General features: G+C 72.8%; 103 protein-coding genes (2 of these 103 only partly in view). 59 read left to right on the top strand and 44 right to left on the bottom strand.

Annotated features, from left to right (window positions below; translation table 11 throughout):
- From ACIRF8_RS33140 to ACIRF8_RS33130, 3 genes are all read left to right on the top strand, one after another.
- Positions 1-1,053, top strand: the 3' portion of a protein-coding gene (locus tag ACIRF8_RS33140) for a pseudouridine synthase (RefSeq protein WP_404221034.1). The gene continues 177 nt to the left of window position 1, outside the view; the window shows 1,053 of its 1,230 coding nt (coding positions 178-1,230); the start codon falls outside the window, past its left edge; it ends in the stop codon at positions 1,051-1,053.
- A gap of 76 nt (positions 1,054-1,129) precedes the next feature.
- Positions 1,130-1,873 (top strand): NUDIX domain-containing protein, encoded by a 744-nt coding sequence (locus tag ACIRF8_RS33135; protein WP_404221032.1) that lies wholly within the window; start codon positions 1,130-1,132, stop codon positions 1,871-1,873.
- The gene (locus ACIRF8_RS33130; RefSeq protein ID WP_404221030.1) at positions 1,870-2,892 is read left to right on the top strand and encodes an ADP-ribosylglycohydrolase family protein; all 1,023 of its coding nucleotides are present in this window, start codon (positions 1,870-1,872) and stop codon (positions 2,890-2,892) included. Before ACIRF8_RS33135 ends, ACIRF8_RS33130 begins: the two co-directional genes overlap by 4 nt.
- Here the strand turns inward: ACIRF8_RS33130 and ACIRF8_RS33125 are convergent.
- The 4 genes from ACIRF8_RS33125 to ACIRF8_RS33110 are packed head-to-tail and all read right to left on the bottom strand — an operon-like array spanning position 2,889 to position 5,407.
- Entirely contained in the window at positions 2,889-3,605 is a 717-nt protein-coding gene (locus tag ACIRF8_RS33125) for a DNA polymerase beta superfamily protein (RefSeq protein ID WP_404221028.1), read from the bottom strand. The genes ACIRF8_RS33130 and ACIRF8_RS33125 overlap by 4 nt on opposite strands.
- Before the next feature lie 22 nt (positions 3,606-3,627).
- A complete protein-coding gene (locus tag ACIRF8_RS33120) occupies positions 3,628-4,107 on the bottom strand; it encodes a Rieske (2Fe-2S) protein (protein ID WP_404221026.1) in 480 nt (159 codons plus the stop codon).
- Positions 4,104-4,688, bottom strand: a complete 585-nt coding sequence (locus ACIRF8_RS33115; RefSeq protein ID WP_404221024.1) for a DUF6529 family protein — start codon at positions 4,686-4,688, stop codon at positions 4,104-4,106. Before ACIRF8_RS33115 ends, ACIRF8_RS33120 begins: the two co-directional genes overlap by 4 nt.
- A gap of 56 nt (positions 4,689-4,744) precedes the next feature.
- Positions 4,745-5,407, bottom strand: a complete 663-nt coding sequence (locus ACIRF8_RS33110; RefSeq protein ID WP_404221022.1) for a hypothetical protein — start codon at positions 5,405-5,407, stop codon at positions 4,745-4,747.
- A 185-nt stretch (positions 5,408-5,592) separates the two neighbouring features.
- On the opposite strand from ACIRF8_RS33110, the gene ACIRF8_RS33105 reads away from it, so the two are divergent.
- From ACIRF8_RS33105 to der, 5 genes are all read left to right on the top strand, one after another.
- A complete protein-coding gene (locus tag ACIRF8_RS33105; RefSeq protein ID WP_404221020.1) occupies positions 5,593-5,730 on the top strand; it encodes a hypothetical protein in 138 nt (45 codons plus the stop codon).
- Positions 5,727-6,812, top strand: coding sequence for a prephenate dehydrogenase (locus tag ACIRF8_RS33100; protein ID WP_404221018.1), 1,086 nt, complete (start codon positions 5,727-5,729; stop codon positions 6,810-6,812). Before ACIRF8_RS33105 ends, ACIRF8_RS33100 begins: the two co-directional genes overlap by 4 nt.
- 88 nt (positions 6,813-6,900) lie before the next feature.
- Positions 6,901-7,596, top strand: coding sequence for a (d)CMP kinase (gene cmk / locus ACIRF8_RS33095; protein WP_404221016.1), 696 nt, complete (start codon positions 6,901-6,903; stop codon positions 7,594-7,596).
- On the top strand, positions 7,554-8,252 hold the full coding sequence (locus ACIRF8_RS33090; protein WP_404221014.1) for a lysophospholipid acyltransferase family protein: 699 nt from the start codon (positions 7,554-7,556) through the stop codon (positions 8,250-8,252). The genes cmk and ACIRF8_RS33090 overlap by 43 nt, the downstream gene beginning before the upstream one ends.
- Positions 8,253-8,333: 81 nt before the next feature.
- Positions 8,334-9,806, top strand: coding sequence for a ribosome biogenesis GTPase Der (der, locus tag ACIRF8_RS33085; RefSeq protein ID WP_404221012.1), 1,473 nt, complete (start codon positions 8,334-8,336; stop codon positions 9,804-9,806).
- A gap of 11 nt (positions 9,807-9,817) precedes the next feature.
- On the opposite strand, the gene ACIRF8_RS33080 is transcribed toward der, so the two are convergent.
- Together ACIRF8_RS33080 and ACIRF8_RS33075 are read right to left on the bottom strand one after the other, a co-directional pair.
- Complete coding sequence (locus tag ACIRF8_RS33080; RefSeq protein WP_404221010.1) at positions 9,818-10,099, bottom strand: hypothetical protein; 282 nt, start codon at positions 10,097-10,099, stop codon at positions 9,818-9,820.
- 185 nt (positions 10,100-10,284) lie between these two features.
- Complete coding sequence (locus ACIRF8_RS33075) at positions 10,285-11,097, bottom strand: hypothetical protein (RefSeq protein WP_404221008.1); 813 nt, start codon at positions 11,095-11,097, stop codon at positions 10,285-10,287.
- 367 nt (positions 11,098-11,464) lie between these two features.
- Here ACIRF8_RS33075 and ACIRF8_RS33070 point away from each other — a divergent pair, with 367 nt between their 5' ends.
- On the top strand, positions 11,465-12,070 hold the full coding sequence (locus ACIRF8_RS33070; RefSeq protein WP_404221005.1) for a transglycosylase family protein: 606 nt from the start codon (positions 11,465-11,467) through the stop codon (positions 12,068-12,070).
- A gap of 19 nt (positions 12,071-12,089) precedes the next feature.
- Here ACIRF8_RS33070 and ACIRF8_RS33065 read toward each other — a convergent pair whose 3' ends face one another.
- Genes ACIRF8_RS33065 through ACIRF8_RS33055 form a run of 3 tightly spaced genes read right to left on the bottom strand, consistent with a single transcriptional unit; the run spans position 12,090 to position 15,823 of the window.
- The gene (locus tag ACIRF8_RS33065) at positions 12,090-12,746 is read right to left on the bottom strand and encodes an ATP-binding cassette domain-containing protein (protein ID WP_404221002.1); all 657 of its coding nucleotides are present in this window, start codon (positions 12,744-12,746) and stop codon (positions 12,090-12,092) included.
- An 8-nt stretch (positions 12,747-12,754) separates the two neighbouring features.
- Positions 12,755-15,355: an ATP-binding cassette domain-containing protein gene (locus tag ACIRF8_RS33060; protein WP_404220999.1), complete on the bottom strand. Its 2,601-nt coding sequence runs from the start codon at positions 15,353-15,355 to the stop codon at positions 12,755-12,757.
- 3 nt (positions 15,356-15,358) lie between these two features.
- Entirely contained in the window at positions 15,359-15,823 is a 465-nt protein-coding gene (locus ACIRF8_RS33055; RefSeq protein ID WP_404220997.1) for a hypothetical protein, read from the bottom strand.
- A 141-nt stretch (positions 15,824-15,964) separates the two neighbouring features.
- On the opposite strand from ACIRF8_RS33055, the gene ACIRF8_RS33050 reads away from it, so the two are divergent.
- The 4 genes from ACIRF8_RS33050 (at position 15,965) to ACIRF8_RS33035 (ending at position 20,065) form a co-directional block, all read left to right on the top strand.
- A complete protein-coding gene (locus tag ACIRF8_RS33050; RefSeq protein ID WP_404220995.1) occupies positions 15,965-16,522 on the top strand; it encodes a hypothetical protein in 558 nt (185 codons plus the stop codon).
- Positions 16,497-17,795 carry an ABC transporter substrate-binding protein gene (locus ACIRF8_RS33045; protein WP_404220992.1) on the top strand — a complete coding sequence of 433 codons (1,299 nt, stop codon included), beginning with the start codon at positions 16,497-16,499 and terminating at the stop codon, positions 17,793-17,795. The genes ACIRF8_RS33050 and ACIRF8_RS33045 overlap by 26 nt, the downstream gene beginning before the upstream one ends.
- Before the next feature lie 192 nt (positions 17,796-17,987).
- A complete protein-coding gene (locus ACIRF8_RS33040) occupies positions 17,988-19,232 on the top strand; it encodes a glycosyltransferase family 4 protein (protein WP_404220990.1) in 1,245 nt (414 codons plus the stop codon).
- Positions 19,229-20,065, top strand: coding sequence for a hypothetical protein (locus tag ACIRF8_RS33035; RefSeq protein ID WP_404220988.1), 837 nt, complete (start codon positions 19,229-19,231; stop codon positions 20,063-20,065). The genes ACIRF8_RS33040 and ACIRF8_RS33035 overlap by 4 nt, the downstream gene beginning before the upstream one ends.
- 6 nt (positions 20,066-20,071) lie before the next feature.
- Here ACIRF8_RS33035 and ctaD read toward each other — a convergent pair whose 3' ends face one another.
- On the bottom strand, positions 20,072-21,778 hold the full coding sequence (ctaD, locus tag ACIRF8_RS33030; RefSeq protein ID WP_404220986.1) for a cytochrome c oxidase subunit I: 1,707 nt from the start codon (positions 21,776-21,778) through the stop codon (positions 20,072-20,074).
- A gap of 413 nt (positions 21,779-22,191) precedes the next feature.
- Between ctaD and ACIRF8_RS33025 the strand changes: the two genes are divergently transcribed.
- On the top strand, positions 22,192-22,407 hold the full coding sequence (locus ACIRF8_RS33025) for an I78 family peptidase inhibitor (RefSeq protein ID WP_404220984.1): 216 nt from the start codon (positions 22,192-22,194) through the stop codon (positions 22,405-22,407).
- 108 nt (positions 22,408-22,515) lie between these two features.
- Here ACIRF8_RS33025 and ACIRF8_RS33020 read toward each other — a convergent pair whose 3' ends face one another.
- The gene (locus ACIRF8_RS33020) at positions 22,516-23,535 is read right to left on the bottom strand and encodes a phosphatase PAP2 family protein (RefSeq protein WP_404220982.1); all 1,020 of its coding nucleotides are present in this window, start codon (positions 23,533-23,535) and stop codon (positions 22,516-22,518) included.
- 259 nt (positions 23,536-23,794) lie between these two features.
- Positions 23,795-24,928, bottom strand: a complete 1,134-nt coding sequence (locus ACIRF8_RS33015; protein WP_404220979.1) for a hypothetical protein — start codon at positions 24,926-24,928, stop codon at positions 23,795-23,797.
- A gap of 248 nt (positions 24,929-25,176) precedes the next feature.
- Between ACIRF8_RS33015 and ACIRF8_RS33010 the strand changes: the two genes are divergently transcribed.
- Entirely contained in the window at positions 25,177-26,796 is a 1,620-nt protein-coding gene (locus ACIRF8_RS33010) for an MFS transporter (protein WP_404220977.1), read from the top strand.
- Positions 26,797-26,868: 72 nt separating this feature from the next.
- Here ACIRF8_RS33010 and ACIRF8_RS33005 read toward each other — a convergent pair whose 3' ends face one another.
- The gene (locus ACIRF8_RS33005) at positions 26,869-27,315 is read right to left on the bottom strand and encodes a cell division protein SepF (RefSeq protein ID WP_404220975.1); all 447 of its coding nucleotides are present in this window, start codon (positions 27,313-27,315) and stop codon (positions 26,869-26,871) included.
- 343 nt (positions 27,316-27,658) lie between these two features.
- On the opposite strand from ACIRF8_RS33005, the gene ACIRF8_RS33000 reads away from it, so the two are divergent.
- The gene (locus ACIRF8_RS33000; RefSeq protein WP_404220973.1) at positions 27,659-28,969 is read left to right on the top strand and encodes a DUF5685 family protein; all 1,311 of its coding nucleotides are present in this window, start codon (positions 27,659-27,661) and stop codon (positions 28,967-28,969) included.
- A 24-nt stretch (positions 28,970-28,993) separates the two neighbouring features.
- Here the strand turns inward: ACIRF8_RS33000 and ACIRF8_RS32995 are convergent, their stop codons facing one another.
- Positions 28,994-29,935, bottom strand: a complete 942-nt coding sequence (locus ACIRF8_RS32995; RefSeq protein WP_404220971.1) for an ABC transporter substrate-binding protein — start codon at positions 29,933-29,935, stop codon at positions 28,994-28,996.
- Between the two features lie 464 nt (positions 29,936-30,399).
- Here ACIRF8_RS32995 and ACIRF8_RS32990 point away from each other — a divergent pair, with 464 nt between their 5' ends.
- From ACIRF8_RS32990 to ACIRF8_RS32940, 11 genes are all read left to right on the top strand, one after another.
- On the top strand, positions 30,400-31,257 hold the full coding sequence (locus tag ACIRF8_RS32990) for an amino acid ABC transporter permease (protein ID WP_404220968.1): 858 nt from the start codon (positions 30,400-30,402) through the stop codon (positions 31,255-31,257).
- On the top strand, positions 31,254-33,044 hold the full coding sequence (locus ACIRF8_RS32985) for an FAD/NAD(P)-binding protein (RefSeq protein ID WP_404220966.1): 1,791 nt from the start codon (positions 31,254-31,256) through the stop codon (positions 33,042-33,044). The genes ACIRF8_RS32990 and ACIRF8_RS32985 overlap by 4 nt, the downstream gene beginning before the upstream one ends.
- Positions 33,045-33,097: 53 nt before the next feature.
- The gene (locus tag ACIRF8_RS32980) at positions 33,098-34,009 is read left to right on the top strand and encodes an amino acid ABC transporter permease (RefSeq protein WP_404220964.1); all 912 of its coding nucleotides are present in this window, start codon (positions 33,098-33,100) and stop codon (positions 34,007-34,009) included.
- Entirely contained in the window at positions 34,006-34,773 is a 768-nt protein-coding gene (locus ACIRF8_RS32975; RefSeq protein WP_404220962.1) for an amino acid ABC transporter ATP-binding protein, read from the top strand. The genes ACIRF8_RS32980 and ACIRF8_RS32975 overlap by 4 nt, the downstream gene beginning before the upstream one ends.
- A 59-nt stretch (positions 34,774-34,832) precedes the next feature.
- A complete protein-coding gene (locus ACIRF8_RS32970) occupies positions 34,833-35,804 on the top strand; it encodes an ABC transporter substrate-binding protein (protein WP_404220960.1) in 972 nt (323 codons plus the stop codon).
- Positions 35,805-35,855: 51 nt separating this feature from the next.
- A complete protein-coding gene (locus ACIRF8_RS32965) occupies positions 35,856-36,938 on the top strand; it encodes an LLM class flavin-dependent oxidoreductase (RefSeq protein WP_404220958.1) in 1,083 nt (360 codons plus the stop codon).
- The gene (locus ACIRF8_RS32960; RefSeq protein WP_404220956.1) at positions 36,935-38,248 is read left to right on the top strand and encodes an LLM class flavin-dependent oxidoreductase; all 1,314 of its coding nucleotides are present in this window, start codon (positions 36,935-36,937) and stop codon (positions 38,246-38,248) included. The genes ACIRF8_RS32965 and ACIRF8_RS32960 overlap by 4 nt, the downstream gene beginning before the upstream one ends.
- On the top strand, positions 38,245-39,030 hold the full coding sequence (locus ACIRF8_RS32955) for a DUF1684 domain-containing protein (protein WP_404220954.1): 786 nt from the start codon (positions 38,245-38,247) through the stop codon (positions 39,028-39,030). The genes ACIRF8_RS32960 and ACIRF8_RS32955 overlap by 4 nt, the downstream gene beginning before the upstream one ends.
- A gap of 196 nt (positions 39,031-39,226) precedes the next feature.
- A complete protein-coding gene (locus tag ACIRF8_RS32950) occupies positions 39,227-40,129 on the top strand; it encodes a S1 family peptidase (RefSeq protein ID WP_404220952.1) in 903 nt (300 codons plus the stop codon).
- Positions 40,130-40,314: 185 nt separating this feature from the next.
- Positions 40,315-41,172, top strand: coding sequence for a slipin family protein (locus ACIRF8_RS32945; protein ID WP_404220950.1), 858 nt, complete (start codon positions 40,315-40,317; stop codon positions 41,170-41,172).
- A gap of 268 nt (positions 41,173-41,440) precedes the next feature.
- Positions 41,441-42,523 carry a S1 family peptidase gene (locus ACIRF8_RS32940; protein WP_404220948.1) on the top strand — a complete coding sequence of 361 codons (1,083 nt, stop codon included), beginning with the start codon at positions 41,441-41,443 and terminating at the stop codon, positions 42,521-42,523.
- A gap of 63 nt (positions 42,524-42,586) precedes the next feature.
- Here ACIRF8_RS32940 and ACIRF8_RS32935 read toward each other — a convergent pair whose 3' ends face one another.
- On the bottom strand, positions 42,587-43,651 hold the full coding sequence (locus ACIRF8_RS32935) for a DUF3533 domain-containing protein (protein ID WP_404220946.1): 1,065 nt from the start codon (positions 43,649-43,651) through the stop codon (positions 42,587-42,589).
- A 135-nt stretch (positions 43,652-43,786) separates the two neighbouring features.
- Between ACIRF8_RS32935 and ACIRF8_RS32930 the strand changes: the two genes are divergently transcribed.
- The 3 genes from ACIRF8_RS32930 to ACIRF8_RS32920 all read left to right on the top strand — a co-directional run bounded on the left by ACIRF8_RS32930 (position 43,787) and on the right by ACIRF8_RS32920 (position 49,279).
- Positions 43,787-47,263 (top strand): DNA polymerase III subunit alpha, encoded by a 3,477-nt coding sequence (locus ACIRF8_RS32930; protein ID WP_404220944.1) that lies wholly within the window; start codon positions 43,787-43,789, stop codon positions 47,261-47,263.
- Positions 47,260-48,258 (top strand): DNA polymerase thumb domain-containing protein, encoded by a 999-nt coding sequence (locus tag ACIRF8_RS32925; protein ID WP_404220942.1) that lies wholly within the window; start codon positions 47,260-47,262, stop codon positions 48,256-48,258. Before ACIRF8_RS32930 ends, ACIRF8_RS32925 begins: the two co-directional genes overlap by 4 nt.
- Before the next feature lie 157 nt (positions 48,259-48,415).
- The gene (locus tag ACIRF8_RS32920) at positions 48,416-49,279 is read left to right on the top strand and encodes an esterase/lipase family protein (RefSeq protein ID WP_404220939.1); all 864 of its coding nucleotides are present in this window, start codon (positions 48,416-48,418) and stop codon (positions 49,277-49,279) included.
- A gap of 83 nt (positions 49,280-49,362) precedes the next feature.
- On the opposite strand, the gene ACIRF8_RS32915 is transcribed toward ACIRF8_RS32920, so the two are convergent.
- On the bottom strand, positions 49,363-50,403 hold the full coding sequence (locus tag ACIRF8_RS32915; protein ID WP_404220936.1) for a lytic polysaccharide monooxygenase: 1,041 nt from the start codon (positions 50,401-50,403) through the stop codon (positions 49,363-49,365).
- A 167-nt stretch (positions 50,404-50,570) separates the two neighbouring features.
- A complete protein-coding gene (locus tag ACIRF8_RS32910) occupies positions 50,571-51,260 on the bottom strand; it encodes a response regulator (RefSeq protein ID WP_404220934.1) in 690 nt (229 codons plus the stop codon).
- Positions 51,261-51,384: 124 nt separating this feature from the next.
- Between ACIRF8_RS32910 and ACIRF8_RS32905 the strand changes: the two genes are divergently transcribed.
- Genes ACIRF8_RS32905 through ACIRF8_RS32890 form a run of 4 tightly spaced genes read left to right on the top strand, consistent with a single transcriptional unit; the run spans position 51,385 to position 54,869 of the window.
- Positions 51,385-52,368, top strand: coding sequence for a Bug family tripartite tricarboxylate transporter substrate binding protein (locus ACIRF8_RS32905; RefSeq protein ID WP_404220932.1), 984 nt, complete (start codon positions 51,385-51,387; stop codon positions 52,366-52,368).
- Complete coding sequence (locus tag ACIRF8_RS32900; RefSeq protein ID WP_404220930.1) at positions 52,365-52,895, top strand: tripartite tricarboxylate transporter TctB family protein; 531 nt, start codon at positions 52,365-52,367, stop codon at positions 52,893-52,895. Before ACIRF8_RS32905 ends, ACIRF8_RS32900 begins: the two co-directional genes overlap by 4 nt.
- Positions 52,896-52,899: 4 nt before the next feature.
- Positions 52,900-54,408: a tripartite tricarboxylate transporter permease gene (locus ACIRF8_RS32895; protein WP_404220927.1), complete on the top strand. Its 1,509-nt coding sequence runs from the start codon at positions 52,900-52,902 to the stop codon at positions 54,406-54,408.
- A complete protein-coding gene (locus ACIRF8_RS32890; protein ID WP_404220925.1) occupies positions 54,405-54,869 on the top strand; it encodes a GNAT family N-acetyltransferase in 465 nt (154 codons plus the stop codon). Before ACIRF8_RS32895 ends, ACIRF8_RS32890 begins: the two co-directional genes overlap by 4 nt.
- Before the next feature lie 9 nt (positions 54,870-54,878).
- Here ACIRF8_RS32890 and ACIRF8_RS32885 read toward each other — a convergent pair whose 3' ends face one another.
- Positions 54,879-55,016 (bottom strand): hypothetical protein, encoded by a 138-nt coding sequence (locus tag ACIRF8_RS32885; protein ID WP_404220923.1) that lies wholly within the window; start codon positions 55,014-55,016, stop codon positions 54,879-54,881.
- A gap of 219 nt (positions 55,017-55,235) precedes the next feature.
- Here ACIRF8_RS32885 and ACIRF8_RS32880 point away from each other — a divergent pair, with 219 nt between their 5' ends.
- On the top strand, positions 55,236-55,727 hold the full coding sequence (locus tag ACIRF8_RS32880) for a class I SAM-dependent methyltransferase (RefSeq protein WP_404220920.1): 492 nt from the start codon (positions 55,236-55,238) through the stop codon (positions 55,725-55,727).
- A 16-nt stretch (positions 55,728-55,743) separates the two neighbouring features.
- Here the strand turns inward: ACIRF8_RS32880 and ACIRF8_RS32875 are convergent, their stop codons facing one another.
- Together ACIRF8_RS32875 and ACIRF8_RS32870 are read right to left on the bottom strand one after the other, a co-directional pair.
- Positions 55,744-56,241, bottom strand: a complete 498-nt coding sequence (locus ACIRF8_RS32875; RefSeq protein WP_404220918.1) for a DUF402 domain-containing protein — start codon at positions 56,239-56,241, stop codon at positions 55,744-55,746.
- Positions 56,219-57,154 carry a GNAT family N-acetyltransferase gene (locus tag ACIRF8_RS32870; protein WP_404220916.1) on the bottom strand — a complete coding sequence of 312 codons (936 nt, stop codon included), beginning with the start codon at positions 57,152-57,154 and terminating at the stop codon, positions 56,219-56,221. Before ACIRF8_RS32870 ends, ACIRF8_RS32875 begins: the two co-directional genes overlap by 23 nt.
- Before the next feature lie 119 nt (positions 57,155-57,273).
- Between ACIRF8_RS32870 and ACIRF8_RS32865 the strand changes: the two genes are divergently transcribed.
- On the top strand, positions 57,274-57,639 hold the full coding sequence (locus ACIRF8_RS32865) for a GntR family transcriptional regulator (RefSeq protein WP_404220913.1): 366 nt from the start codon (positions 57,274-57,276) through the stop codon (positions 57,637-57,639).
- Positions 57,640-57,653: 14 nt separating this feature from the next.
- On the opposite strand, the gene ACIRF8_RS32860 is transcribed toward ACIRF8_RS32865, so the two are convergent.
- On the bottom strand, positions 57,654-58,748 hold the full coding sequence (locus ACIRF8_RS32860) for a DUF5925 domain-containing protein (RefSeq protein ID WP_404220911.1): 1,095 nt from the start codon (positions 58,746-58,748) through the stop codon (positions 57,654-57,656).
- Positions 58,749-58,888: 140 nt separating this feature from the next.
- Between ACIRF8_RS32860 and ACIRF8_RS32855 the strand changes: the two genes are divergently transcribed.
- Complete coding sequence (locus ACIRF8_RS32855; protein WP_404220909.1) at positions 58,889-60,319, top strand: xylan 1,4-beta-xylosidase; 1,431 nt, start codon at positions 58,889-58,891, stop codon at positions 60,317-60,319.
- 21 nt (positions 60,320-60,340) lie between these two features.
- On the opposite strand, the gene ACIRF8_RS32850 is transcribed toward ACIRF8_RS32855, so the two are convergent.
- The 5 genes from ACIRF8_RS32850 to ACIRF8_RS32830 all read right to left on the bottom strand — a co-directional run bounded on the left by ACIRF8_RS32850 (position 60,341) and on the right by ACIRF8_RS32830 (position 67,739).
- Complete coding sequence (locus tag ACIRF8_RS32850) at positions 60,341-64,234, bottom strand: lipopolysaccharide biosynthesis protein (protein ID WP_404220907.1); 3,894 nt, start codon at positions 64,232-64,234, stop codon at positions 60,341-60,343.
- On the bottom strand, positions 64,227-65,048 hold the full coding sequence (locus tag ACIRF8_RS32845; protein ID WP_404220905.1) for a polysaccharide deacetylase family protein: 822 nt from the start codon (positions 65,046-65,048) through the stop codon (positions 64,227-64,229). The genes ACIRF8_RS32850 and ACIRF8_RS32845 overlap by 8 nt, the downstream gene beginning before the upstream one ends.
- Positions 65,045-66,091 carry a glycosyltransferase gene (locus tag ACIRF8_RS32840; protein WP_404220903.1) on the bottom strand — a complete coding sequence of 349 codons (1,047 nt, stop codon included), beginning with the start codon at positions 66,089-66,091 and terminating at the stop codon, positions 65,045-65,047. The genes ACIRF8_RS32845 and ACIRF8_RS32840 overlap by 4 nt, the downstream gene beginning before the upstream one ends.
- The gene (locus ACIRF8_RS32835; protein ID WP_404220901.1) at positions 66,088-66,915 is read right to left on the bottom strand and encodes a glycosyltransferase family 2 protein; all 828 of its coding nucleotides are present in this window, start codon (positions 66,913-66,915) and stop codon (positions 66,088-66,090) included. Before ACIRF8_RS32835 ends, ACIRF8_RS32840 begins: the two co-directional genes overlap by 4 nt.
- Positions 66,916-67,313: 398 nt before the next feature.
- Complete coding sequence (locus tag ACIRF8_RS32830) at positions 67,314-67,739, bottom strand: hypothetical protein (RefSeq protein WP_404220899.1); 426 nt, start codon at positions 67,737-67,739, stop codon at positions 67,314-67,316.
- A 313-nt stretch (positions 67,740-68,052) separates the two neighbouring features.
- Here ACIRF8_RS32830 and ACIRF8_RS32825 point away from each other — a divergent pair, with 313 nt between their 5' ends.
- The gene (locus ACIRF8_RS32825) at positions 68,053-68,862 is read left to right on the top strand and encodes an SGNH/GDSL hydrolase family protein (protein WP_404220897.1); all 810 of its coding nucleotides are present in this window, start codon (positions 68,053-68,055) and stop codon (positions 68,860-68,862) included.
- Positions 68,863-68,877: 15 nt separating this feature from the next.
- Here the strand turns inward: ACIRF8_RS32825 and ACIRF8_RS32820 are convergent, their stop codons facing one another.
- The 4 genes from ACIRF8_RS32820 to ACIRF8_RS32805 form a co-directional block, all read right to left on the bottom strand.
- On the bottom strand, positions 68,878-70,578 hold the full coding sequence (locus tag ACIRF8_RS32820) for a serine/threonine-protein kinase (protein WP_404220895.1): 1,701 nt from the start codon (positions 70,576-70,578) through the stop codon (positions 68,878-68,880).
- A 31-nt stretch (positions 70,579-70,609) separates the two neighbouring features.
- On the bottom strand, positions 70,610-72,100 hold the full coding sequence (locus ACIRF8_RS32815) for a nickel transporter (RefSeq protein ID WP_404220893.1): 1,491 nt from the start codon (positions 72,098-72,100) through the stop codon (positions 70,610-70,612).
- Positions 72,097-73,407 (bottom strand): hypothetical protein, encoded by a 1,311-nt coding sequence (locus ACIRF8_RS32810; RefSeq protein WP_404220891.1) that lies wholly within the window; start codon positions 73,405-73,407, stop codon positions 72,097-72,099. The genes ACIRF8_RS32815 and ACIRF8_RS32810 overlap by 4 nt, the downstream gene beginning before the upstream one ends.
- Before the next feature lie 98 nt (positions 73,408-73,505).
- Entirely contained in the window at positions 73,506-75,050 is a 1,545-nt protein-coding gene (locus ACIRF8_RS32805) for a DUF4331 domain-containing protein (RefSeq protein WP_404220888.1), read from the bottom strand.
- 189 nt (positions 75,051-75,239) lie between these two features.
- On the opposite strand from ACIRF8_RS32805, the gene sigK reads away from it, so the two are divergent.
- Both sigK and ACIRF8_RS32795 read left to right on the top strand, forming a co-directional pair.
- A complete protein-coding gene (gene sigK / locus ACIRF8_RS32800; RefSeq protein ID WP_404220886.1) occupies positions 75,240-75,818 on the top strand; it encodes an ECF RNA polymerase sigma factor SigK in 579 nt (192 codons plus the stop codon).
- Between the two features lie 239 nt (positions 75,819-76,057).
- A complete protein-coding gene (locus tag ACIRF8_RS32795; RefSeq protein ID WP_404220884.1) occupies positions 76,058-76,327 on the top strand; it encodes a hypothetical protein in 270 nt (89 codons plus the stop codon).
- 158 nt (positions 76,328-76,485) lie between these two features.
- On the opposite strand, the gene ACIRF8_RS32790 is transcribed toward ACIRF8_RS32795, so the two are convergent.
- Entirely contained in the window at positions 76,486-77,271 is a 786-nt protein-coding gene (locus ACIRF8_RS32790) for an ABC transporter permease (RefSeq protein WP_404220882.1), read from the bottom strand.
- Positions 77,268-78,239, bottom strand: coding sequence for an ATP-binding cassette domain-containing protein (locus ACIRF8_RS32785; protein ID WP_404220880.1), 972 nt, complete (start codon positions 78,237-78,239; stop codon positions 77,268-77,270). Before ACIRF8_RS32785 ends, ACIRF8_RS32790 begins: the two co-directional genes overlap by 4 nt.
- A 63-nt stretch (positions 78,240-78,302) precedes the next feature.
- On the opposite strand from ACIRF8_RS32785, the gene ACIRF8_RS32780 reads away from it, so the two are divergent.
- A complete protein-coding gene (locus tag ACIRF8_RS32780; RefSeq protein ID WP_404220878.1) occupies positions 78,303-79,013 on the top strand; it encodes a TetR/AcrR family transcriptional regulator in 711 nt (236 codons plus the stop codon).
- 49 nt (positions 79,014-79,062) lie between these two features.
- Here ACIRF8_RS32780 and ACIRF8_RS32775 read toward each other — a convergent pair whose 3' ends face one another.
- Genes ACIRF8_RS32775 through hmgA form a run of 3 tightly spaced genes read right to left on the bottom strand, consistent with a single transcriptional unit; the run spans position 79,063 to position 82,412 of the window.
- A complete protein-coding gene (locus ACIRF8_RS32775) occupies positions 79,063-80,277 on the bottom strand; it encodes a type ISP restriction/modification enzyme (protein WP_404220875.1) in 1,215 nt (404 codons plus the stop codon).
- 22 nt (positions 80,278-80,299) lie between these two features.
- Complete coding sequence (locus ACIRF8_RS32770) at positions 80,300-81,049, bottom strand: GntR family transcriptional regulator (protein WP_404220873.1); 750 nt, start codon at positions 81,047-81,049, stop codon at positions 80,300-80,302.
- Positions 81,050-81,098: 49 nt separating this feature from the next.
- Positions 81,099-82,412 (bottom strand): homogentisate 1,2-dioxygenase, encoded by a 1,314-nt coding sequence (gene hmgA, locus ACIRF8_RS32765; protein WP_404220870.1) that lies wholly within the window; start codon positions 82,410-82,412, stop codon positions 81,099-81,101.
- 92 nt (positions 82,413-82,504) lie between these two features.
- Here hmgA and ACIRF8_RS32760 point away from each other — a divergent pair, with 92 nt between their 5' ends.
- The 6 genes from ACIRF8_RS32760 to ACIRF8_RS32735 all read left to right on the top strand — a co-directional run bounded on the left by ACIRF8_RS32760 (position 82,505) and on the right by ACIRF8_RS32735 (position 90,726).
- The gene (locus tag ACIRF8_RS32760; RefSeq protein WP_404220867.1) at positions 82,505-83,143 is read left to right on the top strand and encodes a TetR family transcriptional regulator; all 639 of its coding nucleotides are present in this window, start codon (positions 82,505-82,507) and stop codon (positions 83,141-83,143) included.
- A 97-nt stretch (positions 83,144-83,240) separates the two neighbouring features.
- Entirely contained in the window at positions 83,241-85,454 is a 2,214-nt protein-coding gene (locus ACIRF8_RS32755; RefSeq protein ID WP_404220865.1) for a molybdopterin oxidoreductase family protein, read from the top strand.
- Between the two features lie 123 nt (positions 85,455-85,577).
- Positions 85,578-86,987, top strand: coding sequence for a CitMHS family transporter (locus tag ACIRF8_RS32750; protein ID WP_404220863.1), 1,410 nt, complete (start codon positions 85,578-85,580; stop codon positions 86,985-86,987).
- Positions 86,988-86,991: 4 nt separating this feature from the next.
- Positions 86,992-88,242, top strand: coding sequence for an MFS transporter (locus ACIRF8_RS32745; RefSeq protein ID WP_404220860.1), 1,251 nt, complete (start codon positions 86,992-86,994; stop codon positions 88,240-88,242).
- On the top strand, positions 88,239-89,627 hold the full coding sequence (locus ACIRF8_RS32740; protein ID WP_404220858.1) for an aldehyde dehydrogenase family protein: 1,389 nt from the start codon (positions 88,239-88,241) through the stop codon (positions 89,625-89,627). Before ACIRF8_RS32745 ends, ACIRF8_RS32740 begins: the two co-directional genes overlap by 4 nt.
- A 16-nt stretch (positions 89,628-89,643) precedes the next feature.
- Positions 89,644-90,726: a Zn-dependent alcohol dehydrogenase gene (locus ACIRF8_RS32735; protein WP_404220856.1), complete on the top strand. Its 1,083-nt coding sequence runs from the start codon at positions 89,644-89,646 to the stop codon at positions 90,724-90,726.
- Between the two features lie 40 nt (positions 90,727-90,766).
- Here ACIRF8_RS32735 and ACIRF8_RS32730 read toward each other — a convergent pair whose 3' ends face one another.
- From ACIRF8_RS32730 to ACIRF8_RS32720, 3 genes are all read right to left on the bottom strand, one after another.
- A complete protein-coding gene (locus ACIRF8_RS32730; protein WP_404220853.1) occupies positions 90,767-91,681 on the bottom strand; it encodes a DMT family transporter in 915 nt (304 codons plus the stop codon).
- A gap of 122 nt (positions 91,682-91,803) precedes the next feature.
- A complete protein-coding gene (locus ACIRF8_RS32725) occupies positions 91,804-92,517 on the bottom strand; it encodes an ArsR/SmtB family transcription factor (protein WP_404220850.1) in 714 nt (237 codons plus the stop codon).
- A 43-nt stretch (positions 92,518-92,560) separates the two neighbouring features.
- Positions 92,561-93,211 carry a TetR/AcrR family transcriptional regulator gene (locus ACIRF8_RS32720; protein ID WP_404220848.1) on the bottom strand — a complete coding sequence of 217 codons (651 nt, stop codon included), beginning with the start codon at positions 93,209-93,211 and terminating at the stop codon, positions 92,561-92,563.
- 80 nt (positions 93,212-93,291) lie between these two features.
- On the opposite strand from ACIRF8_RS32720, the gene ACIRF8_RS32715 reads away from it, so the two are divergent.
- From ACIRF8_RS32715 to ACIRF8_RS32695, 5 genes are all read left to right on the top strand, one after another.
- Positions 93,292-94,443 (top strand): acyl-CoA dehydrogenase family protein, encoded by a 1,152-nt coding sequence (locus ACIRF8_RS32715; RefSeq protein WP_404220846.1) that lies wholly within the window; start codon positions 93,292-93,294, stop codon positions 94,441-94,443.
- A 127-nt stretch (positions 94,444-94,570) separates the two neighbouring features.
- Positions 94,571-96,847, top strand: coding sequence for an NB-ARC domain-containing protein (locus ACIRF8_RS32710; protein WP_404220844.1), 2,277 nt, complete (start codon positions 94,571-94,573; stop codon positions 96,845-96,847).
- A gap of 9 nt (positions 96,848-96,856) precedes the next feature.
- Positions 96,857-97,273 (top strand): hypothetical protein, encoded by a 417-nt coding sequence (locus ACIRF8_RS32705; RefSeq protein WP_404220841.1) that lies wholly within the window; start codon positions 96,857-96,859, stop codon positions 97,271-97,273.
- An 82-nt stretch (positions 97,274-97,355) separates the two neighbouring features.
- A complete protein-coding gene (locus tag ACIRF8_RS32700) occupies positions 97,356-97,646 on the top strand; it encodes a YiaA/YiaB family inner membrane protein (protein ID WP_404220838.1) in 291 nt (96 codons plus the stop codon).
- A 98-nt stretch (positions 97,647-97,744) separates the two neighbouring features.
- Entirely contained in the window at positions 97,745-98,419 is a 675-nt protein-coding gene (locus ACIRF8_RS32695) for a TetR/AcrR family transcriptional regulator (RefSeq protein WP_404220835.1), read from the top strand.
- On the opposite strand, the gene ACIRF8_RS32690 is transcribed toward ACIRF8_RS32695, so the two are convergent.
- On the bottom strand, positions 98,410-98,871 hold the full coding sequence (locus tag ACIRF8_RS32690) for a MaoC family dehydratase (protein ID WP_404220832.1): 462 nt from the start codon (positions 98,869-98,871) through the stop codon (positions 98,410-98,412). The genes ACIRF8_RS32695 and ACIRF8_RS32690 overlap by 10 nt on opposite strands.
- A 94-nt stretch (positions 98,872-98,965) precedes the next feature.
- Here ACIRF8_RS32690 and soxR point away from each other — a divergent pair, with 94 nt between their 5' ends.
- Positions 98,966-99,439 (top strand): redox-sensitive transcriptional activator SoxR, encoded by a 474-nt coding sequence (gene soxR, locus ACIRF8_RS32685; protein ID WP_404220829.1) that lies wholly within the window; start codon positions 98,966-98,968, stop codon positions 99,437-99,439.
- 89 nt (positions 99,440-99,528) lie between these two features.
- On the opposite strand, the gene ACIRF8_RS32680 is transcribed toward soxR, so the two are convergent.
- Complete coding sequence (locus tag ACIRF8_RS32680) at positions 99,529-100,239, bottom strand: 3-keto-5-aminohexanoate cleavage protein (RefSeq protein WP_404221087.1); 711 nt, start codon at positions 100,237-100,239, stop codon at positions 99,529-99,531.
- Between the two features lie 133 nt (positions 100,240-100,372).
- On the opposite strand from ACIRF8_RS32680, the gene ACIRF8_RS32675 reads away from it, so the two are divergent.
- On the top strand, positions 100,373-100,804 hold the full coding sequence (locus ACIRF8_RS32675; RefSeq protein WP_404220826.1) for a helix-turn-helix domain-containing protein: 432 nt from the start codon (positions 100,373-100,375) through the stop codon (positions 100,802-100,804).
- The gene (locus ACIRF8_RS32670) at positions 100,801-101,196 is read left to right on the top strand and encodes a DUF4180 domain-containing protein (protein WP_404220823.1); all 396 of its coding nucleotides are present in this window, start codon (positions 100,801-100,803) and stop codon (positions 101,194-101,196) included. The genes ACIRF8_RS32675 and ACIRF8_RS32670 overlap by 4 nt, the downstream gene beginning before the upstream one ends.
- Positions 101,197-101,249: 53 nt before the next feature.
- On the opposite strand, the gene ACIRF8_RS32665 is transcribed toward ACIRF8_RS32670, so the two are convergent.
- A complete protein-coding gene (locus tag ACIRF8_RS32665; protein ID WP_404220820.1) occupies positions 101,250-101,852 on the bottom strand; it encodes a hypothetical protein in 603 nt (200 codons plus the stop codon).
- Positions 101,853-102,119: 267 nt separating this feature from the next.
- On the opposite strand from ACIRF8_RS32665, the gene ACIRF8_RS32660 reads away from it, so the two are divergent.
- Positions 102,120-104,996, top strand: coding sequence for a penicillin acylase family protein (locus ACIRF8_RS32660; protein WP_404220817.1), 2,877 nt, complete (start codon positions 102,120-102,122; stop codon positions 104,994-104,996).
- 85 nt (positions 104,997-105,081) lie between these two features.
- On the opposite strand, the gene ACIRF8_RS32655 is transcribed toward ACIRF8_RS32660, so the two are convergent.
- The 3 genes from ACIRF8_RS32655 to ACIRF8_RS32645 form a co-directional block, all read right to left on the bottom strand.
- Positions 105,082-106,353: a serine-threonine protein kinase gene (locus tag ACIRF8_RS32655; protein ID WP_404220814.1), complete on the bottom strand. Its 1,272-nt coding sequence runs from the start codon at positions 106,351-106,353 to the stop codon at positions 105,082-105,084.
- Between the two features lie 92 nt (positions 106,354-106,445).
- On the bottom strand, positions 106,446-107,699 hold the full coding sequence (locus ACIRF8_RS32650; RefSeq protein ID WP_404221085.1) for an MFS transporter: 1,254 nt from the start codon (positions 107,697-107,699) through the stop codon (positions 106,446-106,448).
- A 171-nt stretch (positions 107,700-107,870) separates the two neighbouring features.
- The gene (locus tag ACIRF8_RS32645; RefSeq protein ID WP_404220812.1) at positions 107,871-109,130 is read right to left on the bottom strand and encodes an exo-beta-N-acetylmuramidase NamZ domain-containing protein; all 1,260 of its coding nucleotides are present in this window, start codon (positions 109,128-109,130) and stop codon (positions 107,871-107,873) included.
- A gap of 175 nt (positions 109,131-109,305) precedes the next feature.
- Between ACIRF8_RS32645 and ACIRF8_RS32640 the strand changes: the two genes are divergently transcribed.
- The 3 genes in view from ACIRF8_RS32640 to ACIRF8_RS32630 are tightly spaced (at most 32 nt apart) and all read left to right on the top strand, a layout consistent with a single transcriptional unit that may run on beyond the window.
- Positions 109,306-110,070: an SDR family oxidoreductase gene (locus ACIRF8_RS32640; protein WP_404221083.1), complete on the top strand. Its 765-nt coding sequence runs from the start codon at positions 109,306-109,308 to the stop codon at positions 110,068-110,070.
- A complete protein-coding gene (locus ACIRF8_RS32635) occupies positions 110,067-111,740 on the top strand; it encodes a class I adenylate-forming enzyme family protein (protein WP_404220809.1) in 1,674 nt (557 codons plus the stop codon). Before ACIRF8_RS32640 ends, ACIRF8_RS32635 begins: the two co-directional genes overlap by 4 nt.
- A 32-nt stretch (positions 111,741-111,772) precedes the next feature.
- Positions 111,773-111,964: the start of a TetR/AcrR family transcriptional regulator gene (locus ACIRF8_RS32630; RefSeq protein ID WP_404221081.1), read on the top strand. Its footprint extends 405 nt past the window's final position; 192 of the gene's 597 nt are visible here — the first part of the coding sequence; it begins with the start codon at positions 111,773-111,775; its stop codon lies off the right edge, out of view.

The raw sequence follows: 111,964 nt of genomic DNA, 5'->3' as shown, positions 1-111,964 counted from the left end.
GGCGGTGGGCGCGGCACCTACCGCGGCGCCGGCAACGACCGCGACGACAAGCAGGGCGGCGCCGGCCGTCCGAAGAACCCGCGTCCCGAGGAGCGGCGTTACGACGTGGGCCCCGGCGGCTCGCAGGAGGGCCCGAAGACCGGCCGCGGCGCCTCGGCGCGCGGCGGCGCCAAGGGCGGCCCCAAGCGTGGGCAGCAGCCCGCGCAGAGCCGTGGGCGCTGGGTCCCGGCGACCTCGCGCGAGTACGAGGCGCGGGCCGAGGAGCGCAACCGCGAGCGGTACGCGGGCAAGAAGGAAGTGAAGCTTCCGAAGACCTTCCCCGGCGCGGAGCAGGAGGGCGAGCGGCTCCAGAAGGTGCTCGCCCGCGCCGGTTACGGCTCGCGCCGCGCCTGCGAGGAGCTGGTCGAGCAGTCCCGTGTCGAGGTCAACGGCGAGATCGTCGTCGAGCAGGGCATGCGCGTCGACCCCGAGAAGGACGAGATCAAGGTCGACGGTCTGACCGTCGCCACGCAGTCGTACCAGTTCTTCGCCCTGAACAAGCCGGCCGGTGTCGTCTCCACCATGGAGGACAACGAGGGGCGGCAGTGCCTCGGCGACTACACGAACAACCGTGAGACGCGGCTGTTCCACGTGGGGCGGCTCGACACCGAGACCGAGGGTGTCATCCTGCTCACCAACCACGGTGAGCTGGCGCACCGGCTGACCCACCCCAAGTACGGCGTGAAGAAGGTCTACCTCGCGCACATCGTGGGTCCGATCCCGCGCGACCTGGGCAAGCAGCTCAAGGACGGCATCCAGCTCGAGGACGGTTACGCGAAGGCGGACCATTTCCGCGTCGTCGAGCAGACCGGCAAGAACTACCTGGTCGAGGTCACCCTGCACGAGGGCCGCAAGCACATCGTGCGGCGCATGCTGGCCGAGGCGGGCTTCCCCGTCGACAAGCTGGTCCGGACCGCCTTCGGGCCGATCACGCTCGGCGACCAGAAGTCGGGCTGGCTGCGGCGTCTGTCGAACACCGAGGTCGGCATGCTGATGCAGGAAGTCGACCTGTAGGACCGCCCCGGGGCTTGTCCACGGCAGCCCCCTCCCTTTAGAGTCACTTAGACTATTAAAGGGAGGGGGCTGCCGCATGCACGGCTACGACAGACACGCCTATGAGCCCTTCGCCGTCACCGTCGACCTGGCCGTCTTCACGCTCCGCGCCGGACGGCTGCACATCCTGCTCGTCGAACGCGGCCAGGAACCCTACGCGGGGCGCTGGGCCCTGCCCGGTGGATTCCTCGCGCCCGACGAGTCGGCCGAGAGCGCGGCGCGGCGCGAGCTCGCCGAGGAGACCGGCCTGACCGAGGTGGCCGGGCTCCACCTGGAGCAGTTGCGCACCTACAGCGACCCGGACCGGGACCCCCGGATGCGGGTCGTCTCCGTCGCCTTCGCCGCGCTCGTCCCGGACGCCCCGCAGGCCCGCGGCGGCGGGGACGCCGCTCGCGCCGCGTGGCTGCCCTACGAACCCGGCGCCCGCGGCGCGTACGGGCCGCTCGCCTTCGACCACGCCGTGATCCTCTCCGACGCCCACCGCCGCATCGGCGGCAAGCTCGAGTACACCTGCCTCGCCACGGCGTTCTGCCCGCCCGAGTTCACGCTCGGCGAGCTGCGCCAGGTCTACGAGGTCGTCTGGGGGACCGAGCTGGACCCCGCCAACTTCCGGCGCAAGGTGCTGGCCACCCCCGGCTTCGTCGAACAGGTGCCCGGCGCCTCCCGGCTCACCGGCGGTCGCGGCAAACCCGCCGCCCTGTACCGGGCCGGCGGCGCCACCGCACTGCTGCCGCCCCTGCTCAGACCCGCACCCGACGCCCCGGAGGGGACCCGCCCATGACATCCACGATCAAACGTCCCGCGACCGGATCGCTGCTCGGCCTCGCGCTCGGGGACGCGCTCGGCTTCCCGACCGAGTTCAACGACGTCCCCGCGATCCTCGCCAAGTGCGGGCCCTGGCGCCGGATGGAGCTGCCGGGCCCGGTCGCGTACATCACCGACGACACCCAGATGGCGCTCGCCGTCGCCCGCGCCCTGCGCACCGCTGTCGGCCGTGGACCGCTGGGCGCCGAGCTGTTCGAGCCGCCGCTGCGCGAGGAGTTCGTCGACTGGTACCACTCGCCGGAGAACAACCGCGCCCCCGGCAACACCTGCCTGAGCGCCTGCGACCTGCTGCGGGACGAAGGCCGCGGCTGGCAGGACGCCAGCCAGGCCCACTCCAAGGGGTGCGGCGCCAACATGCGGGTCACCCCGCTCGGCCTCCTGCCGGGGCTCAGCGACGAACAGCGTGCGGGCGCCGCCCAGTTGCAGGCCGGACTGACCCACGGGCACCCCACGGCGCTCGCCGCCTCCGACCTCACCGCGCACGCCGTACGCCTCCTCGCCGAGGGCGCCGAACCGACCGGACTCGTGGGTCTACTGCGCTCGTACGCCTACGAGAACCGCGAGACGTACCACGAGAAGTGGCTCGGCGACCTGTGGACGCGGGGCGGGGCGGCGACCCCCGAGGCGTTCATCGCGAGCGGCTGGGACGACTGCCTCGGCGTCCTGGACCGGCTGCGCGCCGCCCTGGCCGCCCCGTCCCCCGAGACCGACCCCTGCCTCGCCACCGGCGCGGGCTGGATCGCGGAGGAGGCGCTCGCCACGGGCCTGTTGTGCTTCCTGCTCTTCGTGGACGAACCCGTGCTCGCCCTGCGCCGCGCCGCGTGCACCTCCGGCGACTCCGACTCGATCGCGGCCCTGACCGGCGCCTTCGCGGGCGCCCACCTGGGGGCGGACGCCTGGCCGGCGGAGTGGGTACGGCGCATCGAGCACCGCGACGAACTGACCGCGTTCGGGGCGGAGTGGGACGGGGTCTAGCCGACGGCCGCGAGGGCCGAGGCGCGGCGGGTGCGGACCAGGAAGTCCTCGACGCGGGCCCGGTCCGGTTCCGGTGGGAGCGGGGTGTGCCGGGCCGCCTCGTCCGCCTCGGCCACCAGCCCGTTCATCCGGCGGTCGATCTCCGGCCACGGCACCTCGCCGCGCTTCACCGCGAGCAGCGCCTCGCGCCGCTCACCCACGTCGATCGTCAGCTCGCCGGTGCGCAGCAGGTCGCGGCAGGACATCAGGAGGCGCAGGAGGTGCATCGCGTGCTTCCAGCGCGGGGCGCCGTGCGTGCGGACGTCGGCCTCCAGCTTCCGGCGCTGACCGGCCGCGTACCGGGCGAACGTGTCGTGGGCGCGGCGGGAGAGGAAGGCGCCGCGCAGGTCGAGGAGTTCGCGGCCCGTCGGGGTGACGTGCTCCACGAGCGGGGAGTGCAGGCACTCCAGGACGTTCGGGTTGGCCCGCAGCGCCAGTTCGCAGAAGCGCTCCAGCTCCCAGGAGAACTGCTCGGGAGCCGGACCGTCGACGTGCGTCGGCGGCTTCTCGAACCGCCAGTACAGCGGGGTCGGTGCCAGATACACGCCGCGGCGGTCCGTGTCGCTCCCCTCCGTGGCCAGGCCGAAGGCGCGCGAGCCCATGACGCAGGCGTAGACCGTGTGGTCGCGCACCAGCTCGACCGGTTGCGGAGATGACGGGTGTCGCGGGTCCATGCGCGGAGCGTACGGCGTCGTCTCAGCCGAGCGAGATCGATTTTCCGGTGACCGTGATCTTCTGGGGCGGCAACGGGCGCGGCGCGGGACCGCCCGCCACCGAGGCGTCCGCCACCCGGTACTTCGAGCCGTGGCAGGGGCAGTTGATCGTGCCGCCCGACACCTCGTTCACCGAGCAGCCCTGGTGCGTGCAAACCGCCGAGAACGCCTTGAAGTCGCCCTCGGCCGGCTGGGTGACCACGACCTTCTTGTCGGCGAAGACCTTGCCGCCGCCCACCGGGATGTCCGACGTCCTCGCCAGTTCGCCGGCGGCGGGCGGTGCCTTCGAGGCGGGGCCGGGGGAGGAAGCCCCGCTCGTCGCCTTCGTGGTGGCGGTGGGGGAGGGCGCCGGTGGGGCGCCGCCTCCGTCGTCGCCGCCCTCGTCGCCGTACTTGCTGCATCCCGCCGCGAGCGCCGCCGTGCCCGCGACGAGCACGCTGCGCCGCGTCGCCGCCCGCTTCATGTCGTCACCCCCACCGTGCGGAAGAACCACAGCGCCGACGTCAGCCAGAGCAGCGTGAGGACCGCGAACGCGAGGCCGCCCACCACCGGCAGCAGCCAGCCGGGCAGCCGCTCCGCCCGCAGCAGCAGCATCTTGGCGCTGAACGCGCCGAAGAAGAAGCAGCCGAGGAAGGAGTGCCAAAGGACGCGGGAGGAGTACGTCTGGTAGCCGAGCGCGTAGAGACAGTGCACCGCGACCGGGACCGCCACCAGGAACGCGATCCGGCCCGACCAGCGGTGCAGGGCGGGTGCCCAGGCGGGGCCGCTCAGCTTCCCGTAGACCATGAACGCCGAGACGACCTGCACGAGGGCGAAGGCGAACGCCACCGTCGCCAGCCACGACTTCACCGCGCTGGTGCTGGAGAACCCGGCGAGGTTGAAGGCCGTCCCCGCGGGGTCGTGGACCTTGCCGTACGCGCCGAGCGCCACCGCCACCGCCGCCGCGACGAGGGCGGGCACCAGATAGCGGGCCGGGTGCGGGCGGCGGTGGCCGGGGTCCGGGCCCGGGAAACTCTGGGTCGCGGCGTTCGGATCGATGGTCATGGGCTACCCCTCGCGAGGTCGGACGGTCGGCGGGGACCAACAGGGTCGTCGAACGGTCAGGGGACGACGGGACGGGCGGTCAGCTCCGCGCCGTCGATGACGACGGCACCCGTCCGCGGGTCGATACGGGGCGCGGCGGACAGCTCGTCGTCACGGCCGACGATGCCGACCTGGCGGCCGTCGGGCAGCACGATCCAGCCGCCGTCGATCTTCGCGCCGCGCACCTCGGTGGTGGCCCGGTACAGGCCGGACGGCTTGACGGCCTTCTTCGCGGTGAACCCGTACGGGCGGCCCCCGACGGTCACCTTGCCCCGGATCCGCTCGCCCGCGAGGGTCCCGTCCAGCGTGGCGCCGCCCTTGCCGCTGAGCTTCATGGAGCCGTCGTCCTCGACGTCCCCCTTCAGCCAGGACTCCTTGGTGCGGCCGTCGCAGAAGTAGGCCACCGCCTTGCCGCCGCGTACGGAGACGGAGACGGCCGCGGTGTCGTCGTCGGTGCGGCCCGCGTAGCTCGTCTTCGCCCGCGCCGCCCGGGACGGGCTCGCGCTGGGGCTCGGACTCGCCGTGGTGGGCGCCGGAGACGCCGGAGCCGCGGTCGCCGTGTCGCCGGGGGCGCCCGCGTAGGACGGCGCGCTCTCGCCCGTCGACGCGTTGAGCACCAGCATGAACACCGCCAGGGCCAGACCGGCGAACAGTGTGTAGAGGGGTCCTGAGCGCTTCATGACGAGCCTCCCCCGAGGCGGCACGGTGCCGCCCTCCATGCAAGCAGCTCCGGTCGAGTGGCGACAGGGGGCGGTCCGCGCGACATCGAGGCGCGTCTCGACAGACGGGCGCCGCGCGTGACCGCCCCGCGCCCCAACTAGGCTGGACGACGGCAGACGCGTGAACATGATCAAGGAGTGACGCCGTGGCGGTACGAGCGGTCCGGGGCGCCGTGCGACTCGGACGTGACGAGGCGGGGCCCGGAGGCGAGCAGGCGAGCGGCCCGTACTCCGCCGCCCACCCCGGCGCGGCGGCCCCTCTGCGCGAGGACGTCGTCCGGTGAGGACCGCACTCGTCATCGGCACCGGCCTCATCGGCACCTCCGCCGCCCTGGCCCTCGCCTCGCGCGGCGTCACCGTGCACCTCGCCGACCACGACACGGCGCAGGCCCGCACCGCCGCCGCCCTCGGCGCCGGGACGGACGAGGCGCCCGAGGGCCCCGTCGACCTGTGCGTCGTCGCGGTACCGCCCGCCCACGTGGCCGCGACCCTCGCGGACGCCATGCGCGGCGGCGCGGCCCGCGCCTACCTCGACGTCGCCAGCGTCAAGGGCGGCCCGCGCCGCGAACTCGAAGCGCTCGGCCTCGACCTCACGGCCTACATCGGTACGCACCCCATGAGCGGCCGGGAACGCAGCGGCCCGCTCGCCGCCACCGCCGACCTCTTCGAGGGCCGCCCCTGGGTGCTGACCCCGACCCCCGCCACCGACACCGAGGTCCTGAACGTCGCCCTCGAACTGGTCGCCCTGTGCCGCGCCGTGCCCGTCGTCATGGACGCCGACGCCCACGACCGGGCCGTCGCCCTCGTCTCGCACATGCCCCACCTGGTCTCCAACATGGTCGCGGCCAGGCTGGAGAACGCCGAGGAGAGCGCCGTACGGCTGTGCGGGCAGGGCATCCGCGACGTGACGCGGATCGCCGCCTCGGAGCCCGGCATGTGGATCGACATCCTCTCCGCCAACCCGGGCCCCGTCGCCGACCTGCTCTCCGAGGTTTCCGCCGACCTCGACGAGACGGTCCGCGCCCTGCGCGCCCTGGAGTCCAGCGACGACGCCAAGCGCCGCGAGGGCGCGGGCGGGGTCGAGACGATGCTGCGCCGGGGCAACGCGGGCCAGAGCCGGGTCCCCGGCAAGCACGGCGCGGCCCCGGCGGCGTACGAGATCGTGGCCGTCCTCATCTCCGACCAGCCCGGCGAGCTGGCCCGCATCTTCGCGGACGCGGGCGCCGCCGGCGTCAACATCGAGGACGTCCGCATCGAGCACGCCACCGGTCAGCAGGCCGGTTTCGTGCAGCTCATGGTGCAGCCCGCCGCGGCGCCCAGACTGGCCGCGTCGCTGCGCGAGCGCGGCTGGGCCATGCGGCAGTAAGAGGCGCCTGCGGGAGCCAGTAACCTTGTGCGGGGCGCTGTCGCGTCCCGCACTCCTGCCCCGTGCACTCAGAAAGGTGTCCGTCACCGTGGAAACCGCCGCCCCGGCAGCCGTGATCGTCGCCATCGACGGACCCTCCGGCACGGGCAAGTCGAGCACCTCCAAGGCCGTCGCCGCCCAGCTCGGCCTGAGCTACCTCGACACCGGCGCCCAGTACCGTGCGATCACCTGGTGGATGGTGAACAACGGGATCGACCTCACCGACCCGACCGCCGTCGCGGCCGTCGCCGGCAAGGCCGAGATCGTCTCCGGCACCGACCCGGCCGCGCCCACCATCACGGTCGACGGCACGGACGTCGCGGGCCCGATCCGCACGAGCGAGGTCACCTCCAAGGTCAGCGCCGTCAGCGCGGTCCCCGAGGTCCGCGCCCGCATCACCGAGCTCCAGCGCTCCCTCGCCGCCTCGGCCGCGGCGGACGGCAGGGGCATCGTCGTCGAGGGCCGCGACATCGGTACGACCGTGCTGCCCGACGCCGACCTCAAGATCTTCCTCACCGCCTCGCCCGAGGCCCGCGCCGCCCGCCGCTCCGGGGAGCTGAAGGGCGCCGACGTCAAGGCCACGCAGGAGGCCCTGATCAAGCGGGACGCGGCCGACTCCAGCCGTAAGACGTCGCCGCTGGCCAAGGCCGGCGACGCCGTCGAGGTGGACACCACCGACCTCACGTTGCAGCAGGTCATCGAGTGCGTCGTCACCCTCGTCGAGGAGAAGCGGACGTCCAGGTGAGCCCAGCGAGCCCAGTGAGCCCGTCGGAGCGCGGCGCGGAGATCGGCCGGCGCATCGGCGTCGGCCTGATGTACGGACTGTGGAAGCCGCGCGTCCTCGGCTCGTGGCGGGTTCCGGCGAGCGGTCCGCTCATCTTCGCCGTGAACCACTCGCACAACGTGGACGGCCCCATGGTCATGGGCGTCGCCCCGCGCCCGACGCACTTCCTGATCAAGCAGGAGGCGTTCATCGGGCCGCTCGGCACCTTCCTCGAAGGTATCGGGCAGCTCAAGGTCGACCGGTCGAGCGCGGACCGGACGGCCGTCACCCGGGCGCTCGACGTCCTCGCCGCCGGGGGAGTGCTCGGCATCTTCCCCGAGGGCACGCGCGGTGAGGGCGACTTCGCCTCGCTGCGCGCCGGGCTCGCCTACTTCGCGCTGCGCGGCGGCGCGCCGATCGTCCCGGTCGCCGTACTGGGAAGCACGGAGAAGCACGGACGGTTGACGAAGAAGCTGCCCCCGCTGCGCAGCCGGGTCGACGTCGTCTTCGGCGACCCGTTCGACGCGGGCGACGGCAGCGGACGGCGTACGCGCACGGCGCTCGACGCGGCGACCGTGCGCATCCAGGAGCGGCTCACCGCGCACCTGGCGAACGCCAGGCGCCTGACCGGGCGCTGAGCGAGACTTTCAGTAGTGGGCCGCGGTACACGACACGGCGGGCCACCGATCACCACGAATGAACGACGAGGTACGGACTTCATGAACGACCAGACCCAGCCCGAGGGCGCCCCGGAGTACGAGCACGGGGCGCTCGGCGACGCGGAGTACGCGGAGTTCATGGAGCTCGCCGCCGAGGAGGGCTTCGACGTCGAGGACGTCGAGGGCGCGATCGAGGAGGCGGGCCACGGCCCGCTCCCCGTCCTCGCCGTCGTCGGCCGCCCGAACGTCGGCAAGTCGACCCTGGTGAACCGCATCATCGGCCGGCGCGAGGCCGTCGTCGAGGACAAGCCGGGCGTCACCCGCGACCGCGTCACCTACGAGGCCGAATGGGCGGGCCGCCGCTTCAAGGTCGTCGACACCGGCGGCTGGGAGCAGGACGTGCTCGGCATCGACGCCTCGGTGGCCGCGCAGGCCGAGTACGCGATCGAGACCGCCGACGCGGTCGTCTTCGTCGTGGACTCCACCGTCGGCGTCACCGACACCGACGAGGCCGTCGTCCGGCTGCTGCGCAAGGCCAACAAGCCCGTGGTGCTCTGCGCCAACAAGGTCGACGGCCCGAGCGGCGAGGCCGACGCCACCGCGCTGTGGGCGCTCGGCATCGGCGAGCCGCACCCGGTCTCCTCGCTGCACGGCCGCGGCACGGGCGACATGCTCGACGCCGTCATCGAGGCGCTGCCCGACGCGCCCCCGCAGACCTTCGGCACGGCGATCGGCGGCCCGCGCCGGATCGCCCTGATCGGCCGTCCGAACGTCGGCAAGTCCTCGCTCCTGAACAAGGTGGCCGACGAGGACCGCGTCGTCGTCAACGAGCTGGCGGGCACCACCCGCGACCCGGTCGACGAGCTCATCGAGCTCGGCGGCGTCACCTGGAAGTTCATCGACACGGCGGGCATCCGCAAGCGCGTCCACCTCCAGCAGGGCGCCGACTACTACGCCTCGCTGCGCACGGCCGCCGCCGTCGAGAAGGCGGAGGTCGCGGTCATCCTGATCGACGCCTCCGAGACGATCTCGGTGCAGGACCAGCGGATCGTGACGATGGCGGTCGAGGCGGGCCGCGCGATCGTCGTCGCGTTCAACAAGTGGGACACCCTCGACGAGGAGCGCCGCTACTACCTGGAGCGCGAGATCGAAACCGAGCTCGCACAGGTGGCGTGGGCGCCGCGGGTCAACGTGTCGGCGCGCACCGGCCGCCACATGGAGAAGCTGGTCCCGGCGATCGAGACCGCCCTGGCGGGCTGGGAGACGCGCGTTCCCACGGGCCGGCTGAACGCGTTCCTCGGTGAGCTCGTCGCCGCGCACCCGCACCCGATCCGCGGCGGCAAGCAGCCCCGCATCCTCTTCGGGACGCAGGCCGGCACCAAGCCGCCGCGGTTCGTGCTCTTCGCCTCCGGGTTCATCGAGCACGGCTACCGGCGCTTCGTGGAGCGGCGGCTGCGCGAGGAGTTCGGGTTCGAGGGGACGCCGATCCACATTTCGGTGCGGGTCAGGGAGAAGCGCGGGCGGAAGAAGTAGCCGTACGGCCCTCAGTGGTCGCGGCGCGGTGCGGGCGGCAGCGCGGCCGGGGAGTGACCTCCCTGGCCGGGGTGCCGCCCGTTCGTCTGCGCGTAGTGGTGCTGGCCCGTCGAGTAGTACGGGGTGTGGTGCCGCGCCGCATAGGACCCCGTCCCGAAGCCCACGAACCCCATGTCCTCCTCGCCGCTGCGATCGCCCGGCAACGTCCGGAAGGACCGGCGGTACTCCGCGTACAGGGCGTCGTAGATCGGCGTGGTCGAGCGGCTGCCGGAGTGGTCCTCCGGCGGACGCATCGACGGGATGTAGCTCTGGTAGGGCTGTCGTCGTCCGGCGGAGGGGGATGAGGTGGGGTCGTATGGGTGCACGTACGTGCCAACGACCCGGGCCCCCGACGGATGCGCCCTTGGCCTCGGCTTTCGCGAGGCGTGGAGGAGGAGCGGCGCAGGCGTGGGGGCCCGGGGGCGGAGTGGGCGTGGGCTCAGGTGCCGGCGAGGGGCATGGCGGCGGCGACCAGCAGGCCGTTGACCGCGGCCTTGTCGAGGGCGTCGCGCAGCAGGTCCTCGCGGGGCTGGCGGCCGATCACCCCGGCCGGGGCCGCGAAGACGAGCACCGTGTGCGTCTTGTTGGCCGCGGCGCGCCAGCCGTCGGTGACCACGAGCGGCTGGTGCGCCTGCCACCAGGCGACCTGGGAGGGGGCGCCACCGGTGCCGGGCTGGAGCACGGCGTGCAGTTGGCCCATGGCGAGCAGCACCGACCAGCCGGGCAGGACCGCGGGCGGCTCGGTCAGCTCGGTGACCGCCGTGAAGCCCTGCTCCCGCAGGAGCGGCAGGAAGTCGTCCCCGCCGTTCGCCTCGGCGCCGGGGCGGGAGATGGGCCCGGTCGGCTCGATGACGAGCGTGGGGTGCAGTTCGCCCGCGATCAGCAGCAGGCCGCTGGTCACGCCGAGGACGGCCTGCGCGGCGCCCTGCGCGGGCTCGGCGCCGGGCGCCGGGGTCGGCAGGTCCGGGGCGGCGGGTGCGTCGGTGACGGCCTGGACGGCGCCCTGGAGCTGGTCCTCGGCGACCTGGACGACCTGGGAGGGCAGGCAGGCGGCGTGGGCGAAGGCGAGGACGGCGGTCTCGTCACCGACGAACAGGACCGTGCTGGTGCGGTCCTGCGCGGCGTCGCCGGGCGTACGGCAGGACGTGCAGTCGTATCCGCCGGGGGTGTTCTCACCGGCGAGCAACCGGTCGGCTTCGTCGTCGCCGATCTCGGCGCGTACGTCGTCACTCACGTCGAGCAAGCGCGGCACGGGGGCTCCTCTGGATCGGATGCGTGCTGATGAAGGGACAACGGGCGATCTGTGGGCGGGGTCACGCCCGGAACCGAACGGAATCCACCCATCCGAAGCGGAGGGTGAAGAGGCGCCCGGAATCTGTCACTCCATGCCAACTTGTTTGATTTCAGAGGAAGTTGACTCGGTGAGGTGAGTCACAGATCGCTGGAGCGACAGGTCGACAAATCATGAAATCAGTGAATGAAGTGGGTGGCCGGAAATCGTCGCTACTTGAGGTAACGGATGACTGGCCTGGCGCGACGGAGCCCTGGTTGATGCGAGTACCGAGGGCTGCCTAGATTCCACCGCCGTCTGCACACCGCAGTCCACGAGAGGGAATCTCATGTCCGTGCCGATTCGTACGGCTCGAACGACAGTGGTGATCGCCGGGGCGGCGTTGCTCGCCCCCCTCGGCCTCCTCGCGTCCGGTGGTGCCGCCCACGCGGCGGACGCCGGGGTCTGGGACCGCATCGCCCGCTGCGAGAGCGGCGGCAACTGGCACAGCAACACCGGCAACGGCTACTACGGCGGACTCCAGTTCTCCGCCGGGACCTGGCGCGCGTACGGCGGAGGGGCCTACGCGTCGACGGCCGACCGGGCGACGAAGGGCCAGCAGATCGCGGTGGCCTCGAAGGTGCAGCGCGCGCAGGGCTGGGGCGCCTGGCCCACCTGCGCGGCGCGGGCCGGCGCGTACGGCAGCGCACCGTCGGCTCCCGCGGCGCGGCCGAAGGCGGTGCGGCCCGAGTCGGCCCCGGCCCGGCGCGGGCGGTCGGGCGCCGACCGCGGGGCCACCCGGCGCGGCGGCTATGTCGTCCGCGGCGGTGACACGCTCGGCCGCGTCGCGGCGGCCCACGGCACCACATGGCAGCGCCTGTACGCCGTGAACAAGGCGGTCATCGGCGGGGACCCGGACCTGATCAGGCCGGGCCAGCGGCTCCTGCTCGGCTAGGCGACGCACTGCCGGGGTGTCAGGGCGCCCCGCGCTCGCCCACCTCGCCCGCCTCGCCGCTGAACACCACCACCCCGCGCCGCAGTTCGTGCACCAGTACGGGCCTCCCGGGCGTTCGCAGTCCGGGGGGCAGTCGCTGTTCGGCGAGGACCACGGCGGCGTCGAGGTCGCGCAGCAGGGCGTACGTACGGGCCGCGACCCGGGGCGACATGCCCTGGGTGGGTTCGTCGACCAGGACGACGCGAGCGCGGGAGAGCAGGGCCCTGGCGACGGCGAGCATGCGCTGTTCGCCGCCGGAGAGGGTGTCGGCGCGGCGGCCGAGGAGCCGGTCCAGCTCCGGGTAGGCGGCCAGCGCCGGGGCGATGTCCCCGCCGGGCGCGGCCAGGCGCAGGTTCTCGGCGACACCGAGCGAGGTGAACACGGCCTGGCGGTCGGGGACGAAGCACAGGCCGGCGGCGGCACGGGCGTGCGGCGGACGCCGGGTGACGTCCGCGCCGTCCCACACGACGCTCCCGGCGGTGAGCGGGGCGGTCCCGGCGAGGGCGCGCAGGGCGGTCGTGCGGCCGGACCCGTTGCGGCCGATGACCACCGTGACCGTCCCGGCGGGCGCGGCGAGGTCGACACCGCGCAGCGCCTCCACGGGGCCGTGGCGCACGTGGGCGGCGCGGAGCTCCATGCCGTGTCTCATGGGCCGAGGACCGTGGCGGGCGGTCCCGACGCCACGACGGCGCCCGCCGCCAGCACATGGACCGTGTCCGCCAGGTCCGCGACCAGGTCCATGTCGTGCTCGACGACGAGCAGCGCCGTCCCGTCGGCGGCCAGCGCCCGCAACAGCCGCGCCAAGGAGGCCGCCTCGGCGTCGTCGAGGCCCGCCGCTGGCTCGTCGAGCAGTACGGTGTGCGGCCGGCCGGCGAGGGCGCGGGCCAGTTCGACGCGGCGCAGCGTTCCGGTCGGCAGAGCCGAGGCCCGCTGCTCGCCCCGCAGGCCCAGCAGCGCGAGCAGGCCCCGGGTGGCGTCCGGATCACGTACGCGGCCCTGCTCGGCGCCGACACGGATGTTCTCGGCCACGGTCAACGAGGGGAAGACGGCCGGCTCCTGGAAGGTCCGCGCCACGCCGAGCCGGGTCCGGGCGTGGGCGGGCAGCGCCGTGATGTCCCGCTCCCCGAGCCGCACCCGCCCCGCGTCGGGCCGCAGCGTCCCGGCGAGACAGTGGAACAGGGTGCTCTTGCCCGCCCCGTTGGGCCCGACGACGGCGACGATCCGCCCCGGCGGCACGGTGATGTCCACGCCGCGCAGGACGGGGCGCCCGCCGAAGGCGACGGTGAGACCGGAGGCGCGCAGGACGCGGGGAGGGGCGGGGCGAGCGGTGACCGGGCCCGGGCGGCTGCTCACCGGTCCGCTCTCGGGCGCCGCCCGTACCGCGTGCGGGCCCGCCCCCCGGCGCAGCCGGTCCCGTGCCGCGGCGCCCCGCGCGGTCAGCCGGCCGCGCCCCCGGCCCCGGCCGAGAAGGCGCCGGGCCGCTTCGTAGGGGCCCTCGGGGACATGGCCCGTCAGTACCGCGAGGACACCGATGAGCGCGGCCGCGATCCCGCCCCGCGCCCCGGCGTCGAGGCCGACGAGGAGCGCCGCGCCCGCCAGTGCGCCGAGCAGGCTGTCCGCGCCGAGGACCACGATCGCCGCGAACCACAGCAGTCCGCGCACCGGGTCGTACGCCCCGGGGTCGAAGGAGCGCGTCCCGAACGCCAGCAGCCCGCCGCCGAGCGCCGCGAGCCCGGCGCCGCCGACGAACGCCGCCACCTTGAGCGCGGGCACCCGCACCCCGGCCGCTGAGGCGCCCGCCTCGTGGTCCCGCACCGCGGCGAGGGCCCGGCCGGTCCGGCCCCGGCGCAGGGCGGCCACGCACAGCAACGCCGCCGCGAGGGCGACGAGTTCGAGGACGTAGTAGGCCCTGTCGGTACGGAACGCGGAGGGTCTGCCGGGCGTCAGGCCCGAGGCGGCGTACGGCTGCGCGAAGACGAAACGGCTCACGCCCACCCCGACGGCGAACGTGGCGAGCGCGAGGGCGAGGCCGTGCCGCCTGATCGCGGGCACGGCGGTGAGCAGACCCAGCGGCGCCACCAGGGCGACGGTGAGCAGCAGGGCGAGGAGGGGCGGCAGCGCGGGCAGGAGGGGGAGGCGGCCCAGCGTCGCCAGCGTCGCGAACAAGGCGCCCAGGCCCGCGAACGCGCCCTGCCCGAGCGCCAGTTGACCCGCACGGCCGACCACGACGACCAGCGACAGCAGGATCAGCGCCAGCGCCGGCACCTGGATCGACGTACGCAGGTCCGAGCCCGCGAACCCCAGCGGCAGCAGGAACAGCACCGCCGCCACCGGCCACGCCCCCGGCGGTGCGGGCACCACCCGCCGCGTCGCCGCCCGCGGCAGCGCCCCGCGCCCGCCGATGCCCGGCAAGGCGAGCGCCGCGACGAGCAGCGCGACCACGAACAGGTTCGCCCCCGCCGCCTGGACCAGCGGCTCCGCCCACCCGCCCGGACGCAGCCGGGTCAGCCCGCTCTGCGCCACACCGATCGTCAGCGCCGCCGCCACCGCCACCGACAGGAACCGCATCCGCGCCACGACCGCGACGGCCACGACCTCCATCACCAGGAGCGGCAGCCCGTACGGATCGAGGCGGACGTAGGGCGCGAGCAGCACCCCGGTGAGGCCCGCCGTGAATGCGCCGAACGCCCAGCCCGCCGCCGCGACCCGGTCCGCGTCGATGCCGCCGAGCACGGCGAGCGGGCGGTTGTCGACGACCGCGCGCAGTTCACCGCCGAACCGCGTCCACCGCGTCACCGCCCACACCGCCACCGCGACCGCGCAGGCCACCGCGAGCTGCCCCCAGGGGTCGGCCGCGATCAGCGTCGGCGCGTCCTCCCGCGCGCCCGTGCCCCACAGCAGGGCCGCCGCCCCGACCAGGAGCACGAAGACGCCGAGGGAGGCGACGAGGGTGCGGGCCGGGTCCCCGCCGACCGTCGTGAGCGGGCGGAACACCCCGCGCTCCAGGGCGAGACCGAGCGCCGGGGCGACGACCAGGAGCACCAGCGCCGCGCCCGCCCACAGCGGCCAGGACCACTCCACGACGCACTGCCGCAGCAGATACGCGCAGAACATCGCGAGGGCGCCGTGCGCGAGGTTCAGGACGCCGGTCGCGCGGTAGGTGACGATCAGCCCGATGCCGGAGAGCGCCGCCGCCGCGCCCACCGACAGACCGGCGAGCGCGAGGTCGTACGTGAGGGAGCTCATGCCTCAACTCACCGCGTCCGGCTCGCAGACGGGGCACGGGCCGAGCCCTTCGGCCGCCACGGCCCCGGCGTCGACGGGCACCGCCTCCGGTCTGCCCTGCACGAGCGGGCAGTCCGCGCGGTGCCGCAGCGTGCCGCCGGGGACCATGAGGAGGTCGGCGCTGACGGCGAGCGGGGCGGTGGCGGTGCGCGGCGGCTCGGGCGCGTCGACCGTGACCAGCAGCTCGTACAGCTCCTCGACGCGCGACGCCGCCAGGGCGCTCCTGCCGTACGTGAGCAGCACCGCGCCCGCGACGATCAGCGCGGCGCCCGGCACCGTGCACGAGGCGAGGTAGGGCAGTTGCCGCTCGGCGTAGCGCTCGCCCGACATCCCGTACCAGCCGGCCACGCACAGCACGGCACCCGCGGCGAGGGCGGCGAGGCCCGCCCACAGGACGGGGCGCACGGTTCGGAGCGGGGCAGTCCGCATCGGTGACCCCCACGTCAGGACGGAGTGTGTCTGCCTGTGTCTGGTCTTGTCGGCCGATCGCTTGCACTATGCCTTCTGCAGGCCAACCCTGAAAGCTCCGGGCGGAGTCGAGGCCCGGACCGACACCCGGTGGTGAGCCAGATGGTTCTCGGGATCAAGGCAAGGCCCAACCGCGGCCGGGGCGCGGTGCTCGCCGTCGCCGCGGCCCTCGCGCTCGGACCGGCCCTGACGGCGTGCGGCGACGACAGCGGCGGCGGCGAGAGCGATCCGCCCACCCCGAGTTCGCGGGAGCCGTCCTCGGCGGAACCCTCCTCTCAGGAACCCACCCGGACCGCGCCCGCGGACGAGGCCGCGGCGCGCAAGGAGATCAAGGAGAACTGGAAGAAGTTCTTCGACCCGGCCGTCCCGCTCAAGGAGAAGCAGGACGTCCTGGAGAACGGCTCCCGGATGCGGCAGGTCCTGGACAGCTTCGACGGGGACAAGCGCGGCGGCCAGGTCGAGGCGAACGTCGTCACCATCGCGTTCACCTCGCCGACCGGCGCCGACGTGACGTACTCGCTCGCCCTGAAGGGCGCCACGGTGCTGCCCGGCGCCAAGGGCACCTCGGTCGAGCAGGACGGCACCTGGAAGGTGTCGGTCAAGACGCTGTGCGCGCTGGTGCAGTTGAGCGGCAATGCGTCGCCGGGCCCTGGCTGCTGAGGCGCTCGCGGCGGTGCTCGCCCTCCTCATCCTCGGTGGCTGCGGCTCGCGGCTGCCACGGAGCGCGTTCGAGGACGGGGCGACGCGCCGCGCACCGGCGCAGGCGGCGGCGCCGATCCGCGTCGGCATCCTCACGAGCGCCACCAGCCCGGTCGGCGGCGCCACGTTCACCGACCCCCGCGACGGCGCCCAGGCGTACTTCCGGCACCTGAACGACGAAGGCGGCATCCAGGGGCGGCGCGTCGAGGTGCGCCTGTGCGACGACGGGGGCAGCGGCGTCGGCAACCACGCCTGCGTGCACAAGCTGATCGACGAGGAGAAGGTCGTCGCCCTGGTGGCCACCACGTCCCTCGACTACGCGGGCGCGGAACAGGTCTCCCACGCGCGGGTGCCCGACATCGGCGGCCAGCCGATCGGCGCCGCCTACGACACCTACCCGCATCTGTACGGCATCTACGGCAGCCTCGCGCCCCGCGACGGCACCCCCGGCTGGGACGGGAAGCTGTACGGCGGCACCGAGGTCTACCGCTACTTCGAGCGGGAGCGGGGCGCCCGCACCGCCGCCGTCGTCTCGTACAACCAGGCGGCATCGGCCGCGTACGCGCGGCTCCTGACCCGCGGCCTTCAGGCCGAGGGCTACAAGGTCTTCACCGAGCAGGTCGACTTCGCCCTGCCGAACTTCCGCGCCGTCGCCGCCGACCTCAAGGACCGCGGCGTCGACCTCGTCCTCGACGCCATCGACGCGCACGGCAACGCGCGGCTGTGCCGGGCCATGGACCAGGTCGGCGCCCGCGTCACCGCGAAGGTCACGACCGTGCAGAGCTGGTCGTCGTCCGTCGCCACCGACTACAAGGACGCGCCGCACTGCCGAGCCTCCCTGTGGGCGACCGGTGCGAGCCGCAACTTCGAGGACACCGGCCACCCGGCCGTACGCGCCTTCCGCGACGCGACCCGGACCCTGCGCACCCACTCGCAGTGGCAACTGGAGGGCTGGGCCGCCGCGATGTGGTTCACGGACGCCGCGCGCTCCTGCCTGAGGGACGGGGACGGCGCCACGCGCGCGTGCCTCGACCGCTTCATGCGCCGCGGCGCCCCCTACACGGCCGACGGGCTTCTGCTCCCGGTGACGTACCGCATGCTGCCCGAGCCGCCCACGACCCGTACGACGTGTCTTTCCGTCGCCCGGTGGACGGACGACAAGGGGTGGATCACCCAGAACGGCGATATGAACCGGACCTGCTTTGACGTCCCGCAACTCTCCTACCGGCCGTGATGCCGTCCTGATGGACAAACTGGCCAAAAGGTTCCCGAATTTCTCTACCGATCAGGCAACTGTTCTGGAACAACATGATGATGAAGGGCAACCCTCGCCAGGGCATCCCTGTCTGACCATCCGGTAGACGGAGCACCCGGGCTGTTCGACTCCTCGGGACTGTCCGCGACGAATGGTGGGATACGGGGCCGCATGCAGCTTTCTTTTCTGATTCACAACGCGTACGGGATCGGAGGGACGATCCGCACGACGTACAACCTCGCCAACACCCTGGCCGAACAGCACGACGTGGAAGTCGTCTCCGTGTTCCGCCACCGTGAGGAGCCCGTCTTCGCGGTCGACCCGCGCGTACGGCTGCGCCACCTCGTCGACATCCGCAAGGACTCCGCCGGCTACGAGGGCGACGACCCCCGGTTCAAGAAGCCCGCCGCCGTCTTCCCCCGCCAGGAGGGACGCTACGCCCAGTACAGCGCCCTCACCGACCGGCGTATCGCCGAGCACCTGGCCACCGTCGACGCGGACGTCGTGGTCGGCACCCGGCCCGGCCTCAACGTGCACCTCGTCCGCCAGACCCGGCGCGGCCCGCTCCGCGTCGGCCAGGAACACCTCACGCTCGACACGCACTCCGCGGGACTGCGCCGCCGGCTCCGCGGCGTCTACCCGCGGCTCGACGCGCTCACCACGACCACCGAGGCCGACGCCCGCGCCTACCGGGAGAAGATGCGGCTTCCCGGCGTACGCGTGGCGGCCATGCCGAACCCGGTGCCCGCGCCCGCCGTGGCACCGGCCGACGGCACCGGCAAGTGGGTCGTGGCAGCGGGCCGGCTCGCGCCCGTCAAGCGGTACGACCTGCTGATCAGGGCGTTCGACAAGGTACGCGCCGAGCGCCCCGACTGGCGGCTGCGGATCTACGGCGGCGGCAAGCAGAAGGACAAGCTGCGCCGCCTCATCGACCAACTCGGCCTCTACAACCACGTGTTCCTCATGGGCACCGCCCACCCCCTCGAACCCGAGTGGACGAAAGGTTCCGTCGCCGCGGTGACGTCGACCTTCGAATCGTTCGGCATGACCATCGTCGAGGCGATGCGGTGCGGGCTGCCCGTCGTCTCCACCGACTGCCCGCACGGCCCCGGCGAGATCATCGACAACGGTGTCGACGGGCGCCTGGTGGAGGTCGGCAACGTCGACGCGATCGCCGCCGGGCTGCTCGAACTCATCAACGACGACGCGCTGCGCCGGCAGATGGCGGCCCGGGCCCTCACCCACTCCGCGCGCTTCGACCCGGCGCGGATCGCCGAGCGCTACGAGGACCTGTTCGGCTCCCTCACCGCCCGCGGCGGCTCCGCCGGGCTGCTGCACCGCGCGCGGGGCACCCTGATGGGCGGTGCCTTCGCCGTGCGGGACGCGCTCACGCCGGAGAAGAGGCGCACCGTATGACGACGCCGCTGACCCCGCTCGCCCCGATCCCGCCGTCCGACGACAGGACCGACCGCATGCCACCGCGCGCCCACTGCATCGCCGACTCCGCCGGCGGCCTCACCTTCGACGTCTGTGACCACGGAGGAGTCGCCCCCGCCCACCTCCTGCTGGCCGAGCGGACCAGCGGGGAAGAGGTGCGGCTGCCGCTCACCCCGGCGGGCGACGGGCGCCTGCGTGCCTCCCTGCCGATCAGCGTCGGCCTCCCGGAGGGCCGCTGGGACGTGTACGCGCAGGTCGCGGGGGGCCAGCCGGTGCGGCTCACGCCGGGCACGAACGATCTGCGGTCCCTGGTCGACCGCGCCCCCGGCGGCTCACGCGGCTACGTGGCCGTGCGCGTCCCGTACACCACCAAGCACGGCAACCTCACCGTGCGGAGCTGGCTGCGGGCGCCCCACGCCGAGGCGGGCGAGCTGCACATACGGGACGGCGAGCTGACCGTCCACGGCCGGGTCTACGGCACGGAGTTCACCGCGAAGGCGCACGCGGAGATACGTGCCCGGGCGGCGGCGGGCCCGGTCCTCAGGGGGGAACTGACCGCGGACGGCGCCGAGTTCACCCTGCGGATCGGCTACGACGAGCTGTCCGAGGGACGCTGGGACCTGTGGCTGCGCCCCGGCGGGGACGACGGCCCCGAGGTGCGGGTGGCCCGCATCCTCGACGACGTCGCCGACAAGAAGCCGATCTTCGTGTACCCCGCGGCGCGGGTCTCCGCCGACGGGCGGGAACTGTCCGCCGAGCCCTACTACACCCTCGACAACGACCTCGCGGTCGTGGTGAGCGCCGGGTCCTAGCAGCGGTCACTCGCCGACATGGGCGTCGGTGTCCGGGTTGTGCGTGCCCGGGTCGAGGGCCTCGTACGCCGCGAACTCCGGGTGGTGCAGGTCGAACGCCGGTGACTCCGAGCGGATCCTCGGCAGCGTCGTGAAGTTGTGGCGGGGCGGCGGGCACGACGTCGCCCACTCCAGGGAGCGCCCGAAGCCCCAGGGGTCGTCGACCTCCACCTTCGGGCCGTACCTGGCCGTCCTCCAGATGTTGTAGAGGAACGGCAGGGTGGACAGGCCGACCAGGAACGAGCCCATCGACGAGAGCGTGTTGAGGGCCGTGAAGCCGTCGGCGGCGAGATAGTCCGCGTACCGGCGCGGCATCCCCTCCGCGCCCAGCCAGTGCTGCACCAGGAACGTCGTGTGGAAGCCGACGAACAGCGTCCAGAAATGGACCTTTCCGAGCCGTTCGTCGAGCATCCTCCCGGTCAGCTTCGGCCACCAGAAGTAGAACCCGGCGAACGTGGCGAAGGCGACCGTGCCGAACACCACGTAGTGGAAGTGCGCCACGACGAAGTACGTGTCCGAGACGTGGAAGTCCATCGGCGGCGAGGCCAGGATGACACCGGTCAGGCCGCCGAACAGGAACGTGACCAGGAACCCGATCGACCACAGCATCGGCGTCTCGAAGGACAGGGAGCCCTTCAGCATCGTGCCGGTCCAGTTGAAGAACTTCACGCCGGTCGGCACCGCGATGAGGAAGGACATGAACGAGAAGAACGGCAGCAGCACACCGCCCGTCACGAACATGTGGTGCGCCCACACGACCACCGACAGACCGGTGATGGCCATGGTCGCGCCGACCAGCATCGTGTAGCCCCAGATCGGCTTGCGGCTGAAGACCGGCAGGATCTCGCTGATGATGCCGAAGAACGGCAGCGCGATGATGTACACCTCGGGATGGCCGAAGAACCAGAAGAGGTGCTGCCACAGCAGCGCGCCCCCGTACTGGGCCTCGAAGACCACCGAGCCGAAGCGCCGGTCGGCCTCCAGGCAGAGCAGCGCGGCGGCCAGGACCGGGAACGCGAGCAGGACGAGGATCGACGTGAACAACGTGTTCCAGGTGAAGATCGGCATCCGGAACATCGTCATGCCGGGCGCCCGCATCCCGATGATCGTGGTCAGGAAGTTCACCGAGCCGAGGATCGTGCCGAACCCGGACAGCGCGAGACCCATGATCCACATGTCGGCGCCGATGCCGGGGGAGCGGGTCAGGCTGTTCAGCGGCGCGTAGGCGAACCAGCCGAAGTCCGCGGCCCCGCCCGGCACCATCAGCGAGCCGAGCACGATGAGGCCGCCGAAGAGGAACAGCCAGTACGAGAGCATGTTCAGACGCGGGAACGCGACGTCGGGCGAGCCGATCTGGAGCGGCATGATCTCGTTGGCGAACCCCGCGAACGTGGGGGTCGCGAAGAGCAGCAGCATGATCGTGCCGTGCATCGTGAAGAGCTGGTTGTACTCCTCGGCGGAGATGATCTGCAGGCCGGGGCGGGCGAGTTCGGCCCGCATCAGCAGGGCCATGAGCCCGCCGATCATGAAGAACGCGAACGCGGTGATCAGGTAGAGGTGGCCGATCTTCTTGTGGTCGGTGGTGGTCAGCCAGTCCACGATCACCCGGCCCGGCTGTCGCTCCCGCGCCGGTCCCGCCGCCGCCGGCCCGGTCCGCACACCGGTCGTCCCCATCGCTCGCCCCCTCGCTGCTCACGCGCCCCGGGCCTGCCTCCGAACTGACGCCATGATGCGCGCATCGGGTCCGCCGCGACAGGGGGCAGGCACCTCCTTGTGGCCCGGACAGGCAATTCCCGGTCGATCTCGACCCGCCCGCCGCGTGGCCGGATTCGAAAGGGGCGCGCAATTGCGCGGCGGGCTTCCGGCGAATGCGTCGGCCCCGCGCCACGGCATTCAGGGGCGTCCGCGGAATTCCGTACGGCGCAGGTGTAAGAAGAGCGTAAGAACGAGGGAACCGCCCGAACGTGTGAGGGAGTTCGACGGAAACGACCGCCGTGATCTTGTGACGAAAGTGTGACCGTACACGGCTATGGGGGCCTCGGCCGACGGCCCTGGCGTCGTCGGTGGACTCGGCCTACGGTGGCCGTATGGCACCGATTCCGACCCCGCCCCCAGAGCCCCAGGACACCCCCGACGCCTACGTCGGACTCGCCGCGGAACCGGCCGAGCGACAGGCGCGCGGCCGTGGCTGGTCGACCGTGCGGCAGGTGCCGCCGGGAGCGATCATCACGATGGAGTACCGCGCGGGAAGACTGAACTTCGAGGTCACCGACGGCCGGGTGACGCGCTGCTGGAAGGGCTGACGTACGCGAAGGGCCCCGGAACCTCTGGGAGGTTCCGGGGCCCTTCGCCGTGCGGGCTGGTTGTGCGTACCGGGCCCGCTGTTCCGAGGTCGCCCCGAGGGGCGGCGCTCACGCCCGCTGGGGGTCGGTGGTGCCCGCTCGCGCGGTGCCGCGCGCGGTGGCGGGGCGCCTGCTGCCGGCCGGGCTGACCGGTGTGCGCTCGCCCCGCGGGGTGTGCGGACCCGGCGCGAGGAGCGCCGAGGGGCGGGCGGCCGAGCGCGCGGCGCCGACCGGTTCGCGCACCCTGACCCCGTCGTCGGGGGTGGCGGCGCGCGGCGGGGTCGTCGCGGGCACCGGAACGGGCTGCGGCGCGGGCGCGAGAGCCGTGCGGCGGGCACGTCGGCGGGCGCGCAGCGAGAGGATCAGGGCCTCGACGCGGGCGACCAGCGGCTCGAACCAGGGCAGCGCGAGCAGGATGAGCAGGCCCGCGGCCCAGCCGAGGAGGACATCGCTCAGCCAGTGCGTACCGAGGTAGACGGTGGTCAGACCGACGCTCAGGGAGATCACCGCGGAGACCGCGGACAGCCAGCGGCGGGCGCGCGGCGTGGCGGCCAGATAGGCGAGGATGCCCCAGGTGACCACGGCGTTCGCGGTGTGGCCGGAAGGGAATATATCGCCGTTCTGCCACATCTCGTTCGAGCCGATCGCGGTGGCGTAGTGCGGCCCGGCCCGGCCCATGCCGTACTTGGCGGCGCCGACCGTGGCGTTGAGCAGCAGCAGCGCGGTACCGAACATCAGCAGCGGGCGCAGCGTGTGCTGCCGCCACGCGCGCCAGCCCAGCCATGCCATGACCATGACGGCGGTCGGGCCGCGCTGGCCGAGGACCACCCAGTAGTCGAGGAACGCGTGGATCTCCGGCCACTGCTGGTAGGGCCGGAAGAACATGACCTGCCAGTCGAAGGCGACCAGCCAGGTCGTGGCCAGGACCGCCACCACGATCGCGAGGTAGAAGGCCAGGGTCAGCGCGAGGAGCACGACGCGGTGCCGGCTCATCCGGGGCATGTCCAGCCCGGCCGGCCGTTCGGGCTCGCGGTCGAGCCTGGCGAAGACCCGCTCCAGTCGGCGGGTCGGGTTTCGTTCGGTACGCACCCAATCGACGCTACAGCGGGCGTGCGGTGGACCAGCACGAAACAGTGGCTTTGTGATGACGATGTGATGTGGGATTGATCTCAGGACTCCACTTATTCCAGGGAATCCGATAACCGGGGACGAAAGTCCGCCCGAATTCAGTGATCGGGTCCGGAGTCTCGTTATGGCGCGCTTATGAATGCGTTCACCGGGTGCTGGCACGGAATTCTCCGTCCGCTCATCGGGCCCGCCGGAGGCGATCACGGACGGTCGAGGCCGGTCACGGGGGGCCCGAACCGTTCAGCCAGAACGCCCCGTAGACCGCCGAGACCAGCGCCAGTCCGCCGAGCGACCATGCCGCCGCGGCCGTTCGCCACCGGGCCGTCACCACCGCGACCGGCAGCAGCAGGGGAAACGCGGGCAGCAGCAGCCGCGGCTTCGATCCGAAGTACCCCGAAGCGCACAGGGCAAGCACGAGGACGATCCCGGTGTAGACGAGCAGCGGCACCGGTTGCGGCTGCCGCACCCCGGCCACGTAGAGCCACACCACCAGCGCCACCCCGGCGATCAGCCCGGCACCGGCGAGCGCGCCCAGAGGTGACGTGAACTTGTCGGCGACGAAGCGGGCGAACGCGGCGCCCCCGTCGAACCCGTTGCCCCACTGCCCCTGCACATCGAGATAGCCGAACAGGCCGCCGCCGGTGCGATGCCCGACCCAGAGCACGTACGCCGCCGCGCCCACCGGTGCCAGCACCACCCCGAGCAGCAGACGCCACGGGACCCGGCGCTCGCGCCGGGCGTACAGCGCGCCCGCGACCCAGACCGCCGCCACCACGGCCGCGCCGATCGGCCGGGTCAGCCCCGCGAGCGAGGCCAGAAGTCCGGCGCTCACCCAGTGCCGCCGCAGGACCGCGTACAGCCCCCACGCCGCGAGCGCGGTGAACAGGGCCTCGCTGTACGCCATCGACGCCACGATCCCGACGGGCAGCGCGCCCCACAGGACGGCCAGGCAGACGCCCGCCCGGCGCCCGTAGAGACGGGCACCGACCGCGAAGACGCCCCAGGCCGCGGCGAGCGAGGCGAGCCAGCTCACCACCAGGCCCGCGTCGGCGTAGGAGAGCGGCGAGACCGCGGCCACCGCCCGCTCCAGCCACGGCAGCAGCGGGAAGAAGGCGAGGTTCGAATGGACGCTGCCGTCCGGCAGCGTCACCGACCAGCCGTAGCCCTGCCCGGCGACCCGCGTGTACCAGAGGGAGTCCCAGCGCGCGGTCAGCAGCGTGTGCGGACTCTTGCCCGCCGCCGCGCTCCACAGGGCGAGCGCGAGCAGGCCGAGCGCCCGCACCCCCGCGTAGCCGAGCAGTGCGGGCAGGGCCCGCCGCAGGGTGGGCCGCTCTTGCCGATCGAGGTCGTTCACGGCCCCGATTATCGACGGCGGCCCCGGCGGAGCGGCCCGCGCCCCCCGCCGGGTGAGTGGCGCACGCCACAGGGGTATGACTGTTCCGTGAGAGGTCCGCCACGTGTCACCGGGCCGAACTCGCGTACTCTGACGGCTCACTCGCCTTTCGCAGCGGGGCCGGGGGAACCGCTCCTCCCGGGCCGAAGACCGTGGGCATCCCCAGCCCCCGGATCCGCCGGACGCGAGGATTATCGGGAGGTACGCACATGTCCGGGACGAGCACGCCCACCGGACGCCTGCGCGATCGGCCGGGCACGACGGGAAGCCGGGCCGGCCGCTGGGTCGTCCTCGTCGTCCTGTGCACGAGCCTGCTGCTGGTCGCCCTCGACTCGACCATCCTGTACGTCGCCCTGCCCTCGGTCACCGAGGAGCTGCGGCCCACCTCCGTCGAGCTCCTGTGGATCGGCGACGCCTATCCGCTGATCTGCGCCTCGCTGCTGATCCTCTTCGGCACCCTCGGCGACCGCGTCGGCCGCAGACGGATCCTGCTGCTCGGCTACACCCTGTTCGGCGCGGCCTCCGCGCTCGCCGTGGTGGCCGACTCCGCCCAGGTACTGATCCTGGCCCGCGCCCTGCTCGGCATCGGCGGCGCGATGATCATGCCCGCGACCCTGTCGGTCCTGCGGGACGTCTTTCCCGACCGGCGCGAGCGGGCCGTCGCCATCGGTGTGTGGACCGCGGTCGCCGCGGTCGGCGCCGCCACCGGGCCCGTCCTCGGCGGCTTCCTCGTCGAGCACTTCTGGTGGGGCTCCGTCTTCCTCATCAACATTCCGCTGATGGCGGTCATGCTGCCGCTGTGCCGGGTCCTCGTGCCCGAGTCCAAGGGCCGGGCGGACGGCCCCTGGGACCTGTTCGGCGCGCTGCTCGCCGCGCTCGGCGTCCTCGGCGTCGTCTACGGCATCAAGGAACTGGGCATCGACCGCGACCTGCTGGACGCGGGCGCCGTGCTGCCGTTCCTCGCGGGCATCGCCCTGCTCGTGCTGTTCGTCCGCAGGCAGCGGCGGCGCGAGCATCCGCTGATCGACATGCGGCTGTTCTCCCGCCCCGCGTTCTCCACCTCGGTCGGCTGCATCGTCATAGCCATGCTGGCCCTGGTCGGACTCGAACTGATCGCGGTGCAGTACCTCCAGCTCGTCCTCGGGATGAGCCCGCTGGAGACCGGCCTGCGGATGCTGCCGCTGACCTTCGCGGCGATGGTCGCGGGCGTCCTCGGCTCGGCCAACCTGCGCCGGTTCGGGCCGCGTGCCATGGTCAGCTCCGGGTTCGCGCTCACGGCCTGCGCCGTGCTGCTGCTCTGCCTGATGGGCGAGGACGACCGGCCGTGGCTGCTCGGCGCCGGGTTCGTCCTGCTCGGCCTCGGCTTCCAGACCACGCTGTTCGGCGCCTACGAGTCGATGCTCACCGAGGCCCCGGCCGACGACTCGGGCGGCGCGGCGGCGATCGGCGAGACGTCCTACCAGCTCGGCGCGGGCATGGGCATCGCGCTGCTCGGTTCCGTGATGAACGCGGCCTACGCGCCCGGGCTGGCGCAGGTGCCGGGGGTGTCCGCGGCGGCGAGCGGGGCGGCCGGGCACTCGCTCGGGGAGGCGTACCAGATCGCGGCCAGGCTCGGGGGCGGGGCGGGGGAGGCGCTGCGGGAGGCCGCGCGGGCGGCTTTCGTGCACGGGCTGCATGTGACGCTGGTCGTCAGCGCCGTACTGCTGTTCCTCGGTGCGGTGGCCGCGCTGCGGTTGCCGCGGCGGATGGAGTGCGACGCGCCCGCGGCGGACGGCGCGGAAGCGGTGGCGGCCGGCCGGTCCTCGCACGCGCAGTCGTCGGCGCTCTGAGCGGGCGCGGTCGAAGCGACCGGCCCGTGCCGGGCGCCCACCCGGGATCCTTCTCGTCCCGGGCGGAACGCCTCAGCTCTGGTTGAAGAAACCATCCGGCTGAGGCGTCGCCTCGCGACCCGAGACGATCCGGGTGTCCGCGGGGGTCAGCAGGAAGACGCGGGTGGCGATCCGGTCGATCGACCCGCGCAGACCGAAGATGAGACCCGCCGCGAAGTCGACGACGCGCTTGGCGTCGGACGGCTCCATCGACGTCAGGTTCATGATGACCGGGGTACCCTCCCGGAACATCTCGCCGATCCGCCGCGCGTCCCGGAAGCTGTCCGGGGTGACGGTGCCGATGCGGCGGCTCTCCTGCGGGGCTTCCTCCGGGGCGGCCTTCACGTGCGGGTCCGTCACCCAGGCGGCAGCGCTCGCAGCGGGCTCGGGCCCCTCGTCGTAGTCGTCGTCGTAGTAACGCTCGTCATCGTTGTCGTCGACGAGGCCAAGCCAGGCACTCGCCTTGCGCACCGATCCCATGGACGCCTCCTCTCACACCGGTTCCTCTGCGTTCCGTATCCCCATCGTCGTCCATCATGCTGATACGGCGCCAAGTGAATAGTCGCCGCGCGGGGTTTTCGTGACGGTACTGGTGCACAGTCAACACGGTGTTGTCCCCGGGTTTCCAAGGGCTGTACGGGTAAAGCCTGCTGACAGTGAGTGAAATACTATCTTTCGTGGCGTTTGGGTGACGTGCGGTGCGTACGGGTGAACCAAGGGGCGTCACGGTTGCTCGATAAGATGCGAGGGTTCTCGGCCCGAAGGACTGACACGGCGTGTCGTCCTGTTGACGGGCTGTCATCCGGCGTACGGGGGAGTCGCCTTGTTCGGAATGGTCCGGCCCTGCACTCATCGGCTCGGTGAGGGACTGAAAGCCCAGTGGACGGCCCACCTCTGCGGGCTGTGCCTGGCGCTGCGCGCGGACCACGGGCAGTTCGCCCGCGTCGTCACCAACTACGACGGGCTGCTCGTCTCCGTCCTGACGGAGGCTCAGTCCGACCGGTCGGGCGCCCGGCGCAGGACGGCGGGCCCCTGCCCGCTGCGCGGGATGCGCACCGCCTCCGTGGCGCGGGGCGAGGGCGCTCGCCTGGCCGCCGCCGTCTCCCTCGTCCTCGCCTCGGCGAAGGTGCGCGACCATGTCGAGGACCGGGACGGACTGTTCGCCCGCCGGCCGGTGGCCGCCGCCGCGCGGAAGGTCGCCGCGAGCTGGGACCGGGCCGGGGCCCGCGCCGGAACCGGCGTCGGGTTCGACACGGCGGTGCTCGTCGACGCCGTCGAACGGCAGGCCGGGATCGAGTCCCTGGCCGGGCCCGGCACCTCCCTGCTGACCGTGACCGAGCCGACCGAGACCGCGACCGCCGCCGCCTTCGCGCACACCGCCCGGCTCGCGGGGCGCCCGCACAACGCCGGGCCGCTCGCCGAGGCGGGCCGGCTGTTCGGCCGGCTCGCGCATCTGCTGGACGCCGTCGAGGACCGCGCCGCCGACGCCGCGGCCGGGGCCTGGAACCCGCTGACCGCCACCGCGACCGGACTCGGCGAGGCACGACGGCTCGCCGACGACGCCGTGCGCGGCATCCGGCTCGCGCTGCGCGACGCCGACTTCGTCGACGGAAAGCTGGCGCACCTGCTGCTCGCGCACGAGCTGGGACGATCGGTGGACCGGGCGTTCGGCACGGACACCTGCGCCACCGGCCACGGTCGTGCCGCACACGCCGCCTCGGCGTCCACCCCGCAGCACGGCGGCCGGCCGGACGGCCGGGTCCCGACCGGCGCCCAGGCCGGCGGACCCTACGCGCCCGCCGGTTCCGGGGCGTACACCTCCAACAATCCCTACGGGGGCGGACACCCGGGCGGACCGGGTGGGCCCGGCGGTCCCGGTGGGTTCGGTGGGTTCGGTGGCGGGCCGTCGTTCCAGCCGCCGAAGCCCGGCAAGCGCGGCCTCCTCACCGGGTGCGTGGTCGCGGTAGGGCTCTGCTGCACCTGCAAGGTCTGCTGCGCGGACGAGTTCGAGGGGCCCTGGTCCCGGAAGAAGCGCGAGGGCGCCTGCCACAAATGGGACTGCGGCGACTGCGGCGACTGCTGCTCGTGCTGCGACTGCTGTGAGTGCTGCTCGTGCTGCGACTGCGGGGCCTGACGCGGTCCGCTCCCCGGAGCCGGGTCAGTCCTTGATCTCCGGCGGGGAGATCCGGGACGTGGTGATGGCCGACGCGGTCGTACCCCACTTCTTGAGGATCTTGTCGTACGTGCCGTTCGCGATCAGCTTGTTCACCGCGGCCCGGAACGCGGGGGCCAGCGGGGTGCCCTTCTTGAAGGCGAAGCCGACGTCGAGGCGGTGGAACTCGTTGAGGAACTTCAGGCCCTCCTGCTGTGCCACCGCGTACCGCAGGCCGTTGATCGTGCTCATCACCACGTCGGAGCGGCCTTGCTGGAGCGAGGACCAGACAGCGCTCGACTCCGCGTACGTCTTGACGTCGTAGGGCTTCCTGCCCGCCTTCTCGCAACTCCCCTTGTTCGCCTCCAGCGTCGCCTCGAAGGTCGTACCGGCGCCCGTCGCCACGTTCAGTCCGCAGAGCTGCCGGAGGTCGGTGACCTTCTTCAGGTCGCTGTCCTTGCGGACGGCGAAGCCCTGGCCGTCATTGATGTAGGTGACGAAGTCGATGGTCCTGCGGCGCTCGTCCGTGACGCCGAAGTTGCCGGTGCCCACGTCGTACTTGCCGCTGCCCAGGGCCGGCAGGATCGCCTCGAAGCTCGCCACCTCCTGGTCGAGCTCGATGCCGAGCACCTTGCCGACCGCGCGGGCGAAGTCGATGTCCTGACCGACGATCGTCCTGCCGTCGGGCAGATACGTCGAGCCGGGCGGGGTACCGCCGACGGTCACCGCGATCTTGAGACTGCCGCTCGCGCGGACGTCCGCGGGCAGCAGCCTCGCCGCCGCGGGGTCCTTCGTGACGGCCGAGACCACGTCCGTCGTCGGGATGGTGGCGTTCTTGGCGGCGGCGGGCGCCGCGTCGTCGGCGCCGTCACCGGAGCCGCAGGCCGTCAGGGACAGCGCGGCGACGGTGATCAGCGCGAACGCGGAAGTCAGGGTTGTGGTGCGCATGGCGTTGGGGTTCTGCCCTTCGATGACAGGGGAAAGCGACGCGACGAGGGGAGGGCGCAGCAGGGTGAAGGCGCGGGCGGGTACGCGGAACCGCGGGTACCGGACGCGTGGGAAAGAGAGGGAGAAGAAGCGCGGGGACGCGCGGAGAGAAGCAGAGTGACGCGCGCAGAAGGCGTCAGAAGGGCATCAACAAGACGCGGACCACACTCGACCGAAGTCGATGTGGGAGCGCGTGACCAGCCACTGCTGCGGATGCATGGGCACAAGTGGAACAGGCATCCGTTTCCGCGTCAACTCACTTGAGACGAACGGCTCACAGTCTGGACACCCTTGACAGAGCGCGCGATCTGCCCCGTACTCTCGGGGGCGGTACCGCTGCTGAGGGGCTTCGGTGCCGGTTCGGCAGCGAACAACAGGTGTGAAGGCAAGACCGTGCTGGAATTCCAGCCCCACGGAGCCTTCCCATGTCCTCAGCTTCTCCGGAGACCCTCACCAAGGTCCCGCCCCCGGCGCCACCCGCCACCACCACCGTGCCGCGCGTCGTCCCGCAGCGCCGCGCCGGGCAGTGGGTCGCCGCGGCCCTCGTCCTCGTCCTGCTCGGCCTCGCCGTCAACTCGGTCCTGCGCAACGACGCCTTCCAATGGGACGTGGTCGGCGCGTACTTCACCTCGGCGTCCGTCCTGCGCGGACTCGGCCTCACCCTCTGGCTGACCGCGCTCGTCATGGCGCTCGGCTTCGCCATCGGCACCCTGCTGGCCGTCATGCGCCTGTCCGCCAACCCCGTGCTGCGCGCAGTGAGTTGGGGATACGTCTGGCTGTTCAGGTCCATGCCGATCCTGGTGCAGCTCCTGTTCTGGTTCAACATCGGCGCCCTGTACCCGAAGGTCCTCGGCGTGAAGACCGTCGACCTGTTCGGGCCCGTCACCGTCGCCATCATCGGACTCACCCTGCACGAGGCCGCGTACGCCGCCGAGGTCGTGCGCGGCGGCATCCTCTCCGTCGAGCGCGGCCAGATCGAGGCCGCCCAGGCGCTCGGCCTCAGCCGCCTGCGGCGCTGGCGCCGGATCGTGCTCCCGCAGGCCATGCGCTCCATCGTGCCCCCGGCCGGGAACATGCTGATCGGCACCCTCAAGGGCACGTCCATCGTCAGCGTCATCGCCGTGCAGGACCTGCTCTACTCCGTGCAGCTCGTCTACCACCGGACCTACCAGGTCATCCCGCTCCTGCTCGTCGCCACCCTCTGGTACGTCGTCGTCACCTCGCTGCTCAGCGTCGGCCAGTACTACATCGAGCGGCACTACGCGCGCGGGACGACCCGATGAAGGCGGCACGGGCCGGCCGGCGGTCCCTGGTGATCGTCGGCGCCGGGCCGCGCGGCACCGGCATCCTCGAACGCATCGCGGCCAACACCCGCGACAGCGCCGGGGCGTTGGAGCTGGACGTGCATCTCGTCGATCCGTTCCCGCCGGGCGGTGGCCGCATCTGGCGGCGCGAACAGTCGCCGCTGTTGTGGATGAACTCGCAGGCCCAGGACGTCACCATGTTCACCGACGACACCGTGCGGGTCGACGGACCCGTGCTGCCGGGCCCCGCCCTGCACGAGTGGGCCGGGATCGACGGGCGCGTCTTCGCCGACCGGCGCAGCCAGGGCGAGTATCTGCGCTGGGTGTACGAGAAGGCCGTCGCCGACCTGCCCGACGGTGTCGCCGTCCACCACCACCCGCGCCGCGCGCTGCGGGTCAGCGGCCCGCGCGACGGACGGCAGCAGGTGTGGATCGAGGACCGTCCGCGCCCCCTGCTCGCCGACGTCGTGATCCTCACCCAGGGACACCTCGACGCCGAACTCGACGCCGAGCAGGCCGGGTTGCGTGCCTACGCCCAGCGGCACGGCCTGGTCCACCTGCCGCCGGACTTCACCGCCGACACCGACCTGAGCGCGCTCGCCCCCGGCCAGGACGTCCTCGTCCGCGGCTTCGGGCTCGCCTTCGTCGACCTCATGGTGCTCCTCACCGAAGGGCGCGGCGGACGCCACGAGGGCGACCGCTACATCCCCTCCGGCCGCGAACCCGTGCTGCACGTCGGATCGCGGCGCGGCGTGCCGTACCACTCGAAGATCGGCTACGACTGGGACGCGGCGGCGGGGGAGCGGCCACCGCTGCCGCGCTTCCTCGGACCGGAGCAGATCGACGAACTCCTCGCCAGGCAGGGCGGGTTCGACTTCCGCGCCGACGTGTGGCCGCTCGTCGACAAGGAACTCGGCTACGCGCACTACCACCGCCTGTTCACCGCGCACCCCGAGCGCACCACCATGGCCTGGGCCGACTTCGAGGAGAAGTACGCCGTCGCCACCCCGCTCGGCGCCGACCTGCGCGCACTCGTCGCCACCGCCGTCCCCGACCCGGCCGACCGGCTCGACCTCGCCGCACTCGACCACCCCCTCGACGGCGTCCGGTACACCTCACAGGAGGAGCTCCAGGCGGGACTGCGCGCGTACGTCACCGCCGACCTGGACCGCAGGCACGACCCCGCGCACAGCCCCGACCTGGCCGTCTTCCTCGGGCTTCTCTCCGTGTACGGGCAGCTCGTACGGCTCGGCGACATCGGCACCTGGTGGCACGGCCTCTTCAGCTACCTCGCCTCGGGACCGCCGGGGCCCCGGCTGCGCCAACTGCTCGCGCTGTCCCGCGCGGGCGTCGTGCGGTTCGTCGGCGCCGACATGCGGGTCAGCGCCGAGGACGGGGTGTTCCGGGCCACCTCCGCCACCGTGCCGGGCGCCGTCGTCGAGGCCCGCGCCCTGGTCGAGGCCCGCCTCCCGCAGCCCACGCTCGCCCGGACCCGCGACCGCCTCCTGCGCGAGCTGCACGCGGACGGGGCCCTCGCCACCCCGGCGGGGCTGCTCGCCGTGGACCCCGACGACGGGCGCGTCCTGCACCGCGACGGCAGCGCCCACCCGCGCCGGTTCGCGCTCGGCCCGCACACCAACGCGCGCGGCGCCGGAGCCTTCACCCGGCCGCGCACGAACAGCCCCTCGTTCCGGCAGAACGACGCCACCGCGCGCGCGGTGCTCGCCTTTCTGCGCGACCTCTCCTGTCGCGCCGTCGCGGCCTGAGCGCCGCCCCGCCCCGCCTCCCGTCCGGACCCGCCACCACTTGAGGTACCCCTATGTCCCTGACCAGCGATCCACCCCTCAGCGCCCCCTCCACCGACAAGAGCGGCACCGTCACGGCCGAGCCGCCCGCCACCGACTACGCCCAGCTCAAGGTCGTCCCCGTCCGCCACCCCTGGCGCTGGGTCGCCATCGCCGCGACGGCCGTGCTGCTCGCGCAGTTCGGCCACGGCCTGGTCACCAACGCGGGCTGGGAATGGGAGGTGTTCGCGGAGTTCTTCACCGCGGACGTCATCCTCAAGGCCGTCTGGACGACCCTCCAGCTCACCTTCTACGGCACCGCGCTCGGCTTCGCCCTCGGTATCGTGCTCGCCTTCATGCGGCTGTCGAGCAGCCGGTTCCTGAAGACGGTGGCGTTCGGCTACATCTGGGCGTTCCGCTCGATCCCGCTGATCGTGCAACTGCTGTTCTGGTTCAACCTGGCCTACCTGTACAAGGAGTTGCAGTTCGGCATCCCCTTCGGACCGGGCTTCTTCTCCTTCGACACGATGGGCCTGGTCGGCGCGATGAGCGCCGCCGTCCTCGGTCTCGCCCTGCACCAGGCCGCGTACGCCGCGGAGATCGTGCGCGGTGGCGTACTCGCCGTCGACAGCGGCCAGTTGGAGGCCGCCGCCGCCCTCGGCATCCCCCGCCTGCGGCAGATCCGCCGCATCGTGCTGCCGCAGGCGATGCGCTCGATCCTGCCGAACGCCGCCAACGAGGTCATCTCCCTCTTCAAGGGCACCTCGATCGTCTCCGTCATGGCGATCGGCGAACTCTTCTACCAGGTGCAGGTCATCTATGGCCGCAACGGCCGCGTGGTGCCCCTCCTCATGGTCGCCACCGCCTGGTACATCCTCCTGACCAGTGCGCTCTCCGTACTCCAGCACTACGTGGAACGCCACTTCGCGAAAGGCACGACCCGATGAGCACCCCTGCCATGGTCGACATCAAGGCCGTCCACAAGAGCTTCGGCTCCCTGGAAGTACTGCGCGGCATCGACCTGGAGGTGCGGGCCGGCGAGGTCACCGTCGTGCTCGGCCCCTCCGGCTCCGGCAAGTCGACGCTGCTGCGCACCATCAACCACCTGGAGAAGGTCGACAGCGGCTGGATCAGCGTCGACGGCTCGCTCGTCGGCTACCGCCGCTCCGGCGACAAGCTCTACGAGCTGCGCGAACGCGAGGTCCTCAAGCAGCGCACCCACATCGGCTTCGTCTTCCAGAACTTCAACCTCTTCCCGCACCTGACGGTCCTGGAGAACGTCATCGAGGCACCCGTCGCCGCCCTCCGGCGACCCCGCGCCCAGGCCGTCGAGAGCGCCCGCCGACTCCTCGACCGGGTCGGGCTCGGCGACAAGGCCGCCGCGTACCCGCGCCAGCTCTCCGGCGGCCAGCAGCAGCGCGTCGCCATCGCCCGCGCCCTCGCCCTGGAACCGAAGCTGCTCCTGTTCGACGAGCCGACGTCCGCGCTCGACCCGGAACTGGTCGGCGAGGTCCTCGACGTCATCAAGGACCTCGCGCACCAGGGCACCACGATGATCGTCGTCACCCACGAGATCGGCTTCGCGCGCGAGGTCGCCGACACCGTCGTCTTCATGGACGAGGGCCGCATCGTCGAACAGGGCGCCCCCGGCGACGTACTGGACGCGCCACGCGAGGAACGCACCAAGGCGTTCCTGTCCAAGGTCCTCTGACACCCCCACCCGTGTCACCCCTCCCACCTCTCCCGCCCCTCTCTCACAGGAGTACGCCCATGCTGTCCCGCCGCACCCTCGCCGCCTCCGTCGCCGCGCTCGCCCTCACCCCCCTGCTCGCCGCCTGCGGAGGTGACAGCGACGCCGCCACGACCACCGGCAACGGCGGCACGAAGAAGGTCGGCAGCATCAACATCGGGCCCGACCAGCACCGCATCCGCGGCAAGAAGGTCGACAAGATCGCCGCCCTCGTGCCCGAGGCGATCCGCGAGCGCGGCACCCTGCGCCTCGGCGGCAGCGCCGACGCCTCACCGCCCCTGGGCTTCTTCGCCACCGACGACAAGACGCGGATCGGCTCCGAACTCGACATCGCCACGCTCGTCGCCGACACCCTCGGACTCAAGCTCCACCAGGAGCAGGTGAGCTGGGAGAACCTGTTCGTCGGCCTCGACAGCGGGAAGTTCGACGCCGTCTTCTCCAACGTGACCGTCACCGAGGAGCGCAAGGAGAAGTACGACTTCGCGACGTACCGGCTCGACAACATCGCCTTCGAGGCGAAGAAGGGGACGAGCTGGCGGGTCAAGGGGCCGAAGGACGTCGCGGGCAAGACCATCGCCGTCTCCTCCGGCACCAACCAGGAGAAGATCCTCGTCGACTGGAGCAAGCAGGACGAGAAGGCCGGTCTGAAGCCCGTCACCATCAAGTACTTCCAGAAGGACACGGACTACTACCTGGCGCTCCAGTCGGGCCGCATCGACGCCTATCTCGGCCCGAGTCCCTCCTCCGCCTATCACGTGGCCTCGGCCGGGCAGTCCCAGATCATCGGCACCATCTCGGGCGGCGGCGACCTCGTACAGGGCAAGATCGCGGCGACCACGAAGAAGGGCAGCGGGCTCGTCGACGCGTACGCCGCCGCCCTGAACCACGTGATCGAGGACGGGTCGTACGCCCGCGTGCTGAAGCGGTGGGGTCTGTCGAGCGAGGCCGTCACGAAGTCCGAGATCAACCCCGAGGGCCTGCCCAAGCCGTAACCAGAGGCGCCCCACCCCACCCACCTTGTCCAGCCGAAAGGTCCGCCACCCATGACCAGCCCACCGGGCCGGGGACCGCTGCATCTCGCCGCGGCTCTCGACCTGCCAGGAACCTACGAGGCCGAGCCCTACCTCCAGCTCGCCCGGCTCGCCGAACACGGCGCCCTCGACTTCGTCACGCTCCACGACAGCTTCACCACGGCCGGACCCGACAGTCTCGCCGTGCTGTCCGGGATCGCCCCGCGCACCTCGCGCCTCGGGCTGGTACCGACCGTCACCACCACCCACACCGAGCCCTTCCACGTGCAGGCCGCCGTCGCCACGCTCGACTGGGTGAGCCGCGGCCGGGCCGGGTGGCGGGCCGACGTCTCGACCGGCGAGGCCGCGGCACGGCTCGTCGGGCGCAGGGCCGCCGCCGCGCCCGCCGACCTGTGGCACGAGGCCGGTGACGTCATCGACGCGGCACGGCGGTTGTGGGACAGTTGGGAGGACGGCGCCGAGATCAGGGACACCGCCACCGGCCGGTTCATCGACCGGGACAAGCTGCACCACGTCGACTTCGCAGGGCGTACGTTCTCCGTGCGCGGCCCCTCCATCGTGCCGCGCCCGCCCCAGGGCCACCCGGTCGTCGTGGTCGACGCCACCCAGCCGTACGCGTACGACATCGCCGCCCGGCACGCCGACGTCGCCCTCGTCGGTGGGGCCGAGCCCGCCCAACTCGCCGCGGTGCGCGGCGGATTACGCCGACGCGCCGCCGAGCACGGGCGCGACCCCGACGCGCTGCGCGTCCTCGCCGCCCTGCGCATCGACCTGGGCGCCGGCGAGTGCGCCGCCCGGCCCGGCCACGGCGGCGGCCCGCTGCCCGCCGAGGACGGCGGCGCCCTGTACCGGGGCGGGCCCGTCGACCTCGCCGACCTCATCACCGACTGGCATCGCGCGGGCGCCGCCGACGGCTTCCACCTGACGCCGCTCGACCCGCTCCGCGACCTGGAGCGCCTGGTCAACGGGGTCGTGCCGCTGCTCCAGCACCGCGCCCTGTTCCGCACCTTCTACCCGGGCAGCACGCTCAGGGAGCACCTGGGCCTCGCCCGGCCCGTCAACCGGTACGCGGCCCTCGCGGGGAAACCCTCATGACGGCGACGCGCCCCGCGCGCAAGCGGATGCACCTCGCCGCCCACTTCCCCGGCGTCAACAGCACCACCGTCTGGACCGACCCCCGGTCGAGGTCGCAGATCGACTTCACCTCCTTCGAGCACCTCGCCCGCACCGCCGAACGCGGCCTCTTCGACTTCTTCTTCCTCGCCGAGGGGCTGCGGCTGCGCGAGCACAAGGGCCGCATCCACGACCTGGACGTGGTCGGACGGCCCGAGTCCCTGACCGTCCTGGGCGCGCTCACCGCCGTCACCGACCGCCTGGGGCTGGCCGCCACCGTCAACGCCACCTTCAACGAGCCCTACGAGACCGCCCGCCGCTTCGCCTCCCTTGACCACCTCAGCGGCGGGCGGGCCGCCTGGAACGTGGTGACCTCCTCCGACGCCTTCACCGGCGAGAACTTCCGCCGCGGCGGCTACCTCGACCGCGCGGACCGCTACCACCGCGCCGCCGAGTTCGTGGACGTGGCGCGGGAGGTGTGGGACGCGGGCACCGGGCGCCCGTTCCGGTACGAGGGACGGCACTTCACCGTCGAGGGGGACTCCACCGTCCCGCGCCCGCCCCAGGGCCACCCCGTCGTCATCCAGGCGGGGGACTCCGCCGAGGGCCGCGAGTTCGCCGCGTCCGCCGCCGACGTCGTCTTCACCCGGCACGGCACCCTGGAGGCCGGGCGGGCCTTCTCCGCAGATGTGAAGGCGCGGCTCGCCGCGTACGGGCGCGAGGCCGACGACCTGAAGATCATGCCCGGCGTCTCGGTCGTGCTCGGCGACACCGCCGCCGAGGCGCAGGAGAAGGCGGCCGAGATCCGCCGGCAGCAGATCTCCCCGCAGAACGCGATCCTCGCCCTGGAACAGGTCTGGGGCGTCGACCTGTCCTCCTACGACCCGGACGGCCCGCTGCCCGACATCGACCCCGTCGTCGACTCCGGCCTGTCCCAGGGGCGTACCCACCGCGGCGACGTGCTCGCCCTGGCCGAGAAGTGGCGCGCCCTGTCCCACGCCAAGGGGCTGTCCATCCGGCAGACCGTCATCGAGACGAGCAGCCGGCAGTCGTTCATCGGGACCCCCGACGCGGTCGCCGCCGACCTCGACGCCTTCGTGCGGGGCGGCGCCGCCGACGGGTTCGTCCTCGTACCGCATCTGACCCCCGGCGGCCTCGACGAGTTCGTCGACCGGGTCGTGCCGCTGCTCCAGGAACGGGGCGCGTTCCGCACCGCGTACGAAGGCACCACGCTCCGCTCGCACCTGGGACTGCGGGCCCCCGCACCGCACCACGAAAGGACCGCCGTATGACCACCAGCACCGACGCCGCCGACCTCTGGAAGCAGTGGCACGAGGAGCGGATCGCCACCGTCGCCGCGCCCCACGGGCCGCTCGCCCTCGTCGGCACCCACTGGCTCGACGACCATCCGGAGGGCCTACTTCCGGCCATCCCCGGGCACTGGCGGCCGGACGGCGACGCGCTCGTCCTCACCGCGCGCGCGGCCGAGGGGTTCACCGTGGACGGGCGGCCGGTCGACGGGGAGACCCGGCTCGTCGCCGACACCACCGTGACGCTCGGCGAGCGGCGGCTCGTCGCCCTGGTCCGCGAAGGGCTGTGGGCCGTACGGGACTTCGACCCGGCCGCGCCCACCCGCGCCGCCTTCCGGGGCATCGACCTCAACCCCCACGATCCGCGCTGGTCGGTCGAGGGCAGCTTCGCTCCGTACGAGGCCGCGCGCGAGGTCCGCGTCGAGAACGCCGACGGAAAGGAGCGCGGGTTCGGCCTCGCGGGCGAGCTGTCCTTCACGTTCGACGGGCAGGAGCACACGCTGAAGGCGGCGCGGTTGGGCGACGGCCGGCTGTGGGCCGTGTTCGCCGACGCCACCGGCGGCGACGACACGTACCGGTTCCGCTTCCTGTACGCGCAGGCGCCCGACGAGCAGGGCAGGACCACCGTCGACCTCAACCGCGCGGTGCTCCCCAACTGCGCGTTCAGCGACCACTTCCTCTGCCCCTTCCCGCCCCCGGGCAACACCCTCTCCTTCCGCGTCGAGGCGGGGGAGAAGAACCTGACGGCCACCGGGCCCGGGTGAACGCGGGGCGTCCGGAGCCTGACCCTCCGAAGGCCGAAAGGCGCCCTTGTGCGGGGTAGTTGACTCCCCGAATACTCCCCACAGCGCTTGTCAGGGGCACGGCGTGTTCGGAATCCGGGCATCCGATCCCCTGGCTGCGCCTCACGGGCCCCCGACCCCACGCGGGCCCCCGACTTCCCCTCGGGAGGAACGACCAGTGAGGATCAAGCGCACCACCCCTCGCAGTGGCACGGCAAGACGGACCCGGCTGATCGCCGCGGGTACCGGCTTCCTCGCCGCGGCCGCCTTCGCCGCACCCTCGGCTCACGCGGCCGAAGCACCCCAGGCCTTCAGCACCGCCGAACTCACGCAGACCAGTGACGCGGTGCGCGGCGCCGACATCGCCGGTACGGCGTGGGCGGTCGACAGCAAGACCAAGCAGGTCGTCGTGACCGTGGACGAGACGGTCTCGCAGGCCGAGATCGCCCGGATCAAGAAGGAGGCAGGGGCCACCGCGGGAGCGCTCAAGATCAAGCACACGCCCGGCACCTTCAAGAAGCTGATATCCGGCGGCGACGCCATCTATGCGAGTAGCTGGCGCTGCTCGCTCGGCTTCAACGTCCAGAACAGCAGCGGCGCCTACTACGCCCTGACGGCCGGCCACTGCACCGACGGCGCGGGCACCTGGTGGACCAACTCGGGGCACTCGACGGTCCTGGGCTCCACCGCGGGCTCCAGCTTCCCGGGCAACGACTACGGTCTCATCCGGTACACCGGCTCGGTGACCCCCTCCGGCACCGTCGGCAGCCAGGACATCACGCGTGCGGCCACGCCGTCCGTGGGCACCACGGTCACCCGGCGCGGTTCCACCACCGGCATCCACAGCGGCCGGGTCACCGCCCTGAACGCCACCGTCAACTACGGCGGCGGCGACGTCGTCTCCGGACTCATCCAGACCACGGTCTGCGCGGAGCCCGGCGACTCCGGCGGCCCGCTGTACGGCGGCACCACCGCCTACGGCCTGACCTCCGGCGGCAGCGGCAACTGCTCGTCCGGCGGCACCACGTTCTTCCAGCCGGTCACCGAGGCGCTCAGCGCGTACGGGGTGCACGTGTTCTGACCCCGCCGCCCGTGAGGACCTCACGGCGACCTCGCACCGCAGCCAGCAGCGGGAGCCCCCGTCCGGCCGATCCGGCCCGGCGGGGGCTTCTCGTCGTCCCGCGGCCCTCCCGTTGCGCGGCCCGCGGGGTTACCGTCGAAGCAGAGTCCTGTTCCGCCCGCTTCGGACCCTGGGGGGCCGTCGAGATGGTCGAGGAACTGGTGGCGGCGGGGGTGGCCGTCGTCTGCGCCGGAGCGGTCTACGGGATGTCGGCGGCGCGGGTCGTCAGACAGTACGAGCGCGGGGTGGTGTTCCGCCTCGGCAAGTTGAAGTCGTCCGTGCGCGGGCCCGGGTTCACGATGATCGTGCCGTTCGTGGACAAGCTCCGCAAGGTCAACATGCAGATCGTGACGATGCCCGTGCCCGCGCAGGACGGCATCACGCGGGACAACGTCACGGTGCGGGTGGACGCCGTCATCTACTTCAAGGTGGTCGACGCGGCCGAGGCCGTGGTGCAGGTGGAGGACTACCGCTTCGCCGTCTCGCAGATGGCACAGACCTCGCTGCGCTCCATCATCGGCAAGAGCGACCTCGACGATCTGCTCTCCAACCGCGAAAAGCTCAACCAGGGCCTGGAGCTGATGATCGACAGCCCGGCCATCGGGTGGGGCGTGCAGATCGACCGGGTCGAGATCAAGGACGTGTCGCTGCCGGAGACCATGAAGCGGTCGATGGCCCGGCAGGCCGAGGCGGACCGGGAGCGGCGGGCCCGTGTCATCAACGCCGACGCGGAGCTCCAGGCGTCGAAGAAGCTCGCCGAGGCGGCCGGGGTGATGTCCGACCAGCCCGCCGCGCTCCAACTCCGGCTGCTCCAGACCGTGGTGGCGGTCGCCGCCGAGAAGAACTCGACGCTGGTCCTGCCGTTCCCCGTGGAGTTGCTGCGGTTCCTGGAACGGGCCACCCCCGGTGACGCGGGCCGCGCCGCGCAGGCCGCCGTCCAGCAACTGACGGAGGCGGTCCCGCGGCCCCCCGCCGATGACGAGCCCGACGGACACGCGCCGTAGGGTCGCCGCCGCACCGGCGATTTCCGGACACGACCCGCCCTCACCCTTCGTCGACCACCCCGTGCGCAGGGTGTTTGCAATGGGGACCGACGTGCGAGGGGCAGGGGCGCGCGAGAGGCGGACGGCGCACGGCCGTTCCCGTACGCGCGTCCTGAAGTCGACCTTGTGTGCTCCGTGCGGCGCTCGGGATAGTGGGCGCGTCAGCCTCACGGAACCGGCCCACCCCCACATCGGGCCCGGTCCTGAACCCCCCACAGGAGGCGTTGAGTTGAAGCACCGACGCATACCCAAGCGGCGCGTCGCCGTGGCCGGAGCGGGCATCGCCGCACTGGTCGCCGCGGGCATCACCTTCCAGACTGCGAACGCCAGCACCGAGACTCCGGACAGCACGCCCCGGACGCTCTCCGTCGCGAAGGCCGGAAATCTCGCCTCGACCCTGACGAAGGATCTCGGAGCGGACTCGGCGGGCAGCTACTACGACGCCGAGGCCGGGCACCTCGTCGTCAACGTGCTGAACCAGGACGCCGCGCAGGCCGTCCGGGCCGCCGGCGCCGAGGCCAGAGTCGTGGAGAACTCGCTCGCCGCCCTCAGGAGCGCCCGCACCACCCTGAAGGACGACGCCACCGTCCCGGGCACCTCCTGGGCCACCGACCCCACCACCAACAAGGTCGTCGTCACCGCCGACCGCACGGTCGACGGCGCGGCCTGGGACAAGCTCAGCAAGGTCGTCGACCGGCTCGGCAAGAAGGCCGAACTGCGGCGCACCCAGGGCGAGTTCAAACCCTTCGTGGCGGGCGGCGACGCCATCACGGGCGGCGGTGGCCGCTGCTCCCTCGGCTTCAACGTGGTCAAGGACGGTCAGCCGTACTTCATCACGGCGGGCCACTGCACCGAGGCGATCTCCACCTGGTCCGACCCCAGCGGCCAAGAGATCGGCACGAACGAGCGGTCCAGCTTCCCGGACAACGACTTCGGCCTCGTGAAGTACACCGCGGACGTGCCGCACCCCAGCGAGGTCGACCTCTACAACGGCTCCGCGCAGCAGATCACCAAGGCCGGCGACGCGACCGTCGGCCAGCGGGTGACCCGCTCGGGCTCCACCACCCAGGTCCACGACGGCACGGTGACCGGCCTGGACGCCACCGTGAACTACGGCAACGGGGACATCGTCAACGGTCTCATCCAGACCGACGTCTGCGCCGAGCCGGGCGACAGCGGCGGTTCCCTCTTCTCCGGCGACACGGCGATCGGCCTCACCTCGGGCGGCAGCGGCGACTGCACGTCCGGCGGCGAGACGTTCTTCCAGCCGGTGACGGAAGCGCTGGCCACCTTCGGCGCGCAGATCGGCTGAGCACCACGGCACCGGAGCCCGCCCCCACGACCACGGGGGCGGGCTCCGTCCGGTGCGGGCGGCCTACGAGGCCACACCCACGTGCGTCGAGCCACCCTCCGCGCCCCCGGTCCGCGCGCCGCCGCCCCGCCTCCGCTCGCGCAGGACCGACACGAGCAGCGTCACCACGACACCGACCACCGCCCACGCCGACAGGACCAGCAGCGACTGCGTGACGTCGTTGCCCTTGAAGTACGCGATGGAGCGCGCCGCCCAGGTGCCCGCGCCGGGCGGCAGCCAGGGCCCGATCGCCCGCCAGAACGGTGGCAGCATCGGCAGCGGGAACGCGCCGCCCGCGCTCGGGTTGCCCGCGACGACGATCAGCAGCACGGCCAGGCCGATGCCGACGATGCCGGTCAGCTCCTCCAGGGCGAGCGTGATCGCGCCGACCGCGAAGGTGACCAGCGCGCCGAGCCCGGCCAGGCCCCAGAAGGAGCCGGGCAGCGCGCCGAGGATCGAGTCGCCGATGATGAGCGAGCCGCCGATGCCGCCGACGATCGCCACGAGCGCCATCGCGCCGAGCCGGATCGCCGCGCGCTGCGGACTCGTGGGCCGGGACCCGGCGCTGATCGACATGATCGAGGCGCACAGATAGCCGCCCACGCACCAGCCGACGACGAGGTAGAAGGCGGAGAGCCCGTCGAAGTCGTGGGGGGAGGCGGGCGCCACGTCGACGGCCCGCACCTTCCGCTGCTCCGCCCCGTCGACCTTGGTGGCGAGCTTCTCCAGCGTGCTGGCCAGCACGGTGCCGCCGCCGGACGCGACGAGCAGGGTGTCGGTGCGGCCCCGCGCGTCGACGACCAGGGCGCCGTCGATCTCCCTGTCCATGATCTGCCGCCGCGCGCTCCTCTCGTCGGGGACCACCCGCGGGTCCAGCGGCGAGCCCGGCAGCTTCGCCAGCCGCTGCTCGGTCTGCTGGGCGGCGGCGGGTGCCGGGGCGACGACGCCGAACGGCACGTCCTTGGGTTTCGGATCGTGCAGCGCCCCCACGTAGGAGGCGATGAACAGGAGCTGGAGGGCGAGAACGCCGATGACGAGCAGCGTGGCCCGGGGGGTGACGGCGTTCTTGAACTCATCGGCGAACCTCATTCCCCCACGCTCCGCCGTGGACCCTCGTCCCGCAGGCGGGGTGAGCCGAACGAGTGCCCCGCGACCAGCTCGTACACGCGTTCGAAAGTTGGTCTATGGTGGAGGTGGGGGAGGTGAGATCCGATTGGCCCGAGTGTGCTGGAGGTGCGTGCGGTGGACTTCACGCATCTGCACACCGTGTCCGGGTACTCCGTGCGCTACGGCGCCTCCCACCCCGAGCGGCTGGCCGAGCGCGCCGCCGAGCGGGGCATGGACGCCGTCGCCCTCACCGACCGGGACACCGTCGCCGGTGCCGTCCGGTTCGCCAAGGCGTGCGCGAAGCACGGGGTACGACCGCTGTTCGGCGCCGAGCTCGCGGTGGGCACCCCCGTGCGCGGTGACCGGCGCAGGGCGCCCGTGCGCGGCGGCGCCTTCATCGACGAGTCGACGCCCCGGGTCACCTTTCTCGCCCGGGACGGCGCCCGCGGCTGGGCCGACCTGTGCCGCATGATCACCGCCGCGCACGCCGAGGGTGCCCAGGACCCTCGCCTTCCCTGGGAGGAGAACCACGGTGACGGCCTCACCGTGCTGCTCGGGCCCGCCTCCGACGTGGGCCGCGCGCTCGCCGCGGGCCGCCCCGACAAGGCGGCCGTCCTGCTCGCCCCCTGGCGCGAGGTCTACGGTGACGCCCTGCGCCTCGAAGCCGTCCATCACGGCAGGAAGGGGACCGGGCCCGGCTCCCTGCGCCTCGCCGCCCGTACCGTCGGCTTCGCCGCCGAGCAGGGGGTGCGCCCCGTCCTCAGCAACGACGTCCGGTACGCGGACCCGGGCGCGGGTCCCGTCGCCGACGTCCTGGACGCCGCGCGCCGTCTCGTGCCCGTCGACCCGGCCAAGGGGCTCGACAGCGGCGAACGGTGGCTGAAGGGCGCCGACGCCATGCTGCGCGAGGCCGAGCGGATCGTGGAGGCCGCCGGTTTCCACCGGAGCACCGCCCACCGGCTGCTCGAACAGACCCGGGACACGGCCGCCGCCTGCCTCGTCGACCCCGAGGACGATCTCGGGATCGGCTCCGTACGCTTCCCCGAACCGCACCTCGTGGGCGCCGGGCGGCGCACCGCGCAGCGCGTCCTCGCCTCGCGCGCGACGGCCGGCATGGTCCGCCTCGGCCACGCGGACGACCGCACCTACTGGGAGCGGCTCCACCGCGAGCTGGACATCATCGCGCACCACGACTTCGCCAGCTACTTCCTGACGGTGGCTCAGGTCGTGGACGACATAAGGGGCATGGGCATCCGGGTCGCGGCGCGCGGCTCGGGCGCCGGGTCGCTGGTCAACCACCTGCTCGGCATCGCCCAGGCCGACCCCCTCGAACACGGCCTGCTCATGGAGCGCTTCCTGTCCAAGCGGCGCTATGTCCTGCCCGACATCGACATCGACGTGGAGTCCGCGCGCCGCCTGGAGGTCTACCGCGCGATCCTCGACCGGTTCGGCGCCGAGCGCGTCACCACCGTCGCCATGCCGGAGACGTACCGGGTGCGACATGCGATACGGGACGTCGGCGCGGCCCTGTCCATGGACCCCGCCGACGTCGACCGCATCGCCAAGGCGTTCCCGCACGTGCGGGCCCGCGACGCCCGCACGGCCATGGCGGAACTGCCCGAACTCAAGGAGATCGCGGGGGAGTTCGGCGACAGGGAACGGATGTGGGAGCTGGTCGAGGCGCTCGACGCGCTGCCCCGCGGCGTCGCCATGCACCCGTGCGGGGTGCTGCTCTCCGACGCCTCCCTGCTCGCCCGCACCCCGGTGGTGCCGACCAGCGGCGAGGGCCTGCCCATGTCCCAGTTCGACAAGGAGGACGTGGAGGATCTCGGGCTGCTCAAGCTGGATGTGCTCGGGGTGCGGATGCAGTCGGCGCTGGCGCACGCCGCGGGCGAGATCGAACGGGCCACCGGCACGTCCGTGGACCTCGACGCGGTGCCGCAGGGGGACCCGGCGACGTACCGGCTCATCCAGTCCACCGAGACGCTCGGGTGCTTCCAGATCGAGTCGCCGGGCCAGCGGGACCTGGTCGGACGGTTGCAGCCCGCCACCTTCCACGACCTGGTCGTGGACATCTCGCTGTTCCGCCCCGGGCCGGTCTCCGCCGACATGGTGCGCCCGTTCATCGAGGCGCGGCACGGCCGGGCGCCCGCCCGCTACCCGCACCCCGACCTGGCCGACGCGCTCAAGGAGACGTACGGCGTCGTCGTCTTCCACGAGCAGGTCATCAAGATCATCGACATCATGACCGGTTGCGGGCGGGACGAGGCGGACCGGGCGCGGCGCGGTCTTTCCGACCCCGAGTCGCAGGGGCGTGTCCGGTTCTGGTTCGCGCAGGCCGCGGCGGTGCGCGGCTACGACGCCGACTCCATCGCGCGGACCTGGGAGATCGTGGAGGCGTTCGGCTCGTACGGGTTCTGCAAGGCGCACGCCGTGGCCTTCGCCGTCCCCACCTACCAGTCGGCGTGGCTGAAGGCCCACCACCCGGCGGCGTTCTACGCGGGGCTGCTCACGCACGACCCCGGGATGTACCCGAAGCGGCTGCTGCTCGCCGACGCGCGGCGGCGGGGGGTGCCGGTGCTGCCGCTGGACGTGAACAGGTCCGCGGTCGCTCACCGTATCGAACTGGTGTCTGATTCGAACGGTTCCGACGGCGCCTCCGGGCGGACCCGCGAGACATGGGGGGTCCGCCTCGCCCTCTCCGACGTGTACGGCATCAGCGAGGCGGAGGCCGCCCGGATCGAGGAGGGGCAGCCCTACGCCTCGCTGCTCGACTTCTGGGAGCGGGCCCGGCCGAGCCGCCCGCTCGCCACCCGGCTCGCCCAGGTCGGCGCGCTCGACGCCTTCGGCGCCAACCGCCGCGATCTGCAACTGCATCTGGCGGAGCTCCAGCGCTCCGGGCGGGGAGCGAGCGGCGAGCAGCTACCGCTGACCGGCGGCCGGCGCACGGCCCCGGCGGGGCTGCCCGACCTCGGCGACGCGGAACGGATCAGCGCCGAGCTCGGCGTGCTCGGAATGGACGCGTCGCGGCATCTCATGGGCGACTACGAACAGTTCCTGCGGGAGCTGGGGGTCCTCTCCGCGCGGCGGCTGCGGGACGCGGACAACGGCAGGACCGTGCTGGTGGCCGGGGCCAAGGCGGCCACCCAGACCCCGCCGATCCGGTCCGGGAAGCGGGTCGTCTTCACCACCCTCGACGACGGCACCGGCCTGGTGGACCTGGCGTTCTTCGACGACGCGCACGCCGCGTGCGCGCACACCGTCTTCCACTCCTGGCTGCTGCTCGTGCGCGGCACGGTGCAGCGGCGCGGGCCGCGCAGCCTGAGCGTGGTGGGCGAAGCGGCCTGGAACCTGGCGGAGCTGACGGAGGTGTACCGGGAGAAGGGGCTCGACGAGGTCGCGCGGCGGATGGCCGCGCCGCCGCCCGGCGCGGACGGCGCCGAGGGGGAGGCCGCCCCGGACGGCACCGACCGGCGGATCCGGCTCTCCAACGGGTTCGTGATGAACCCGTGGGCCGACCTGAAACCGGCCGGTGACGGAGTGCCGGGCAGCAAGCGCAGGCTGTGGCACCGGAGCCAGGGGAGCGCGGGGTGAGTGCGGTCAGGCGCGGCCATGACGAGGAGGCGGCCGGTGTGCTGTGCGTACGGTTCCTGCTGCGGCCCGCGGACGAGGCGGCGCTGCCCCGACTGCTGTCCCTGCTCGGCGAGTTCAGCGCGGCCGTCGAGGCGCTGCCGCCCGACTCGGCGCTGGTCGATCTGCGCGGCGCCGTACGGTACTTCGGGCGGGACGCGCGGCAGATCGCGTCCGTCGTCCGGGTGCGGGCCGTCGCCCTGCACGGCGTCGAGTGCGTGATCGGCGCCGGGCCCGGGCCGATGACCGCGCGGATGGCGGCGGGCGACGCCGGTGTCGGGGTGACCGAGGTGGTCGGGGACGTGACCGCCTTCCTCGCCGGACAGCCCGTCGGCGCGCTCCCCGGCGTCGGCGCCGCCACCGCCCGGACGCTGTGCGAGTACGGGCTCGACACGGTCGGCCGGCTCGCCGCCGCACCGCTGTCCACCCTGCAACGCCTCACCACGGCACGGGTCGGGCGCGAACTGCACGACAAGGCGCACGGCATCGACCGCGCCCGGGTCACCCCGAACGCCGCCGCCCGCTCCCTCGCGGCCGAACGCGCCTTCGTACGAGACGAGTTGGACCCCCACCGGCACCGCCGCGCCCTGCTCGCCGCGGCCGACGAGGTGGGCGCGCGGATGCGGGACGAGGGACAGGTGTGCCGCTCGCTGACCCTGACGGTGCGCTACGCCGACCGGACCTCGACGGTACGCGGCCGGGTGCTCGCCGAACCGACCGCCCACTCGGCCGCCCTGGCCACGACCGCGTACCGGATGTACGAGGCGCTGGGTTTGCAGCGGGCCCGGGTGCGGGCGATCTCCCTGCGGGCGGAAGGACTCGGACCGGCCGGCGAGGCGTCCCGGCAGTTGACCTTCGACCCGGTGGACGAGCGGGCCCGGGTCCTGGAGGCGGTGGCCGACCGCGCCAGGGCCAGATTCGGGCCCGGGGCGATCGTGCCGGCCTCGCTTGCGGCGTGAGGTGCTCAGCCCGTCTGGTGACAGGGCGTCAGGGAGCTTGTCCGCAACCCTGCCGGGAAGTTTTTGCCGACGCGTAACTTCACGGCCGCACTACTCGCGCGTAACTTGACGTGAGCACGGCAAGCGCCTGCAACTCCCTTGAGCCGCAAGGAGATTCATGTTGCTGCCCGGAAACAGATGGCGGCGGGCCATGCGCGCCCTCACCGTCGCCGCCACCCTCTTCGCCGCCACCGCGATCCCCGCCGCCGCCCACGCGGCACCCGCCGCCACGCACAGCGGCTGGAACGACTACTCCTGCAAGCCGTCGGCCACGCACCCGCGGCCCGTCGTCCTCGTCCACGGCACGTTCGGCAACTCCGTCGACAACTGGCTCGTGCTCGCTCCCTACCTGGTCAAGCGCGGCTACTGCGTCTTCTCCCTGGACTACGGGCAACTGCCGGGGGTGCCCCTCTTCAACGGGCTCGGGCCGATCGCGGCCTCCGCCCGGCAGTTGGACTCCTTCGTCGACAAGGTGCGCGGCGCCACCGGCGTCACCAAGGTCGACCTCGTCGGCCACTCGCAGGGCGGCATGATGCCGCGCTACTACCTGAAGTTCCTCGGCGGCGCCGCCGAGGTGAACGCGCTCGTCGGCATCGCCCCCGACAACCACGGCACGACCCTCAGCGGGCTGACGAAACTGCTGCCCTACTTCCCGGGCATCGAGCCGCTGCTGACGCTCGCCACGCCCGCCCTCGCCGACCAGATCGCCGGGTCGGACTTCGTCGAGAAGCTCAACGCGGGCGGCGACACCGTGCCAGGCGTCCACTACACCGTCATCGCCACCAGGTACGACGAGGTCGTCACCCCCTACCGGACCCAGTTCCTCGACGGGCCCGGCGTGCGCAACGTCGTGGTGCAGGACCTGTGTCCGGTCGACCTCTCCGAGCACGTGACGATCGGCACCGTCGACCTCGTCGCGTACCACGAGGTCGCCAACGCCCTGGATCCCGCGCACGCCAGTCCCACCGACTGCGTCAACTGACGCACAGACGCACGCGGTTGACCACCGCCGCCGCCCGCGGTGCGGACGGGCGGCGGCGGTCGCTCCCCAGGGCGGCGGGCGGGTCAGCGGCCGTGCCGGCCACCCGTCACCGCGCGCCGACGCACCGAGGCGAACAGGGTCGCCGCGCCGATCGCCAGGGTCGCCGCGCCGCCCATGGCGATGTACGGGGTGGTGGAGTCGCCGCCCGTCTCGGCGAGATCCTGCGCACCACCCTGCGCGGCAAGCTGCTCACCCGTACCGGAGCCCTTGTCCGAGCCGCCACCCGGCGCCGGGGACGCCGACCCGTGCGCCTCATGGGCCGCGTGCGCCTCCTGCGCCTCAGGTGTCGCCGTGGAGTCGTCGCCCATGTCCATTCCGCCATGATCGATCGTCGACTTGTCGGCGTCCTCGGCGATCTGCTCGTCGGTCGGGGCGGACGGCGCGGACGCCGCCGGGGCCGGGCCCGAGGAGGCGGAGTCGCCGCCGTACGTCACGTCCGAGCAGGAGTAGAACGCCTCCGGGCTGTCCGAGCGCTGCCACAGGCCGTAGACGAGCTGGCGGCCCGTACGCTCGGGAAGCGTGCCGGAGAACGTGTAGTAGCCGCCCTCGGCCGTCGGGTCCGTCTTCGTGGCGACCGGGTGCGCCAGGTCCAGGTCCGACCAGGCCAGCGGCTTCGACGGGTCGTACCCCTGCTTCGTCATGTACAGGGTGAAGGTGCCCTTGTGCTGCGCGGTCACCTTGTACTTGAAGGTGTACGAGCCCGCCGAGACCTTCGTCGCAGGCCAGTCGGCGCGGGCCAGGTCCATGCCCTTGAACTCCTCGGCGTTGGCCGAGCACAGCTTGCCGTCCGGGATCCGCTCCTGGGACTTGCCGCCGGCCGCCCCGTCCCGGATGCCGTTCCAGTCGTACAGGGCCTGCGGACCGCCCGCGGCGACCGCCGCCTTGCACGCCGCCGACGTGGGGTTCTCGGCACCCTCGGCATAGCAGGCCGCGACCCGGCTGACCGGGTCACCGAGCGTTCCGTGCGCCGCCGCGGGCGTGGCGGACAGGGCGGTCAGGGCGAGCGGGGCGAGACCGGCGGCGGTGAGAGCGGCGACCTTACGGGTGCGGGCTGCTGCGGGCATGGGTGCTCCAGGGATGTTCGTGAACGGGGGTGCGTGGCAGCGAAGTTAGCCCGGAAAAACGCTCGGACCGGCCCGGACGAGGGGCCCGAGTCGATCTTTATGGCGCGCTTAAGGCCGGGTTCGGACTCTGCTCAGACAACGTCCCGGGGCGAGCGGGGAGCAGCCGCTCAGGACACCCACCGGTACCGGCGCTCCGGCCGCCCCGTACCCCCGTAACGCAGCGACACCCGCGCCCGCCCCGTCCCCGCGAAGAACTCCAGGTACCGGCGCGCGCTCACCCGGGACAAGGAACCCGCCTCCAGCGCGCACTCCGCCGCCGACAGCCCCTCCGGATGCGCCCGCAAGGTGCGCTCCACCAGATCCGCCGTGTGCGCGGCGAGGCCCTTGGGCAGCTCCCGCGAACCCGGCGGACGCGCCCCGAAGATCTGGTCGACATCCTCCTGCCGCGCCTCGTCGAGCCCGTCGAGCCGCGCCCGCACCGCCGCCACGTGCCGCAACTGCTCCCGCAGCGCCGCCTGGTTGAACGGCTTGATCAGGTAATGCAGCGCCCCGGCCCGCAGCGCCGCCCGCACGACCTCCGCGTCCCGCGCCGCCGTGATGAACAAGGCGTCCACCGGCGCCCGCGACGGGTCCCGCTCCTCCGCCGCCCGCAACTCGCGCAGCACGTCGATGCCGTCCATGTCCGGCAGATACACGTCGAGGAGGACCAGATCGGGACGTACCGCCTCGGCGGCGCGCAACGCCTCCGCGCCGCTGTGCGCCACCCCGGCCACGACGAAACCGTCCAGCGCGGACACATACCGGCTGTGCAGCTTGGCGACCATGAAGTCGTCGTCCACGACCAGCACCTTTGTCACTGGCGCAGGGTAGGTGCGCGACCACAAGGACCACAACGTTTCTTAAGCGCGGAAGAGAGACAGTCCGTCGGCGCCTGGGCAACATGTGGGCCACCTCACAACCCAGAACTAGGTGGTGGCACCCGTGCGCCTGCGCACACCCCTCGCCCTGCTCGGAGCCGCGGCCCTCCTCCTGGTGGGGCCGCCGCTCCTCACCACGGGCAGCGGCGCCGACACCGGCACCCAGATCCCCGGGCTGCGCCTGATGGTCCCCAACACGCCCGGCGGTGGCTACGACATCACCGCGCGCACCGCCGCGAAGAACGCCGAGGACGCCGGACTCACCCACAACATCGAGGTGTTCAACCTGCCCGGCGCCGGTGGCACCGTCGGCCTGACCCGGCTCGTCGGCGAACACGGCAACGGCAGGCTCGCCATGTCCATGGGGCTCGGGGTCGTCGGAGCGGCGCGCTCGAACCACTCCCCGAAGACCCTCGCCGACACCACCCCCATCGCCCGCCTCACCGAGGAGGCGGACGTCGTCGTGGTCGCCAAGGACTCCCCGTACCGGACCGTCGGGCAGCTCGTCGACGCCTGGCGGAAGAACCCCGGCAAACTCCCCGTCGGCGGCGGCTCGTCACCCGGCGGCCCCGACCACCTCGCCCCGATGCTCATGGCGCGGGCCGTCGGCATCGCCCCCAAGAAGGTCAACTACATCCCCTTCGACGGCGGCGGCGAACTCCTCGCCTCCATCCTCGGCAGCAAGGTCGCCTTCGGCGTCTCCGGCGTCGGCGAATACCTCGACCAGATCAAGAGCGGCGAACTGCGCCTCCTCGCCGTCACCGGACCGCAGCGCGTCCCCGGGCTCGACGGCCCCACGCTGAAGGAGTCCGGCTACGACGTCGACTTCACCAACTGGCGCGGCATCGTCGCACCCCCCGGCCTCTCCGACGCCGAACGCGACAAACTCACCGCCCTCGTACGGAAGTTGCACGCCTCGAAGGAATGGAAGCGGTCGCTGGAGAAGAACGGCTGGGACGACGCGTTCCTCGCCGGTGACGACTTCGGGACGTTCCTCGCCGACCAGGACGAGAACGTCGTCTCCGTACTGAAGGAGCTGGGCCTGTGACCACCACCGAACCCCGCCCCGCCCCGACGCCCCGGCGCTCCTGGCTGCGCGAACACTCCGAACTCGGCGTCTGCGTCCTGCTGCTCGCGCTCGGCGTACTCGTCCTCACCGACGCGCTCACCATGGACGTCGACCTCACACAGCGCGGCCCCGTCGGCCCCAGGACCGTACCCGTCGTCGTCGGTATCGGGCTGCTCGTCGTCGCCGTCCTGCTCGCCGTGGACGTCCTGCGCGGCGGTCGCGGCGAGGCCGAGGGCGGCGAGGACATCGACCTGTCCGAACCCGCGGACTGGCGCACCGTGCTCCTCCTCGCCGGTGTCTTCCTCGCCACCGCCGTCCTCATCGAACCGCTCGGCTTCCCCCTCGCGGGCGCCCTCCTCTTCTGGGGCGCCGCCTACGCCCTCGGCAGCCGCCACCTCCCGCGCGACCCGCTGATCGCCGCCGGACTCTCCCTGCTCACCTACGCCGTCTTCGACCACCTGCTCGGCGTCCCCCTGCCGGGCGGCCCCCTGATGGGAGCGCTGTGACGCCATGAACGCCCTCAACTCCCTCATGGACGGCTTCGGGACCGCCCTCACCCCCGTCAACCTCCTCTGGGCCGCGCTCGGTGTCCTCCTCGGCACCGCCATCGGCGTGCTGCCCGGCATCGGCCCCGCCATGGCCGTCGCCCTGCTCCTGCCGGTGACGTACGGACTCGAACCCACCGGCGCGTTCATCATGTTCGCGGGCATCTACTACGGCGCCATGTTCGGCGGCTCCACGACCTCCATCCTGCTCAACACCCCGGGCGAGAGCGCCGCCGTCGTCGCCGCCATGGAAGGCAACCCGATGGCCAAGGCGGGCCGCGGCGCCCAGGCCCTGGCCGCCGCGGCCATCGGACACTTCGCGGGCGGCATGATCGGCACCGTCCTGCTCGTCGCGCTCGCCCCCAAGGTCGCCTCCCTCGCCGTCGACATCGGCGCCCCCGACTACTTCGCGATCATGGTCCTCGCGTTCATCGCCGTGACCTCCGTCCTCGGCTCCTCGCGCGTACGCGGCCTCGCCTCGCTCCTCGTCGGACTCACCATCGGCCTGGTCGGCCTCGACCAGATGACCGGCCAGCAACGGCTCACCTTCGGCTCGTTGCAACTCGCCGACGGCGTCGACGTCGTCATCGTCGCGGTCGGCCTCTTCGCCATCGGCGAAGCCCTGTGGGTCGCCGCGCACCTGCGCCGCACCAGCGGCGAGGCCATCCCCGTCGGCCGCCCCTGGCTCGGCAAGGAGGACGTACGCCGCACCTGGAAGTCCTGGCTGCGCGGCCCGCTCATCGGATTCCCCTTCGGCGCGATCCCCGCGGGCGGCGCCGAGATCCCGACCTTCCTCTCCTACGTCACCGAGAAGCGCCTCTCCCGGCACAAGGACGAATGGGGCAAGGGCGCCATCGAAGGCGTCGCGGGTCCGGAATCGGCCTCCTCGGCCTCCGCCGCCGGCACCCTCGTCTCGATGCTGACCCTCGGCCTGCCCACGACCGCCGTCGCCGCCGTCATGCTCGCCGCGTTCCAGCAGTACGGCATCCAGCCGGGCCCGCTGCTCTTCGAACGCGAACCCGACCTGGTCTGGGGCCTGATCGCCTCGCTCTTCGTGGGCATGGTGCTGCTCCTGGCCCTGAACCTGCCGCTGGCCCCGGTCTGGGCGAAGCTCCTGCGCATCCCGCGCCCCTACCTCTACGCGGGCATCCTCTTCTTCGCCGCGGTCGGCGCGTACGCGGTCGGCGGCGAGGCACTCGACCTCGTGATCCTGCTCGTGATCGGCCTCATCGGCTTCGGCATGCGCCGCTACGGACTGCCCGTCCTGCCCGCCGTCATCGGCGTCATCCTCGGCCCGAACGCCGAACAACAACTGCGCCGCGCCCTCCAGATCAGCGACGGCAGCGTCAGCGGTCTCGTCGACACGCCCTTCTCGGTCACCGTGTACGCGATCGTGCTGCTCATCGTGGTCTGGCCCCTGGTCCGCAAGCTGGTGGTGCGAAGGCGGGGGAGCGGCGTAGACAGGTTGGCATGAACAGCGAACCTCACGCGATCCGCCGCGCCACCGCCGCCGACGTACCGGCCGTCGCAGCCGTCACCGACGCGGCGTACCGCCACTACGTCGACCGGATCGGCGTCGTACCGCAGCCGATGGAGGCCGACCACGCCGCGAACGTGGCGGCGGGCCTGGTGTACATCACGGGGAACCCGGAGGTGATCGGCCTGGTCGTCGTGGAGGCGCGTCCCGGCCATCTCTTCCTCGACAGCATCGCGGTCCACCCCGACGCCCGCGGCCGGGGGGTGGGCCGCGGCCTGCTCGGCTTCGTCGACGAGCACGCGCGCGGTCTCGGACTACGCGAAATACGGCTCTGCACCAACGCGTTGATGTGGGAGAACCGGAAGATCTACCCGCGGTACGGATACGAGGTCGTGGAGCGCGGAACCGACGGGCCCTACGACCGCATCCACTACCGCAAGCGTCTCTCTCTCATGTGACCGGCCCGCCTATTCGTCCGGCCACCACGTCTTGCGCACGTCCTTGCGCACCTCCGCGCGCTCGCGCGCCGTTTCCGCCGCCTCGTCCCGCAGCCGGCGCGTGATGGTGCTCGCTCCGGTGGGTTTGTGCATGGTCACTCGGCGCATCGTGCCTCCTGTACCTACACGCGTTCCAACGTGATGCCGTTGTAGACCTGTTCCCGGACGCTTCCCCATCGAAGCGCAATTGTCAGTGGCGGTTGTCACGATGTGGGCATGACGGACTCACACGCACGCCTGTAATGGGACGCGGCGGCGGCAGATTTCGACGACGAACCCGACCACGGCCTGCGACTTCCCGAGGTCCGGGCGGCCTGGGCACAGCGAATGACACAGTGGCTGCCCGAGCCCCCTTGCGACCTGCTCGATCTGGGCTGCGGCACCGGATCCCTGTCACTCCTCGCCGCCGAGCAGGGCCACAGAGTCACCGGCGTCGACTTCGCGCCGAACATGGTGGACCGCGCCCGCCGCAAACTGGCCGGGTACAACGCGCAGTTCCACTTGGGGAACGCCGCATCACCGCCCGTGGCGGCGGCCTCCTACGACGTGGTGCTCGCCCGGCATGTGCTGTGGGCACTGCCCGACCCCGCGACCGCCCTGCGGACCTGGGTGTCGCTGCTGCGGCCCCGGGGGCGGCTCGTGCTGGTGGAGGGGGTGTGGGGGGAGATGAGCCCGGTCGGGATCGCGGCGAGCCGCGTGGCCGGGCTGCTGGCCGGTCTGGTGGAGGACGCGCGGCAGGAGGAGCTGGCCTCGGACGCCCGGCTGTGGGGCAAGGACGTACGGGACGAGCGGTACGTGGTCGTCGCCACGGTTCGCTGACCGGTGGCTCGGCCGATCAGTCCAGCAGCGCTGTGAACCGGCCGTCGCGCGCGAGGAGTTCCAGTTCGTCCAGGGCGCGCGCCGCCGCCTCGGCCGCGGACGGGTCCCGGTCGGCGAGGCCGCTGGCGGCGAACTCGTCCTCGTCCAGGCGGATCACCCGCGTCCCGTCGGCCGACACCCACAGGTCGAGATCCAGGTCCTCCGAGACGATCGCGCCTCCCTCGCCGCGGACGGCGGGGCGGGTGATGTCGCAGTACCAGCCCTTCAGCGTCCCGTCCCCGGAGCGGACCTCCTTGACCGCGTACCAGCGGTCGCGCCAGTAGTGCTCGGTGAAGACATCGCCCGGCTCGAACCGTACGAAGCCGAAGTCGCGCACACCCTCGCCCGCCCAGTCGGCGCGCACGGCGATGTGCGTGCCGTCGTCGGACAACGGCCGCGCCGGATAACGGATCTTGGTGCGGCCCCCTTTGACGAGCGTGACCTGCACCGGGTCAGGAAGTGAGGGTGCGGACATGGCGGACCTCCGTCGCGTCGATCTCGTAGCCGAACCATGCGTTGATCGCGAGCATCGGCTCGTTGCCCGCGTCATTGCCCGTGTACGCCACCGTGCGGCCCGCCGCGCGGGCCCGGTGCAGCGAGTCGTTCTTGACGAGCTTGGCCAGGCCCCGGCCGCGGAACGCGCGGGCCGTGCCCGTCATCCCGGACGCGTAGCGGCCCTCGCCGTCGGTGTGGGCCAGGGTGAACGCGGCCGGACGGCCGTCCACCACCGCCACCGTCGTCAACTCCCGGTCGAGAAGCGGGTGGTGCCAGGTGTGCGTCGACCAGTGCGCGTAGTCGGCCGGCCGCGCCGCGATGTCACCCGGCTCGTCCGCCGCCGTCTCCGCGTCGAGAACGAACAACGGGCGCGGATCGGCCGCGAACTCCGCCGCCGTCCGCAACTCGACCCCGCGCGGCGGCACCGGGGGCGGCGGCAGGGCGTCCGCCGTCAGGTCCAGGCGCAGGAAGTGCGCCGAGCGGCTCGCGCGGTAACCGCGGGCCGCCGCCCACGCCAGGTTCCGCGGGCCGTCCAGGCACCAGCAGTACACCCGCCGCACCCCGAGCCGCGCCAGATGCGCCTCGGCCGCCCGGAGCAGCAGCCCGCCCGCGCCCCGGCCCTCCCGCCCGGGACGCACATACACGTTGGCATAGCCGAGGCCCGGCTCCGGGCTGTCGTGCGCGACACCGACCTGCGCCGTGCCGATCGGCTCACCGTCGTCGGCCACCGCGACGAGCTGCCGGTAGTGCGCGTCGGGATGCGCGTGCGCCCCGTCGTGCGTGACGGAGGCGGCGGTGGCGAGCATGGCGGGCAGGCAGGCGCGGCGGACCCGCGCGAAGCCCTCGGCGTCCGCGGGGTCGCCGTGCCGCAGAGAGCGGACGATCACGGTCATGGCCCGCACGGTAGTGGGCGTCGGCCGCGCGGCGCCTCCCTTTTACCGGGGCAGGCCCACGACGCCGACAGTGGTGTCCGGCGCTGCGCGGGATCGCGCCCTGCGGGACAATCGGGCCCGTGACCCTGAAGATCCGCATTGACGACAGCGCCGCGCCCTACGAGCAGGTGCGGGCCCAGATCTCCGAGCAGGCCAGGGCGGGGACGCTGCCCGTCGGCCACAAGCTGCCCACCGTGCGCGGCCTCGCCGAGGAGCTGGGTCTCGCCGCGAACACCGTGGCCAAGGCGTACCGGGCCCTGGAGGCGGACGGGGTGATCGAGACGCGCGGGCGCAACGGCACGTTCGTCGCCGCCGCCGGGGACGCCGCCGCCAGGGAGGCGTCCGTCGCGGCGCAGGCGTTCGCGGAGCGGGTGCGGCGGCTCGGCCTCTCCGAGGAGGCGGCGCTGTCGGCGGCGCGGGACGCGGTGCGCGCGGCCTACACGTAGGGCCGCGGCGCGGGTTACAGGTACAGCCCCGCCTCCGCGCCGCCCCGCTGGTCGGGCACCGACGTCGGGGAGACGCCGCGGCGCAGCGCGTACAGCTCGGCCAGCGTCGCGCCCTCACGGCCGAGGCCCTCCTCGGTGCCCAGCCAGTCGACGGCCTCGCGACGCGTCAGCGGACCCACCTCGATCCGGGCCATGCAGCGGCCGGGGCGCACCACGGCGGGGTGCAGACGCTCCAGGTCCTCGTTGGTGGTGACGCCCACCAGCACGTTGCGACCCTGGCCGAGGAGGCCGTCCGTCAGGTTCAGCAGCCGGGAGAGCGCCTGGCCCGCGGTGTGCTTCGCCTCCCCGCGGATCAGCTCGTCGCAGTCCTCCAGGAGCAGCAGCCGCCAGCGCCCCTTCGCCGTGCCGTCGTCCTCGCCGATCGCGATGTCCATCAGGTATCCGACGTCGGAGAACAGCCGCTCGGGGTCGAGCACGCAGTCGACCTGGCACCAGTCGCGCCAGGAGCGGGCCAGCGTGCGCAGCGCCGACGTCTTGCCCGTGCCGGGCGGGCCGTGCAGCAGCAGGAGCCGGCCCGCGATGTCCTCCGGGCGGGTCTTCATGAGCCGGCCCATGGCCTCGGCGACCGGCTGCGTGTAGTTGGGCCGCACCTCGTCCCAGGCGCCCGCCGAGATCTGCCGTGTCGTGCGGTGCGGTCCGCGCCGCGGCGACACGTACCAGAAGCCCATCGTCACGTTCTCCGGCTGCGGTTCCGGCTCGTCGGCGGCGCCGTCCGTGGCCTGCCCGAGCACCTTCTCCGCAAGCTCCGGCGTCGTCGCCGTGACCGTGACGTCCGCGCCCCGGTTCCACCGGGAGACCAGCACGGTCCAGCCCTCGCCGTCGGCGAGCGTCGCGCTGCGGTCGTCGTCGCGCGCGGAGCGCAGCACACGGGCGTCCGGCGGCAGCAGGGTGGCCCCCGCGCGGACGCGGTCGATGTTCACGGCGCGCGCGTGCGGCTGCTCGCCCGTGGCGAAGCGGCCGAGGAACAGCGCGTCGACGACATCGGAGGGTGAGTCGCTGTCGTCGACGCCCAGCCGGACCGGCAACGCGTCGAAAGGGTTCGCGGACATGGGGCCATGATCCGGCAAGGACGGGCCGCCCGCACGGGATTTCCGCGGCACGTCCCACGGGTGGCGGCCCCCACCTTGTGACCATCCGGTGGCGACGCAGCCTGTCCGTCCGTCAACTCCTCTGCCTACTCTTGTCCTTGATGGGACGTCATGGGTGGAATTCGGGGACACGGCGGTGGCGGCTCACCGCTCTGCTCGGCGTGGGGGTGGCCGCTCTGGCCCTGGTGCTGACGCTGTTCGGCACGCTTCCCGGCGGGGACGGCCGCGACGGCGGCACCGCGGGCACCACACCCGGCGGCGACACGGTGTACGGGACGCCGACCGAGCCGTCGAGGACACCGGGATCCGAGGTCGGCTGGGGTTTCACGCACACCGAGCACTCCGCGGACGAGGGTTCCGCCGCGGCCACCGAGCGTGTCGAGAAGCTGCTCGGCGACCGGACGCTGCCGCAGAACGAGGCGATCATGGGCTGGGGAGCGGACAACCCCGAGCCGGTGAAGGGCAGGTACGACTTCGACGCGCTGGACAGCCGGATGGAGTTCATCCGCAGATCCGGCTCGACCCCCGTCATCACCTTGTGCTGCGCGCCCGACTGGATGAAGGGCGGCACACCCGGTGCCGGGACGACGGACTGGAGCCGGGAGAGTCTGGAGGCCGCGCCGTACCCCGAGCACTACCAGGACTTCGCGAACCTCGCGGCCACGGTCGCCAAGCGCTATCCGGACGTCCGCCACTTCATCGTGTGGAACGAGTTCAAGGGCTTCTGGAACGACGAACGGGGCCGCTGGGACTACGAGGGCTACACGAAGCTCTACAACCTCGTCCACAAGGCGCTGAAAGAAGTCGACAAGGACATCCGGGTGGGCGGCCCCTACCTGGTCATGGACAGCCTCAGCCCGAAGCAGGACGACGGCGCCTCCGACGCGGTCGAGGGCGCCTGGGGGCGCATGGACCAGCGGATCGTCGACGCCTTCACCTACTGGAACAAGAACAAGGCGGGCGCCGACTTCGTCGTCGTCGACGGCTCCAGCTACACGAACGACGACGAGATGCTGCCCGACGAGTTCCGGGCCACCGACAAGTTCACCGACGTGGGCGGATGGCTCAGGGAGCGGACCGGGGGCCTGCCGCTGTGGTGGGCCGAGTACTACGTGGAGCCCGCGGACAGTGACGACGACCGCAAGGGCTGGAGCGAGCCGCACCGTGTCGCCGTCCAGGCGGCGGGCCTGATGGCCATGGCGAAGGGCGGTGCCACGTCCGGGTTCTACTGGAACCCCGAGACGCAGCGCGGCGACGGCTGCGCCGGCTGCCTGTGGCGGCCCACCGACCGCGCGTCCGGTGGCCGCCCGCTGCCCATGTTCGGCCTGCTGGCGCGGTTCGACGAGGAGTTCGGCCCGGGGACCCGGTTCCGGGGCGTGGACGTCGCCGCGGACGACCGGCCCAACGTAAGGGTCCTCGCCGACGACAAGGCCGTCCTGGTGGTGAACACCCTGGACCGGGCCATCAGCGCCGAGATCGACGGCGAACGCTTCCAGATGCGGGGCTACGAGGTGAAGTGGCTGCGCCGGTAGAGCGCCCCGGGCACCGGGGCGCTACCCGAGGCCCATCGTGAGGAACCGCTGGACCAGCGAGGCGAGGACCACCGCGAGCAGCGGCAGCGAGAACCAGAACGTGGACTGCGACCACCGCAGCCGCCGCACGCTCGGGCGCGTCGCCACCCGGACCACTTCGCGCGCCGTCAGCAGCACGATCAGGACGATCGCCGCGAGGGCGCCCACCACCGTCCACGCCGTCCAGGTGATCCGGGGTCCCGCCGGGCCCGGGTCGGCCTGAGCCGGCTTCCCCGCCGGCTCCGCGCGCAACCGGTACATGGTCACGTCCTCGTCGGCGTAGACCTTCCTCAGCTCCTGCCGTTCGTCGAGGTTGCGCACGAGCCGGGTCTGCCACGTCCTCGCGTAGCCGACGTCCAACTGGAGATAGACGACCTGACTCTTGTTGATCATCAGGTACGAGCGCGGTCCCGCGTCCTTGAGCGCCTTCACCAGGCCGCCGACCAGGACCGGGTCGACCGGCGCGAGCGTCGGCACGTACTGGACCTTCTCCATGTCGCGGGCGCCCCACGGCAGTGCGGGGGTCACGTTGCCGACCGGGTCGTCGCTCATCCACAGCAGCCGGACCGTCGGGTCGTCCCGCGCGTAGACGTACTCCATCGCCGCGACCTCGCCCGGCCGGACCCGCTCGAAGGGTTCGTTGCCCCAGCGGGCCACCAGGAAGCCGCCCACGAGCAGCAGGCCCGCCATCAGCGCCGCGAGGGGGGCGAGCGTGACCCGGTCCCGGTCACGTTCCTCGGCCGTCACGCCCGTACGCGGGAACAGGGCGAGACCGGCCAGGAGGGCGGCGCCCGGGAGGGCGAACATGAAGACGCGCAGCGCCATCTCGCCGCCGTACGACTGCATGCCGAAGCCCAGGAACGGCACGAAGGTGAGCACGAGGAGCGAGCGCTCGCGGTACTTCGCTTCACGGCGGCGCCACCAGCCGTAGCAGGCGAGGGCCAGCACGACGCCCGCGAGGAGCACCCGCGTGTACAGGACGAGCTTGTGGGTCGAACTGCCGTCCTGGATCCGGCCGGAGACCGAGGAGGTGACGTTGGAGCCGACCCCGCCGACGCCGCCGAACAGGTCGTCGAAGTGGCCCGACCAGTACGGCTCCGCGAGGAAGCCCAGCCAGACGACGACCATCACCCCGAACAGCACCGGCAGGCCGCGCAGTTCGCAGCGGCCGACGAGGACCAGGACCGCGAGGACGCCGAGCATCACGAACGGGGTGAGCTGATGCGCCGGGACCGTCGCCGCGAACAGGGCGACGAGGACGGTGAGGAGCACCACGCGCTGCCGTCGGTCGGTCGGTTCGACCTCCGGCTCGCCCGGTCTGCGCCGGGCCCACAGCACGCGCGGCGCCCGGAACCAGACCAGCAGGATCGCCACGAACACCAGGTAGAGCAGGTACGTGAAGCCTTGCGGCGAGAAGTAGTCCTGCCCCACCCAGCCGCTCAGGACGAAGATCCACACACCGGACCACTTGGCGCGCCAGCTCGCCCGCATCGAGCGCAGCAGCAGGAACATCGGCGCCAGGTAGAGGAGTTGGATGGCCAGGGGCCACCAGCGGATGACCTGCGTGAGGTCGTCGACCCCGCAGGCGCTCGCCAGGAAGGCCGCCGCCGCGAAGAAGCCGGGCCAGCTCCAGCGGGCGTCCAGATCGGGGACCGCGGAGCCGGTGCGGTCGATGTACTCCAGGAAGCCGAGGTGCTGCCAGGCCGTCGCGAACCGCGGCTCCGCCTCGATGACCGCGGGCAGCGCGTGCAGCGACACGACGGTGGCGAGCAGAGTGAGCAACAGGAGCCGCTTGTGCGGGTGTTCGAGCCACAGCAGGGACGCGAAGACGACGACGAGCAGCGCGGCGCCGAGCAGCGTCACGGGGGACAGGACCGAGACCAGGCCGAGCCCGCCCATCTCCGCCAGGTCCGGCTCGCCCATCCCGAGGACCGGACCCCAGTACAGGCCGAGCGCCGCGACGAGCAGCAGCGCCAGGACGACGGCGGCCGGGGTCGGCCACCCGAGCCGCCGCGCGGGCCCGGCCACCTCGAACGGTTCGGCCGGTTCGGCCCGCTCCGGGACAGGTCCGGGCGCCGCCGCCTCCCCGACGGTGAAGGGAGCGTCGACCTCCTCGTCCGGGGCGGGCATCCCGGAGCCGCCCTCGCTGTGCCCGCCGCTGGACGCCTGGGAGGCGGACGGTGTCCCCGGCGGGGCCGTCTCCTCGGAGGGCTCCGCACGGGGACCCGGCACCGGGGAGCTGAGCCCCGAGGACGGCCGGGCCGTGCCGAGCGGCGGGGCGGGCGGGGCGGACCGGACGTCCGGGCGCCGCTCCTGGTGGTCCAGGTTGAGCTGCACCGCGAGATGCAGCGTGTCGGAGTCCATCGCGTCGCGCAGCGCCCACGTCGGACCCTGCTTCTCCGCAGCCCGCACCTGGGCCCTCACCGGCGTCTTCGGCGTCCCCAGATCGGCGAGGTCACCGTCGGGCGCCGCGTCCTCCACGGCCCGCGCCGGAGGGGCGACCCGCACGACGCGCCACAGCTTCGGCGCGGCGATCGCCACGATCACGGCGAGCGCGGAGATCTCGGCGACGCCCGCCCCGGTCAGCCCCATCCGGGGCAGGAGCAGCAGCGTCAGACCGAGGACGAGGAGACAGAGCAGCCCCTGGAGCCAGGCCAGCCCCGAGGTCCTGCTCTGCGCCCGCAGCACCGCGAAGTACGTCTCCATGACGACGCGCAGGGCCGCGCCGACCGCGAACCAGCGCAGCAGCGGCGTGGCCGCGTCCGCGTAGTCCTGCCCGAACACCCGCAGCACGTACGGCGCGAGGAGCAGGAGCAGCCCGCAGATCGGGATCATGATGCGGGTCATCCGGCGCAGCGCGGCCCGGGTGTTCGCGGCGAGCCGCGCCGGATCGTGCGAGCCCTCCACGGTCAGGGAGGCTCCCATGTTGATGGCCAGCAGGTTGACGGTGCCGCCGATCGTGGTGGTGATGTAGAAGTACGCGTTGTCGGCGGAGCTGATCTGCGAGGCGATGAGCACCGGCACGAGATAGACCACGGCGAGCGAGAACAGGGAGCCCGTGCAGTCGCCCGCCAGGAAGCGGCCCATCTCGCGCAGCGTCGGCGGGTCGGCCTTGTCGTCGGCGGCCTCGATGTGCCGCGGGACGAGGCGCCGCAGGACGAGCCAGCCCAGCGGGACCACGGAGAACGCGATGGCGACGACCCACGACACGAAGACACCGGTCGTCGGGAGGACGACGGCGAACGCGACGAGCAGCCCGAGCTTCACCGTCGAGAAGACGGTGTTGCCGACCGGCACCCACAGCGCGCTGCGCAGCCCGGTCAGCACGCCGTCCTGGAGGGTGAGCAGCGACCAGGCGACGACGGCCGCGACGAACCCGAGCCCGTGCAGCGGACCGTGCAGGAAGCGGTAGGAGGGACCCCACCGGTCGAGTGTCAGCAGGAACACCGCCGCCGCCAGCGCGACGGCGACCGAACTGCCCGCGTACGTACGGAGGATGAAGCGGCCCGTGGCCCGCCCCGCGATCGGGATGAAGCGGGCCAGGGCGCCGGTCAGTGTCACCGCGGTGATGCCCGCGAGGAACTTCATCGCCGCGATCGCCGCGGAGCCCTGGCCGACCGAGTCCGCCGCGTAGTAGTGCGCGGCGGCCAGCCAGAAACCGACCCCGAGGACGCCGGAGATACCGGTGTTCAGCATCAGCGCATAGGCGTTGCGGAACAGTTGGTTGCCGTCCCCCGACACCGTGCCACCGGCACCGCCCTTCCTGGCGCGGCCCATGCGGGGCAGCCTGAGCCGACGTCCTGGCGGCCCCTGCGGCTCGGTCGGAGTGTGCGCCGGCGTGGCCGACGCGGTCTGGGCGGTGGTCGTGTCAGCCACGGGTACGGGTTGCCTTCCGGCGGGCCTGTCGGGCTCTGCGGACCACGGCGTACCCCTTGGTGAGGGCACGGTCCCTGGCGAAATGACGGCCGAGCGCGCGGCCCTCCACCAGCCGCTCGAACTCGGCGGGGCCGGTGGTCCGGCGCACGGTGAGGCGGCGCAGGGCGTAGGGGCCCTGACGGCGCCGGGCGAGGGTGTTGCCGACGGCGAGCGCCTGGTCGAACCCGGCCGCGCGGACCGCCTGCCGCACCCGCCGGTCGGAGTGACCGTAGGGGTACGCGAAGGAGACGGGCCTCGACCCCAGCTCCCCTGCGACGAGCTCCGTGCAGTGCCGCAGCTCGAACTCCATGGCCCTGTCGTCGAGTTGGTCGAGCTGCGGGTGCGTGTGGCTGTGCCCGCCGATCTCGACGCCCTGCGCGGCCAGCGCCCGTACCTGGTCCCAGTCGAGCATCGTGTCGAGCCCGCCCCCGGTGTCGTACGGGCCGCGCAGCCACCCCGTCGAGACGAACAGGGTGGCCGCGAAGCCGTGCCCGGCGAGGACGGGCAGGGCGTGCCGGTGCACGCCCTCGTACCCGTCGTCGAAGGTGATCAGGACGGGCCGGTCGGGCAGCGCCCCGCCGCCGCGCCAGGCGGCGGCGAGCTCCGCGGTGGTCAGCGCCGTGCACCGGCGGTCGGCGAGGATCCGCATCTGCTCCGCGAACTGTCCGGGCGAGACGGAGAGACCGCGGGTCGCGGCGCTCGGCTCGTCGGCGACCGCGTGGTACATCAGCACCGGGACGGGCGTGCCGTCCGGCGTCCGGGCCGCCCCGCTCATGCCGCCGCCCCCGCTTCCCCCGCCCGCGCCGCGCCCGCCGCCCCGTGCGGGCGCCCGCCGATCTCCACGGCCGAGAACGGCGCACCCGACCCACGCGCCCTGAGGCGGCCGAGCAGATAGCCGCCGGCCGCCGTCGCCACCCCGGCCACGATGGCACCGGCCCGGCCCGCGCCGCCCGGCCGGGCGAGCACGAGGTCCCGTAGCCCGCGCGCCACCCCGGCGGGCAGCACCCGGGTGGTGTACGCCCGCTCGGACTCGAGCCCCTTGGCCGCGCCGACACTGCGGGCGACCAGCGCCTTCGACAGTCCTTCCGCGTAGGTGCGCGCACGGAAGTAGGCGAACCGCTCCCGCCCGGCCGGGACCCGGTGATGGATCACCGCCCGGTCGTCGATCAGCAGCACGGCGTCCGGTCGCGCGCGGGTGAGGCGGATGCACAGCTCCGTCTCCTCGCAGCCCAGCGGGCGCTTGTCCCCGTCGCGGCCGATGCCGGTGGCGAAACCGCCCGCCGCCTCGAAGGCGGTGCGCCGGAACGAGGCGTTGCCGCCCAGGACGTTGCGCACCCGCGCCGTGCCGCGCGGCAGCCCCCTGTACGTGCAGCCCACGACCCAGTCGAACTCCTCGGGGAACCAGGCGGGCCGGCGCCCGGACGCCCAGATGGGTTCGGTGCGCCCGCCGACCGCGAGGACCCGCGGGTCGGCGTACCCGGCGGTGAGGTGGCGCAGCCAGTCCCGCTCCGCCATCGCGTCGTCGTCGAGGAAGGCGATGATCTCGCCGTGCGAGGCGGCGATGCCGGTGTTGCGTCCGGCGGACAGGCCGCGGGGCCCCGCGTTCGCCAGCACCCGGACACCGGGCGTCTCCTTGTACTCCGTGCCGAGCCGCTCCAGCAGCGCCGGGTGGTGGTCGACGACGAGCAGCGTCTCCAGGGCCGGGTGGGACTGCGCCCGTACGGAGTCGACGGCGGCGAGGATGTCGGTCCAGCGTTTCTCGGTGTACACGCAGATGACGGCCGAGACCGTCCTCCGCGCGGGGTGACGGCCCGTCAAGGCCGGTCTCCTCGCGCCGTGCTGGATCTGGTGGCCGCCGACGCGGCGCGCAGGGCCCGCCGGTTGGAGCGCTCCCTCAGGATGACTCCGAGGACGCGCAGCCCGTCGCGGACGGCGCGCAGGTTGCTGGCGCCGTGGATGCGCAGGTACTCGTGGCTCGGGATCTCCTGGACCCGCAGGCCCGCCTTGACGACCCGGATGTTCATGAGGGTCTCGACCTCGAAGCCGGTGCAGTCGAGGTCGATCTCGTCGAGGCAGTGCCGCCAGAACGCGTTGTACCCGTAGCACAGGTCGGTGTAGCGGGCCCCGAACTTGGCGTTGACGACCGAGCACAGCGCCCGGTTCCCGAATTTGCGGATCAGCGTCATGTCGTCGGTTCCGCCGCCGTTGGCGAACCGCGAACCCTTGGCGAAATCGGCGCCGGAGACGAGCGCGGAGACGTAGGAGACTATTTCCTGTCCGTCGGCCGAACCGTCCGCGTCGACCATCACGATGATGTCGCCCGCGCATTTCTCGAAACCGGTGATCAGGGCATCCCCCTTGCCCTTTCCGCTCTGCGGTACGACGACGACCTCGGGCCACAGGTCGCGGGCGACCCGGACGGTGTCGTCGGTGGAATTCCCGTCCACGAGAACGACCTCGTGGATCCATTCCGGCAGGGTCTTGAAAACGTAGGGAAGATTCTCCGCCTCGTTCATGGCGGGAATCACCACGCTGACCCGTGGCGCGATGGCGAGGTGCATGGATATCGCCCGGTAATGGGCGGGTGTACGTGCCGGTGTCGACGCGTCAGGGATCACCGGGCGCGCAACGGAGCTGCTCATGAGTCTGGTCCCTCTCGTCCGGTGGACCGCCCGCCCCCGGGCGGTCCGGCTGGATATCCGGTTCGAAAGGGGGGTTCTCACTGACGGACAGGACGGAACGATCTCCGTACAGGCCGGGTGAGTCGGCCATACACACCGGTTGGTTGGACCGGCCGCGCGGCACGCGACTCGGCGATCCTTATGACGGGACTGAGCGGTTCGCCGAGCACGGCACCCCCCTACCGCGCTCCGTACCGGACCGTCGCCGCGACCTTGAGCCCTCCCCTGGATCGCGTGAGGCGATGGACCGATGCGGGTGGTATGTGTGACGTCATTGACGGTGAAGACTGTATGGCAAGGCCTGGAACGCGGCCTCGCGTTTTTAGGTCGTTCTGAAATGCAACCGCATTGCGCTGCCGTCAGCGGTTTCTGCCCGTTCGCCGACGGAATCGGAAACCCCACTGGAACAGAAAGGCGAGGGCGCTCAGCGCCCCCACGGTGAGCACCCCGCCGTCGACCGACCAGTGATGGGTGGCGAGCATGCCCTGGGCCACCAGCATCACCACGGTCAGCGCGCCGGCGAGGGAGACGAGGCTCCGGGCCCATGGGTCGAGGCCGCGCAGCGCGGCGGCGAACGCGGCACCGGGCGCGGCGAGCAGGAAGAAGAGCGCGAGTGGTCCGCGCAGGGGTGAGGCGGCGTCCGTGAGCGCGAGGACGAGACCCGCGCCCCCCGCGACGACGCCCGCGCCCGCGAGCAGAGGGAGCGTGTCTCTGCCGGACGGCGCGTCCGCCGGGCCGTCCCCCGAGCCGTCCGATGACGGTTGCTTGATCCCGATGGTCTGCATGGGCGACTTTGCCCCCCGACGCGCCGGATGCCGGGCTCAAATGTCGCGCAGCGGTGGGGGTGGCGTCAAGATGCGGACGGTATGTGCGGAGTTCCCCGTGGGTGTCGGATGCGTCCGTAACTCCCTGATATCGCAACGGAGTTGTAGGTGAAGCCCGGGTCTACGGGCGTAGCTGGCGTGAGGGAGGGGTAAGCCACCAGAGCTGACATGTACCTGATGTTGAACGGCGGGCGAAGATCCGTCCGAGGTACTTCCCGGTAACCCTGGGGCGTGCTACCACAGTTGCGGCAGAAATCCTGCTAAAGGAGGTTCCATGAGACGTTTCCGGCTTGCGGCATACATGACCTCGTTCCTCTTCGCGGCAGCGACCGCCCTCACCGGGGCGGGTACGGCACAGGCGGCGGAGAGCGCCGCCGCCACCGGCTACGTGGCCCTCGGTGACTCGTACTCCTCCGGGGTCGGCGCCGGCAGCTACGACAGCGCCAGCGGCGACTGCAAGCGCTCCACCAAGGCGTACCCGGCCCTGTGGGCGGCGGCCCACGCACCGTCCAGCTTCCACTTCACCGCCTGTTCCGGCGCCCGGACGGGCGATGTCCTCTCGGGGCAGCTCGGCCCGCTCGGCTCCGGCACCGGCCTCGTCTCCCTCAGCATCGGCGGCAACGACGCGGGCTTCGCCGACGTCATGACGACCTGCGTCCTGTACTCCGAGTCCACCTGCGTCAACCGCGTCAACGAGGCCCGCGCCTACGTCACCTCCACCCTGCCCGCCAACCTCGACAAGGTGTACTCGGCGATCCGCGCCAAGGCACCGGCCGCCCATGTCGTGGTGCTCGGCTACCCCCGCTTCTACAAGCTCGGCGGCTCCTGCATCGCGGGCCTCTCCGAGACCGAGCGGTCCGCGATCAACTCGGCCGCCGACCTCCTCAACGCCACCACCGCCAAGCGCGCCGCCGACCACGGCTTCACCTTCGGCGACGTGACCACCACCTTCAGCGGCCACGAGATCTGCTCCGGAAGCGCCTGGCTGCACAGCCTGAACGTGACGAACATCGGCGAGTCGTACCACCCGACCGCCGCGGGACAGTCGGGCGGATACCTGCCCGTGTTCACCTCCGCGGCCTGACAGGCCCCTGGGCCCCTAGTACGTGGGTGAACCGGTGGCGGTCCCGCTCGACGGGGTCGCCACCGCACACGTGAGCGCGTAGGCCACGTAGTTGGAGGTCACCGAGGACGGGCTGCGGACCTCGACCCCGATCTGGTTGCGCAGCGTCCCGCCCTGCGCGTACGTCGTCTGCGTGGTGTCGACCGTACGGCTGCGCGCGCCGCCCGCGCCGAAGCTCAGCGTCTTCCAGCCCGGGTCGGACGGCTCGCCGCTCCGGGTGACCCAGCGGTACTCGACCTCGGCCGGGGTGCGGCCCACGGTGATCGTCGCCGCGAACGCGGGTGCCCGGGACGCGGGCGGCGGGCACGCACCCGAGTAGCTTCCCCGGACGGCGCTCACGCTGACGCGCACCGACCGGGCCGGGGTGGTGGTGTGCCCGCCCCCGCTCGAACCCCCGCCGCTCGACCCGCCACCGGAGCCGTCGGTGCTTGAACCGCCGCTCGACGAACCGCCGTTGCCGTTCCCGCCCGAACCGCCGCCGCCGTCGCCGGAGCCACCGCTCGTGCCCCCGCCGTTCGAACCGCCGCCGCCCGAGCCGCTGTCGCCGCCCCCGCCCGACGTCGCGCCCCCGTTGTTCCCGCCGCCGTCGTCCCTGGTGAGCAGCGCGTACGTGAGGCCGCCGATGGCGAGCAGCAGAACGACGATCCCGGCCATGAAGGCGAGCGAGGCGCGGCGTGCGGAGCGGTGGCCCGCGTCCGCGGGATCCGCGCCCGTGGTGGTCGCCGCCGCTCCCGAGCCGAACGGGACGGGGACCGGCACGGGCGACGGGGGCGTGGCCGGGCCCGGCTGCGGCGAGGTCGCTGTCGGCATCGCGGCGAGCGGGGACGCCTGGGCGGGGTCGCCGCGCAGCGTTCCGCCCGCGCCGATGATCCGCAGATCGTGCTCGGCGTCCGCCGCGGGCGTCCGCGCGGCCGGGTCCTTGCGCAGCAGCCCCTCGATGACCGGGGCGAGCGGACCGGCCCGGCGCGGCGGCGGCAGCTCCTCGTCGACGACCGCCCTGAGCGTGCTCAGCGGGGTGTTCTGCCGGAACGGCGAATGCCCCTCGACGGCCGCGTACAGCAGCACCCCGAGGGACCACAGGTCGGACTGCGGCCCGGGCGCCCGCCCGAGCGCCCGCTCCGGGGCGAGGAACTCGGGCGAGCCGATGATCTCGCCCGTCATCGTCAGGGCCTGGGTCCCCTCGACCGTGGCGATACCGAAGTCGGTGAGGACGACCCGGCCGTCGTTCGACAGCAGGACGTTCCCGGGTTTCACGTCGCGGTGCAGCACCCCCGCCCCGTGCGCGGCGCGCAGCGCGGCCAGGACCTCGGCGCCGATGTGCGCGGCGCGTGGCGGATCCATCGGGCCCTCGGCGTCGAGCTGCTCGGCGAGCGTGACCCCGCGCACCAACTCCATGACGATCCATGGGCGTCGGTCGTCGGTGGCGACGTCGTACAGCGTCACCGCGTTGCGGTGCGCGACGCGCGCGGCGGCCCACGCCTCCCGTTCCAGACGCGCGTACATCCGCTCGACGTCGGCCGTCGGCAGCCCCGCCGGGGCCCGGACCTCCTTGACGGCGACCTCGCGTCCGAGCACCTCGTCACGGGCCCGCCACACGGTGCCCATGCCGCCCTCGCCGAGCGGGTCGAGCAGCCGGTACCGCCCCGCGACCACACGCTCACTCACGGGCGCCCCCATTCGCGGGAAGACAAGTACGACCAAAAGTAGCTCAACCGAGCGCCGTTGCGGCCCCCTTGAAGACCAATCCGCAGCCGAGCGCGAGGACGACACAGGCCGAACCGAGGGGCACGAGACGCCGCGCCGCACGACGGCCGCGCAGCCGGCTCGCGGCGATCCGGCGGGCCGCGAACGCCCCCGCCCGCACAGCCACGAACCCGGCGGCGGTCAGGGTGACCGCGAGCCCGGCCCCGTAGGCGACGACGAGCAGCACACCGAACCACGCCTGTCCCAGCGCGGCGGCGCCGACCAGGACGACGACGGCGGACGGACTGGGCACGAGCCCCCCGGCGAAACCCAGGAAGAGAGCGCTCCGCACCTGCGACCCGGACCGCTCGTGCCCGGACCGCTCGTGCCCGTGCCGACCGTGACCGTGCCGACCGTGACCCAAGGGGGAGTGCGGGTGCGCGTGGTCGTGCGCATGGCTGTGCGCGTGCGCCCCGGTGCGCCATGCCCTGCGGACGAGTGACACGCCCGCCGCCGTCACCAGTACGCCGCTGGCCACCCCGAGCCAGGCCACGACCGACGGAGCCGCCGCCGAACCGCCGACGACGAGCGCGCCGAGAGCGACCACCCCGAGGGTGTGCGTCACCGTGACCGAGGCGGCCAGCGGCAGGACGTCGCGCGGTCGCGCCCGGCCGCGGGCCGCCGCGGTCGCTGCCATCAGAGTCTTGCCGTGCCCGGGCGCCAGCGCGTGCAGGGCGCCGAGCGCCAGGGCCGTGGCCAGCGCGAGCGCGGCGAAGCCCGGGGTGAGGTCGTGCCGGGCGACGAGGCCGGTCAGCGCGCTCGTCCACCGGTCGGCGCCGCGCGGCAGGACGCTCGTCGCCGCGGGCCGCTCCGGGCCGTCGTCGCGCAGGGCCGGTCCGCCGGGGACGACGCGCACGGTGGCCGAGGTGGTGTGCGGCGGCGAGCCGAGCAGGTCCCGCGGGTACCGGGTCAGCCGGTGCGAGAGGGAGGCGCGGGGGACGTCACTGCGCCCGAGGGTGGTCCGGTCGCCCCGCGCGGTGATCTCGTGCCAGCCGGGCCCCGGCCGGTCCGGCACGTGGAAGGAGAGGGTGACGGCCCGGCCGCGGGGGAGCGGCGCGGTCGCCTCGCACTCCACGCGGAGCGTGCGCAGACCGGCCTGCCCGGGCCGGTAGGCGGCGCTGCTCGCGCGGAGGACGACGGGCGTGGGCGCGCCGTCGACGGAGAGCCGGCCGGCACGGACGGCGTCGCGGCACCGGGCCCGGGCCCACCCGTCCTTCCCCGCCCGCTCGATGGCGGGCGCCGCCTGCGTCGCGGGGATCTCCGCGAGGTCCTCGACGTGGGTGACGCGGAGCCGGCCGGGGGCCGTGACGAGGCCGTCGTAGGTGCTGGTGGTGAAGTTCCCGAGCGGGTGGGCGTCGGCGGCGGGCGCGGGGACCAGGAGGAGGGCGAGCGCGAGAAGCAGGCCGAGCGCGGCCCGGCGCGGCCGGAAAGCGCCCAGGAACGCCGGACGGTTCACGACGCCTCCCGCAGCAACGAGCGCGCCGCGGCGGCGCCCACCGGTGAGAACCCGGGGTTGAGCCGCAGCGCCCGCCCCAGCCACTCCCGCCGCTCCGCGCCCCGCGCGATCACGCCCCGGTGGTAGAAGAAGGAGGCGTCGCGCAGCCCGGTCCCGGTGGCGAACCGGGCAGGCGCGAGGGCTTCGGCGTCCCGCCCGTTGACATGCAGCGCCCAGGCCAGCGCGTCCGCCGTGTGCACGGTGTGCCGCCGCGCCCACTCGGCCCGCGCCGCCCGCAGCGCGGCGCCCCGGTCACCGTGGTCCGCCGCGGCCATCGCCGTGTCGAGATCGACGTCGACCCCGTGGGCCCTGGCCAGCCCGGTCCACGCCGACACGAGGCCGTACTGCTCCCGGGCCCGCGCCGTGTCGCCCCGGGCCTCGTACAGTTCCCCGAGCGCGACCAGCGGACCCGGCAGCGGATACCGCGCCACCACCTCGCGCAGGTCCCGCACCGCGCCGGCCGTGTCGCCCCGCCCGGCGCGCGCCCGGGCCCGGCACTCCAGCGCCGCCACATACCCGGGGTCGGCGCGCAGCGCCTGCCCGCACCGGCGCAGGGCCGCTCCGAAGTCCCCCTGGCGCCAGGCGAGTTGGCCGAGCGTCGTCGCGGTGTACGCCACGTCGCCGGAGGCCGACGCCCCGGCGAGCGTCCGCTCCAGCACGCGGCGCGCGCCGGTGACGTCGCCGCGCAGCTCCCGTACGTAGGCGAACCGGGTGAGGACGGGGAGGCCGGGGCGGCGGGCGTCCGCCTCGTCGGCGGCGCGTGCCGCCTGCGGGTACCGGCCGAGTTCGACGAGCGCGTCGATGCGGGTGGCCAGGGCGCGCTCGCCGTAGGGGTTCACGGCGAGCGCGCGGCGGGCCTCGCGCAGCGCCCCGCGGAAGTCGTGGCGGGCCGCGGCGAGGGCGGCGCGTCCGGCGAGCGCGGTGTCGTTGCCGCCCGGCCGCAGCGCCAGGGAGCGGGCCAGGGCCCGGTCCGCCTCCGCGTACCGGGACGGGTCGCCCTGGACGCGGGCCTGTTCCACGTAGGCCGTGCCGAGGGACGCCCAGCCCGCGTGGTCCTTCGGCTGGGCCCGCAGGTGGGCCTGGAGCGCGCGGACGCCCTGGTCGAGACCGCCCGTGCCGAGTCCCGTGGGCGGAGCGGCGGGCGCGACGGCGGCGGGCGCGGACGGTCGCCCGCCGCCGCCCCCGCCGATCGCGACCGCGCCCCCGGTGAGGGCGAGCGCCAGCGCGCACGCGGCGACGGCGGTGCGTCCTGAGAAGCGCGGAGCCATGAAGGGTGCCTTTCTACGAGGTGTCGGGGAGGGCCGGGGGTGGCTGACGCGGCCCGTGGGGGGCTCACACGGGCCGCGCCGTTCAGGAGGGGCCGACGTCAGGCGCTGCCGCGCCGCCCCCGGGTCCGCCACCACACGAGCCCGAGCCCGACGAGCAGCGCGCCCGCCGCCCCGGCCGCCGCGGAGGCGACGAGGACGGTGTCGCTGTCGCCCGACGATCCGGTCGACGCCCCGGTGTTCACCGCGCCGCCTTCGAGGGCGCTGCGATCGGCGTCGTCGCCGCCCCGCTTCGCGGCCAGCGGTCCGCGCGACCCGGATGCGGGCAGTGCCACGTACGGGAAGGCGGCGCCGAACTTGCGGTCGTTGGTGTTCACCGCGTCGCCCAGGTCGTTCTCGTTGCCGAGCAGTTCGCCCTCGACGGCTTGCAGTTCGATGTCGACGACGTCGTCGGTGAGCCGGCGGCCGTTGGGGAACCCGGCGTTGTCCCCGTCGAGGACGCCGAGCCGTTTCGGCGAACTCGTCGGCTTGATCCCCGTGTTGAGGCGCAGCATTTCGGCGGGGCGCACGTTCGGCGGCTGGTTCAGCCCCTTCACGCCGGTCAGGAAGACCGACACGAGGTCGTCGCGCGGCTCGGTGGGGGCCTTCAGCTTGTAGACGGCCTCCAGGAGTTTCGGCAGTTCGGGCTTGGTGACGTACGGCAGGAAGTCCGCGTCGTTCCACGGGTGCGAGGCGTTGAACCTGTCCTTGTCCTTCTGCGCCACCACGACCTCGTTGACCAGGGGCGAGCCGAGGCGCGACACCTGGGTCCAGCCGCCCTCGGCGTTCTTGCGCTGCGTCGTCGACCAGACGCCGACGACCGGCTGCTGCGCCGACTGCCGGATGGTCTTGGTCGGGACCTGGAGGGCGATGGTGTTGACGTTGTACCCGGCGAGCGTGTCCCGGCCGACCTCGGACAGGTCACCGCCGTACAGCAGGTCGAAGACGCGCAGGTCCAGGAAGAACGGGTCGTCCGCCTGGCCCGCGAACGCGGTGCCGCCGCCCTTCACCTTCCGGACCGCCTGGTCGCGCAGGGTCTTGTAGTCCGGCATCGACGCCTTGCCGACGTTCGACGGCGCGACCGGCACGTCGTCGGCGACCTTCGAGGTGGAGACCACCTTCTGGTCCTTCAGGGTGAGCAGGTCGATGTCATAGGTCTGGGTGACATTGAGGTCCGGGTCGTCGAGGCCGGTGACCGGCCCGGTGTTGTAGAGGAAGGTGTTGCCGTTCTTGGTCCGTGTGTCGAACGTCCAGCGGTACAGCAGGTCGCCCTGCCCGTCGCCGTCGCTGTCGATGTGGATGTCGTGCTGGGACTCCTCGGCGAACGGATAGAAGTTCGGCCCGCCCGCCGGTTCCTCGAAGGGCAGCCAGTCGGCGACGAGCGTCGTCGTGTCCGGCTTGTCGGGGCTGACGAACGCGTACACGTCCGTGTTGTCGTGGAGCGGGTCCCCCGAGATGAGCGGGGCCTCCCGGTGGCTGGAGGCGTGGGCCTCCCCGGGTTGAAGCGCGGTCGCACCGGCGGCTGCGAGCCCCCCGGCGGCCAGCGCGCCGGTCACGAGCGCGGCCAGGGAGCGAACTCCCCGGCGGTTCCTGGCAGTTGCTGTCATCGCGTCCGAATCCCTGTCTGTGGTGTGTCTCCGGTGCCCGCACCGCGCGAGCCTTCGACGCCCATTCGGGGCCGGGGGCACGGCGGATTGGTACGGGATCCGGGCGGGGCCCCATCCGGCCGCGCCCCTGTCTGCGAACCACCCGCGGCGGCACACTGGGTGCGCGCACGGGAGTGACGGGGGACCCCCATGGACGCGGTGGACGGCGCCGAGGAACTGCTCACCCGCGTGGCCCGCGGCGACCAGCGGGCCTTCGAGGAGCTGTACGAGCAGGTGGCGGGCCCCGTGTACGGGCTCGCGAGGCGGGTGCTGCGGGACTCCGCGCAAGCCGAGGAGGTGGCGCAGGAGGTGCTCCTGGAAATGTGGCGCACCGCCGCCCGCTACGACCCGGCCCGCGGCGGCGCCCTCTCCTGGGTCCTCACCCTCGCCCATCGCAGGGCCGTCGACCGGGTCCGCAGCGTGCGCGCGGCGGGGGAGCGCGAGCGGCGCGCCGCCCGGCGCGCGGCCACCCCCGCCTTCGACCAGGTCGCCGAGGAGGTCGAGAGCGGTCTGGAACGCGAGTCGGTGCGGCGCTGCCTGGGCGGCCTCACCGCCCTCCAGCTCCAGGCCGTCACCCTCGCCTATTACGAAGGACACACCTACCGCGAGGTCGCCCGCCGCCTGTCCGTGCCGCTCGGCACCGTCAAGACCCGGATGCGCGACGGGCTGCTGCGGCTGCGCGCCTGCCTGGACGGGGCCCCGACACGCCGATATCGGCCACCGGCTTGACGTCGGCCGCGCCTTCACCGGCTGTCACCACCGGTCCGGACGGAGGCTCAGAAAGCTCGCCAAGTGCCCTGCTTGTCCAACTCGCCCTGAAATAACTCGTATTCGGAGAGTAGTCGGCAAAGGGGCGTCAACCTGCCTACGAGACAGGTGAATCGTGCGACCGGGATACACGAGTGTCCCGATGGGGCGATAGGGTTAACCTGCCCGGGCCGGGTGCCCTCGTACGGGTGGGGAGTGACATGGAACAGATAACAGTGCGCAGCAGGCCGCGTGTGCCTGCGATCACGTGCGGAAGCAGCGCGACCAGTACGCGTCTCGACCGCCATCTCTCAGTGCTGGGCGGTCCCGCCGTCCCGCAGCGTGAGGTGCTGGAAGCGACGTCGCTGATGCGTGAGCTGACCGCGCGTGACACCGCGCACGAGCGCGGCGACAGTGCCGCGCGGGTGCGGCGGGTCTCGCTCTTCGCACCACTGCGGCGACTGCGCCGCACGCTGTTCGGCGGCCACTGACAGGCCGCCCGTCCAGCAGGGCTCACGAGGCCCGCATCCGACCCCGCGCCGTCCGGCGTCGCCGCGCACTTACGCGACCGTCATCCCCACGGCATGCGGCGGACGCCCCGGCGCGGGGGTCGGATGCGGGCCTCTCCCATGCCCGCGTGACGTCCGGGTCACCGGCCGCCGCGTGTGCAGCGGCGCACCGCGAGCGGCACGCACAGCAGGAGCAGGGCCGCGCACCAGGCCAGTGATCCGGCCACCGGGTGCGCCACCGGCCAGGAGGCGCCGTCCGGCACCGGCGCGTTGCCGAAGAGGTCACGGACGGCCGTGCACACCGCGCTGATCGGGTTCCACTCGGCGAGCGTGCGCACCCAGGCGGGCATGCCGTCGGTCGGGATGTACGCGTTGGACAGCAGCGGCAGCATGAACGTGGCGCCGCCCAACTGCCCCGCCGCCTCCTCGCTCTGCGACGCGAGGCCGAGCAGGATGCCCACCCAGGTCGTGGCGAACCGGAACAGCAGCAGCAGTCCGAACGCGCCCAGCGCGCCCGGCACCCCGCCCTCGATCCGCCACCCCATCGCGAGCCCCACAAGGACCAGCGGCACCAGACCGACCGCGGTCGTCAGCAGATCGGCGGCGGCCTGCCCGAGCGGCACGGCGGCCCGGCTCATCGGCAGCGTGCGGAACCGGTCCATGACACCGCGGTGCGCGTCCTGCGCCGACGTGAACATCCCCGTCATGATCCCGTTGGCCGCCGTCGCCGCCAGCATGCCCGGCACCAGGTAGGAGCGGTAGTCGGTGCCCGGCATGGCCAGGGCGCTGCCGAAGACGTACCCGAAGAACAGCAGGAACACGATGGGCATGGTCTGCGTCATGAGCGTGATGGCGGGGGCGTGCCGCACGCGCTGGAGATGGCGGCCCAGCATCGCCGTGCCGTCGTACAGGATCGCGGTACTCATGCGGCGACCTCCGGGGTCTGGTGGTGGGTGCGGGTGAGACGCAGGAACACCTCGTCCAGCGTCGGCGGGCGCAAGGTGGCGTCCATCAGCGGGACGCCGGACGCGTCGAGTTCGCGTACGACGCGGGGGAGCGTGACGGCCGGGTCGAGGACGACCGCGCCGACCGTGCGCCGCTCCGGGTCCAACCGGGGGCGCGCGCCGGTGAGCTGGTCCAGGACCACGGCGGCGGCGTGCAGCGCCTGCTCGCCCGCGTCGTCCGGGACGACGATCTCCGCGTAGTGGCCTATCCGCGCCTTGAGCGCGGCGGGTGTGCCCGAGTGGGCGGCGCGGCCCTCGTCGATCAGCACGATCTCGTCGGCGAGCCGGTCGGCCTCCTCCAGGTACTGCGTGGTCAGCAGGACGGTCGTGCCCGCGCGGGCCAGCTCGCGGACCGCGTCCCAGATCGCGTTCCTGCTGTGCGGGTCGAGGCCGGTCGTCGGCTCGTCGAGGAAGAGGACGGCGGGCCGGGTGATCAGGCTCGACGCGAGATCGAGGCGGCGGCGCAGGCCGCCGGAGTAGGTGCGCGCGAGGCGGTCCGCGACCTCGGTGAGCGCGAACCGCTCGATCAGCTCGTCGGCCCGCGCCCGGGGCGCGCGCAGCAACCGGGCGAACAGGCGCAGGTTCTCCCGCCCGGTCAGCTCCCCGTCGACCGACGCGTACTGCCCGGTGACGCCGATGCTGCCGCGGACGGCGGCCGGGGCGCGCGTGATGTCGTGCCCGGCGACCCGCGCCGTGCCGCCGTCCGGGCGCAGCAGGGTGGTGAGCAGCCGGACCGCGGTCGTCTTCCCGGCGCCGTTCGGCCCGAGCAGTCCGCAGACCGTCCCCTCGCGTACGGCGAGGTCGAGGCCCCGCAGCGCGTGCACGGCCTTCGGGCCCGAACCGAAGCGCTTCTCCAGACCTTCACTAAGTACAGCGTACGTAGAAGTCATGGCCGCACCATAGCGCACTACGTACGCCGTACGTAACTACGATGGTGGGCGAGGTGATGATCCATGGCGGTCCGACCGGCCGTACCCGAAGTGATCTGGGCGCGCCCCGAGCGCGCCGGACGCGGCCCACGGCCCGCGCACAGCAGGGCCGACATCGCGGCGGTGGCCGTGCGGGTGGCCGACGCGGAGGGCGTCGACGCGGTGACCATGCGCAAGATCGCCGCCGAGCTGGGCATGGGCACGATGTCGCTCTACAACTACGTGCCGCGCAAGGAGGACCTGTACGAGCTGATGGTCGACGCCGTCAGCGCCGAGTACGCCTACCCGGAGCCGACCGGCGACTGGCGTGCGGACGTCCTCTCCCTGGCCCGGCAGACCCGGGCCCTGATGCACCGGCACCCCTGGCTGCCACGGCTGATGTCGCCGGTCTACGGCTTCAGCCCGAACGCGCTCACGTACCTGGAGTACTGCCTGCGCTGCCTGGACCCGCTGGAGCTCGCGTACGGCACGAAGATGGAGCTGATCGCCGCCGTGACGGGCGTGGTCACCACCTACGTCGCCAACGAGATCGCCACCGGGGAGCGGACCCGGTCACTGCCGTGGAGCGCCGAACAGGAACAGGCGGTCCGCATCGCCTACCTGGGCGGACAGGTGGCCTCCGGCCGCTACCCGCGCCTCGCCGCGGCGTTCGCCGAGGACTCGGGGCCGATCGATCTGGAGGCGGTGTTCGAGCGGGCGCTGCGCCGGACCGTGGAGGGTTTCGTGACGGGCTGAGGGCCCGCCCGCCGGTAGGGGGCGACGAGGAATTGGCTGGGAGGGGCCGTCAGAGGATGGCGAACTGGCCGCCGGGCCCCTCCTCGGGCTGGTCGAGGACGGTCGCCGGGCGGCGCGCGGTCGCCGGGACCGGCAGCACCTGTGCGCGCCGCAGCTCGTACGGGCCGATGAGGTCGCCGAGCGTACTCCGCAACTCGCTCTGGAGGGGCGTCAGTTCGGCCAGCAGGGTCAGGACCGTGACGAGTTCGAGCAGCTCCGACGTCCAGGGCTGCGGCCAGGTCGCCGGGCGCACGGCCGCCAGCGTGCCCGGCTCGGCCGGTGCCGTGCGGCGCGCGAACCACTGCTCCAGGACGCGGACCCCGCTGACGTGGAAGTCCCAGGCCGCGGCCGGGACCGGCGCGATCCGGCCGTCGCCGACGAGCAGCGCCTCCTCCTCGCGGTCGTGGAGCAGTTCGGCGGGGCGGGCCGGCAGCGGGGCGCGGACGTAGGGGCGGCGCCCGCCGGGCAGCCGCGGGCGGTCCGCGCCCGCCCCGCGCCGGTGCAACCACAGGACACGGCGGCCGAGTTCGACCCCGCGCGCCCACACCTGCGGGTCCACCGGCAGCGGCACCCGGCACTCCTCGGCGTCCCGGGTGGCGCTCGCCAGCACCCAGGCCAGCAGATCCTCGGGCCGCACCGGCACGCCGTACCTGTCCGACAGATAGGTCAGGAGGCCGGGGGCGACGTTGGGTTCGGCGCCGCCCGGGCGCCGGTACAGCGGGCGGATCCGGCCCGGCCGCCCGGCGGGGGAGCGGCCCTCCGGCAGGACGGCGCAGGCCAGCACCGCGGGGCCGCCCGCGCCGGGGACGTACCCCTGTTCCACGAGGAAGAGCTGGTGCTCGTCCGCGACCCGCCACAGTTCGGGCCTGGCCGCGTCGATCAGCCGCTGGTCGGGAATGAGCCACTGCTCGTCGAACGGCCCGTGCAGCACCCGCACGGGCTCCGGGCACGGCCCCTTCGCCCGCGCCAGCGGCTCGGTCCCCGCGCGCCGGCCCGGCAGTTGGGCGGCGCCGGCCCGCAGTGTCCTGGCCCGCGACGGCTGGAGCAGCGCCTCGCGCCGCTCCGAGGGGGACGTGACGAACGCCTTCCAGCGGGCCTTGAGGGACGCGGCGTCCGGCGCGAGCGGCCAGCCGCGGCCCAGGCGCAGGGGCGCCACGGACCACGGCATGAGGTCCGAGAGCGGCATGGCGTCGGTGAGCGGCCCGTCGTTCGTCACGCCCGGCATGGTACGTCGCCTCCGCGGCCCGTCAGTGGGCGTCCAGCGTCACCGTGAAGGAGAAGCGGTCGCCGCGATAGTGGATCACCGCCACGTCGAGCACCTGCCCCTCCTCGTCGTAGGTGATGCCCGTGTAGTGCAGGATCGGGCTGAGCAGCGGGACCTGGAGCAGGCGGGCCGTCTCCGGGTCCGCGAGCCGCGCCTCCACGGAGTCGGTGATCCGGCTGATCCGCACGCCGACCACGTCCCGCAGCACCTTCGTCATCGGCCAGCGCGCCAGATCCGCCACGTCGACCTGCCCGGCCAGCTCCGGTCTGAGGTAGTTGCGGGCGTGGTTCGTCGGCTCGCCCGTCTTGTCGTCGCTGCGCAGCCGGTGGTACGTCGCCACCGACCCCGTCCCCGGGAACAGCTCGGCGTACGCGACCGGGACCGGCGCCGTGCCATGGCCGAGCAGCTCGGTCGTCATCCCGGACTGCTGGGCCACGATGGCGTCGACGGAGCCCAGGAGGCGGACCGGCGCCCCCTGGCGCGCCGACGGCTCGATGAACGTGCCGCGGCGCCGGTGCCGGGTGATCAGCCCCTCGTCCTCCAGCTCCTTGAGGGCCTGCCGCATGGTGAGGACGGAGACCCCGTAATGCCCCGCGAGCTGTTCCTCGGTGGGCAGCCGCAGCGGATCCCGCGGCGACCGGCCGAGTATGGAGGCGCGCAGGGACTGCGACACCTGATACCAGAGCGGCAGTTTGCGGTTCAGGACGATCGAGTCCGGGGCGAAGGAGGTCACGGCCTATCCGTATCGGTCGTGGGCCCGCGACGCAATGCGGCCCCCGCCCTCACCGCCCGTAGTGCCGTTCGAGTCCGCGCCACACGTCGTCGTAGGAGCGTTGCAGATGCTCCGCGCCGACGGCCTGCGCGGTCGCCGTGATCGGCCACCGCGTCTCGAACATGAATGCGAGTCCGTCGTCCACCTTCTGCGGCCTCAGCTCGGCGGCGCTCGCCCGCTCGAACGTCTCCCGGTCGGGACCGTGCGCCGACATCATGTTGTGCAGCGAACCCCCGCCGGGCACGAACCCCTCGGCCTTGGCGTCGTACGCGCCGTCGATGAGCCCCATGTACTCGCTCATCACGTTCCGGTGGAAGTACGGCGGCCGGAACGTGTCCTCGCCCACCAGCCAGCGCGGCGCGAACACCACGAAGTCCACGCCCGCGAGGCCCGGGGTGTCCGACGGCGAGGTGAGCACCGTGAAGATCGACGGGTCCGGGTGGTCGTACGAGATCGTGCCGATGACGTTGAAGCGGTGCAGGTCGTACACGTACGGGACGTGGTTGCCGTGCCAGGCGACGACATCGAGGGGGGAGTGGTCGTACGTGGCCGTCCAGAGGTTGCCGCAGAACTTGTTGACGACCTCCACGGCCCCCTCGGTGTCCTCGTACGCGGCGACGGGGGCCCTGAAGTCCCGCGCGTTCGCCAGGCCGTTGGCGCCGATCGGGCCGAGGTCGGGGAGGCGGAACGGGGCGCCGTAGTTCTCGCAGACGTAGCCGCGGGCGCTCTCGTCGAGGAGTTCCACGCGAAAGCGCACCCCGCGCGGGATCAGCGCGACCTCGCCGGGGTCCGCGGCGAGCAGGCCGAACTCGGTGCGCAGCAGCAGCCCGCCGCGCTCGGGCACGATCAGCAGTTCCCCGTCGGCGTCGCTGAACACCCGGTCCTTCATGGGGGAGTCGGCGTGGTACAGGTGCACGGCCATGCCGGTGCGCTGCGCCGCGTCGCCGTTGCCCCCGAGGGTCCACAGGCCCGACAGCCAGTCCGTGCCGGGCGCGGGCGCGGGCAGCGGGTCCCAGCGGCGGCGGTTGGGGTCGGTGGCGGTCTCCGTGAAGGGGGCGGTGCGCACCGCCCCGTTCTCCACGCGGGTGAACTCCGGGTGCGCGGCGGACGGACGGATCCGGTACAGCCACGAACGCCGGTTGTGCGCGCGGGGCTCGGTGAAGGCCGTACCGCTGAGTTGCTCGGCGTAGAGGCCGAGAGGGGCGCGCTGCGGAGAGTTGCGGCCCTCGGGCAGGGCGCCGGGAACCGCCTGCGAACTGTGTTCGTTCCCGAAACCGGACAGATAGGCCAGACCCTCGGCCGCCTTGCGGACGTCCCCGCTCATCTTCGCTCCCTCGTCCCTGATTCCTATGCACAACCGTAGGATTCGGTACCGGCCCGCGCAAGAGGGCGCCCCTCCCCCCTAGGCTGGCCGTCATGGACCACCCACCGTCCTTGCGCCGCGCGCCCGTGCAGCGGCGCAGTGCCGAGCGGCTGACCCGGATCCTCGACGCCTGCGCGCGGCTCCTCGACGAGGAGGGCTACGACGAACTGAGCACCCGGGCCGTCGCGGTCCGCGCCGACGTGCCCATCGGCTCCGTCTACCGCTTCTTCGGCAACAAGCGCGCCATGGTCGACGCCCTGGCCCAGCGCAACCTGGAGCGCTACGCCGAACGCGTCGCCGAGCGGCTAGGAGGCACGGCGGCGGACGACTGGCGCGGCGCCATGGACGCCGTCCTCGACGAATACCTCGTCATGAAGCGCACCGCGCCCGGCTTCCACCTCGTCGACTTCGGGACGCAGGTCCCCGTCGGCGACCCCGGCGCCGACCCCAACCACCGCGTCGCCGACACGCTCACCGACCTCCTCGCGCCCCATCTCGGCCGCACCCCCGACGCCGCCCTGCGCCGCACCTTCCTCGTCGCCGTGGAGTCCGCCGACGCCCTGGTCCGCCTGGCGTTCCGGATCGATCCGGCGGGTGACGAGCACATCATCGAGGAGACGAGGCAGTTGCTGCGGGCCTATCTGGCGCGGGTGCTGGACCGACCGGAGCGGACCCAGGTGTCGGCGCCGTGAGCGTGCCGATCTCTTCGGCCGACCACCTCCCCCCGCTCCATACCGCTCGGTATGCTCAACTCGCCTGCGCGCCACGCCACCGTCCCGGGAGACGACCATGCCCCGCACCGCCCTGCGTATCTGCCCGCTCTGCGAAGCGACCTGCGGGCTCAGCCTCACCATCGAGGGGAGCCGCGTCACCGGCGCCCGAGGCGACCGGGAGGACGTGTTCAGCAAGGGCTTCATCTGCCCCAAGGGCGCCTCCTTCGGCGCCGTCGACGCCGACCCCGACCGGCTCACCCGGCCCCTCGTGCGCAAGGACGGACGGCTCCAGGAGACCGGCTGGGACGAGGCGTTCGACGCCGTGGCCGCCGGACTGCGACCGGTCATCGAGACATACGGGCCGAACTCCGTCGGCGTCGTCCTCGGCAACCCGAACGTGCACACCATGGCCGGCGCCCTCTACCCGCCGCTCCTCCTCGCCACCCTGCGCACCCGCAACCTCTTCACCGCCTCCACCGTCGACCAGATGCCCAAGCACGTCTCCAGCGGACTGCTGTTCGGCGACGCCAACGCCATCCCCGTGCCCGACCTCGACCGCACCGACCACCTCCTGCTCCTCGGCGCCAACCCCCTGGAGTCCAACGGGAGTCTGTGCACCGCGCCGGACTTCCCCGGCAAGCTGAAGGCGCTGCGCGCCCGCGGCGGCACCCTCACCGTCATCGACCCGCGCCGCACCCGCACCGCCAAGGCGGCCGACCGGCACCTCGCGATCCGGCCCGGCACGGACGCCCTGCTGCTCGCCGCCCTCGCGCACGTCCTCTTCGAGGAGAAACTCGTCGACGTGGGACCGCACCTCGCCGAGCACCTGCACGGCCTCGACGAACTGGCCGCCGCCATGCGGGACTTCACGCCCGAGGCCGTCGCCGGGCGCTGCGACATACCCGCCGACGACATCCGCGGCCTCGCCCGCGCACTCGCCGCGGCGCCCACCGCCGCCGTCTACGGACGCGTCGGCTCCACCACCGTGGCCTTCGGCACCGAGGCGAGCTGGCTCGTCGACGTCCTGAACATCCTCACCGGCAACCTCGACAAGCCCGGCGGCGCCCTGTTCCCCCTCTCCGCCACCGCACCGGCGCCCCGCCCCGCAGGACCGGGCAAGGGCTTCGCCCTCGGCCGCTGGACCAGCCGCGTCTCCGGCCACCCCGAGGCCAAGGGGGAGCTGCCGCTCGCCGCGCTCGCCGAGGAGATCGACACCCCCGGCGAGGGCGCGGTCCGGGCGGTCATCGCGATCGCCGCCAACCCGGTCCTCTCCGCCCCCGACGGCAACCGGCTCGACAAGGCGCTGGAATCGCTCGACTTCATGGTCAGCGTCGACCCCTACCTGAACGAGACGTCCCGGCACGCGCACGTCGTGCTGCCGCCGCCCCCGCCGTCCCGCAGCGGCCACTACGACTTCGCGTTCAACACCTTCGCCGTGCGCAACCAGGCCCGCTACACCCGGCCCGCCGTCCCCCTCGACGACGGACAGCCCGACGAGTGCACCCTCCACGCCCGGCTCGTCCTCGCGGCGGGCGGACACCACGGCGCGTCCGCGGAGACCGTGGACGAGACGGCCATCCGCACCACCCTCGCCAAGGCCGTCGCCACCCCGCACTCGCCCTGCTTCGGCGCCGACCCCGAGCAGCTCGCCCGCGACCTCACCGGCCGCACCGGAGTCGAGCGGCGCCTCGACATGATGCTGCGCCTCGGCCCCTACGACCTCACCCTCGACGATCTGCTCGCCCACCCGCACGGCATCGACCTGGGCCCGCTGGAGCCGCGACTGCCCGGCCTCCTGAAGACCCGCACCGGCCGGATCGAACTCCTGCCGCAGCCCCTCGCCGACGACCTGCCCAGGCTGCGCCGGGCCCTCGGCGACAAGGAGGACGGGCTCGTCCTGGTCGGACGGCGCCATCTGCGCTCCAACAACAGTTGGATGCACAACATCCCCGCCCTCGTCGGCGGCTCCAACCGCTGCACCCTGCACGTCCACCCCGACGACGCGGCCCGGCTCGGGCTGCGCGACGGCCTGCCCGCGCGCGTCACGGCGGCGGGCGGCGCGGTCGTGGCGCCCGTGGAGGTGACGGACGCGGTGCGGCCCGGCGTCGTCAGCCTGCCGCACGGCTGGGGCCACGACCGCCCCGGGACCCGGCTCGGTGTCGCCGCCCAGGACCCCGGGGTGAACGTCAACCAACTGCTCGACGGCAGCCTCCTCGACCCGCTCTCCGGCACCGCCGTCCTCAACGCCGTCCCCGTCGAGGTGGACGCGGAGCCGCAGTCACCGTCGTGACCAGTAGTTTTGCGCTTATTGCTCGCGCGTCAACATCTTGTTAACACGATCGGAACGCCCCTAACGTCGCGCTGACCGCCATCCCCGGGCGGGAGTTCAACGGCGAACGTAGGGACCCACTCCATGCTGACCATCCTCGGATTCGTCATGATCGCCACCTTCCTGGTGCTGATCATGATGAAGAAGGTGTCGCCGATCGCGGCGCTCGTGCTCATCCCGGCGCTCTTCTGCGTCCTGGTGGGCAAGGGCGCGCACCTCGGTGACTACGTCATCGCGGGCATCGGCGACCTGGCGCCGACCGCGGCGATGCTGATGTTCGCGATCGTCTACTTCGGCGTGATGATCGACGTCGGCCTCTTCGACCCGGTCGTGCGGGCCATCCTGCGCTTCGCCAAGGCCGACCCGGTCCGCATCGTCGTCGGCACCGCCGTGCTCGCCGCGATCGTCTCCCTGGACGGCGACGGCTCCACCACCTTCATGATCACCGTCTCGGCGATGTACCCGCTGTACAAGCGTCTGAAGATGAGCCTCGTCGTGATGACCGGAGTCGCGGCGACCGCCAACGGCGTCATGAACACCCTGCCCTGGGGCGGCCCGACGGCCCGCGCCGCCACGGCACTCAAGGTCGACGCCGGCGACATCTTCGTACCGATGATCCCGGCCCTCGCCGTCGGCATGGTCGCCGTCCTCGTCCTCGCCTACGTCCTCGGACGCCGCGAGCGCAAGCGGCTCGGCCACCTCTCCCTGGACGCCGTGGTCGAGGAGACCGTCACCGAGACCGCCGACGAGAAGGTCCTGGTCGGGTCGGGCGGCGGCGCGGGCACCCCGGTCGCCGGCGGCGGCACCGGTGGCGACGCCGCGCCCTCGTACGAGAACGAGGACGGGGAGACCCTGGCCGGGCTCGACCCGCACCGCGCCACCCTGCGCCCCAGGCTGTACTGGTTCAACGCGCTCCTCACGGTCGCCCTGCTCACCGCCATGATCATGGAGCTGCTGCCGATCCCGGTCCTCTTCATGCTCGGCGCCGCCCTCGCCCTGTCCGTCAACTTCCCGCACATGCAGGACCAGAAGGCCCGCATCGGCGCCCACGCCGAGAACGTCCTCAACGTCTCCGGGATGGTCTTCGCCGCCGCCGTCTTCACCGGCGTCCTCCAGGGCACCGGCATGGTCGACCACATGGCGAAGTGGGTCGTCAGCGGCATCCCCGACTGGATGGGCCCGCACATGGCCCTGGTCACCGGCGTGCTCTCCATCCCCTTCACGTACTTCATGTCGAACGACGGCTTCTACTTCGGCATCGTGCCGGTCCTCGCCGAGGCCGGGAACGCGCACGGTGTCTCCACCCTGGAGATCGCCCGGGCCTCCCTCGTCGGCCAGCCGCTGCACATGTCGAGCCCTCTGGTGCCCGCCGTGTACGTCCTCGTCGGCATGGCCAAGGTCGAGTTCGGCGACCACACCAGGTTCACCGTGAAATGGGCCGCGCTGACCGCCCTGGTGGTCCTCGGCGCGGGCCTGCTGTTCGGGATCGTGTGACCCGGTGAACCGGGCCTGGCTGCTGCGCCTCGTCATCGCCTTCGGCTTCGCGCAGGCGGCGGTGTCGATGGCGCGGCCCGCCGTCTCCTACCGGGCCCTCGCGCTCGGTGCCGACGAACGCGCGGTGGGTGTCATCGCCGGTGTCTACGCCCTCCTCCCGCTGTTCGCCGCGGTCCCGCTCGGCCGGCGCACCGACCACGGCCGCTGCGCCCCGCTGCTGTGGGCCGGCGTCGTACTGATCTCCGGCGGCTGCGCGCTCAGCGGCCTCGCGCACTCCCTCGTGGCGATGGCCGCGTGGAGCGGGGTGATGGGCCTCGGCCACCTCTGCTTCGTCATCGGCGCCCAGTCGATCGTGGCCCGCCGGTCCGCCCCCGACCAACAGGACCGCGACTTCGGCCACTTCACCATCGGCGCCTCCCTCGGCCAGCTCATCGGACCCGTCGCGGCCGGCGCCCTGATCGGCGGCCCGGACAGGGCGGGCACGAGCGCCCTCGCGCTGCTGGTCGCGGCGGGCGGCTGCGTGGTGGCGTTCACGTCGCTCTGGCGCATCGAGGCCCGTCCCACGGCCGCGGACACCGGCCCCGCGAAGGGTGACACGCGCGTCCCCGTGCACCGCATCCTGGGCACCCGCGGCGTCCCCGGCGGCATCTACATCAGCCTCGCCGTGCTCTCGGCGACCGACATCCTCACCGCGTACCTCCCGGTGGTCGGCGAGGACCGCGGCATCGCCCCCTCCGTCATCGGGGTCCTGCTGAGCCTGCGCGCCGGGGCGACGATCGCCTGCCGGCTCGTCATGACCCCGCTCATCGACTGGCTCGGCCGCGCCGCCCTCATCACCACCACCTGCCTGCTGGCCGCCGTGCTCTGCGCGGGCATCGCCCTCCCGGTCCCGGTCTGGGCGCTCGGCCTGATGCTGGTGCTGCTCGGCTTCTGCCTCGGCGTCGGGCAGCCGCTGTCCATGACCACGGTGGTCCGGGCCGCGCCCCCGGGCGCCCGCTCCACCGCGCTCGCCCTGCGGCTGACCGGCAACCGGCTCGGCCAGGTCGCGGCCCCGGCGTCGGCGGGACTCGTCGCGGGTCTGGTGGGCACGGCCGCGCCGTTCGTGATGCTCGGCGGGCTGCTGCTGATCGCGGCGGGGCTCGGGGCGACAGGTGACCGACGTCTCTGGCGCCGGAAAACTATCAGCGCTAGTTTGGGGGTGACGACGCGCGCGCACCACGAGACGCCGAGCCCGCACCAGAAGGAGAGCCCATGAAGGCCCACGACGGGATGTACATCGACGGGGCCTGGCGCCCGGCCGCGGGCGGCGGCACCATCGCCGTCGTCAACCCGGTCGACGAGCAGGTCATCGGCCATGTCCCCGCGGGCACCGCCGAGGACGTCGACACCGCCGTGCGCGCCGCCCGGGCCGCCTTCCCCGGCTGGGCCGCGACGCCGCCCGCCGAGCGCGCCGCGCGGATCGCCGCGCTCCGCGACGTCCTCGCCGCCCGCAAGGACGAGATCGCCGAGACGGTCACCGCGGAGCTGGGCGCCCCGCTGAAGTTCTCGCAGACGGTGCACGCGGGCGTACCGGTCCTCGTCGCGGGTTCGTACGCCGAACTCGCCGCGACCTACCCGTTCGAGGAGAAGGTCGGCAACTCCACCGTCTACTCCGAGCCGGTCGGCGTCGTCGGCGCCATCACGCCCTGGAACTACCCGCTCCACCAGATCGTCGCCAAGGTCGCCCCGGCGCTCGCCGCGGGCTGCACCGTCGTCCTCAAGCCCGCCGAGGACACGCCGCTGACCGCCCAGCTCTTCGCCGAGGCGGTCCACGAGGCGGGCCTGCCCGCGGGCGTCTTCAACCTGGTCACCGGGGTCGGCGCGGTCGCGGGCCAGGCCCTCGCCGAGCACGCCGACGTCGACCTGATCTCCTTCACCGGGTCCACCGCCGTCGGCCGGCGGATCGGCGCGACGGCGGGCGCGGCCGTCAAGCGCGTCGCCCTCGAACTGGGCGGCAAGTCGGCCAACGTCATCCTGCCCTCCGCCGACCTCGGCAAGGCCGTCAACGTCGGCGTCGCCAACGTGATGGGCAACTCCGGCCAGACGTGCAGCGCCTGGACCCGCATGCTCGTCCACACCTCGCAGTACGACGAGGCGGTCGAGCTCGCCGCGACCGCCGCCGCCAAGTACGGCGACCGCATCGGCCCGCTCGTCAACGCCAAGCAGCAGGAACGCGTGCGCGGCTACATCGAGAAGGGCGTCGCCGAGGGGGCCCGGATCGTGGCGGGCGGCCCCGAGTCGCCGCGCGAGCAGGGCTACTTCGTGCAGCCCACCGTCTTCGCCGACGTCACGCCCGACATGACCGTCGCCCAGGAGGAGATCTTCGGCCCGGTCCTCTCCCTCATCCGCTACGAGGACGAGGACGACGCCGTCCGGATCGCCAACGGCACCGTGTACGGGCTCGCGGGCGCCGTCTGGGCCGGTGACGAGGCGGAGGCCGTCGCCTTCGCGCGCCGCATGGAGACCGGGCAGGTCGACATCAACGGCGGCCGTTTCAACCCGCTCGCCCCGTTCGGCGGCTACAAGCAGTCGGGCGTCGGCCGCGAGCTGGGCTCGCACGGCCTGTCCGAGTACCTCCAGACCAAGTCCCTCCAGTTCTGAGGAAGTTGATCCCTTCATGGTCCGCGCCGCAGTACTGCCCGCCGTCGGCTCCCCGCTGGAGATCGCCGACATCGACCTGCCCGAGCCGGGGCCCGGCCAGGTCCGTATCAAGCTCGCCGCCGCCGGGGTCTGCCACTCCGACCTGTCCCTGACCAACGGCACGATGCGCCTGCCCGTCCCCGCCGTCCTCGGCCACGAGGGCGCGGGCACCGTCGTCTCCGTCGGCGAGGGCGTCGCACAGGTCGCGCCCGGCGACGAGGTGGTCCTCAACTGGGCACCGTCGTGCGGGAAATGCCACCCGTGCTCGCTCGGCGAGGTATGGCTGTGCGTCGACGCGCTGGCCGGCGCGGCCGACGTGTACGCGCACCGCTCCTGCGACGGCTCCGACCTGCACCCCGGCCTGAACGTCGCCGCGTTCGCCGAGGAGACCGTCGTCGCCGCCAACTGCGTCCTGCCCGCCCCGGCCGGTGTCCCCCTCGCGGACGCGGCGCTCCTCGGCTGCGCCGTGCTCACCGGATACGGCGCGGTCCACCACTCCGCGCGGGTCCGCGAGGGCGAGACCGTCGCGGTGTTCGGTGTCGGCGGCGTCGGCCTCGCCACCCTCCAGGCCGCGCGCATCGCGGGCGCCTCGAAGATCATCGCGGTCGACGTCTCCCCGGCCAAGGAGGAGCTGGCCCGCGGGGCGGGCGCCACGGACTACGTGGTCGCCTCCGAGACCACCGCCCGCGAGATCCGCGCGCTCACCGGCAAGCAGGGCGTGGACGTGGCCGTCGAGTGCGTCGGCCGCGCCGTGACGATCCGCACCGCCTGGGAGTCGACCCGCCGCGGCGGGCGGACCACGGTCGTCGGCATCGGCGGCAAGGACCAGCAGGTCACCTTCAACGCCCTGGAGATCTTCCACTGGGGCCGCACCCTCGCGGGCTGCGTCTACGGCAACTCCGACCCGGCCAGGGACCTCCCGGTCCTCGCCGACCACATCCGCGCGGGCCGCCTGGACCTGAGCGCGCTCGTGACGGAACACATCACCCTGGACGACATCCCGGCGGCGTTCGACAACATGGTGGCAGGCAAGGGCGGCCGGGCCCTGGTCATGTTCTGACACCGCCCCGCCCGCCGCACCGCTCACCGCCCCGACGCCCTCACCGCCGCTTCCCGGCGGAGGCGGGCGCCGGGGCGGACTCCACGGCGAGGCGGCGCCGCGAACGGGCCACCGCCACCCCGGCCAGGCACAGCGCGCCCCCGCCGAGCGTGACGAGCCCCGGCACCTCGTCGAGGAGGAGCCAGGACATCAGGACGACCAGGGCGGGCACGGCGTACGTCGTTGCGCCCATGCGGCTCGCGGACGTGCGGGCCAGCGCGTACGCCCAGGTGGTGAAGGCGAGCGCGGTCGGGAACACGCCCAGATAGAGCACGTTGAGCGTCGCCGAGGCGGGCGCGCGGGCCGCGTCGTGCACCAACTGCCCGGCGAACGGCAGGCACGCCACCGCCCCGATCAGACACCCGAAGGTCGTCACCTGCAACGCACTGGCCCGCGCCAGCGCCGGCTTCTGCGCCACGACCCCGCAGGCGTACCCGACCGCGGCGACGACGCACAGCACCACGCCCACGACCGACGCGTCGCCCTCACCGGCCATGGAGAACCCGACGGCGACCGCGCCCGCGAAGGACACCGCCATCCCGGCGAGCAGCCGCGGCGGCAGCGGATCGCCGAGGAACCGGGCGGAGAGCAGCGCGACCAGGATCGGGCCGATGTTGACGACCAGCGCGGCCGTCCCCGCGTCGACCTGCTGCTCGCCCCAGTTGAGGGCGACCATGTACACCCCGAACCAGAGCACCCCCGACACGACGATGCCGCGCCACGCCTCCCGGGGCGGCAGCCCTTCGCGCCGCACGGCCCAGATGACGCCGAGCACGAGGGCCCCGGCGAGCAGCCGGCCGAGGGCGAGGGCGCCGGGGGAGTAGTGGGCCCCCGCGCTGCGGATGCCCACGAAGGCGGAGGCCCACAGGACGACGGTGACGCATGCGGCGAGTGCTCCGGTGCGGGAGGTGGTCATGGCGGGGTCTCCTGGTGGGTCGATGGCCGATGGCCGATGGCCGGCGGTGGATGAAGGGCGCATGCGGTGCGCGTCTCAGGGGCACAGGGAACTGCGCGAGAAGCCCCTCGCGCCGGACCGGGTCACAGAGCCTCGGGTACTCCCAGCTCGGCCGAGAGCACGGCGGCTCCGGCCGCGGTCACCCGGACCGCCCGCTCGGAGCCGACCCGCTCCACCCAGCCGGAGTCGAACGCGTGGCGGCACAACGCCGCCCCCGCCACCCCGGCCAGATGCAGACGCCGCTCCGTCCAGTCCAGGCACCCCCGCGCGAGAGGCCGCCGCCCGCCCGGACCGAGCGCGGCGCCGAGCCCGAGGCCGCGGAACCAGCCGAGCCCCGCGTCGGTCAGCGAGAACCCCGCGTCCACGCGCAGCAGCCCCCGCTCCACCATCCCGTCGGTCACGGCGATCCCGAGCCGCCCGGCCAGATGGTCATAGCAGGTGCGCCCGCGCGCCATCGCCTCCCGCGCCGACGACGCCCGCAGCGTGCGGGGCCGCTCGCCGCCACCGGGCACGGCGTACGCGGCGAGCCCCTCCACGAGCTGCGCCACGCGCGCGTCGGCGAGACGCAGGTAGCGGTGCCTGCCCTGGCGTTCCTCCGCGAGGAGCCCGCCCGCGACGAGCTTGCCGAGGTGCTCGCTCGCGGTGGACGCGGCGACGCCCGCGTGCCGCGCGAGTTCGCCCGCGGTCCACGCCCTCCCGTCGAGCAGTGCCAGCAGGCACGCGGCGCGGGTCTCGTCGGCGAACAGCGAGGCGAGCGCGGCGAGCCGCGGGGCGCCCGGTTGTCTGGAAGCAGCCATGGCTCAAGGATGCGGGGCGCACGCTTCGGCGCGGGCCGAACGGTCAGTGCGCGCTCGCCACGAGCTGCTCGTACTGGACGCCGAGTCCGTCGAGCAGCGCCGCCAGACCCGTCTCGAACGCCCGCTCGTCCACGATGTCCTGCCGCTCGGCGAGCAGGTGCGCCTGGCCGAGGTGCGGGTAGTCGGCCGGGTCGTACGCGGTCTCGTCGTCGACGAACCCGCCGGCGAACGAGCCGAGCGCCGAGCCCATCACGAAGTACCGCATGAGCGCGCCGATGGACGTGGCCTGCGCGGGCGGCCATCCGGCGTCGACCATCGACCCGAACACGGCGTCCGCGAGCCGCAGCCCGGCGGGGCGCCGGCCCGGGCCCTGGGCGAGGACGGGCACGATGTTGGGGTGCTCGCGCAGGGCGGCCCGGTAGGAGACGGCCCAGTCGTGCAGCGCGGTCCGCCAGCCGCGCGGGTCGTCGGCGTCGAACATCGACAGATCGACCTGCGCGCTCACCGAGTCGGCGACCGCCTCCAGGATCTGGTCCTTCGTACGGAAGTGGTTGTACAGGGACGGTCCGCTCACCCCGAGTTCGGCCGCGAGCCGCCGGGTCGAGACGGCCGCGAGCCCCTCGGCGTCGACGAGGGCGCGGGCCGCGTCGACGATGCGGTCGGTGCTCAGGAGGGGCTTGCGCGGTCGGGCCATGCGGCACATAGTAGGGCTGTCAGCCAAAAACTAGCAGTGCTAATTTACGAGCATCTGCCGCACGTGCCTGGGAGTCGTCCGTGAATCTGGAGCTGAGCGAGGAGCAGGCGGCCGTCCGGCGGCTGGCCAAGGACTTCGTGGACCGCGAGATCGCGCCGCACGTGGTGGCGTGGGACCGCGCCGAGGAGGTCGACCGCGCCATCGTGAAGAAGCTCGGCGAGGTCGGTTTCCTCGGGCTGACCATCGACGAGGAGTACGGCGGCTCGGGCGGCGACCACCTGGCGTACTGCCTGGTCACCGAGGAGCTGGGGCGCGGCGACTCCTCCGTGCGCGGCATCGTCTCGGTCTCCCTCGGCCTGGTCACCAAGACGATCCAGAGCTACGGCACCGAGGAGCAGAAGCGGCACTGGCTGCCCCGGCTCACGGCGGGCGAGGCGCTCGGCTGCTTCGGCCTCACCGAGCCCGGCACCGGCTCCGACGCGGGCAACCTGACGACGCGGGCCGTGCGCGACGGCGACGACTACGTGATCAACGGCTCGAAGATGTTCATCACCAACGGCACCTGGGCCGACGTCGTCCTGCTCTTCGCCCGCTCCACCGACGCGCCCGGACACAAGGGCGTCACCGCCTTCCTGGTCCCCACCGACACCCCGGGCCTGACCCGCCGCACCGTCCACGGCAAGCTCGGCCTGCGCGGCCAGGCCACCGCCGAACTGGTCCTGGAGGACGTGCGCGTCCCCGCCTCCGCGATGCTCGGCCCCGAGGGCAAGGGCTTCTCCATCGCCATGTCCGCCCTCGCCAAGGGCCGGATGTCGGTGGCCGCGGGCTGCGTCGGCATCGCCCAGGCGGCGCTGGACGCCGCGGTCGGCTACGCGGGCGAGCGCGAGCAGTTCGGCAAGCCGATCGCCTCGTACCAGCTCGTCCAGGAACTGATCAGCGACATCGCGGTGGACGTGGCCGCGGCCCGGCTGCTGACCTGGCGCGTCGCCGACCTCATCGACCGCGGCGAGTCCTTCGCGACCGCCGCCTCGCAGGCCAAGCTCTTCGCGTCCGAGGCCGCCGTCCGCGCCGCCAACAACGCCCTCCAGGTCTTCGGCGGCTACGGCTACATCGACGAGTACCCGGTCGGCAAGCTGCTCCGCGACGCCCGCGTCATGACCCTGTACGAGGGTACGAGCCAGATCCAGAAGCTCATCATCGGCCGCGCCCTGACCGGAGTCTCCGCGTTCTGAAAGCGCCACCCCCCGAACAGCTCCTGAGCAAAAAGCGCCAATTACTCGCACGGGTCGCCATTCCCTTGTGCGCACAGCCCGTTCGGCGTAGACCGCTGTCATGGGCTGACGGGGGAAAGGCGAGCCCATGAGCGACAGGGGCAGGATCGATCTGCACGGGGACGTGGGCGGGCAGGTCGTCGTCGGGGAACACAACGTCGTCATCAACGCCCAGTACGGCGCACAGGTCTCGTACCGCGCCGAGGGACCGCCGCGGGTCCGCCCGCGCCCGCGCCCCCTCGGCCCCGCGCCGGACCGACGGGCCCCCCTCGTCGGCAGGACCGACGAACTCGCGGCGATCGGCACCTGGCTGTCCGGCGGCAGGCCGGTGCAGGTCTTCGGACCGCCGGGCATCGGCAAGAGCGCGCTGCTGCGCCGGTTCGCCACCGACCAGGCCGCTCGCGGCCATCCCGTCGTCCACCTCGTCGCGACCGGCATGCCGCTGGAGGACCTCCTCCAGGAGCTGTTCCAATGCTGCTACGAGACGGAGAGCGGCCGGGACCCCGACCGCTACAAGCCCGAACCGGCCACGCTGCGCCGCCTGCTCGGCTCCCTGCGGATCCTGCTCGTCGTCGACGCTCTCGACGCCACCGCCGAGGACATGGCCCTGCTCCTGGACATGGCGCGGGGGTGCGATCTGCTCACCGCCTCCCAGGAGTGGGTCGCGGGCTTCCACAGCCGCCCCATGCGCCTCGAAGGACTGCCCGAGAACGACGCCTTCGCCCTCCTCGCCCAGGAGTTGGGGCGCACACCGTACGGGTACGAGGCGGACGCCGCCCGGCGGCTGATCAGCACCGTCCAGGGGCACCCGCAGACCCTGGTGCAGACGGCCGCGGCGATGAACGCGGCGAGCCGGGGCCCCGCCGGAGCCCAGCCTCCGTGGCCGCCGCCCGGTGCCTTCCGGATCGACGAGACGGCCCTCGCCGTCGGCGTCGCGGCCCGCCTCTCCCAGACGGCGGCCGGCCTGCTGCGGCTGCTGTGCGTCCTCGACCCGCTGCCCGTACCGGCCGCCCTGCTGGACGTGTTCGGCGCCCGCCCCGATCCGTCGGTGCTGGCGGAGCTCACGGCGCTGCGCCTGGTCGAGGCCGAGGGCGACGGCTTCCGTGCCTGCGGCCGGTTCGCCGCGCTCGTCGCCCACCGGACCGGAGCCGTGGGGGACGCCGCACAACTCGCGCCGCCGCTCATCCAGTGGCTGCGGATCCGCGCCACCCGGCGTGCGGCCGGGGAGGCCGCCGCGGTGACCGGCCGGGTCCTCGCCTCGGCGGCCTGGCGCGGGGACCACACGGCCGCACGGGACCTCGCTCGCGCCGCCGCGCCGCTGCTGGCGCTCTCGCTGCACTGGGGCGTGTGGCGGCGCGTCCTCGACGTCGGGACGACAGCGGCGCGGACGCTCGGGGACAGCGCGTCCGAGGCGTACTTCCACCACGAGGTGCAGAAGCGGCGGGTCGCTCTGAGCGCGGCAGCCATGGGCGCGGGCGGTGGTGGCGGCGGCGCCGGAATGGTGGCCGCGCACGGCGGCGGGCCCGGGGGCGGCGTCCACGGAGGCGGGACACCCGGACCGGGACCGCCGGGACCTCCGGGAAGCGGTGCGCCGGGGCACAGCCCCGTGGGCGGTCACGGGGCCCGCGCGGCCCACCGGTCGTTGCGGAGCACGGTCTCGACACATCCGGTCGCGGCAGGCGTCGGCGCGGTGGCGCTGGTGGCGAGCGGGGTCTTCGGGGCCGTGGCCCTGGCCGGGAGCGACGGCGACCCGGTGACCCCCTCGGTGAGCCCGTTGTCGAGCGTCACCGGGACCCCGCCCGGCTCACCCTCGATCAGCCCGAGTACGCCGGGCACACCGGACCCCTCGGGCACGGAACCGAGCCGGACGCCCGCGGACCCCGCCCCCGGCACCGAGCAGCCGTCGACATCCCCTCCCGTCGTCGGGCGGCCGGGCCGTCCTGACGACCCGTGCCCGCCCGTACCGCTCGGCACGCGCGACTTCGGGACGCTGACCGTCGGCGAGGAGAAGACCGGGAGCGAGAGCTTCCCGTGGCTCGCGTGCGACGACGAGAAGGCCCTGAAGGTCGACGACCCCGGCAACTGGGGCACGTCCCTGACGTCCTGCCCGCCCCCGTCGGGAACCAGTGGCCCGTGCGCGTTCGAGGTGACCTTCACACCCCGGAAACCGGGCAACTACAGCGCACGCGTCGTGATCCCCGACGACGACGGCGACCAGGACATCACGCTGACCGTGACCGGCACGGCCGTCGCCGAGCCGACGACCGTGCCGCCGACGAGCCCCGACGCCCCGCCCGGACCCGGTCCGGAACCCGAACCCGAACCCCAGCCCGGGACCACCTCCGGTGGACCCGTCATCGACTGAGGAGACCTCATGCCCCACACGCCAGGCGACCGCTACGACGTCCGCGCGCACGATGTCTCCGGCCAGGTGGTCGTGGGCCGCGACAACACCGTCTCCCGCGTCGAGACGTCCTCCGCCGCACCCGTCACCGAGGCCGAACTCGCCGCACTGCGGGCCGAGTTCGCCCGCGTACGCGCCCTCCTGCCACCGGACGCCCCGGACCGTGCCGGTGAACTCCTCGACGAGCTGGAGGAGTCCGCGACGGCGCCGGAGCCCGACCTGTCCACGATGGAGTACGTACGCCGCTGGTTCGGCCGCCATCTGCCCGCCCTGGCCGGCGCGGTCACCAGCCTGGTCGTCCACCCGATCGTCGGACGGCTCGTCGAGGCGGCGGGCGGCACCCTCGCGGAGGAGTTCCGGCGCCGCTTCGGGGACGGGAACGCGTAGCGCGGGCGGTCCGGCCGTCTGAGTACGTACCTGAGTAGGGCAGCGGAGGTGACGGCGGCCACACCGGCCCATGCTGTGCGGTATGAGTGAGACACCGGTCAAGCAGCAGAACACCACGGCCTTCTACGGACAGGCCCTCGCCTCCTTCGCGGTGGCGCTCGCGGCGGTCACCATCGGCATCTACAGCCTCGACGCGAGCGGCTGGATCCGCGCGTTCCTCGCCATCTCGGTCCTCTACCTCACGACCTCGGCCTTCACCATGGCCAAGGTGATCAGGGACCGGCAGGAAGCGGGCCAGATCGTGAGCCGGGTGGACCAGGCACGCCTGGAGAAGATCCTCGCCGAGCACGATCCGTTCAAGCCGGTGGTCTGAGCCGCCGTCCCGCCCGTCCCGCCCGTCTGTCCTAAGCGCCCGCTCACCCCGGAGGGTATGGTGTGGGCGCACGTACCCGGGAGGATGTGAGCGGAGCGATGGCGCAGCACGAGCAGGTCGCTGAGCAGGCAGCGCAGCCAGACCAGGCAGCCCAGGCGGAGCAGGCCGTGGACGAGATGCCGTGGGCCGAGGTCACCCCTGACGCCGCGCGGCGACTGCTCGTGGCCGCGGTCGAGGCGTTCGCCGAGCGCGGTTACCACGCCACCACGACCCGCGACATCGCGAGCCGTGCCGGCATGAGCCCGGCCGCGCTCTACATCCACTACAAGACCAAGGAAGAGCTGCTGCTGCGGATCAGCAGCATCGGCCACGAGAAGGCGCTGCGGATCCTGCGCCGCGCGGCCGACGGGGAGGGCAGCGCGGCCGACCGGCTGACGGAGGCGGTCCGCTCCTTCGTGCGCTGGCACGCCGGGCACCACACGACCGCCCGGGTCGTCCAGTACGAACTGGACTCGCTCGGCGAGGAGCACCGGCCCGCCATCGTCGCCCTGCGCCGCCGCAGCGACGCCGCCGTGCGCGAGATCATCAACGACGGCGTGAAGGCGGGGGAGTTCGACGTCCAGGACATCCCCGGTACGACGCTCGCCGTGCTCTCCCTCTGCATCGACGTGGCCCGCTGGTTCAACACGGAGGGCCGCCGCACCCCCGACGAGGTCGGCGCGCTCTACGCCGACCTCGTGCTCAGGATGGTGGGCGCGGAGGCTCAGAAGTAGTAGCGGGACACCGACTCGGCGACGCAGACCGGCTTGTCGCCGCCCTCGCGCTCCACGGTGAACGCCACCGACACCTGTGCCCCGCCCGGCACGTCCTCCACGGACGTGATGGCCGCGGTCGCCCGCAGCCGCGAGCCGACCGGGACCGGAGCGGGGAAGCGCACCTTGTTCGTCCCGTAGTTGACGCCCATCTTGACGCCCTCGACCGCGATGAGCTGCGGCCCGAACAGGGGCAGCAGCGACAGCGTCAGGTAGCCGTGGGCGATGGTCGTGCCGAACGGCCCCTCCTTGGCGCGCTCCGGGTCGACGTGGATCCACTGGTGGTCACCGGTCGCCTCGGCGAACCGGTCGATCCGCTCCTGCTCGATCGTGACCCAGTCCGTGTGGCCCAGTTGCTCGCCGACAGCGGCCTTCAGCGCGTCGACGTCCTTGAAAACCCGCGGCTCCGCCATGTCCAGTGACCTCCCACAGCTCCATGTCTAAGCGCTTGCTCAGAACTCTGGGCATGCTAACAACCCGGGCCGCCGGGGCACTAGGCTCGGCCGGGTGCCGCAGATTCCGGAGAAGGTCCATGAGCTCACCGTCGGCCAGGTGTCGGCGCGCAGCGGCGCCGCCGTCTCGGCGCTGCACTTCTACGAGTCCAAGGGCCTCATCACCAGCCGTCGCACCGCCGGCAACCAGCGCCGCTACACCCGCGACACCCTGCGCCGGGTCGCTTTCGTCCGCGCCGCCCAGCGCGTCGGCATCCCGCTCGCCACGATCCGCGACGCCCTCGCCGAACTCCCCGAGGAGCGCACCCCGACCCGCGAGGACTGGGCGCACCTCTCCGAGGCATGGCGGGCCGAACTGGACGAGCGCATCACGCAGTTGAGCCGCCTGCGCGACCACCTCACCGACTGCATCGGCTGCGGCTGCCTCTCCCTGGAGACCTGTGTCCTGTCCAACCCGGACGACGTCTTCGGTGAACGGCTCACCGGCTCGCGTCTGATGGCGGAGCGCCGGGACCGTCCGGCACCGTGACGGCCGGGCCCGGGGCCACCCGCCCGGGAGCGTTCCGGCAGCTCGGCTGTGAGACTGTGAGACTGTGCGGCTGTGCGGACGCCCCGGCGTCACCGGCCGACGGCGGCCGTCACCAACTCCGCGTTCCCCCGCGCCCGCGCCCCGTCCGGCAGGACCAGCGTGTCCTCCAGACCGATCCGGGTCGCGAGCCCGAGGCGCAGCGCGAGCCGCAGCACCGGCCACGCCCCGCCCTCCTCCCCGTGCAGCAGGACGGGCCGCCCGTGCGCACCGCCGAGGTCGTCCAGCAGCGCGCGGGCCGTCCCCTCGGCCGACACCGGATCGGGGTCGGTCACCTCGGCGAGGACCCGCAGGACCCGCGGCGCGAGCGGTGACGCCGCGAACCGCTCCGCCCCGTCCGTGCCCGACCAGATCCCCGCCTCCACTCCGACGCCCCGCTCCAGCAGCGCGGCGGCCACCGCCTCGGCGCCCGGCTCGTGCCAGTTCACCGACGCATGGTCCGGCAGGGCGGTCCACGCGTGGATCCGCGCCACACGCGCCCCGGGGTCGGGTTCGGCCCACGCGCCCGTCGTCACGCCGACCGGTACGGCCACCCGATCCCGGACGGCGGCGAGCGTCGCCGCGACCGAACGCGGCGCCAACGTGTCCTGCCCGCACGGGGACTTGGGATGAACGTGCACATCGGACGCGCCCGCGGCGACCGCCGCCCTTGCCTCCTCGGCCATCGCGCCGGGCGACAGCGGGACGGCCGCTCCGTCCTCCGCGCCGCGCGCACCGTTCAGACACACCTGGATGAAGACCATGAACGCGATGGTGCCAGCGACCACCGACAACCAGCCACCGAACCATCACCGACGAATAGCCACCGACGACGGGGATCGGAACTAAAACTCCCTGAAATGCCCTCGTGGCGGGAAGCTGAGGTAATTTGAGGGAGTGCAGCGACAGTACTACTCCCTCGATCAGGTCGCCGACCTCCTCGGCCTCCACGTCCGGACCGTGCGTGGCTACGTACGCGACGGGCGGTTGAAGGCCACCCAGGTCGGCCGCCGGTACCGCGTCACCCGCGACGACCTCGACGCCTTCACGGGCGCCCCGGCCGTGCCCCGTACGACCACCGCGATGCACGCCGAGGCGTCCGTCATCGTCCAGATCGACGGCGTGGACCCGGCGGCCGCCATGCGGCTGGGCAACACGGTCGTCGCCGTGGCCCACAGCTCCGGCGGCGACCGGAGCGCCGGGCGGCTGCGCGTGGAGAGCGTCTACGACGAGGAGCGCGCCGTACTCAAGATCATTGTGCTGGGCGGACCGGCCCAGGCCGCCGAGCTGCTGAGGATCGTCGACACGCTGGTGGAGGACTACCGATGACCGAAACCCCGACCGGACAGGCCGACGACATGAGGGAGTTGAGCGGTGTGCCCGTGTACGTGTGCTCCCCCGAGGGTCCGCTTCTCGACGGTGAGCGCGCCGCGCTCGACCTGATCGGCGACGCCGGATACCGCGGCGCCTCCTGGGTCGCCGTCCCGGCCGAGCGGTGCGACCCGGACTTCTTCCGACTGCGGACGCGCGTCGCGGGCGATGTGGTGCAGAAGTTCGCCAACTACCGGATGAGCCTCGCCGTCCTCGGCGACATCGAGGCACACACCGCCGCGAGTACCGCACTCGCCGCTTTCGTGCAGGAGAGCAACCGGGGCCGTCAGCTCTGGTTCCTGCCCGACACCGCCGCGCTGGAGGCACGCCTCGCCGACCCCGCACGGTGAATCCGGGGGTGCGCCGGTGTCCGGCCCGCACCCCCGTCGCGCTGTACGTCGCCCTACGCCGTGACCAGCAGCCGTGCGCGCCTGGCCCGGGCCAGGGCGTCGGAGGTGAGGACCGGTCGCGGCACCACGATGCCGCAGTGGGAACAGACGGGGCCCGACGACGGTTCGTGCGCCAGGTCGTGCTTCCAGACGAGCGCCGTGCCCGTGCACACGGGGCAGGAGTCGCCCGGCTCACGCTCCAGGGCCGCTATCAGCCGGCGCAGGACCTCGGCCAGCGGGCCCGAGGGGTGCACCGTCGGGTCGTCGCACCAGGCGACCCCGAAACCGCCCCAGGTCAGCCGGTGCCAGTCGTCCACGCTGCCGGGGCGGCGCAGTCCGTCGTGCTTCTCCTTGCGCCGACGCCGCGCGAAGGCGACTTCGTACGCGAGCCAGACGGCCCGCGCCTCCTCCAGCTCCTCCAGGGCCGCCACCAGGCGGGCCGGGTCGGGGGAGCGGTCCTCGGGGCCGAACCCGGCCCGGGAACACAGATGGTCCCAGGTGGCCCGGTGGCCGTAGGGAGCGAATCTCTCCAGGCACTTGCGCAGCGAGTAGCGCCGCAGTGCCAGGTCGCTCAGTGGGTCGCGCACCTGTCTTGCCAGACTCCGGAATCCAGCCATCGCCTTGCACCTCCGTCACACGTACGTCGGCGTCACCGCCGTCAGGAAGCGGCGTCGCCGAGTAGACGTATCGACACGCGAATCGGATCCCTCTTCGGGGCGGTCGGTCCCATCCGATGTCCGATGGGGCCCATCACCGGCACCTTCCGAGGCCGGGGAGTCGTCGAGTGGTCCCTGTGATGATTCCGAAAACGTGACGCATGTTCATCTTCTGTCGTCGGCTAACCGCCGGTAACCTCCGGCTCACCATCGTCGGGAGGACCAGGCATGCGACGACGCATCCCACGAACCACCCAGCACCGACAAGCCGGCGGCAGAGCCGGCAGCTCTCTTCGGAGACTTACGGCCGCCGCGGCGCTCGTGCTCACCGCGGGACTGCTCTCCCCTCTCTCGACGGCCACGGCCGCCGACGAACCCGCACCCGTCAGCGACTACTGCAAGGGGCAGTGCGCGGACATCCTGCCGCCCGGAGCGAACGGCAGCGCCACGCTGGCCGAGATCCTCGCCAACAAGCTGCTCGGTACCCAGCCCGCACACGCCGACGATCAACTCGGTCCCTATGACGCCCTGTCGTCCGGCTACCCCTCACTCACCGATGACACGCTCACCAACTTCTTCAACGACTCCTCCTTCGGTGTCCCCAGCGATCAGGTGAGCTCGGTCACCCGCCCCCGCGACGATGTGACCATCACCCGTGACAAGAAGAACGGCGTACCCCACATCAAAGGTTCCACGCGCTACGGAACCGAGTTCGGCGCCGGCTTCGCCGCAGGTCAGGACCGCCTCTGGTTGATCGACCTGTTCCGTCACATCGGGCGCGGCGAACTGACGTCGTTCGCCGGCGGCGCCCTCGCCAACCAGGGCCTGGAACAGGAGTTCTGGCCGCAGGCGCCGTACACCGAGGACGATCTCCAGAAGCAGGTCGACTACATCAAGAGCTCCGGCGGCGAGCGCGGCAAGCAGGCGATGGAGGACGCCCAGGCCTACATCGACGGCCTCAACGCGTATCGCACCAAGGCCAAGAACGGCCGTTACTTCCCGGGCGAGTACGTCCTCACCGGCAAGATCGACGCCATCACCAACATCGGTGAGATACAGCCGTTCAAGGTGACCGACATGATCGCGCTGGCCTCGGTGGTCGGCGGCCTGTTCGGCAACGGCGGCGGGGGAGAGGTCGACGCGGCCCTCTCGCTCCTCACGGCCCAGGAGAAGTACGGCGTCGAGAAGGGCACCCAGGTCTGGGAGTCCTTCCGCGGGCGCGACGACCCCGAGGCCGTCACCACCGTCCACGACGGGACGAGCTTCCCCTACGGCGGCAAGCCGGCGAACCCGCGCGGCCAGGCCCTGCCCGACAAGGGCTCCGTCACCGGCGAACCGCTCGTGTACGACCGCACGGGCTCCGCGGCGAGCGCGGCGAGGTCCGGGACCGTGGCCAAGGACCCGGTGAAGGCCCCGGCCCGCCTCGAACCGCTGCGAGGCATGTACGACGACGGAGTGCTGCCCGCCGACATGTTCAGGGACTCGGCCGCCAGGAAGGGCATGTCCAACGCCCTGCTGGTCTCCGGCAAGCACACCGCGTCCGGCCACCCCGTCGCCGTGTTCGGCCCCCAGACCGGTTACTTCGCGCCACAGCTCCTGATGATGCAGGAGTTGCAGGGCCCGGGGATCAGCGCCCGCGGTGTCTCCTTCGCCGGTGTCGGCATGTACATCCAGCTCGGCCGCGGCCAGGACTACGCCTGGTCGGCGACCTCCGCGGGCCAGGACATCACCGACACCTACGCCGTGTCGCTGTGCGAGCCGGACGGGTCCACCCCCACCAAGGCGTCGACCTCCTACGTCTACCGCGGCACCTGCACCCCGATGGAGAAACTGGAGAGGAAGAACGCCTGGAAGCCGACGGTCGCCGACTCGACCGCCGCGGGCTCCTACCGGATGCAGGTCTTCCGCACCAAGTACGGCATCGTCACGCACCGCGCGACGGTCGACGGCAAACCCGTCGCCTACACGTCGCTGCGCTCGACCTACCGCCACGAGGCCGACTCGATCATCGGCTTCCAGATGCTGAACGACCCGTCCTACGTCACGGACGCCGCTTCCTTCCAGAAGGCGGCGCAGCACATCAGCTACGCCTTCAACTGGTTCTACGCCGACGCGCGCGACATCGCGTACTACAACAGCGGCGACAACCCGGTGCGCGCCAAGGACGTCGACATGTCGCTGCCGGTCAAGGGCGAACAGGCCTACGAGTGGCAGGACTTCGACCCGGCCGACAACACGGCGGCCCGGACACCGCCGTCCCAGCACCCCCAGTCGGTCGACCAGGACTACTACATCTCCTGGAACAACAAGCAGGCGAAGGGCTTCACCGCCGCCAACTTCCGCCTGGGCGCCGTGCACCGGGCGAACCTCCTCGACGACCGCGTGAAGAAGCTGACCGCCGAGGGCGGCGTCACACGGGCCTCGCTCACCCAGGCCATGGAGGAGGCCGCGGTGACCGACCTGCGCGGCGAGCAGGTGCTGCCGGAGATCCTGAAGGTGATCCGCGGCAAACCGGTCGACGACCCGCAACTCGCCAAGGTGGTCCAGCAGTTGGAGGCATGGCGCAAGGCGGGCGCACAACGCAACCAGACGTCGGCCGGCTCGAAGACGTACGCGCATCCCGACGCGGTGCGGATCATGGACGCGTGGTGGCCGCTGCTGGTGGAGGCCGAGTTCAGGCCCGGCCTCGGCGACGACCTCTACCGGGCGCTGACGGGACAGCTCACCGTCGACGAGGCCCCCTCCGCCGGACACGGCCCGACCGGCGCGCACGCCGGATCGGCGTTCCAGTACGGCTGGTGGGGCTACGTCGACAAGGACCTGCGGACGGTGCTCGGCCAGCCCGTGCGCGGCGCGCTGGGGGACACGTACTGCGGCGCCGGGGATCTCACGGCCTGCCGGGACGCGCTCCTGACCACGCTGGCCAAGGCGGCGGCGAAACCGGCCACCGAGGTGTACCCAGGGGACGACGCCTGCAAGGCCGGTGACCAGTGGTGCGCGGACAGCATCATTCACCGGGCGCTCGGCGGCATCACCCACCGCGGTGTCCAGTGGCAGAACCGTCCCACGTACCAGCAGGTGGTCGAGTTCCCGGCCCACCGGTAGGCGGGTGAGCCACGTCTGACCCACCGCGGACGCGGCTGCCGGGATCTCCCCGGCAGACGCGTCCGTCCGCCGGTGGGCGGGCCCGTCAGGCGCGCACCCGCCCGGCCCCGAGGACGACCCGTGCCAGCTCCGCGTGGCAGATGTCGCTGTGGGCGCCCATCGGAGGCCCCCCGGAGCGCACGACCTGGGCCGCGTCCACGCTCACGCACCCCTTGGCGGGGACGCCCGAGCGCAGCGCCTCCGTCAGGTCGAGACGGACGGCGCCGGGGATGTCCTGGATGCCGTCGAACCCCATCGCGCCCCAGCGCACCCCGAGGTCGAGGGCTCCCTGGTCGTCCCCGGCGAGCCGGGACGCCAGCGGGTACAGGGTGCCCAGCGCCGTGTCGAAGCGCGAGTGGCAGGCCACCAGCGGGCCGTCGATGCGGGCCTGCCGCCCTTTCAGGACGCCGCGCTCGGCGAACGCGTAGTGGGAAAAGGCGCCTTGGAGCAGCGTCACCGACTTCACGGTGCGGTCCCCGGTGGGCAGCCCGGCCAGCGCGAACGACACGAGGCGCGCCCCGAAGCTGTGCCCCACCAGGTGGACCCGCACGTCCGGGGCGGCGTCCGCCAGACGGCCGAGCAGCGGGCCGAGCCCGTCCTTGCCGACCTTGCCCGCGCGCCGCTTCATCGCGAAGTACGTGGCCTGGCGCAGCAGTTCACGCGCGCCCTTCCACGCCCTGCCGAGGCCACCGGGCAGCCGGAAGTCCGCCACCGCCGCCGTCGCCTCCAGGGCGTCGGCGAACCGCAGGCACACGGTGTGCGTGTTCTCCTGGAGCATCGCCGGAACGGTGTGCGGCCCGCCCTCGTCCTGGACGTCCGCCCCGAGGGAGCCGGGATGGATGCCGGCCAACTGGCGTACCAGACCGCCGAACCGGTCGAAGGCGCCCGTATCCGCGGGTTGTTCGTCCAGCAGCCCGGCCAGCCGCTCGACGACCGCCTCGCTGCCCGGGAAGGTCGCGGCGAGCGCCTGCCGCGTGCCCTTGTCGAGCGTGGTGGGCGGCGGGGCCGCGGCGGCGGCCCGCGACGGGTCGAAGTCGGGGGGAGCCTCGTCGGTGAACCGCATCGAGGGCCACAGCGCGCCCACGTACCCGATCCGGGCCCCCGGCGCGAGGGCCGGGAACGGCGCGAAGAAGCGGTCGTAGAGCCGGGTCGCGACGGACCGGTCGTTGTTCCAGCCGTGCGTGAGGACGATCAGGTCCCGTACACCGTGGGTGCGCACCTCGCGCAGCAGCCGGTCGCGCCGCCCGGGGTCCGGGTCCCCGTCGGCGTCGAAGCGCAGCTCCCAGTAGGGACGTACGTGTACTTCCGGTTCGGTCATGGCCAACCCCCGTGCCAGTCGTCCGTGCGGTGTGCCGCATCGTCCTGCGGGGACCGGGGATTGGCCATACGTCCCGTCATGTACCGGTGCGCTCAGCCGAGTTCGCGCTCCCGCGTCTCGGGGAGCGCCAGCACGCACAGCAGCGAGACGACCGCCATCGCGCTCACGTACCAGCCCACGGACGACGAACCGAAGGTGCTCTGGAGCCGTGTCGCCACCAGTGGGGCCACCGCGCCGCCGAGCACGCCGCCCAGGTTGTACGCGAAGGACGCGCCCGAGTAGCGCACCCGCACCCCGAACAGCTCCGGCAGGTACGCGCCCATCGGGCCGTAGACCACACCCATGCAGAACAGGGCGCCGCCGAGCGCCAGCGCGATGAGCACCGGCTGCTCCGTGTCCATCAGGGGGAACAGGACGAGGCCCCAGACCGCCGCGAGGCCGGAGCCCGCGAGCACCGTCCTGCGGCGGCCTCCCGCGTCCGAACGCGTCGCGGCGAGCCAGGTGCCCGCGGCCAGGAACAGGCACGCCACGAGCGACACGGCGAGCATGGTGCCGCGTGGCACGCCGAGCGTCTTCGTGCCGTACGCGAGGCAGTAGGTGGTCGCCGTGTAGAAGAGCCCGTAGGCGACGACCATGCCGCCCGCGCCGAGCAGGATCTCCTTCGGGTGGCGCCTGAACACCTCCGACGCCGGTGCTTTGCTGGTCTCCTGATCTCGCATCACCTGGGCGAAGACCGGCGTCTCGCTGATCTTCAGCCGGACGAAGAGGCCGACGGCGACCAGCAGGAAGGAGAGCAGGAACGGCACCCGCCAGCCCCAGGACCGGAACGCGTCGTCCGACAGGAACTCCGAGAGCAGCCAGAAGATGCCGGTCGCCGCGAAGAAGCCGACGGAGGGGCCCAGTTGGGGGAAGGCCGCGAACAGACCGCGTCGGCCGCGCGGTGCGTGCTCCACGGCGAGCAGGGCCGCCCCGCCCCACTCGCCGCCGAGGCCGACCCCCTGGAGGAACCGGAGCAGGACCAGGAGCAGCGGCGCCCAGACGCCCAGCGTGTCGTAGCCGGGCAGCAGCCCGACGCAGGCCGTGGACAGGCCCATCAGGAGCAGCGAGGCCACCAGGACCGACTTGCGGCCGACGCGGTCGCCGAAGTGGCCGAAGACCAGCGAGCCGATCGGCCGCGCCGCGAACGCGACGGCGTACGTCGAGAAGGAGGCGAGGGTCGCGTTGAGGGAGGAGAGGTTCGGGAAGAACGCCTCGTTGAGGACGAGGGCGGCGGCTGTCCCGTAGACGTAGAAGTCGTAGAACTCGATGGCCGTCCCGATGAAACTCGCCACCGCCACGCGGCGCAGGCTCTCCGGTTCCGCTCCGGTCCCGGGTCCGGCCTGTGCCGCGTCCGCGAGCGCGTTCTCCCTGGTCGATTCGTCTTTGAGCACGTCGTGCACTGTTTCGGTAGCTGCACAGTGCAGTCAATACCTGAGATGAGCCGTCTCGTTCATTGAGACCCGTTGGTGTACGGGTGGCTACTTGTAGGTCAGGTACCGCTTGCGGACGTCCCGGAACGTCGCCAGCTCCCCTTGCCAGGCCGCGACCACCTCGTCCGTGGACGCCCCCGCGTCGATCATCGTGCGGACCCTCGTGGAACCGGTGAGCTTGTCGATCCAGTTGTCCGGGCGCCAGGCGAAGCCTCTCCACACGGCCTTGGCGGTGACCAGCAGGGCGATCCCGGTGCGCACCGGGTCGTACGCCTCCCGGTCGTCCACGTGGAGCTGCACGCCGCCGATGGTCTTTCCCTGGAACTTGGAGAACGTCGGCGCGAAGTACGCCTCCCTGAAGTGCACGCCGGGCAGCGCGAGTTCGCCCAGCGCGGCGGCCCAGCGCCCGTCGATGCCGTCGGCGCCGATCAGCTCGAAGGGGCGGGTGGTGCCGCGCCCCTCGGAGAGGTTGGTGCCCTCGAAGAGGCAGGTCCCCGAGTACACCAGCGCGGTGTCCGGCGTCGGCATGTTGGGGCTCGGCGGCACCCACGGCAGCCCCGAGGCGTCGTAGAAGTCGCGCCGGCGCCAGCCCGTCATGGTGACGGTGCTCAGCTCGACGGGGTGCGCCAGGTACTCGCCGTTGAACAGGCGGGCCAGCTCCGTGACCGTCATGCCGTGCGCCTGCGAGATCTCCCGGCGGCCGACGAACGTCGCGAACTCCTTGTGCAGGATCGGCCCGTACGCGCCCCGGCCGGTCACCGGGTTCGGCCGGTCCAGGACGACGAACCGTTTCCCCGCGAGCCGCGCCGCCTCCATGCAGTCGTAGAGCGTCCAGATGTACGTGTAGAAGCGGGCGCCCACGTCCTGGATGTCGAAGACGACCGTGTCGACGCCGGACGCCGTGAAGACGTCGGCGAGCGGCTGCCCGCTCTTGAGATACGTGTCGTAGACGGGCAGCCCGGTCGCCGGGTCGTCGTAGCGCCCCTCCGACCCGCCCGCCTGCGCCGTGCCCCGGAAGCCGTGCTCGGGCCCGAACACCGCGGTCAGGTCGACACGGGCGTCGGCGTGCATCACGTCGACGATGTGCCGCACGTCCCGCGTGACCCCGGTCGGGTTGGTGACGATGCCGACCTTGTCGCCGTCGAGCAGCGCGTACCCGTCGGCGGCCAGCCGTTCGAAGCCGGTCCGCAGACGGCGGGCGCCGCCCCCGGGCGCCGCGCCCGCCGTCCCGGCACCGGCGCCCACCGCGCCGACCGCGGCCGCCGTCCCCGCGCTCGCCGTGAGCAGGGTTCGTCTCGACACGTCCATGCGGGAAACCTCCGTGATCACCGGAACTGGCATGGCCATGCACGCTAGCGCCCGGACCGGCCGGGCGGAACGAACCTCACCTGGATCACCCGCCGAAACCCCTTCCCCGACGACATACCGACTGGTTAGTCTGCCAAGGCAACCGAGCCGTTTCGCGTCGTGTCGAAGGAGACCGATAGTGGAGAGTCTGCAAGGCCAGGGGATCGTCGTCACCGGCGCGGGCGGCGGCATCGGCGCCGCGCTCGCCCGCCGGTTCGCCGCCGCCGGAGCGCGCGTCGTCGTCAACGACCTGGACGCGGCCAAGGCCGGTGCCGTCGCCGACGAGATCGGCGCGACCGCCGTCCCCGGCGACGCCTCCGCCGTCGTCGACGAGGCCCGCGCCGCCCTCGGCGGCACCGTCGACGTCTACTGCGCCAACGCGGGCCTCGCCTCCGGCGGCACCGAGGCCGCCGCCGAGGAGATCTGGGCCGCGGCCTGGGACGTGAACGTCATGGCGCACGTCCGCGCCGCCCACGCGCTGCTCCCCGACTGGCTGGAGCGCGGCACCGGCCGCTTCGTCTCCACCGTCTCGGCGGCCGGACTGCTCACCATGGTGGGCGCGGCCCCCTACAGCGTCACCAAGCACGGCGCCTACGCCTTCGCCGAATGGCTCTCCCTCACCTACCGGCACCGCGGCGTCAAGGTGCACGCGATCTGTCCGCAGGGCGTGCGCACCGACATGCTGACGGCCGCCGGATCAGCGGGCGACCTCGTCCTCGCGCCGACCGCCATCGAGCCGGAGGACGTCGCCGATGCACTGTTCGCGGGGATGGCCGAGGACCGCTTCCTGATCCTGCCGCACCCGGAGGTCGCCGAGTACTACGCGGCCCGCGCCGCCGTCCCCGAGCGCTGGCTCGCCAACATGAACCACATCCAGCAGAAGTGGGAGGCCGCCAAGTGACGGACCAGGCGACGGAATCGATCTACGCGGCCAAGCCCTGGCTCGGCGTCCTCAACGACGCGCAGAAGGCCCCGGTCACCCCGGCCCCCACCGTCACCCGCACCTTCGCCGACGCCGTGCGCCGCGCCCCCGACCGCACCGCCCTCGCCTACTTCGACGGCCGCCTCTCCTACGCCGAGACGGACGCCCTGTCGGACTCGGTGGCCGGCCATCTCGCCGCCCGGGGCCTGCGCCGCGGCGACCGCGTCGCGATCATGCTCCAGAACACCCCGCACTTCGTGCTCGCGCTGCTCGGCGCGTTCAAGGCGGGCGCGGTCGTCGTCCCCGTCAACCCCATGTACAAGTCGGGGGAGGTCGGGCACGTCCTGCACGACGCCGAGGTGACCGCCCTGGTCTGCTCGGACCGCGCCTGGGACACGTACCTGCGCGAGACCGCCGCCGACTCACCCGTCCGCATCGTGCTCACCGCCTGCGAACTCGATCTCCAGACGCGCAACGACGAGCGGGTCCTCACCTTCGAGAGGGTCAGCCCCGCGGCCGACGACGCCGACGACCTGGTGAACGTCGCGCGCCAGGGACACGCGGCGCCCGCGGACCGCGACCCCGGCCCCGACGACGTCGCGCTGATCAGCTACACGTCCGGGACGAGCGGCACCCCCAAGGGCGCCACGAACCTGCACCGCAACATCACCTACAACGCCGAACGGCAGCGCACCGGGCTCGGACTGCCCGAGGGCGCCACGTACTTCGCGCTCGCGCCGCTGTTCCACATCACCGGCATGGTCTGCGAACTCGTCGCGAGCTTCGCCAACGCCGGGACCCTCGCCCTCGCCTACCGCTTCGAGCCGGGCGTCGTCCTCGACGCCTTCGCCGAACACCGGCCCGCCTACACCGTCGGTCCCTCCACGGCCTTCATGGCGCTCGGCGCCCAGCCGCAGGCGACCCGCGAGCACTTCGCCTCCTTCGCCTCCATATCGTCGGGCGGCGCGCCCGTACCGCCCGCCCTCGTGGAGAAGTTCCGCGCCGCCTTCGGCCCGTACATCCACAACGGTTACGGCCTCACCGAGTGCACCGCGCCCTGCGCGTCCGTGCCGCCGGGCGTCGAGGCGCCCGTCGACCCGGTCTCCGGCACCCTCGCGGTCGGTGTCCCCGGACCCGAGTCGGTCGTCCGCATCCTCGACGACCTCGGCCACGAGGTGCCCTTCGGCGAGCAGGGCGAGATCGCGGTCCGCGGCCCCCAGGTCGTGCCCGGCTACTGGCGCCGCCCCGACGCCACCGCCGAGGCCTTCCCCGACGGCGAACTGCGCACCGGCGACATCGGCTTCATGGACGCGCGCGGCTGGCTCTACGTCGTCGACCGCAAGAAGGACATGATCAACGCGTCCGGCTTCAAGGTCTGGCCCCGTGAGGTCGAGGACGTCCTCTACACCCACCCCGCCGTGCGCGAGGCGGCCGTCGTCGGCATCCCGGACGCCTACCGCGGCGAGAGCGTCAAGGCGTACGTGAGCCTGCGCCCGGGCGCGGACGCCACCGCCGAGGAACTGTCCGCGTACTGCAAGGAGCGCCTCGCCGCGTACAAGTACCCGCGCGAGGTGGAGGTCCTGCGCGAACTCCCGAAGACCGCGAGTGGGAAGATCCTCCGGCGGGAACTGCGTTCCCCCACGGTGTGACCGGCGAAGTACAGGAAAGGCAGGTGGCGGCAGTGCCCAGGACGATGACGGACGGCGACGGCACGCCCGTTCCGCAACGGCTCCTCGCGGCCGCCACCCGGCTGTTCGCCGAGCGTGGCTACGACCGCACCTCCGTGCAGGAGATCGTGGAGGCGGCGGGCGTCACCAAAGGCGCCCTCTACCACTACTTCGGCTCGAAGGACGATCTGCTGCACGAGGTGTAC

This window comes from Streptomyces sp. NPDC102406, assembly GCF_044765725.1.
Lineage (GTDB): Bacteria > Actinomycetota > Actinomycetes > Streptomycetales > Streptomycetaceae > Streptomyces.
Note: the sequence above shows the minus strand (reverse complement) of the source record. Positions and strands in the feature narration are given on the sequence as shown.

Excerpts from the sequence above, each read along its gene's own strand:
- ACIRF8_RS32755 (WP_404220865.1), top strand. The coding sequence starts at position 83,241 with ATGCCCCGCACCGCCCTGCGTATCTGCCCGCTCTGCGAAGCGACCTGC.
- ACIRF8_RS33060 (WP_404220999.1), bottom strand. The coding sequence starts at position 15,355 with ATGAGCTCCCTCACGTACGACCTCGCGCTCGCCGGTCTGTCGGTGGGC.
- ACIRF8_RS32700 (WP_404220838.1), top strand. The coding sequence starts at position 97,356 with ATGAGTGAGACACCGGTCAAGCAGCAGAACACCACGGCCTTCTACGGA.
- der (WP_404221012.1), top strand. The coding sequence starts at position 8,334 with ATGAACGACCAGACCCAGCCCGAGGGCGCCCCGGAGTACGAGCACGGG.
- ACIRF8_RS32880 (WP_404220920.1), top strand. The coding sequence starts at position 55,236 with ATGACACAGTGGCTGCCCGAGCCCCCTTGCGACCTGCTCGATCTGGGC.
- ACIRF8_RS33110 (WP_404221022.1), bottom strand. The coding sequence starts at position 5,407 with ATGAAGCGCTCAGGACCCCTCTACACACTGTTCGCCGGTCTGGCCCTG.
- ACIRF8_RS32915 (WP_404220936.1), bottom strand. The coding sequence starts at position 50,403 with ATGCCCGCAGCAGCCCGCACCCGTAAGGTCGCCGCTCTCACCGCCGCC.
- ACIRF8_RS32875 (WP_404220918.1), bottom strand. The coding sequence starts at position 56,241 with ATGTCCGCACCCTCACTTCCTGACCCGGTGCAGGTCACGCTCGTCAAA.
- ACIRF8_RS33025 (WP_404220984.1), top strand. The coding sequence starts at position 22,192 with ATGGCACCGATTCCGACCCCGCCCCCAGAGCCCCAGGACACCCCCGAC.
- ACIRF8_RS32945 (WP_404220950.1), top strand. The coding sequence starts at position 40,315 with ATGGTCGAGGAACTGGTGGCGGCGGGGGTGGCCGTCGTCTGCGCCGGA.
- ACIRF8_RS33125 (WP_404221028.1), bottom strand. The coding sequence starts at position 3,605 with ATGGACCCGCGACACCCGTCATCTCCGCAACCGGTCGAGCTGGTGCGC.
- hmgA (WP_404220870.1), bottom strand. The coding sequence starts at position 82,412 with ATGAGCGGGGACGTCCGCAAGGCGGCCGAGGGTCTGGCCTATCTGTCC.
- ACIRF8_RS32680 (WP_404221087.1), bottom strand. The coding sequence starts at position 100,239 with ATGGTCTTCATCCAGGTGTGTCTGAACGGTGCGCGCGGCGCGGAGGAC.
- ACIRF8_RS33120 (WP_404221026.1), bottom strand. The coding sequence starts at position 4,107 with ATGAAGCGGGCGGCGACGCGGCGCAGCGTGCTCGTCGCGGGCACGGCG.
- ACIRF8_RS33080 (WP_404221010.1), bottom strand. The coding sequence starts at position 10,099 with ATGCGTCCGCCGGAGGACCACTCCGGCAGCCGCTCGACCACGCCGATC.
- ACIRF8_RS33065 (WP_404221002.1), bottom strand. The coding sequence starts at position 12,746 with ATGGAGCTCCGCGCCGCCCACGTGCGCCACGGCCCCGTGGAGGCGCTG.
- ACIRF8_RS32750 (WP_404220863.1), top strand. The coding sequence starts at position 85,578 with ATGCTGACCATCCTCGGATTCGTCATGATCGCCACCTTCCTGGTGCTG.
- ACIRF8_RS32740 (WP_404220858.1), top strand. The coding sequence starts at position 88,239 with ATGAAGGCCCACGACGGGATGTACATCGACGGGGCCTGGCGCCCGGCC.
- ACIRF8_RS32760 (WP_404220867.1), top strand. The coding sequence starts at position 82,505 with ATGGACCACCCACCGTCCTTGCGCCGCGCGCCCGTGCAGCGGCGCAGT.
- ACIRF8_RS33005 (WP_404220975.1), bottom strand. The coding sequence starts at position 27,315 with ATGGGATCGGTGCGCAAGGCGAGTGCCTGGCTTGGCCTCGTCGACGAC.
- ACIRF8_RS32780 (WP_404220878.1), top strand. The coding sequence starts at position 78,303 with ATGGCGGTCCGACCGGCCGTACCCGAAGTGATCTGGGCGCGCCCCGAG.
- ACIRF8_RS32890 (WP_404220925.1), top strand. The coding sequence starts at position 54,405 with ATGAACAGCGAACCTCACGCGATCCGCCGCGCCACCGCCGCCGACGTA.
- ACIRF8_RS33055 (WP_404220997.1), bottom strand. The coding sequence starts at position 15,823 with ATGCGGACTGCCCCGCTCCGAACCGTGCGCCCCGTCCTGTGGGCGGGC.
- ACIRF8_RS32695 (WP_404220835.1), top strand. The coding sequence starts at position 97,745 with ATGGCGCAGCACGAGCAGGTCGCTGAGCAGGCAGCGCAGCCAGACCAG.
- ACIRF8_RS33135 (WP_404221032.1), top strand. The coding sequence starts at position 1,130 with ATGCACGGCTACGACAGACACGCCTATGAGCCCTTCGCCGTCACCGTC.
- ACIRF8_RS33045 (WP_404220992.1), top strand. The coding sequence starts at position 16,497 with ATGCGTCGCCGGGCCCTGGCTGCTGAGGCGCTCGCGGCGGTGCTCGCC.
- ACIRF8_RS32855 (WP_404220909.1), top strand. The coding sequence starts at position 58,889 with ATGGGACGTCATGGGTGGAATTCGGGGACACGGCGGTGGCGGCTCACC.
- ACIRF8_RS32735 (WP_404220856.1), top strand. The coding sequence starts at position 89,644 with ATGGTCCGCGCCGCAGTACTGCCCGCCGTCGGCTCCCCGCTGGAGATC.
- ACIRF8_RS32960 (WP_404220956.1), top strand. The coding sequence starts at position 36,935 with ATGACGGCGACGCGCCCCGCGCGCAAGCGGATGCACCTCGCCGCCCAC.
- ACIRF8_RS33050 (WP_404220995.1), top strand. The coding sequence starts at position 15,965 with ATGGTTCTCGGGATCAAGGCAAGGCCCAACCGCGGCCGGGGCGCGGTG.
- ACIRF8_RS32705 (WP_404220841.1), top strand. The coding sequence starts at position 96,857 with ATGCCCCACACGCCAGGCGACCGCTACGACGTCCGCGCGCACGATGTC.
- ACIRF8_RS32920 (WP_404220939.1), top strand. The coding sequence starts at position 48,416 with ATGTTGCTGCCCGGAAACAGATGGCGGCGGGCCATGCGCGCCCTCACC.
- ACIRF8_RS32725 (WP_404220850.1), bottom strand. The coding sequence starts at position 92,517 with ATGGCTGCTTCCAGACAACCGGGCGCCCCGCGGCTCGCCGCGCTCGCC.
- ACIRF8_RS32730 (WP_404220853.1), bottom strand. The coding sequence starts at position 91,681 with ATGACCACCTCCCGCACCGGAGCACTCGCCGCATGCGTCACCGTCGTC.
- ACIRF8_RS32810 (WP_404220891.1), bottom strand. The coding sequence starts at position 73,407 with ATGGCTCCGCGCTTCTCAGGACGCACCGCCGTCGCCGCGTGCGCGCTG.
- ACIRF8_RS32860 (WP_404220911.1), bottom strand. The coding sequence starts at position 58,748 with ATGTCCGCGAACCCTTTCGACGCGTTGCCGGTCCGGCTGGGCGTCGAC.
- ACIRF8_RS32830 (WP_404220899.1), bottom strand. The coding sequence starts at position 67,739 with ATGCAGACCATCGGGATCAAGCAACCGTCATCGGACGGCTCGGGGGAC.
- ACIRF8_RS32970 (WP_404220960.1), top strand. The coding sequence starts at position 34,833 with ATGCTGTCCCGCCGCACCCTCGCCGCCTCCGTCGCCGCGCTCGCCCTC.
- ACIRF8_RS32775 (WP_404220875.1), bottom strand. The coding sequence starts at position 80,277 with ATGCCGGGCGTGACGAACGACGGGCCGCTCACCGACGCCATGCCGCTC.
- ACIRF8_RS32935 (WP_404220946.1), bottom strand. The coding sequence starts at position 43,651 with ATGAGGTTCGCCGATGAGTTCAAGAACGCCGTCACCCCCCGGGCCACG.
- ACIRF8_RS32895 (WP_404220927.1), top strand. The coding sequence starts at position 52,900 with ATGAACGCCCTCAACTCCCTCATGGACGGCTTCGGGACCGCCCTCACC.
- ACIRF8_RS32790 (WP_404220882.1), bottom strand. The coding sequence starts at position 77,271 with ATGAGTACCGCGATCCTGTACGACGGCACGGCGATGCTGGGCCGCCAT.
- ACIRF8_RS32655 (WP_404220814.1), bottom strand. The coding sequence starts at position 106,353 with ATGACCGAACCGGAAGTACACGTACGTCCCTACTGGGAGCTGCGCTTC.
- ACIRF8_RS32665 (WP_404220820.1), bottom strand. The coding sequence starts at position 101,852 with ATGGCTGGATTCCGGAGTCTGGCAAGACAGGTGCGCGACCCACTGAGC.
- sigK (WP_404220886.1), top strand. The coding sequence starts at position 75,240 with ATGGACGCGGTGGACGGCGCCGAGGAACTGCTCACCCGCGTGGCCCGC.
- ACIRF8_RS32820 (WP_404220895.1), bottom strand. The coding sequence starts at position 70,578 with ATGGGGGCGCCCGTGAGTGAGCGTGTGGTCGCGGGGCGGTACCGGCTG.
- ACIRF8_RS33115 (WP_404221024.1), bottom strand. The coding sequence starts at position 4,688 with ATGACCATCGATCCGAACGCCGCGACCCAGAGTTTCCCGGGCCCGGAC.
- ACIRF8_RS32885 (WP_404220923.1), bottom strand. The coding sequence starts at position 55,016 with ATGCGCCGAGTGACCATGCACAAACCCACCGGAGCGAGCACCATCACG.
- ACIRF8_RS32690 (WP_404220832.1), bottom strand. The coding sequence starts at position 98,871 with ATGGCGGAGCCGCGGGTTTTCAAGGACGTCGACGCGCTGAAGGCCGCT.
- ACIRF8_RS32720 (WP_404220848.1), bottom strand. The coding sequence starts at position 93,211 with ATGGCCCGACCGCGCAAGCCCCTCCTGAGCACCGACCGCATCGTCGAC.
- ACIRF8_RS33070 (WP_404221005.1), top strand. The coding sequence starts at position 11,465 with ATGTCCGTGCCGATTCGTACGGCTCGAACGACAGTGGTGATCGCCGGG.
- ACIRF8_RS33035 (WP_404220988.1), top strand. The coding sequence starts at position 19,229 with ATGACGACGCCGCTGACCCCGCTCGCCCCGATCCCGCCGTCCGACGAC.
- ACIRF8_RS32965 (WP_404220958.1), top strand. The coding sequence starts at position 35,856 with ATGACCAGCCCACCGGGCCGGGGACCGCTGCATCTCGCCGCGGCTCTC.
- ACIRF8_RS32825 (WP_404220897.1), top strand. The coding sequence starts at position 68,053 with ATGAGACGTTTCCGGCTTGCGGCATACATGACCTCGTTCCTCTTCGCG.
- ACIRF8_RS32795 (WP_404220884.1), top strand. The coding sequence starts at position 76,058 with ATGGAACAGATAACAGTGCGCAGCAGGCCGCGTGTGCCTGCGATCACG.
- ACIRF8_RS32845 (WP_404220905.1), bottom strand. The coding sequence starts at position 65,048 with ATGAGCGGGGCGGCCCGGACGCCGGACGGCACGCCCGTCCCGGTGCTG.
- ACIRF8_RS32785 (WP_404220880.1), bottom strand. The coding sequence starts at position 78,239 with ATGACTTCTACGTACGCTGTACTTAGTGAAGGTCTGGAGAAGCGCTTC.
- ACIRF8_RS32990 (WP_404220968.1), top strand. The coding sequence starts at position 30,400 with ATGTCCTCAGCTTCTCCGGAGACCCTCACCAAGGTCCCGCCCCCGGCG.
- ACIRF8_RS32995 (WP_404220971.1), bottom strand. The coding sequence starts at position 29,935 with ATGCGCACCACAACCCTGACTTCCGCGTTCGCGCTGATCACCGTCGCC.
- ACIRF8_RS33040 (WP_404220990.1), top strand. The coding sequence starts at position 17,988 with ATGCAGCTTTCTTTTCTGATTCACAACGCGTACGGGATCGGAGGGACG.
- ACIRF8_RS32805 (WP_404220888.1), bottom strand. The coding sequence starts at position 75,050 with ATGACAGCAACTGCCAGGAACCGCCGGGGAGTTCGCTCCCTGGCCGCG.
- ACIRF8_RS33010 (WP_404220977.1), top strand. The coding sequence starts at position 25,177 with ATGTCCGGGACGAGCACGCCCACCGGACGCCTGCGCGATCGGCCGGGC.
- ctaD (WP_404220986.1), bottom strand. The coding sequence starts at position 21,778 with ATGGGGACGACCGGTGTGCGGACCGGGCCGGCGGCGGCGGGACCGGCG.
- ACIRF8_RS32985 (WP_404220966.1), top strand. The coding sequence starts at position 31,254 with ATGAAGGCGGCACGGGCCGGCCGGCGGTCCCTGGTGATCGTCGGCGCC.
- ACIRF8_RS32645 (WP_404220812.1), bottom strand. The coding sequence starts at position 109,130 with ATGGACGTGTCGAGACGAACCCTGCTCACGGCGAGCGCGGGGACGGCG.
- ACIRF8_RS32975 (WP_404220962.1), top strand. The coding sequence starts at position 34,006 with ATGAGCACCCCTGCCATGGTCGACATCAAGGCCGTCCACAAGAGCTTC.
- ACIRF8_RS32835 (WP_404220901.1), bottom strand. The coding sequence starts at position 66,915 with ATGAGCAGCTCCGTTGCGCGCCCGGTGATCCCTGACGCGTCGACACCG.
- ACIRF8_RS33130 (WP_404221030.1), top strand. The coding sequence starts at position 1,870 with ATGACATCCACGATCAAACGTCCCGCGACCGGATCGCTGCTCGGCCTC.
- ACIRF8_RS32870 (WP_404220916.1), bottom strand. The coding sequence starts at position 57,154 with ATGACCGTGATCGTCCGCTCTCTGCGGCACGGCGACCCCGCGGACGCC.
- ACIRF8_RS32710 (WP_404220844.1), top strand. The coding sequence starts at position 94,571 with ATGAGCGACAGGGGCAGGATCGATCTGCACGGGGACGTGGGCGGGCAG.
- ACIRF8_RS32980 (WP_404220964.1), top strand. The coding sequence starts at position 33,098 with ATGTCCCTGACCAGCGATCCACCCCTCAGCGCCCCCTCCACCGACAAG.
- ACIRF8_RS32660 (WP_404220817.1), top strand. The coding sequence starts at position 102,120 with ATGCGACGACGCATCCCACGAACCACCCAGCACCGACAAGCCGGCGGC.
- ACIRF8_RS32955 (WP_404220954.1), top strand. The coding sequence starts at position 38,245 with ATGACCACCAGCACCGACGCCGCCGACCTCTGGAAGCAGTGGCACGAG.
- ACIRF8_RS32670 (WP_404220823.1), top strand. The coding sequence starts at position 100,801 with ATGACCGAAACCCCGACCGGACAGGCCGACGACATGAGGGAGTTGAGC.